General features: G+C 40.1%; 100 protein-coding genes, 1 tRNA gene and 1 pseudogene (1 of these 102 running past the window's edge). 64 read left to right on the plus strand and 38 right to left on the minus strand.

The window, feature by feature from the left end; translation table 11 throughout:
* The 4 genes from nifB to ASL19_RS05315 all read right to left on the minus strand — a co-directional run.
* Positions 1 to 505, minus strand: partial view of a nitrogenase cofactor biosynthesis protein NifB gene (gene nifB / locus ASL19_RS05300; protein ID WP_006278582.1) — the beginning only. Its footprint begins 929 nt before the window's first position; only the first 505 of its 1,434 coding nucleotides appear in the window; it begins with the start codon at positions 503 to 505; the stop codon falls past the left edge of the window.
* Between the two features lie 411 nt (positions 506 to 916).
* A complete protein-coding gene (locus ASL19_RS05305) occupies positions 917 to 1,270 on the minus strand; it encodes a translation initiation factor (RefSeq protein WP_006278583.1) in 354 nt (117 codons plus the stop codon).
* Positions 1,271 to 1,364: 94 nt separating this feature from the next.
* A complete protein-coding gene (locus ASL19_RS05310; RefSeq protein WP_057177535.1) occupies positions 1,365 to 2,021 on the minus strand; it encodes a hypothetical protein in 657 nt (218 codons plus the stop codon).
* Positions 2,022 to 2,201: 180 nt separating this feature from the next.
* The gene (locus tag ASL19_RS05315; protein WP_057177536.1) at positions 2,202 to 4,253 is read right to left on the minus strand and encodes an S-layer homology domain-containing protein; all 2,052 of its coding nucleotides are present in this window, start codon (positions 4,251 to 4,253) and stop codon (positions 2,202 to 2,204) included.
* A 156-nt stretch (positions 4,254 to 4,409) separates the two neighbouring features.
* Between ASL19_RS05315 and ASL19_RS05320 the strand changes: the two genes are divergently transcribed.
* The 6 genes from ASL19_RS05320 to ASL19_RS05345 all read left to right on the plus strand — a co-directional run bounded on the left by ASL19_RS05320 (position 4,410) and on the right by ASL19_RS05345 (position 10,176).
* Positions 4,410 to 5,408, plus strand: coding sequence for an ABC transporter ATP-binding protein (locus tag ASL19_RS05320; protein ID WP_057177537.1), 999 nt, complete (start codon positions 4,410 to 4,412; stop codon positions 5,406 to 5,408).
* Position 5,409: 1 nt separating this feature from the next.
* Positions 5,410 to 6,231, plus strand: coding sequence for an ABC transporter permease (locus ASL19_RS05325; protein ID WP_276613031.1), 822 nt, complete (start codon positions 5,410 to 5,412; stop codon positions 6,229 to 6,231).
* Between the two features lie 46 nt (positions 6,232 to 6,277).
* Positions 6,278 to 7,855, plus strand: a complete 1,578-nt coding sequence (locus tag ASL19_RS05330) for a Gldg family protein (RefSeq protein ID WP_057177538.1) — start codon at positions 6,278 to 6,280, stop codon at positions 7,853 to 7,855.
* Positions 7,856 to 7,893: 38 nt separating this feature from the next.
* Positions 7,894 to 8,541 (plus strand): DUF4340 domain-containing protein, encoded by a 648-nt coding sequence (locus ASL19_RS05335; RefSeq protein ID WP_057177597.1) that lies wholly within the window; start codon positions 7,894 to 7,896, stop codon positions 8,539 to 8,541.
* Between the two features lie 2 nt (positions 8,542 to 8,543).
* Positions 8,544 to 9,725, plus strand: coding sequence for a GNAT family N-acetyltransferase (locus tag ASL19_RS05340; RefSeq protein WP_057177539.1), 1,182 nt, complete (start codon positions 8,544 to 8,546; stop codon positions 9,723 to 9,725).
* A 67-nt stretch (positions 9,726 to 9,792) separates the two neighbouring features.
* A complete protein-coding gene (locus ASL19_RS05345) occupies positions 9,793 to 10,176 on the plus strand; it encodes a DUF4346 domain-containing protein (RefSeq protein ID WP_006278591.1) in 384 nt (127 codons plus the stop codon).
* Positions 10,177 to 10,196: 20 nt separating this feature from the next.
* Here the strand turns inward: ASL19_RS05345 and psb32 are convergent, their stop codons facing one another.
* A complete protein-coding gene (gene psb32, locus ASL19_RS05350) occupies positions 10,197 to 10,928 on the minus strand; it encodes a photosystem II repair protein Psb32 (RefSeq protein ID WP_006275938.1) in 732 nt (243 codons plus the stop codon).
* Between the two features lie 90 nt (positions 10,929 to 11,018).
* On the opposite strand from psb32, the gene holA reads away from it, so the two are divergent.
* Both holA and ASL19_RS05360 read left to right on the plus strand, forming a co-directional pair.
* Positions 11,019 to 12,044, plus strand: a complete 1,026-nt coding sequence (holA, locus tag ASL19_RS05355; protein ID WP_057177540.1) for a DNA polymerase III subunit delta — start codon at positions 11,019 to 11,021, stop codon at positions 12,042 to 12,044.
* Between the two features lie 101 nt (positions 12,045 to 12,145).
* Positions 12,146 to 12,565: a DUF4168 domain-containing protein gene (locus tag ASL19_RS05360; protein ID WP_006275936.1), complete on the plus strand. Its 420-nt coding sequence runs from the start codon at positions 12,146 to 12,148 to the stop codon at positions 12,563 to 12,565.
* Positions 12,566 to 12,625: 60 nt separating this feature from the next.
* Here ASL19_RS05360 and ASL19_RS05365 read toward each other — a convergent pair whose 3' ends face one another.
* Complete coding sequence (locus ASL19_RS05365; protein ID WP_057177541.1) at positions 12,626 to 14,065, minus strand: glycoside hydrolase 100 family protein; 1,440 nt, start codon at positions 14,063 to 14,065, stop codon at positions 12,626 to 12,628.
* Between the two features lie 513 nt (positions 14,066 to 14,578).
* Between ASL19_RS05365 and trpS the strand changes: the two genes are divergently transcribed.
* A complete protein-coding gene (gene trpS, locus ASL19_RS05370) occupies positions 14,579 to 15,586 on the plus strand; it encodes a tryptophan--tRNA ligase (protein WP_057177598.1) in 1,008 nt (335 codons plus the stop codon).
* 38 nt (positions 15,587 to 15,624) lie between these two features.
* Positions 15,625 to 16,545, plus strand: coding sequence for a methylenetetrahydrofolate reductase (locus ASL19_RS05375; protein WP_057177542.1), 921 nt, complete (start codon positions 15,625 to 15,627; stop codon positions 16,543 to 16,545).
* A 4-nt stretch (positions 16,546 to 16,549) separates the two neighbouring features.
* On the opposite strand, the gene ASL19_RS05380 is transcribed toward ASL19_RS05375, so the two are convergent.
* Positions 16,550 to 17,200, minus strand: a complete 651-nt coding sequence (locus ASL19_RS05380) for a hypothetical protein (RefSeq protein WP_040008047.1) — start codon at positions 17,198 to 17,200, stop codon at positions 16,550 to 16,552.
* On the minus strand, positions 17,119 to 17,661 hold the full coding sequence (coaD, locus tag ASL19_RS05385; protein WP_006275930.1) for a pantetheine-phosphate adenylyltransferase: 543 nt from the start codon (positions 17,659 to 17,661) through the stop codon (positions 17,119 to 17,121). Before coaD ends, ASL19_RS05380 begins: the two co-directional genes overlap by 82 nt.
* Before the next feature lie 178 nt (positions 17,662 to 17,839).
* Between coaD and lgt the strand changes: the two genes are divergently transcribed.
* The 3 genes from lgt to ASL19_RS05400 all read left to right on the plus strand — a co-directional run bounded on the left by lgt (position 17,840) and on the right by ASL19_RS05400 (position 25,049).
* Entirely contained in the window at positions 17,840 to 18,709 is an 870-nt protein-coding gene (gene lgt / locus ASL19_RS05390; protein WP_006275929.1) for a prolipoprotein diacylglyceryl transferase, read from the plus strand.
* An 87-nt stretch (positions 18,710 to 18,796) separates the two neighbouring features.
* Positions 18,797 to 19,633, plus strand: a complete 837-nt coding sequence (gene cobM, locus ASL19_RS05395; protein WP_369814498.1) for a precorrin-4 C(11)-methyltransferase — start codon at positions 18,797 to 18,799, stop codon at positions 19,631 to 19,633.
* 7 nt (positions 19,634 to 19,640) lie between these two features.
* Positions 19,641 to 25,049 carry an ATP-binding sensor histidine kinase gene (locus tag ASL19_RS05400; protein WP_057177599.1) on the plus strand — a complete coding sequence of 1,803 codons (5,409 nt, stop codon included), beginning with the start codon at positions 19,641 to 19,643 and terminating at the stop codon, positions 25,047 to 25,049.
* Between the two features lie 110 nt (positions 25,050 to 25,159).
* On the opposite strand, the gene ASL19_RS05405 is transcribed toward ASL19_RS05400, so the two are convergent.
* Positions 25,160 to 25,660: a hypothetical protein gene (locus tag ASL19_RS05405; protein WP_006275926.1), complete on the minus strand. Its 501-nt coding sequence runs from the start codon at positions 25,658 to 25,660 to the stop codon at positions 25,160 to 25,162.
* A gap of 118 nt (positions 25,661 to 25,778) precedes the next feature.
* Here ASL19_RS05405 and ASL19_RS05410 point away from each other — a divergent pair, with 118 nt between their 5' ends.
* Together ASL19_RS05410 and ASL19_RS05415 are read left to right on the plus strand one after the other, a co-directional pair.
* A complete protein-coding gene (locus tag ASL19_RS05410) occupies positions 25,779 to 26,732 on the plus strand; it encodes an asparaginase (RefSeq protein WP_006275925.1) in 954 nt (317 codons plus the stop codon).
* Between the two features lie 52 nt (positions 26,733 to 26,784).
* Positions 26,785 to 26,858, plus strand: a tRNA-Met gene (locus ASL19_RS05415).
* A 46-nt stretch (positions 26,859 to 26,904) separates the two neighbouring features.
* On the opposite strand, the gene ASL19_RS05420 is transcribed toward ASL19_RS05415, so the two are convergent.
* Positions 26,905 to 27,915, minus strand: coding sequence for a bifunctional riboflavin kinase/FAD synthetase (locus ASL19_RS05420; protein WP_006275924.1), 1,011 nt, complete (start codon positions 27,913 to 27,915; stop codon positions 26,905 to 26,907).
* A 107-nt stretch (positions 27,916 to 28,022) separates the two neighbouring features.
* Between ASL19_RS05420 and ASL19_RS05425 the strand changes: the two genes are divergently transcribed.
* Together ASL19_RS05425 and hemB are read left to right on the plus strand one after the other, a co-directional pair.
* On the plus strand, positions 28,023 to 28,391 hold the full coding sequence (locus ASL19_RS05425; RefSeq protein ID WP_006275923.1) for a DUF4870 domain-containing protein: 369 nt from the start codon (positions 28,023 to 28,025) through the stop codon (positions 28,389 to 28,391).
* A gap of 201 nt (positions 28,392 to 28,592) precedes the next feature.
* Positions 28,593 to 29,570 (plus strand): porphobilinogen synthase, encoded by a 978-nt coding sequence (hemB, locus tag ASL19_RS05430; RefSeq protein WP_057177600.1) that lies wholly within the window; start codon positions 28,593 to 28,595, stop codon positions 29,568 to 29,570.
* Between the two features lie 23 nt (positions 29,571 to 29,593).
* On the opposite strand, the gene ASL19_RS05435 is transcribed toward hemB, so the two are convergent.
* Positions 29,594 to 30,976 (minus strand): hemolysin family protein, encoded by a 1,383-nt coding sequence (locus ASL19_RS05435; RefSeq protein WP_057177544.1) that lies wholly within the window; start codon positions 30,974 to 30,976, stop codon positions 29,594 to 29,596.
* Between the two features lie 95 nt (positions 30,977 to 31,071).
* Entirely contained in the window at positions 31,072 to 31,773 is a 702-nt protein-coding gene (locus ASL19_RS05440) for a DUF3157 family protein (RefSeq protein WP_115539175.1), read from the minus strand.
* A gap of 664 nt (positions 31,774 to 32,437) precedes the next feature.
* Between ASL19_RS05440 and ASL19_RS05450 the strand changes: the two genes are divergently transcribed.
* A complete protein-coding gene (locus ASL19_RS05450) occupies positions 32,438 to 34,138 on the plus strand; it encodes a reverse transcriptase domain-containing protein (protein WP_057177547.1) in 1,701 nt (566 codons plus the stop codon).
* A 132-nt stretch (positions 34,139 to 34,270) separates the two neighbouring features.
* On the opposite strand, the gene queC is transcribed toward ASL19_RS05450, so the two are convergent.
* Positions 34,271 to 34,939 (minus strand): 7-cyano-7-deazaguanine synthase QueC, encoded by a 669-nt coding sequence (queC, locus tag ASL19_RS05455; RefSeq protein ID WP_057177548.1) that lies wholly within the window; start codon positions 34,937 to 34,939, stop codon positions 34,271 to 34,273.
* Between the two features lie 211 nt (positions 34,940 to 35,150).
* On the opposite strand from queC, the gene ASL19_RS05460 reads away from it, so the two are divergent.
* The 4 genes from ASL19_RS05460 to ASL19_RS05475 all read left to right on the plus strand — a co-directional run bounded on the left by ASL19_RS05460 (position 35,151) and on the right by ASL19_RS05475 (position 38,696).
* On the plus strand, positions 35,151 to 36,215 hold the full coding sequence (locus ASL19_RS05460) for a Gfo/Idh/MocA family protein (protein WP_180981248.1): 1,065 nt from the start codon (positions 35,151 to 35,153) through the stop codon (positions 36,213 to 36,215).
* Positions 36,216 to 36,305: 90 nt separating this feature from the next.
* Positions 36,306 to 36,926 carry a DedA family protein gene (locus ASL19_RS05465; RefSeq protein WP_057177550.1) on the plus strand — a complete coding sequence of 207 codons (621 nt, stop codon included), beginning with the start codon at positions 36,306 to 36,308 and terminating at the stop codon, positions 36,924 to 36,926.
* 163 nt (positions 36,927 to 37,089) lie between these two features.
* Entirely contained in the window at positions 37,090 to 38,241 is a 1,152-nt protein-coding gene (locus tag ASL19_RS05470) for a ParM/StbA family protein (protein ID WP_057177551.1), read from the plus strand.
* Positions 38,242 to 38,246: 5 nt separating this feature from the next.
* Entirely contained in the window at positions 38,247 to 38,696 is a 450-nt protein-coding gene (locus ASL19_RS05475; protein WP_057177552.1) for a hypothetical protein, read from the plus strand.
* 53 nt (positions 38,697 to 38,749) lie between these two features.
* Here the strand turns inward: ASL19_RS05475 and ASL19_RS05480 are convergent, their stop codons facing one another.
* The 5 genes from ASL19_RS05480 to ASL19_RS05495 all read right to left on the minus strand — a co-directional run bounded on the left by ASL19_RS05480 (position 38,750) and on the right by ASL19_RS05495 (position 42,031).
* Complete coding sequence (locus ASL19_RS05480) at positions 38,750 to 39,337, minus strand: CPBP family intramembrane glutamic endopeptidase (RefSeq protein WP_057177553.1); 588 nt, start codon at positions 39,335 to 39,337, stop codon at positions 38,750 to 38,752.
* A gap of 64 nt (positions 39,338 to 39,401) precedes the next feature.
* Positions 39,402 to 40,430 carry a DUF3326 domain-containing protein gene (locus tag ASL19_RS05485; RefSeq protein ID WP_006275911.1) on the minus strand — a complete coding sequence of 343 codons (1,029 nt, stop codon included), beginning with the start codon at positions 40,428 to 40,430 and terminating at the stop codon, positions 39,402 to 39,404.
* 17 nt (positions 40,431 to 40,447) lie between these two features.
* On the minus strand, positions 40,448 to 40,618 hold the full coding sequence (locus ASL19_RS18140; RefSeq protein ID WP_006275910.1) for a hypothetical protein: 171 nt from the start codon (positions 40,616 to 40,618) through the stop codon (positions 40,448 to 40,450).
* 42 nt (positions 40,619 to 40,660) lie between these two features.
* Entirely contained in the window at positions 40,661 to 40,981 is a 321-nt protein-coding gene (locus tag ASL19_RS05490; protein ID WP_057177554.1) for a 2Fe-2S iron-sulfur cluster-binding protein, read from the minus strand.
* A 72-nt stretch (positions 40,982 to 41,053) separates the two neighbouring features.
* Entirely contained in the window at positions 41,054 to 42,031 is a 978-nt protein-coding gene (locus tag ASL19_RS05495; RefSeq protein ID WP_057177555.1) for a hypothetical protein, read from the minus strand.
* Between the two features lie 45 nt (positions 42,032 to 42,076).
* Between ASL19_RS05495 and ASL19_RS05500 the strand changes: the two genes are divergently transcribed.
* The gene (locus ASL19_RS05500; protein WP_082604655.1) at positions 42,077 to 42,973 is read left to right on the plus strand and encodes a metallophosphoesterase; all 897 of its coding nucleotides are present in this window, start codon (positions 42,077 to 42,079) and stop codon (positions 42,971 to 42,973) included.
* On the opposite strand, the gene ASL19_RS05505 is transcribed toward ASL19_RS05500, so the two are convergent.
* Entirely contained in the window at positions 42,970 to 43,833 is an 864-nt protein-coding gene (locus ASL19_RS05505) for a ParA family protein (protein WP_057177557.1), read from the minus strand. The two genes, ASL19_RS05500 and ASL19_RS05505, sit on opposite strands and share 4 nt — an antisense overlap.
* Positions 43,834 to 43,880: 47 nt before the next feature.
* Here ASL19_RS05505 and ASL19_RS05510 point away from each other — a divergent pair, with 47 nt between their 5' ends.
* The 5 genes from ASL19_RS05510 (at position 43,881) to ASL19_RS05530 (ending at position 48,574) form a co-directional block, all read left to right on the plus strand.
* Positions 43,881 to 44,720 carry an urease accessory protein UreD gene (locus tag ASL19_RS05510; protein ID WP_006275905.1) on the plus strand — a complete coding sequence of 280 codons (840 nt, stop codon included), beginning with the start codon at positions 43,881 to 43,883 and terminating at the stop codon, positions 44,718 to 44,720.
* A 13-nt stretch (positions 44,721 to 44,733) separates the two neighbouring features.
* Complete coding sequence (ureA, locus tag ASL19_RS05515; protein WP_006275904.1) at positions 44,734 to 45,036, plus strand: urease subunit gamma; 303 nt, start codon at positions 44,734 to 44,736, stop codon at positions 45,034 to 45,036.
* Positions 45,037 to 45,046: 10 nt separating this feature from the next.
* On the plus strand, positions 45,047 to 45,352 hold the full coding sequence (locus ASL19_RS05520; RefSeq protein WP_006275903.1) for an urease subunit beta: 306 nt from the start codon (positions 45,047 to 45,049) through the stop codon (positions 45,350 to 45,352).
* Positions 45,353 to 45,417: 65 nt separating this feature from the next.
* A complete protein-coding gene (gene ureC, locus ASL19_RS05525; protein ID WP_057177558.1) occupies positions 45,418 to 47,127 on the plus strand; it encodes an urease subunit alpha in 1,710 nt (569 codons plus the stop codon).
* A 52-nt stretch (positions 47,128 to 47,179) separates the two neighbouring features.
* On the plus strand, positions 47,180 to 48,574 hold the full coding sequence (locus tag ASL19_RS05530; RefSeq protein WP_152980401.1) for an aldehyde dehydrogenase family protein: 1,395 nt from the start codon (positions 47,180 to 47,182) through the stop codon (positions 48,572 to 48,574).
* Between the two features lie 182 nt (positions 48,575 to 48,756).
* Here ASL19_RS05530 and rpmF read toward each other — a convergent pair whose 3' ends face one another.
* Positions 48,757 to 48,924: a 50S ribosomal protein L32 gene (rpmF, locus tag ASL19_RS05535; protein ID WP_040008035.1), complete on the minus strand. Its 168-nt coding sequence runs from the start codon at positions 48,922 to 48,924 to the stop codon at positions 48,757 to 48,759.
* 306 nt (positions 48,925 to 49,230) lie between these two features.
* Here rpmF and ASL19_RS05540 point away from each other — a divergent pair, with 306 nt between their 5' ends.
* On the plus strand, positions 49,231 to 50,700 hold the full coding sequence (locus ASL19_RS05540; protein WP_072149091.1) for a caspase family protein: 1,470 nt from the start codon (positions 49,231 to 49,233) through the stop codon (positions 50,698 to 50,700).
* Here ASL19_RS05540 and ASL19_RS05545 read toward each other — a convergent pair.
* The 4 genes from ASL19_RS05545 to ASL19_RS05560 all read right to left on the minus strand — a co-directional run bounded on the left by ASL19_RS05545 (position 50,697) and on the right by ASL19_RS05560 (position 55,297).
* Positions 50,697 to 51,056, minus strand: coding sequence for a Mo-dependent nitrogenase C-terminal domain-containing protein (locus ASL19_RS05545; RefSeq protein WP_057177559.1), 360 nt, complete (start codon positions 51,054 to 51,056; stop codon positions 50,697 to 50,699). The genes ASL19_RS05540 and ASL19_RS05545 overlap by 4 nt on opposite strands.
* 225 nt (positions 51,057 to 51,281) lie before the next feature.
* Complete coding sequence (locus ASL19_RS05550) at positions 51,282 to 53,051, minus strand: ribonuclease J (RefSeq protein ID WP_057177560.1); 1,770 nt, start codon at positions 53,049 to 53,051, stop codon at positions 51,282 to 51,284.
* A 280-nt stretch (positions 53,052 to 53,331) separates the two neighbouring features.
* The gene (gene dapA, locus ASL19_RS05555; protein ID WP_006277596.1) at positions 53,332 to 54,216 is read right to left on the minus strand and encodes a 4-hydroxy-tetrahydrodipicolinate synthase; all 885 of its coding nucleotides are present in this window, start codon (positions 54,214 to 54,216) and stop codon (positions 53,332 to 53,334) included.
* Positions 54,217 to 54,277: 61 nt separating this feature from the next.
* Positions 54,278 to 55,297 (minus strand): aspartate-semialdehyde dehydrogenase, encoded by a 1,020-nt coding sequence (locus ASL19_RS05560; RefSeq protein ID WP_057177561.1) that lies wholly within the window; start codon positions 55,295 to 55,297, stop codon positions 54,278 to 54,280.
* A gap of 282 nt (positions 55,298 to 55,579) precedes the next feature.
* Here ASL19_RS05560 and tig point away from each other — a divergent pair, with 282 nt between their 5' ends.
* From tig to ASL19_RS05590, 6 genes are all read left to right on the plus strand, one after another.
* Positions 55,580 to 56,941 (plus strand): trigger factor, encoded by a 1,362-nt coding sequence (tig, locus tag ASL19_RS05565; RefSeq protein ID WP_057177562.1) that lies wholly within the window; start codon positions 55,580 to 55,582, stop codon positions 56,939 to 56,941.
* Positions 56,942 to 57,131: 190 nt separating this feature from the next.
* Entirely contained in the window at positions 57,132 to 57,845 is a 714-nt protein-coding gene (gene clpP / locus ASL19_RS05570) for an ATP-dependent Clp endopeptidase proteolytic subunit ClpP (RefSeq protein ID WP_057177563.1), read from the plus strand.
* Positions 57,846 to 57,855: 10 nt separating this feature from the next.
* Positions 57,856 to 59,196 (plus strand): ATP-dependent protease ATP-binding subunit ClpX, encoded by a 1,341-nt coding sequence (clpX, locus tag ASL19_RS05575; protein WP_040009189.1) that lies wholly within the window; start codon positions 57,856 to 57,858, stop codon positions 59,194 to 59,196.
* 130 nt (positions 59,197 to 59,326) lie between these two features.
* On the plus strand, positions 59,327 to 60,178 hold the full coding sequence (locus ASL19_RS05580; RefSeq protein WP_057177564.1) for an alpha/beta fold hydrolase: 852 nt from the start codon (positions 59,327 to 59,329) through the stop codon (positions 60,176 to 60,178).
* A gap of 11 nt (positions 60,179 to 60,189) precedes the next feature.
* A complete protein-coding gene (locus tag ASL19_RS05585; RefSeq protein WP_057177565.1) occupies positions 60,190 to 60,663 on the plus strand; it encodes a DUF29 domain-containing protein in 474 nt (157 codons plus the stop codon).
* Between the two features lie 307 nt (positions 60,664 to 60,970).
* Complete coding sequence (locus ASL19_RS05590; RefSeq protein WP_057177602.1) at positions 60,971 to 62,278, plus strand: ABC transporter substrate-binding protein; 1,308 nt, start codon at positions 60,971 to 60,973, stop codon at positions 62,276 to 62,278.
* 30 nt (positions 62,279 to 62,308) lie between these two features.
* Here ASL19_RS05590 and ASL19_RS05595 read toward each other — a convergent pair whose 3' ends face one another.
* On the minus strand, positions 62,309 to 62,932 hold the full coding sequence (locus ASL19_RS05595) for a hypothetical protein (RefSeq protein WP_235528932.1): 624 nt from the start codon (positions 62,930 to 62,932) through the stop codon (positions 62,309 to 62,311).
* Positions 62,933 to 63,130: 198 nt separating this feature from the next.
* Between ASL19_RS05595 and sbcC the strand changes: the two genes are divergently transcribed.
* Positions 63,131 to 66,148, plus strand: a complete 3,018-nt coding sequence (gene sbcC, locus ASL19_RS05600; protein ID WP_057177567.1) for an exonuclease subunit SbcC — start codon at positions 63,131 to 63,133, stop codon at positions 66,146 to 66,148.
* On the opposite strand, the gene ASL19_RS05605 is transcribed toward sbcC, so the two are convergent.
* Complete coding sequence (locus ASL19_RS05605) at positions 66,140 to 66,604, minus strand: SH3 domain-containing protein (protein ID WP_057177568.1); 465 nt, start codon at positions 66,602 to 66,604, stop codon at positions 66,140 to 66,142. The genes sbcC and ASL19_RS05605 overlap by 9 nt on opposite strands.
* A 42-nt stretch (positions 66,605 to 66,646) precedes the next feature.
* The gene (locus ASL19_RS05610; protein WP_057177569.1) at positions 66,647 to 68,158 is read right to left on the minus strand and encodes an AAA family ATPase; all 1,512 of its coding nucleotides are present in this window, start codon (positions 68,156 to 68,158) and stop codon (positions 66,647 to 66,649) included.
* 70 nt (positions 68,159 to 68,228) lie between these two features.
* On the opposite strand from ASL19_RS05610, the gene ASL19_RS05615 reads away from it, so the two are divergent.
* From ASL19_RS05615 to ASL19_RS05645, 7 genes are all read left to right on the plus strand, one after another.
* Positions 68,229 to 68,957 carry a Bax inhibitor-1 family protein gene (locus ASL19_RS05615; RefSeq protein WP_057177570.1) on the plus strand — a complete coding sequence of 243 codons (729 nt, stop codon included), beginning with the start codon at positions 68,229 to 68,231 and terminating at the stop codon, positions 68,955 to 68,957.
* 74 nt (positions 68,958 to 69,031) lie between these two features.
* Positions 69,032 to 70,151, plus strand: a protein-coding gene (prfB, locus tag ASL19_RS05620; protein WP_152980402.1) for a peptide chain release factor 2 whose coding sequence is annotated in 2 segments (ribosomal slippage) — positions 69,032 to 69,103 and positions 69,105 to 70,151 — 1,119 coding nt in all. Because the reading frame shifts where the segments join, the coding sequence is not laid out codon by codon here.
* Positions 70,152 to 70,155: 4 nt separating this feature from the next.
* Positions 70,156 to 70,752 (plus strand): hypothetical protein, encoded by a 597-nt coding sequence (locus tag ASL19_RS05625; RefSeq protein WP_006277581.1) that lies wholly within the window; start codon positions 70,156 to 70,158, stop codon positions 70,750 to 70,752.
* 3 nt (positions 70,753 to 70,755) lie between these two features.
* On the plus strand, positions 70,756 to 71,325 hold the full coding sequence (locus ASL19_RS05630) for a shikimate kinase (RefSeq protein WP_057177571.1): 570 nt from the start codon (positions 70,756 to 70,758) through the stop codon (positions 71,323 to 71,325).
* A 50-nt stretch (positions 71,326 to 71,375) separates the two neighbouring features.
* On the plus strand, positions 71,376 to 72,269 hold the full coding sequence (gene argB / locus ASL19_RS05635) for an acetylglutamate kinase (protein WP_175459360.1): 894 nt from the start codon (positions 71,376 to 71,378) through the stop codon (positions 72,267 to 72,269).
* A gap of 83 nt (positions 72,270 to 72,352) precedes the next feature.
* On the plus strand, positions 72,353 to 72,868 hold the full coding sequence (gene bamD, locus ASL19_RS05640) for an outer membrane protein assembly factor BamD (RefSeq protein WP_057177572.1): 516 nt from the start codon (positions 72,353 to 72,355) through the stop codon (positions 72,866 to 72,868).
* Between the two features lie 52 nt (positions 72,869 to 72,920).
* Entirely contained in the window at positions 72,921 to 73,727 is an 807-nt protein-coding gene (locus ASL19_RS05645) for a DUF3153 domain-containing protein (protein ID WP_072149093.1), read from the plus strand.
* A 25-nt stretch (positions 73,728 to 73,752) separates the two neighbouring features.
* Here ASL19_RS05645 and pdxH read toward each other — a convergent pair whose 3' ends face one another.
* On the minus strand, positions 73,753 to 74,397 hold the full coding sequence (gene pdxH, locus ASL19_RS05650) for a pyridoxamine 5'-phosphate oxidase (protein ID WP_057177573.1): 645 nt from the start codon (positions 74,395 to 74,397) through the stop codon (positions 73,753 to 73,755).
* A 23-nt stretch (positions 74,398 to 74,420) separates the two neighbouring features.
* On the opposite strand from pdxH, the gene ASL19_RS05655 reads away from it, so the two are divergent.
* The 3 genes from ASL19_RS05655 to ASL19_RS05665 all read left to right on the plus strand — a co-directional run bounded on the left by ASL19_RS05655 (position 74,421) and on the right by ASL19_RS05665 (position 77,649).
* The gene (locus ASL19_RS05655) at positions 74,421 to 75,461 is read left to right on the plus strand and encodes an AI-2E family transporter (RefSeq protein WP_057177574.1); all 1,041 of its coding nucleotides are present in this window, start codon (positions 74,421 to 74,423) and stop codon (positions 75,459 to 75,461) included.
* Positions 75,462 to 75,489: 28 nt separating this feature from the next.
* Entirely contained in the window at positions 75,490 to 76,296 is an 807-nt protein-coding gene (locus ASL19_RS05660) for a segregation/condensation protein A (RefSeq protein WP_057177575.1), read from the plus strand.
* 183 nt (positions 76,297 to 76,479) lie between these two features.
* Positions 76,480 to 77,649 (plus strand): sugar phosphate nucleotidyltransferase, encoded by a 1,170-nt coding sequence (locus tag ASL19_RS05665; protein WP_006278639.1) that lies wholly within the window; start codon positions 76,480 to 76,482, stop codon positions 77,647 to 77,649.
* A gap of 34 nt (positions 77,650 to 77,683) precedes the next feature.
* On the opposite strand, the gene speA is transcribed toward ASL19_RS05665, so the two are convergent.
* Positions 77,684 to 79,699, minus strand: a complete 2,016-nt coding sequence (gene speA, locus ASL19_RS05670) for a biosynthetic arginine decarboxylase (RefSeq protein ID WP_006278638.1) — start codon at positions 79,697 to 79,699, stop codon at positions 77,684 to 77,686.
* A gap of 267 nt (positions 79,700 to 79,966) precedes the next feature.
* Between speA and ftsH2 the strand changes: the two genes are divergently transcribed.
* On the plus strand, positions 79,967 to 81,853 hold the full coding sequence (gene ftsH2, locus ASL19_RS05675; protein WP_006278637.1) for an ATP-dependent zinc metalloprotease FtsH2: 1,887 nt from the start codon (positions 79,967 to 79,969) through the stop codon (positions 81,851 to 81,853).
* 86 nt (positions 81,854 to 81,939) lie between these two features.
* Here the strand turns inward: ftsH2 and ASL19_RS05680 are convergent, their stop codons facing one another.
* Complete coding sequence (locus ASL19_RS05680; RefSeq protein ID WP_006278636.1) at positions 81,940 to 83,436, minus strand: HlyD family efflux transporter periplasmic adaptor subunit; 1,497 nt, start codon at positions 83,434 to 83,436, stop codon at positions 81,940 to 81,942.
* Between the two features lie 240 nt (positions 83,437 to 83,676).
* Between ASL19_RS05680 and ASL19_RS05685 the strand changes: the two genes are divergently transcribed.
* Together ASL19_RS05685 and ASL19_RS05690 are read left to right on the plus strand one after the other, a co-directional pair.
* The gene (locus ASL19_RS05685; protein WP_057177576.1) at positions 83,677 to 85,788 is read left to right on the plus strand and encodes a hydantoinase/oxoprolinase family protein; all 2,112 of its coding nucleotides are present in this window, start codon (positions 83,677 to 83,679) and stop codon (positions 85,786 to 85,788) included.
* Entirely contained in the window at positions 85,785 to 87,368 is a 1,584-nt protein-coding gene (locus ASL19_RS05690) for a hydantoinase B/oxoprolinase family protein (protein WP_057177577.1), read from the plus strand. Before ASL19_RS05685 ends, ASL19_RS05690 begins: the two co-directional genes overlap by 4 nt.
* 5 nt (positions 87,369 to 87,373) lie before the next feature.
* Here ASL19_RS05690 and xth read toward each other — a convergent pair whose 3' ends face one another.
* Complete coding sequence (xth, locus tag ASL19_RS05695; protein WP_057177578.1) at positions 87,374 to 88,156, minus strand: exodeoxyribonuclease III; 783 nt, start codon at positions 88,154 to 88,156, stop codon at positions 87,374 to 87,376.
* Positions 88,157 to 88,625: 469 nt separating this feature from the next.
* Here xth and ASL19_RS16640 point away from each other — a divergent pair, with 469 nt between their 5' ends.
* From ASL19_RS16640 to ASL19_RS05705, 3 genes are all read left to right on the plus strand, one after another.
* Positions 88,626 to 88,820, plus strand: coding sequence for a hypothetical protein (locus tag ASL19_RS16640; protein WP_072149094.1), 195 nt, complete (start codon positions 88,626 to 88,628; stop codon positions 88,818 to 88,820).
* Between the two features lie 113 nt (positions 88,821 to 88,933).
* Positions 88,934 to 90,289, plus strand: coding sequence for a folate/biopterin family MFS transporter (locus ASL19_RS05700; RefSeq protein ID WP_057177579.1), 1,356 nt, complete (start codon positions 88,934 to 88,936; stop codon positions 90,287 to 90,289).
* Positions 90,290 to 90,356: 67 nt separating this feature from the next.
* A complete protein-coding gene (locus ASL19_RS05705) occupies positions 90,357 to 91,844 on the plus strand; it encodes a carotenoid oxygenase family protein (protein ID WP_057177580.1) in 1,488 nt (495 codons plus the stop codon).
* On the opposite strand, the gene ASL19_RS05710 is transcribed toward ASL19_RS05705, so the two are convergent.
* A complete protein-coding gene (locus ASL19_RS05710) occupies positions 91,816 to 93,084 on the minus strand; it encodes a glycosyltransferase family 1 protein (protein ID WP_057177581.1) in 1,269 nt (422 codons plus the stop codon). The genes ASL19_RS05705 and ASL19_RS05710 overlap by 29 nt on opposite strands.
* Positions 93,085 to 93,656: 572 nt before the next feature.
* On the opposite strand from ASL19_RS05710, the gene ASL19_RS05715 reads away from it, so the two are divergent.
* From ASL19_RS05715 to ASL19_RS05735, 5 genes are all read left to right on the plus strand, one after another.
* On the plus strand, positions 93,657 to 94,025 hold the full coding sequence (locus ASL19_RS05715) for a ferredoxin thioredoxin reductase catalytic beta subunit (RefSeq protein WP_006278627.1): 369 nt from the start codon (positions 93,657 to 93,659) through the stop codon (positions 94,023 to 94,025).
* 6 nt (positions 94,026 to 94,031) lie between these two features.
* The gene (locus ASL19_RS05720; protein ID WP_006278626.1) at positions 94,032 to 94,436 is read left to right on the plus strand and encodes a DUF309 domain-containing protein; all 405 of its coding nucleotides are present in this window, start codon (positions 94,032 to 94,034) and stop codon (positions 94,434 to 94,436) included.
* Between the two features lie 73 nt (positions 94,437 to 94,509).
* Positions 94,510 to 94,995: an LptA/OstA family protein gene (locus ASL19_RS05725; protein WP_040010032.1), complete on the plus strand. Its 486-nt coding sequence runs from the start codon at positions 94,510 to 94,512 to the stop codon at positions 94,993 to 94,995.
* Between the two features lie 30 nt (positions 94,996 to 95,025).
* The gene (gene lptB / locus ASL19_RS05730) at positions 95,026 to 95,754 is read left to right on the plus strand and encodes an LPS export ABC transporter ATP-binding protein (RefSeq protein WP_006278624.1); all 729 of its coding nucleotides are present in this window, start codon (positions 95,026 to 95,028) and stop codon (positions 95,752 to 95,754) included.
* Positions 95,755 to 95,938: 184 nt separating this feature from the next.
* Positions 95,939 to 97,054: an LptF/LptG family permease gene (locus ASL19_RS05735; RefSeq protein ID WP_040010030.1), complete on the plus strand. Its 1,116-nt coding sequence runs from the start codon at positions 95,939 to 95,941 to the stop codon at positions 97,052 to 97,054.
* 10 nt (positions 97,055 to 97,064) lie between these two features.
* Here the strand turns inward: ASL19_RS05735 and ASL19_RS05740 are convergent, their stop codons facing one another.
* Positions 97,065 to 100,907 carry a tetratricopeptide repeat protein gene (locus tag ASL19_RS05740; protein WP_057177582.1) on the minus strand — a complete coding sequence of 1,281 codons (3,843 nt, stop codon included), beginning with the start codon at positions 100,905 to 100,907 and terminating at the stop codon, positions 97,065 to 97,067.
* A 145-nt stretch (positions 100,908 to 101,052) separates the two neighbouring features.
* Here ASL19_RS05740 and ASL19_RS05745 point away from each other — a divergent pair, with 145 nt between their 5' ends.
* Together ASL19_RS05745 and ASL19_RS05750 are read left to right on the plus strand one after the other, a co-directional pair.
* Positions 101,053 to 102,171 (plus strand): AAA family ATPase, encoded by a 1,119-nt coding sequence (locus ASL19_RS05745; RefSeq protein ID WP_057177583.1) that lies wholly within the window; start codon positions 101,053 to 101,055, stop codon positions 102,169 to 102,171.
* A 5-nt stretch (positions 102,172 to 102,176) separates the two neighbouring features.
* The gene (locus ASL19_RS05750; RefSeq protein WP_235528934.1) at positions 102,177 to 102,527 is read left to right on the plus strand and encodes a DUF4276 family protein; all 351 of its coding nucleotides are present in this window, start codon (positions 102,177 to 102,179) and stop codon (positions 102,525 to 102,527) included.
* 11 nt (positions 102,528 to 102,538) lie between these two features.
* Here the strand turns inward: ASL19_RS05750 and trpB are convergent, their stop codons facing one another.
* From trpB to ndhC, 4 genes are all read right to left on the minus strand, one after another.
* Positions 102,539 to 103,780, minus strand: coding sequence for a tryptophan synthase subunit beta (gene trpB / locus ASL19_RS05755; protein WP_006278619.1), 1,242 nt, complete (start codon positions 103,778 to 103,780; stop codon positions 102,539 to 102,541).
* Between the two features lie 117 nt (positions 103,781 to 103,897).
* Positions 103,898 to 104,413: an NAD(P)H-quinone oxidoreductase subunit J gene (locus ASL19_RS05760; protein WP_057177584.1), complete on the minus strand. Its 516-nt coding sequence runs from the start codon at positions 104,411 to 104,413 to the stop codon at positions 103,898 to 103,900.
* Positions 104,406 to 105,143, minus strand: coding sequence for an NADH dehydrogenase subunit K (locus ASL19_RS05765; RefSeq protein WP_057177585.1), 738 nt, complete (start codon positions 105,141 to 105,143; stop codon positions 104,406 to 104,408). Before ASL19_RS05765 ends, ASL19_RS05760 begins: the two co-directional genes overlap by 8 nt.
* Positions 105,134 to 105,496 (minus strand): photosynthetic/respiratory NAD(P)H-quinone oxidoreductase subunit C, encoded by a 363-nt coding sequence (gene ndhC, locus ASL19_RS05770; RefSeq protein ID WP_006278615.1) that lies wholly within the window; start codon positions 105,494 to 105,496, stop codon positions 105,134 to 105,136. Before ndhC ends, ASL19_RS05765 begins: the two co-directional genes overlap by 10 nt.
* A 198-nt stretch (positions 105,497 to 105,694) precedes the next feature.
* Here ndhC and ASL19_RS05775 point away from each other — a divergent pair, with 198 nt between their 5' ends.
* The 5 genes from ASL19_RS05775 (at position 105,695) to ASL19_RS05795 (ending at position 109,671) form a co-directional block, all read left to right on the plus strand.
* Positions 105,695 to 106,039, plus strand: a complete 345-nt coding sequence (locus ASL19_RS05775; RefSeq protein WP_057177586.1) for a rubredoxin — start codon at positions 105,695 to 105,697, stop codon at positions 106,037 to 106,039.
* 60 nt (positions 106,040 to 106,099) lie between these two features.
* A complete protein-coding gene (locus ASL19_RS05780; protein WP_006278613.1) occupies positions 106,100 to 107,122 on the plus strand; it encodes a photosynthesis system II assembly factor Ycf48 in 1,023 nt (340 codons plus the stop codon).
* A 71-nt stretch (positions 107,123 to 107,193) separates the two neighbouring features.
* Complete coding sequence (locus ASL19_RS05785) at positions 107,194 to 108,504, plus strand: DNA cytosine methyltransferase (protein ID WP_057177587.1); 1,311 nt, start codon at positions 107,194 to 107,196, stop codon at positions 108,502 to 108,504.
* Positions 108,505 to 108,532: 28 nt separating this feature from the next.
* Positions 108,533 to 109,060 carry a DUF2085 domain-containing protein gene (locus tag ASL19_RS05790; protein ID WP_057177588.1) on the plus strand — a complete coding sequence of 176 codons (528 nt, stop codon included), beginning with the start codon at positions 108,533 to 108,535 and terminating at the stop codon, positions 109,058 to 109,060.
* Between the two features lie 185 nt (positions 109,061 to 109,245).
* Complete coding sequence (locus tag ASL19_RS05795; protein WP_057177605.1) at positions 109,246 to 109,671, plus strand: type II toxin-antitoxin system VapC family toxin; 426 nt, start codon at positions 109,246 to 109,248, stop codon at positions 109,669 to 109,671.
* Positions 109,672 to 109,880: 209 nt separating this feature from the next.
* Here the strand turns inward: ASL19_RS05795 and ASL19_RS18145 are convergent.
* Positions 109,881 to 110,064, minus strand: a pseudogene (locus ASL19_RS18145) (hypothetical protein); the annotation flags it as partial.

Here is a 110,064-nt window from a genome sequence, read left to right on the forward strand (position 1 = left end):
GATCTATATTTAACTGTTTGATGCGTTCAATATATTCCGGTAGCATCAAACCATTGGTTGATAAACAAAGCTTAATATCCGGCGCTTTATCCGCAATCAACTCAAAGGTACGAAATGTTTTTTCAGGATTGGCTAGGGGATCTCCCGGTCCAGCAATTCCCAAAACTGTCATTTGGGGAATTTTACTGGCAATTACTAATACCTTATGAGCAGCTTCCTCTGGTGTCAGCAGTTCACTGACTACCCCAGGACGACTTTCGTTGGCACAATCGTATTTGCGGTTACAATAGTTACATTGAATATTGCATGCGGGAGCTACTGCTACATGCATTCTTGCATAATGGTGATGTGCTTCCTCACTATAACAAGGATGTTTAGCAATCCGCTCTTTGAGTTTTTCGTCCATTTCTGAGGTTGTTGTGCTGTCGCAACCACAACCACCAGATTTACCTGTGGGAGGTTCCTGTGGGGAGGAAGTGAGAATTCCTGTGGCCGGTAGTGTCATTGAATTTCACAAGGGTTCGGTGGAATGGTGCACTCACTTTTCGCAGTTGATTTGTTAAGGAGCGTTAAGTGATTGGCGATAAATGATTTATAGCAGCACTTTTTATGCTCCATTTATCCGTCCCTAGGATAGAATTTATTGGATTTATTACTGATGTACTCAAATGTAATCATCCCACTAAATATCAGGGTGATAAAAATTAAATCTTTTTTTTTGGGTAGGGGTGCTAGTATTTTGTTAGTGGGGTGCGAGTATTTGTCATACAGGGCTCAGGATTTCTTTGTACTCGTCTACAACTCAACACCTAAACGCCGTTTGGCAGTTTTCTTCTTCTCAGGGAATTACATTTTTTATGTACTCATAGCAAAAACGTTAAAAATCATGAAAGTGGGCTTCATACAGCAGTGATGGTCAACCACCGCTAATCTTAGCCTTGTAACCCAGTTTCAACAAAATCTCTAAAATTTTCTGTTTATGATCCCCCTGAATCTCAATTTCGTTTTCTTTCAAGGTTCCCCCTGTACCACATTGGGCTTTTAATTGCTTCAACAAATTTATAAGGTTTTCTTGTTTATTTTTAAATCCGCTAATTAAGGTCACTGTTTTACCTTTTCTTCCTGCGCGGGTAGCTTGTATCCTGATGTTTTGTTGGTTAGGGGGTAGTTCGGGAACAGGACGTTCTAGAGCTTCCGATGAATCCTTGCCAAATTCCCGGTAGACGATTCGATTGTGGGATTTTAATTTGTCTGATTTGTCCTCGGACATACGAATAAAAAAATAGTAGTTTTCCAGTTTTCAACAGTCTAGCAAATTATCTTAATTATATAACTACCAGTAATCAATTAAGAAGCAATTTTGCCTAGTTGATAGTCATAGCTATAAGTTTAGACGTAAATAATTCCGAATTGTTGGTACTTTCGGGTGTAAATTGACCAATTGGAGGGTGATTAATATTAACGGGTATTACTTCTGATAAAGGTTCCGGTGCAGATAAGCTTTCATGATTAATTACATCTTTTAAAGGCGCACTACTATTATATGGAAAATTTCTCGTCTGGGGTAGTATGGGAGGTGATGCTAGATAGGTTTCCATAAATAAATCTTCCGATAAATCATTATTCTGAAAGTGATAATTATCAGAGTGGGAGGACACTTTTTTAACTCCATTACGTGGACGGGCCAAGTTTAATGATGTTCCAACAGATAAAACAGTACCCGAGTCCTGCTTGAGAATTTGTGGGAACTTGTTACAAATCATTCGTTCAAATTCCGTATTGAAATGATAATAGACGCATCCTCTTCGTTGCCAAAATGTCAATATTTGCTGCACTGAGATTGCTTTATACCGTCCCTGATATAGAGCTTCTATAATTCCTATATGTAACCAATCATGGGGATATTCTTTACCCCAGTAGGTAACTAGGTCAATGGCAGTGTGTCCATTCAAGTCAAAACCATAGTGGACTAATAAGTTAACTGCTAATTCATCATAAGGACTGGGGAATTTTGTTAGCATGGGGTCTTAATTTTCCAGGGATGATTTCTGGGTAGTAACCTTTAGGCGATAAGTGTCAGTCTTTCTGTCAACATTTCACTGGTTGTATTTACTTCAATGTATTGTGAGCTACAGGACGATTTTTGTATAACATAGATGTTACATATTCTAATGGTTAGTCCCAGAATAAACCATTAAAAATCAACTCTCAGCAATGGGTTTAACCCTTTTTATAGCTAATAGTGCCTGATATGTCATAGCTGCTACCTCTGCTCTGGTAGCTTCCTTTGTGGGTGACAGTATTTTTGGATCTGGATAATTGATAACTATATTTTGTTGACTTGCTGCGATCACAGCCACTTTGGCATATTCTGGGATAGCATTTTTATCCGTATAACTAAGGGAAGAGTGATTCTGGTTAGGAACCAGTCCCAGTCCGTTCACCAGAGAGACAATGACTTGTATTCTCTGGATGTTTTGATCGGGACGAAAAGTCCGGTCACTAAATCCAGCAATAAATCCTCCACTAGAAGCTATCTGAATAGCTTTGACCGCCCAAAAGTCACTGGGAATGTCTATAAAATCCACAGTTGGTCGTTTAGCTACCGGGTTGAAAGCAGCTGCTATTAAAGCTGCATACTGAGATCTGGTCATGGGTTTATCTGGTTGATAACTACCGTCAGCAAAACCACTGGTAAGATTCATGCTAACTAATGCTCTAATATATGCTTCTGCCCAGTGCCCCACTAAATCAGAAAAAGAAGGTTGTTCCTTGTCGGGTTTGACAATGTAAGGGGAAGCTATAGCTTCTGCTTCACCTTTAGCCACTAAAGCTTGGTAAATTAGGGTTGCTACTTCCGCACGGGTTATTTCTCTCAGGGGTTCCAATAAATCTGTCTGAGGATAATTCAGGACTAGCAGTTTTTGAGTGGCAATGGTTGTTGCATTAATGGCATAACTAGGAATTTGTGCGCGATCGCCATAAATTAGTAAACCATTAGGATTGCTGCCAGTGAGTTTTAAGCCATTAACAATAGATACTATAGCTTGAACCCTAGTTAAGTTTTGTCCTGGTCTAAAAGTACCATCAGGAAAACCACTTAAAAAACCCCCATCAGCTGCACTAGCAATAGCTGAATTAGCCCAGAAATCGGTTCTAACATCTTTAAACCTATTTAGATTCTGACTATCTGGTAGTTGAAAAGTTTTCTTAACCAAGGCCGCATATTGGGCACGAGTAATAGGTGTATTAGGTTGAAAAGTGCCATCAGGAAAACCGCCAATAAACCCCTTTGCTACTAAAGCTGTAATAAAAGCTGTAGCCCAGTGTGCATAAAGGTCAGAGAAGCTACTACTGATAACTGGAATAATTGTATCATTGGTGGCTGCTACCAGTTCTAACAATCCTTTAATCTGAGACGTATTGAGTTGATTACCTACGGAAATTAGACTTTGAGATGAACTATTTTGAACATCAAAATTTTCCTGTTCCCGAAAAATATTGCCTGCAGGATCCTGTGGTTTGCCAAGGTCAGGGATGGCATTACCATTAATTGATAAACCACATTGGGTATTTTGATAAATTAAATTCCCCCGCAATACTGGACTAGCATCGCGGGAGATTGCCATTCCGATTTGGTTTTTCCCCAACTTGTTATTAGCAATCAAAGGTGCGGCTAAATCCGTAATAGCTATTCCCACAGGATTATTTTCAAACACATTGCGCAAAACCTCTCCCTTGCTAGAACGTGCCATCATTAAACCGCTGGCAATATTCTGTATAAAAACATTATTCAAAATCGCCGGTTTAGATTGACCAGTACTCAATATTCCTTCCCGACCACATTTACACAAAGTATTATTAGCTAAGGTTGGTGCTGCGGATTCAATCCAAATTCCAGTTCCTTTACTTACAGAGTTAGTGACCGTTATACCCAGTATACTTCCATTACCGGAAAATAACAAGGTAATGTTTTGTAGACCAAAACTGGGACTTTGATATTCACCCCCTCCGGTAATAATAATCCCTTCACCCTTTTTAGACTCATTACCCAGCAGCACAACTCCTTGGGGGATAACCAGGGGAAAAATCTCCCGGGTTTGGGTACTATAGCTTCCCTCAGACAAGCGTATAATTCCTGGAGATGGGATAGTTTTTAAGGCACGGGTGATAGTTTTAAATGGACTCAACTGTGAACCATTATTGCTATCATTACCGGTTATAGGATTTACATATAATGAAGCAAGTTTCATAATACACGTTAACACCTAAAAAGTAGTAATATAATATAAATAGTATAGGATTTGCCATCAAAATTAGAGAATAAAAACGCCCCATAAGACAATTTTTCCGCGAGTATAATAGAGTAGAAAAATTATGCCGTCTTCAACCTTGTCAGTATACAATTCATGATAGAAGTTGATCACCTGAGTAAAATATATGGTTCTACCCTTGCAATCACAGATGTCACCTTCAAAGTAGAACCCGGTGAAATTCTGGGATTTTTGGGTCCTAATGGTGCAGGTAAAACCACAACCATGAGGATTTTGGCCGGTTATCTCCCCCCTAGTAAGGGAACGGTTAAAATTGCTGGATATGATGTCCAGGATAATTCCCTAGCAGTACGCCAAAAAATCGGTTATTTGCCAGAGACACCTCCCTTATACCCCGAAATGACTGTGGAAGGTTTTTTGTACTTCGTGGCTCAAATTAAAGGTATTCCAGCAGGCGATCGCCCGACAAAAGTGAAAGCTGCCATGGCCAGGTGCAATATTACAGAAAAGCGTCAAGTAATTATTCGTAAGCTTTCCAAGGGATTTCGTCAAAGAGTGGGAATAGCCCAGGCCATTGTTCACGATCCCCCGGCTATTATTCTGGATGAACCCACGGTGGGATTAGATCCCAGACAAATTATCGAAGTGCGAAACCTGATTAAAAGTTTAGCGGGTACACACACCATTATTCTTTCCACTCACATTCTCCCGGAAGTAAGTATGACCTGTAACCGAGTAGCCATTATTAACCGTGGTCAAATCGTGGCTACTAACAGTCCAGAAAACCTGATGACAAAGTTAACACAAGGTTCTGGTTATGAGCTGACTATTTCTGGGGAAGTTGACCTGGCTAAACAAGTTTTACAAAATATACCGGGGGTAAGTTTAGTAGAATCCATGCCTAACTTGAGTACATGTCAGAATCCTATTCTGCGTGTTTTATCAGAACCAGGATCGAATTTGGGAAATTATATAGCATCTGCATTAATTCACGGTGGATTTGAGTTACACGAAATGCGTCGAATTGGTGCTAGTCTAGAAGATGTATTTTTGAGACTCACTACTGAAGAAAAAATCTTATCTCAGTTTGTAGAAGCGAAAGACCTAGCACAAACCTCAGGAGACAACATTTAATATGGGTAATATAGCTATCATAATTCCTAATATAATTGCCATTTATCGACGAGAATTACAAAGTTATTTTGTATCACCATTAGCTTATGGAATAGCGGGAATATTTTGGTTTATTGCCAGTGTATTTTTCATACTTATACTATTAGGTCCGGGAGGGATTTTACCTACAGTTGCCATGTATGATTTACAAGGACAACAATTTGGAGTACCCATTCCTCCCATAGACGTACCATACGAGTTTATTAGGGCATTCTTAGATCGGATAAGTTGGTTATTATTATTTGTGTTACCTATTCTTTCCATGGGACTTTACGCAGAAGAAAGGAAATTAGGAACCTTAGAATTGTTAGCCACCTCACCAATTACTAATTGGGCGGTAGCTCTAGGTAAACTGTTGGGAGTTTTAACCTTTTTCATCAGTATGATCTTACCAATAATAGGACTACAGATCATAGTCATTAGCGAATCAAGTCCATCCATATCTTTGGTCATTCCTTTAATTAGCAATCTAGGACTAATACTCCTAGCTGCGTCAATTTTATCCTTGGGAATGTTCATTTCCTCCTTAACAAGTAGCACTGTTTTAGCAGCAATCTTGACCTTTGTAGTGGTTATCCTAATCTTATTAATAGAGTCCCTATCACAAGCATTACCAGGCTTACTAGGACAAATTCTCAGTTATCTATCCCTGTTAAAACACTACAACACCTTAATCAAGGGAATTTTAGATAGCAGTAGCTTCATACTATTTGCCAGCTATATTATTCTGGGAATTTTTCTGACTGCTCAATCAATAGATGCTCTGCGTTTTCAACGCCAATAGTCACCTTAGTAAGAGTCACAATCATCGGAGATTTACATAACTAAAAATGAGACAAGTACTTAAAATCAACTTCATCAAACCACTGATTGTATTCGGATTCTTATTAGGACCATTCTTTTTGGCTCTGGGGTTAACGATTGGCACTACATCCCAATGGACTATTCTCCCTCTAGGGTTTATTACTGCTGGGGTGGTAATTTGTCTTTTTTGGGTACTGGTGCAAGCTCACAAAAGTCAGTTTTGGCAACAACGTTCTACCCAGTCAAACACCAATGCTGTAATTGCCATATTAGCTGTCCTAACAATTCTAGGATTAATCAATTTTTTAGGTAATCGCTATCACATTCGGTTAGACCTAACAGAAACCCAGTTATTTACCCTAGCGCCCCAATCTCAAGAAATACTGCGCACCTTACCTGAACCAGCCAAACTTTGGTTATTCACTAGGGAAAAAAATCCAGAGGATCAAGAATTACTAAAAAGGTATGGTCAACAAAATCCCCAATTTAGCTTTGAATATGTTGATCCTCAAACGAGACCAGGTTTGGCAGAAAAATTTGGAGTCAATGATTTTGGTAAAGTGTATCTTGAATATAATAATAAACATCAGTTGGTACAAAATGTGAATGAAAATGAACGTCTATCAGAAGTCAAGTTAACCAGTCAACTACAAAAGATTATCAGCAACGATTCTCCTAAAGTTTACCTTTTACAAGGTCACGGTGAATTAGAAATTGCCAACTCTAAAAATCCTGAGAATTCCATATCCCAAGCTATTCAAGGATTAACAGATAATAATTTTACCCCTCTAGCTCTAAGCTTAACCCAACAAACTACAGTCCCTGCAGACGCTGGGGTTGTGGTAATTGCCAGTCCCAAACGGGAATTATTGCCAGGTGAAATTACAGCTTTGGAAAACTATCTGAATATTGGTGGCAATCTTATGCTCATGATTGACCCAAATCATGACCCAAAACTTGATACTTTACTAAAAAGTTGGGGTGTGCAATTAGACAACCGATTGGCTATTGATATCACTGGAGGAAATTTAGGACTAGGACCTGCTTCTCCTTTGATTACCGAATATGGACAACACCCCATCACCCAGGATTTTCGCAACGGTATTTCTTTTTATCCTATCGCACGTCCTATTCTTGTAGAACCTACTCCTGGTATCCAGTCTACCCCTCTACTCAGAACTAAAGCATATCCTGATAGTTGGGCTGAAAGTGATCAAGAAAACGAAAAGCTGGAGTTTAACGAAGGTAAGGATTTAAAGGGTCCTTTAACATTAGGTGTAGCATTAACTAAGAAGTTAGCATCTCCCATGCAGGAAAATTCCCCAGCTAAGACTCGAGAATCTCGATTGGTTATTTTTGGCAATTCACAGTTTGCCAGGGATGGGTTATTTCAGCAACAATTGAATGGAGATGTATTTCTCAATTCAGTTAGTTGGTTGAGTCAAAAAGAGGAACAACCTTTGTCCATTCGACCCAAGGAACAAACAAACCGTCGGATTATTATGTCGAATATGAAAGCCAATTTGCTGGGTGTTTCCTCTCTACTAATTTTACCTCTCATTGGGTTTTTGAGCAGTGTTGTTATATGGTGGTTCAGAAGATAATTGATAATTGTTTATTTTTCTTACCTTTTTGGAGCAAAATGAAGCGCACGACTTTAGTTTTAGTAATTTTAGCCCTAGCTTTAGGTGGTTTTGTCTACTTTGATGAAATGAAACGCAAGAGTCAATTAGAACAAGTTGCACAAAATACCCAAAAACAAATAAATCAACCTAACAATTCTCAAGAATCTAATCAACGGGAAAAAAAGCAAATTTTTTCTTTTAATACCGGTGATATTCAGTCAATAACCATTAAAACCCAAGACTATACATTGGATTTAGAACAGAGGAGCAAATCCGAACCGCCAAATTGGTTAGTGAAACTACCTCCATCCACTACGCCCAAGCCAGCACAAAAAGCCATAGTTTCCTATTTGACAGATTTATTGACTAAGGGTAAAACTGAAAATATCATCCCCGTCCCAGTTAGCCGATTAAGCGAGTTTGGACTAGATAAACCTTTTGCGGTTATTGATATTAAACTTCAAAGTCAAGAAAAGCATCAACTCGTTCTTGGTAAACCTAACTTTAATAATACTTTATTATATGCAAAAGTTAATTGTACTGATAGCAATAGTCAAAGTATAGAGGTTTTGTTGGTATCTAAGGATTTTGCAAATGCGGTAAATAGACAATTATCTGAGTGGGAGGAACCTACCTTGTCATCCTCCGATAATCTCCCAAACTAACCATGGTAAAACAAGTGAAATCTAACTATTCTGTACAATGGAGTGATCACATTAGCCAAATTCCTCAAACTGCTTGGGATGCTTTAGCAATACCCCTAAAAACCCCCTTTTTGGAATGGTGCTGGTTACATAATATGGAAAGTTCCCATAGCGTCACTGCTAACACTGGCTGGTTACCAAACCATTTAACGTTATGGCGTGATAATGTATTAATCGGTGCAGCTCCTCTTTATATTAAAGGGCATAGTCAAGGAGAATTTGTTTTTGATCATCAGTGGGCAGACTTAGCTTATCGTATAGGTGTGGACTACTACCCAAAGTTATTGGGAATGTCACCCCTTACTCCTGCTGAAGGTTATCGCTTTCTAATTGCTCCTGGAGAGGATGAGGAAGAAATCACAGCGGTTATGGTTCGCGAAATTGATGATTTTTGTGTTAGGCACAATATTTCTGGCTGTCATTTTTTATATGTTGACCCCCAATGGCAATTAGTGCTAGAAAAACAGGGTTTTACCCCCTGGTTACACCATAGCTATATTTGGCAAAATGACGGTTTTGCCAGTTTTGAGGATTATTTAAAAATCTTTAATGCTAACCAAAGGAGGAATATTAAAAGAGAACGTAAAGCGGTGGAAACAGCGGGGTTAAAACTCCAAGCTGTCACAGGTGAGGAGATTCCTCAGTCTTTATTTCCATTAATGTACGAATTTTACTCTGATACCTGTGATAAGTTCGGTTGGTGGGGTAGTAAGTATCTAACTAAAAGGTTTTTTGAAAGTCTATATCTTAATTATCGCCATCGGGTAGTATTTTTTGCCGCCCATAATCAGCAATCCACAAGCCAACCTTTAGGAATGTCTTTTTGTTTATTTAAAGACGACAGGTTATATGGACGTTACTGGGGAAGTTTTCAAGAAATAGATTGTCTCCACTTTGATGCTTGTTATTATACACCCATCGAGTGGGCTATATCCCGTAAAATCCAAATTTTCGATCCGGGTGCAGGTGGTAGACACAAGCAACGGCGAGGTTTTCCAGCTACTCCCAATCACAGTTTGCACCGCTTTTATCATAACCACTTGGGTCAACTTTTACGCCGTTATATTTCCCAGGCAAATAATCATGAAGCACAACAGATAACAGCTATGAACGCAGATCTACCTTTCAATCCTAATCCCTGTTAAAAACAATCGACAAAAAATTACCTTGTATCTGTAAGATAAGAAAATATGGACATATTTTTCTACAATCATGGATTTAATAATTGACGATTTAACTGCTATTGACGATAAACTTTCCCAACGTCACATTGACCTTGACCCTCATGGTTACTTTATAATATATATAGATGCCAATGAGCGTTTAATTCATGCTAAACACTTTACTAATTTTATTGATGAACGTGGTTTAGCTGTGGACCCAGAAACCGGTAAGGTCATTCCTGCACGAGGTAAGGTGGAAAGAAATCACACAACTGTTTTCAGTGGTCGTACTGCCAAAGAATTGTGTGTGAAAATCTTTGAACAAACCGAACCTTGTCCTGTTAGCTTCCTAAACCATGCAGCCTACTTGGGACGGGAATTTGTCCGAGCTGAGGTGGCTTTAGTTACCGGAAAGGAGTACGTGCAGGATTAAGTATTTGTGGGGGAGTGGTCTTAACCTTCCTTGGATGGTTGATTGATTTGGTATATGTAATAGGTGGCCATGGGAATAACCGTCGCTGCAATTAACAGTCCTACTACCCACGCAGTAGAATTGCTCTTGTTCTTATTAGTCTGCTCTGCTGTGGCAAATGTCCCTTCTACCTGGATGCTTTCTTTCTCCTCCGGTGGACCAGGATCAGGTTCACCAGAAAGCACTGCTACCAGGCGATCGCGCACATTAAGCAATCCTTGGTTGTATTTATTGCCAGAACGCAATTCTATTCCCAGGGTTTTTTCCGTAACACTGGTAGCTATTTCATCGGTCAAGAGAGTTTTCACCTGTTCTCCACTCACGATGGTGGCCCCATTTGTTAAGGTATCAACCACTAGAATGGATTGATTTGCCTGGGTTTCAGGTGTGGGAAACCATTTGGTGAATAAGGCCTGAGCAAAGCTCTGTGGTGTTTCTCCGTAGTCGAACCGATGAATAGTTACTATTCGCACTTCCTTACCGGTTTTTCGAGACAGGTCTTGAAAAGCACTAGTAATTTGCCCCTCGTTAAAGCGACTAATTACATCTCCCTCGTCTACTATCCAAGTATTGGGGGTCAGATCAGGTATTTGATACACCCCCGTAGCACCAGCTGGGGTGGTGGGGACAGATACGATCATCAATAATACTGATAGTATCAAGATAGTGATGTATTGAGGGGTGCTGAATAATTGTTTAAGTAGCTGTTTCATAATGAATCCCAAGATGAATTCCACAATACCATTAGAATCACAATACTATAGAAGTGTCTCTAATACTCTGATTTCACACTCTATTCAACCATGCCAATCTATATTTATTGGGGTGAAGATGATTTTGCTATAGAAAAAGCAGTTACCTTACTGCGCGATCGCATTCTTGACCCTTTATGGACTAGTTTCAATTATACTACTTTTCTCCCTGACCAGGGTGATTCTGTAATTCAGGCCCTGAATCAAGTTATGACACCCAGTTTTGGAGCTGGTGGGAGGTTAGTTTGGTTAATCAACTCCAACTTGTGTCAAAATTGTCCGGAGAATATATTCTCGGAACTAAAACGCACCTTACCCGTCATACCAGAAAGTTCCTTTTTGTTGGTGACTAGTCCCAACAAACCCGATGAACGTCTCAAGTCCACAAAACTACTCAAACAATTTGCTGATTTCCGCGAGTTTTCCCTCATCCCACCCTGGAAAACTGAATTACTAGTCCAAGCTGTGAATCAAGCTGCTCAGGATATTGGCATCAAACTAACACCACAAGTTGCTGAAACTTTGGCGGAATCTATTGGTAATGATAGCCGACTTCTCTACACAGAAATAGAAAAATTGCGTCTTTATTTAGCCAGTAGTAATATTCCACTCACTAGTACAATTGTAACCCAACTAGTCAGAAATACCACTCACAACACCCTCCAATTAGCTGCGGCCATTAAAGCAGGTGATTCAGCCAAAGCATTAGGCATTTTAGCAGATTTAATTGGCGCTGCTGAACCAGGACTAAGAATAGTTGCTACCCTCACGGGTCAATTCCGTACTTGGCTATGGGTAAAAATGATGATGGAATCGGGAGAGCGCAATCCCCAGGCGATCGCCCAGGGTGCGGAGGTAAGCAATCCTAAACGGATTTACTTCTTACAGCAAGAAGTCAAGTCTCTATCTGTAGAACAGCTAGTTTTTTCCTTACCTCTACTGTTGGAATTAGAAGTTAGTCTCAAGCAAGGAGCTTCTGAAATCCTTACCCTTCAAACTAAAGTAATTGAACTTTGTCAACTATATCAGAAATCCGGAACTTTTCAACCTGAGAATAAATCAAATCTACTAACATAAATATGACTGTATATTTTAAACCAAGAGGTAATGATAATCCCAAAGCCTCTATTTTACGTGCCATAGTCACAACAATTTTGTACTAGTTATCAACTCTTATTATGCTATCTAAGCTGTCAAAATTTCCCCTATTGTCAATTTTCACTGCTGCTAGTCTAATCTTTACTTTTCCACTAAATGCCAACGGTCAAAACCCGGCTATCACCAGTAGCGAAATCACTAACTATGCCCAAACAGTAATGATTATGGAACCTAAACGTCAGCAAGCCTTTAAAGAGATTAAAACTCTAATTAATACCAGAGCCATCCCCACAATTATTTGTAACGATGCAAACAGTATCAAGTTCCTACCCATAAGTGCCCAGAAAATAGCTATCAACTATTGTAATGAATATGAAGAAACAGTATCCCAACATAGTCTCACCGTTGACAGATTTAATCAAATCACAGCAGAAATTAATAATAATAGTGTTTTAAAAGAAAGAGTACAAAAATTAATTATGGAGAAAATGGGACTATAGTTGACTTTTCCCCGCTCTAAAGAGACGGGGATTCATTAGAACCTTATCCTTGTCTTGTATCTATGTGGAAAATTCCAACTTACAAGCCTTAAAAGCTCCTTGGGGAGGCAATTTCTCAAAACTAACCAAGGACAAACAATCAGGATTTTCTATCATTTCCTGAGACAATAAATATCCCGCAATAGTCCAAGTTTGGTACTTTCGCGCTTGTTTGCCAATTAATCTACCCTTTTTACCATCATAATACTCTGGCCACTGATCCTCACTTAGTCTGGATTGGGCAATTTCTATCGCCTCTTGGGCCATACTCACTCTTCCTGTTTTCACCGCTGCTGCAGCTAACATCCACATTAAAACCGGCCAATTTCCAGCATTGTGATAAGACCAAGGTATATTTTTAGGGTCACATCCTGTTACCACTCTGTACTCTTCATTTTCCAAAGCAGGGAAGCAAATCTTAATTGGCATATCCCCTACTAAATCTTCCCATCTTTTTTCAATTAAATTCATAACCGCTTGTGCTTGTGTTTTTGTGGCTAAGTCACAAATCACTGCCATTAAATTACCCAGGGTAAAAAACCGGGTATCCAATTGAGAAGGTCCCACATTACCCGCAAAGTAACCCCCCTTTCTTGGTAACCATTTATCTAAATTATAATAGGGTAGGGAATCAGCATATATATTGAAAAGGTTTACCGCAGTTTTTCCGTACTCTTCACTCTTGAAGCGATAAATGTCACTGAGGCGATTAATATCTATCCAATAGTGTTCCCGAATATGTCCACCCAACAATGGTAATCTGTGGTCTATTGCTTCTACTATATCCTCGTTACCTTCACAAACCAACAACTCCCTTGCTGCACGTAATGCAGCAAAAAACAACACTTGTATTTCCAGTGGATGTCCGTAAATACCCATGCGCCTATCTATCATACAAGCACCATCTGGTACTAATATAGTAGGGTACATATCAAAGCGATTTGCTAAACAAATATCCATAATTAATCGAATACCTGTTTGGAAATCGGGTCGGTAGGCTAAATCATAATCATTCGTACTTACCACATAAGCCCGTAATAAGATTAACCACCAAAAACAAGAGTCTACTGGGGTCACCCTAGCTATGGCGTGTTCTCCAAAATCAGCCTCTAAATGCTCTTCACCATGGTTAGTGACAACTTTAAAGCTGGCTGGAATTAATCCTCTACCTGGTTTGTAGGGATTCAAGTCCTTTTGTTTAGGCTGTAACTTTAATGTGGCCTCTAGAAAATTTTTAACAATGTCCGTTCTTCCCTTAATCAAAAATACCAATGCTGAAGAAACAAAATCTCTGACGAAACACTGATCATAGTTTAAAGCTTCTACAGACTGGTCAACAGCTGCTAATGTGCCTACTGGTTGTTTCTGATAGTAAAGAATTGACTGTTCTAAGGAATGCCATGCTTCTGCTTCTATATTTGCCTTCAGATTAGCATTTGTGCGTGACTCATTCACTTGCATGGTTAGAATAACTCCAAGATGGGAAATTTTTGCCGAAACTACCTGAGATCTTCCTTACTATTTCCAGGTCAATGATTTTGTCCATGGTAAACAGCACCGTCGACACAAAGTGTCAAGAAAAAGCATTTATAACTCTTACACGCTAAATAAATATCAAAACTAATTCCAGCACTCTTAATCACCCCTCTCGGCAAATACGCAGAAAATAAGTAAGTTAATTTACACTGAACTTTAAGTAATTAGGAGACTTAGTACCTTGGCTATCTTAATAAATTTGGAATTATTTTCCTGTAACTTATCTCCTATAATTGAATAATCTATGATCTTTGACCTAAAAATGCAATATAGGTCACCCAAAACTTAGCATGTTAAATTTGCAGAAACTACATAATTTAAGATACATGTGAATTGAATTTAGCGCGACTTGTTGATTCAACTCCCCCCAACTTTAGTTGCGGGAGGCTAAAAAACAACGGTAGAATGGTAGTTGGCAAAAAAAAATCACCAACAATTATGGGTAAGCAACGCGTTTTGTCTGGAGTTCAACCAACTGGTAACTTACACTTAGGGAACTATTTAGGTGCTATTCGCAACTGGGTAGAGATGCAAGACCAGTATGATAATTTCTTTTGCGTGGTAGATTTACATGCTATCACTGTACCACATAACCCTGCCACTTTAGCAGCTGATACCTACACTATTGCAGCTTTATACTTAGCTTGTGGTATTGATTTACAGCACTCACATATTTTTGTACAGTCCCATGTACCTGCCCATAGTGAACTTTGTTGGTTACTAAACTGTATTACTCCTTTGAACTGGCTACAGGATATGATCCAGTTTAAGGAGAAGGCGGTTAAACAGGGAGAAAATGTTGGCACAGGTTTATTGATTTATCCGGTTTTAATGGCTGCTGATATTTTGCTGTATCAAGCAGATAAGGTACCAGTAGGTGAAGATCAAAAGCAACATTTAGAACTAGCCAGAGATATTGTTAATAGGTTTAATTACTTGTTTGCCCAAGAGAATCCCGTATTGAAGTTGCCTGCTCCTTTAATTAGGAAAGAGGGCGCCAGGGTAATGAGTTTAGCTGATGGTACTAAGAAAATGTCTAAGTCTGACCCTTCTGAATTGAGCAGAATTAATGTTTTGGATCCACCAGATCAAATTGCCAATAAAATTAAACGGTGTAAAACCGATCCAGTTCGGGGTTTGAGTTTTGATGACCCAGCACGTCCTGAATGTAATAATTTATTGACCTTGTATATGCTATTATCTGGCAAAACTAAGGAAGCAGTAGCTGGGGAGTGTGCTGATATGGGATGGGGTAAGTTTAAACCTTTACTTACAGAAACAACTATTAACGCTCTAGAACCAATTCAAAACAAGTACAAAGAGATAAGAACAGAAAAGGGTTACTTAGAGTCTGTACTTAAAGCAGGTAGGGAAAAAGCTCAAGCTATAGCCAGTCAAACTTTAGCGGATGTTAAGAGGGCTTTGGGCTATACAGCACCATTATAAGCCTGAAAATAAAACCTTTCAAGTATAAAACTTTTACCATGCAGGAAAATCACACCACTATCCATACTAGCAATTCTCTCACTAGCTTCCGTGAAGCGGTACAAGCAGGAGAATTTTTAATCACTGCAGAAGTTGCACCCCCAAAGGGAGGGGACATCAGCCATACTATTGCCATGTCAGCGACTCTTAAGGGGAGAGTTCATGCTGTTAATATTACTGATGGTAGTCGTGCTGTTTTGGGTATGTCACCTTTGGCAGTATGCGCCATTTTATGCCAACATGGAATTGAACCAATCTGTCAGTTAGCTTGTCGCGATCGCAATAGAATTGGACTGCAAGCTGACTTGATGGGGGCCCATGCTCTGGGTATTAGGAATATTTTAGCTTTGACGGGTGATCCAGTCAAAGCTGGTGATCATCCGGATGCTAGAGCTGTTTTTGACCTGGAATCTGTCCGGTTATTACAATTAATTACTAATATGAACCAAGGACTAGATTTTAATCATAGGACCTTAGTTGATGGAGGTTTGGATTTGTTTGCTGGAGCAGCAGTGGATCCTCAATCTAAAAGTTGGTCTGGGTTACAGAGTAGATTTGAAAGGAAAGTGCAAGCAGGGGCACAATTTTTTCAAAGTCAGCTAATTACTGATTTTGAAAAATTAGAGAAGTTTATGGATAAAATTGCTTCTAGTTATAATAAACCCGTGTTAGCAGGTGTTTTTCTGTTAAAATCAGCGAAAAATGCTCAGTTTATTAATAAGATGGTTCCTGGCGTTAATATACCCGACCATATTATCCAGCGCCTAGCCAAAGCCAAATATCCTTTGGAAGAAGGTATGAAAATTGCCTCAGAACAGGTAAGAATGGCAAAAGATTTGTGTCAGGGTGTACATATTATGGCAGTTAAAAAAGAAGAAGCGATCGCACCGATTTTAGACCTAGCTGGTGTTAGCAGGTAGTTACTTATTCCTTTGGACTACTCTGTTTTCGGTTTTCCCCTCCTAGTTGTAGTCTTCCATTAGTGACAATTCGCAACATTTCTTGTAGATCCTCCTCGATATTTTGCAACACCCGATCTGCATATTCATCCGCGCCATTTTCGATTTCCCTAGCATGGGCGATCGCATTTTGGCGTGTCTCTTCCATTTCGTGGTCACAATCGCGTCGTTTACGTTCAATTTCTGCCAGAGTGTCTTGCATTATGGCATCACACTCCTGTTGTGCTTCACGACGGAGTTGAACAGTTTCCCGTTCTACTTGGCGAATAATATCGTTATCAGCCAAGATTTGAGACCTTTTGACTTGTGCTGCTTCTATAACCTGTTGTGCATATTCTTCCGCTGACAATATAATCTCCTCCTTTTCTTGGAGAATTTCCGCTGCTTCCTGAAATACAGAGGGTAAAGAAACCCGAATAAAATCTAACTGCTCTAGGAACTTATCCTCATCAATAAGGGTACGACTGATAAAGGGTATTTGCATCCCAGAGAGGATAATATCTTCCAGACGGTTAAGCTCCTGGAGAATGTCTACTACTCTCTGGGGGTGGGAATATTCGGGAACTGGGAGATCCTGGTCATTGGGTTTTCGGATAGAGGGATTTGGCTGTAGCATTGGTATATATCCATAGCAATGTGCGGGGGAACAAGATGGTCGACAGATCCACCGAACCTGGCAATTTCTTTCACCACACTACTACTTAAAAAGCTATGCTCATTAGAGGTGGCGAGAAAAACAGTTTCGACCTGAGTTGAAAGGGTTTTATTAGTATGGGCCATTTGTAACTCTATCTCAAAATCAGAAACAGCTCGCAAACCACGTAATAAAACCCCCGCTTGTCGCATTTGGGCATAGTTAACCGTTAATCCATCAAAACTATCCACCTCTACGCTGGGTAAATGGCTAGTAGCTGAACTAATCTGCTTCAGACGCTGCTCCACAGTAAACAATGGAGTTTTGTTAGGATTGCGCAGAACAGCAACAATGACCCGACTAAATAGCCGAGTAGCTCGTTCAATAAGATCAAGGTGTCCCAAGGTAATAGGGTCAAAGCTGCCAGGATAAATAGCAATCATGTTGAATAGAAATTAGAAAGATTTCAGGTTCGCGTACACTGTTTAATACCCTTAGAGGAACAGGCTTTTTAAGTGAATGATGGAATTTATTGATTAATATGTCGTGATATTGTACATTAGTTACATAAATTTTGCAATTGTTTCCTGTGAAGTAGAAACATATTGTTTGGTAACTTGCATGGTAGTAGATTTCTCCGCCTTACTGTTAGGGTTCGAGTTCACCTCCCCAGGTCCCGTAGTACCTGGATTAGAATTTGGACCATTTGTTATTCGTTGGTATGGATTGCTAATTGCATCAGCCGTATTAATTGGCGTTAGTCTTGCCCAGCATCTGGCCAAACGTCGTCATTTACATCCCGATATCATCAGTGATTTATCCGTTTGGCTGGTAGTGGGAGCTATTCCAGCTGCGAGATTATATTATGTCCTATTTCAATGGTCAGAATATTCCCGTTCTCCCGGGAGAATCCTAGCCATTTGGCAAGGTGGTATAGCCATTCATGGAGCCATTCTTGGCGGTATTATAGCCGCTTTAATCTTTGCCAGACTTAAAAGAATATCTTTTTGGCAATTGGCAGATTTAGTCGCGCCTTCTCTGATTTTAGGTCAAGCTATTGGACGTTGGGGGAATTTCTTTAATTCTGAAGCTTTTGGTGATCCTACAGATTTGCCTTGGAAACTATATATTCCACCAGAACATCGTCCTCCTGCTTTGGTAAATTTTGAGTATTTCCACCCCACCTTTTTATATGAATCCCTGTGGAATTTGATGGTATTTGCTCTATTACTAACTTTATTTTTTCGGAGTTTATCTGGCAAACCAGAATTAAAAACCGGAACCTTATTTTTGGTTTACTGGGTAGCCTATAGTATAGGAAGATTTGCTATTGAAGGTTTACGTACGGATAGTCTCATGTTAGGTTCTCTAAGAATTGCCCAATTGGTTAGCTTAACGGGAATAGTAGTGGGTTTAGCCGGTTTAGTCTGGCTTTATGTATACAAACGCTCCCTACCTGATGTAGTATCTCCTAGTTATAACCACCAATAAAAAATGCCCCAGAGTGTTCTCCAGGGCTTAACCAGGGTGCATCTACCATATCTTTCTACCACTCGCAAGCGGTGAATCCGGAAAACCATGGCGGAAATATTGAGAAATTTCATGGGAAAATTGGCAGAAGTTTCCTATTTTGGATGCAACATGATTAACTCCTTAAAACCAGCAGTGTATATTGTGGGTGCAGGACCTGGAGACCCAGATTTATTGACAGTGAAAGCACAAAGGCTATTAGCTGCTGCTGATTTGGTACTTTTCGCTGACTCTTTGGTTCCCCAACAGATCCTGGATATTTGTCGTCCAGATGCACAAGTTATCGGTACCGCCACCAAAACTTTAGAGGAGATTGTAGGCACAATTATAGCAGCAGTTCAATCTAATAAGTTTGTTGTACGTCTTCACTCAGGAGATGTTAGTTTATATAGTGCTATTCACGAACAAATTGAATTACTTAACGCTTCGAATATACCTTTTGAAATAGTACCTGGAGTTAGTGTCTTTCAAGCTGCTGCGGCAAAATTAAAAGTAGAGTTGACAGTTCCTGATTTGGTGCAAAGTATTATTCTCACTCGGGTGAGTGGAAGAACAAAAGTACCAGATCAGGAACAATTGGCCAGTTTAGCAGCACATCAAGCTAGTCTGTGTTTATATTTGAGTGCACGTCATGTAGCTAGTGCCCAAAACCAACTTTTACAACATTATCCTCCACAAACTCCCGTAGCTATTTGTTTTCGCGTAGGATGGCCCGACGAAAAGATCTTTATTGTCCCCCTAGAGAAAATGGCAGAGTCCACCGATGAACAAAAACTGCTGCGCACCACTTTGTATATAATCAGCCCCGCACTGTCTACCGTAAGTGGGCGATCGCATCTATATGATGCCAAATATAATCATTTATTTCGTGTTTCTACACAATAGATTTCCAATGGAAAAGAGTCATATCCAACTTCCAGGCTATAAAATACTTGAGGTAATTCACGTTAGCAGCAGAACCAGTGTATATCGAGGTGAACAAGAAACAACTAAAAGATCGGTAATTATAAAAACTGCTAACGCCCAATATCCCCCATTAAATGAATTGATAGCCTTAAAAAATCAATTTGCCATTACTCAAAAAATTGACCATCCCCATATTATTAAATCCTATACTTTAGAACCTTATGGTAATAGTTACGCCCTAATTGGTGAGGATATAGGTGGTATATCAGTTTACAACTATGCCCAATCTCAACCACTGGCACTAAATATGTTTTTAAAAATTGCCATTGCAGTGGTGAAAGCACTGGAGTATTTGTATAATTACAAAATTATCCATAAAGATATTAAACCAAAAAACATTATTATTAATCCAGAAACTCATCAAATTAAGTTGACAGATTTCAGTATTTCCTGTGTGCTACCCCAAGAAATAGAGGAAATCAAAAAGTTCAACCCATTAGAAGGAACACTTTCCTACATGTCACCAGAACAAACAGGGAGAATGAATTGCGGTATAGATTATCGCAGTGATTTTTATTCTCTGGGGGTGACCTTTTATGAACTACTCACAGGAAGATTACCTTTTATCAGTAAAAATCCTCTCAAGTTAGTACATTCTCACCTAGCGAAAATGCCACCACTTCCCCAGGAGATTAACCCAGAAATTCCCGATTTGTTAGCGGAAATAACTATCAAATTAATGTCAAAAAGCCCAGAAAATAGATATCAAACAGCTAGGGGAATCAGGTACGATCTAGAAAGATTTCAAGAAGTATTATTAAATCATGGTCAGATTAAGTCTTGGCAATTAGGAAGTAGAGATATAGCAGATAGATTTATAATTTGTGACAAAGTTTATGGTAGAGATAAGGAGATTGCCATATTATTAGATGCGTTTGCAAGAGTCAGGCAAGGCAGTAAAGAATTAATGTTAGTGCTAGGTTCTTCAGGTATTGGTAAAACTGCTATTATCTATGAAATTAACCAACCAATTCTAGAACAAAAAGGTTATTTTACAGCTGGTAAATATGAGCAACTACAAAATAATAAAAACAATATTCCCGTTTCAGCATTATTAAAAGCCTTGGGGAATTTATTACAACAAGTTTTAACCCAAAGTCCAGAAGAATTAGTAGCATGGAAAAACAAGATTTTATTAACTCTAGGAGAACAAGCACAAGTTATTATAGATGTAATTCCTGAGTTAGAAAAGATTATTGGTTCACAACCAGCAGCGCCCAATTTGACCAGTAATGCTGCTCAGAACAGGTTCAACGTATTATTTGCTAAATTTATCCAAATATTTGCTAATGAAGAACATCCCTTAGTGATTTTTTTAGATGATTTGCAATGGGCCGATCCCACTTCTTTAAAATTAATCCAATTCTTAATTAAAGAACCAGATACCAAATATTTATTACTGATCGGTGCTTATCGCGACCATGAGGTTTATAGTGGACATCCTCTCACAGTTACCCTAGAGAATTTACGAAAAGTTGAACCCAAAATTGCCATTAATGAAATTGATTTACAACCTCTAGATAAAAACCAATTAAATCTGCTAATCTCAGGCAATTTAGCCTGTGAAGAAACCCTGTCCTTATCTTTAACTGAATTTGTATTCAATCAAGCACAGGGCAACCCATTTTTCAGCAATCAGTTAATTAAATCTATGTATGAAGATGGGTTACTCCGTTTTGACTTTCAGTTGGGTTGTTGGCAATGTGACATTTATAAGGCTCAGGCTTTATATGGTAATGATATTCTCCAATTATTAGCAACACAAATCCACAAATTACCCGTTGCTACACAGGAAGTGCTAAAGATCGCTGCTTGCATTGGTAATGAGTTTGATTTATTAACCCTAGCCATTACTTGTGAGAAGTCCCAGCTGGAAATAGCATCCAACTTGCAGAATGCTTTGACCGCAGAACTGATTATTCCTCAAGACGAAAAACACAATTTATTATATCCTGAAACCTATCAAAATGATTACATCAAAAAATACAAATTCTTCCATGATCGAGTACAGCAAGCAGCCTATTTATTAATTCCAGATAACGAGAAAGAATCAACCCATTGGCACCTTGGTCAATTAATTTATGAATACTCTAAAAATAGAGATAAAAAGGAACTAGAAGAAAAAATATTTATTATAGCTAATCAATTAAATGTGGCCAGAACAATAATTGACACAGCAAGGGAAGTAGAAAAATATCAATTGGCTGAACTGAACTTAATAGCAGGTCATAAAGCCAAACTATCAACAGCGTACGAAGCTGCTATTAATTACTTAAGATTTGCCTTAGAAATTTTACCAGCAAATAGCTGGGAAACTCATTATTATCTAACTTTAAACTTGTACTTAGAAGCAGTAGAAGTAGAATTTCTCAACATCAATTTTGACCGGGCAGAAATCTATATTGAATTGGTCCAACAAAAGGCAGTTACCCTCCTTGATCAAGTACCTGTATATGAGATACAAATTCAAATATATATGGCAAAAGTCCAAATAAAATTGGCAATTGAAACAGGTATACATATTATCAATATGTTGGGAATTCAATTGGTAGAAGAATCACCTAAAATTCTCAAGAATCAGAATCAAAACTATGTGGATGAACTAATTAATTTACCTGTCATGACTGCACCTGATAAAATAGCAGCCATGCGAATACTAGGAAATATTACCACCGCTACTTATTGTTTTGACCTAAAACTATTTGACAGAATAGTTTTTACGATGATCCATTTATCATTACAATATGGTAATTGTTCAACTTCTGCTTCTGGTTATGCCCATTATGGTCTGTTATTATGTAGAGTTGCTGGCAATATTGACAATGGATACCATTATGGTCAATTGGCATTGAATTTAGCCAACAGGTTTAATGCTCAGGAAGTTAAATGTGTGGTTCTCTTAACTTGTAACTCAAACATTAATTTCTGGAAAAATCACTTACAACAAACCATAACTAGTTTATCAGAATGCATGAATTATGGCATGGAAACTGGCGATTTAGAGCATGTCGGTTACGCATCTGCTATCTATAATCAAAATAAATTTTTAATTGGTGAAAATTTAACCTTTCTTTTACAGGAATTGGAAACCCATATAAATTTAATGTATAGATTTAAACAACAGGGCGCAGTTCTAGTACATTTAATTTGGAAGCAATTAGTTTTAGAGTTGTTAAATTATGATCCCAGTTCTGGTTCTTTTCATAATTCATTTGATAATACTGAATTGTTATCAATCTTAATCCAATCCAAAGCTTCTACTCTAATATTCACATTCTACTTGGCTAAAACTATATTTTTCTACCTATTCCATAACCATCAAAAATCTTTAGAAGCTGTTCTTCAAATGACTGAACATTTGAACTACGTCTTCACTCAGATTGGTTGTAGCCAATATAATTTTTATTATTCTTTGGTTCTGTTGGGTGAATGCTCCCAAAAATCACATGCAAATCAAGAAAATTTAGAAAAATATCTAGGAACGGTTAAAGTCAATCAAGAATCTATGGCAATATGGGCCAGTCAATGTCCAGAAAATTATCAACATAAGTATGATCTAATAGCAGCAGAAATGGCAAGAGTTCTCAGCAATTATTGGCAAGCAGGTGAACTTTATGACCAGGCTATTATGGGTGCTAGAAAAAATAGATACATTCAGGAAGAAGCTCTGGCAAATGAGTTGGCTGCTAGATTCTATCTTAGTTGTGGTAGGAACAAAATTGCTCAAACTTACTTAATTGATGCTTATTATTGTTATGTGAATTGGGGAGCTAAATCAAAAGTAATCGATCTGGAAATATCTTATCCTGAATTACTTGCTCCTGTCCTCAAACCCAGAACAATAATTGCAGAAGAAACGAATTTTATGACTAAAATTATGGATAGCAACAAAAATGTATCAGCTATTCTAGATTTGGAAACAGTTACAAAAGCATCCTTAGCCATTTCATCAGAAATAAAAATAGATAAATTGCTGGGTACTCTATTGAATGTAATTATTGAAAATACAGGAGCAAAAAAAGCCACGTTAATTCTTAAAAAAGACTCCAACTTGTTTACTGTAGTACAAGAAAATCAAAATACCGGTTGGGAACTTATACCAATTAAGGATAGTCAGGATATCCCAATCAATATAATCAATTATGTCAACAACACTCAAAATGAGATACTTATTGATAGTAATAGTATAGATAAAAAATTTGCTATAGATCCTTATATTATCAAATATCAGCCCAAGTCTATACTGTGTAATCCTATATTAAAGCATGGACAACTTATGGGTATAATTTATCTGGAAAATCGCTTGACTACAGGTGCATTTACTCCCGACAGACTGAAAGTTTTAAAACTACTATCTTCCCAAGCAGCTATTTCTTTAGAGAATGCTGAACTATATGAAAGGTTGGAAGAAAAAGTCGCCATTAGAACTAAGGAGTTAAATGATAATAATCTCCATCTGGAAAAAACTTTACAGGAGTTAAAATCTACCCAAATGCAGTTGATTCACACGGAAAAAATGTCCAGTTTAGGGCAAATGGTAGCTAGTATCGCTCATGAAATCAACAATCCTGTCAATTTTATATATGCTAATGTTGATCACGCCATTGACTACATTCAATACCTACTAGATTTACTCAATATCTATCAACAAGAATATCCCACTCCCCACCAGATAATTGTAGAAAAAATTAAGTCTATAAATGTTGATTTTTTAGTAGCTGATTTACCAAAGGTATTAAATTCTATGTCCGTAGGTGCGGAAAGAATTCGAGATTTAGTTGTGAGTTTACGTAATTTTTCTCGTGTCGATGAATCAGAAATTAAACCTTTAGATATTCACCAGAGTATTGACAGTACCTTAATCCTCTTACAACCTCAATTTAAGGAAAAGTTAGGATCTGCCAAAAATCTTATTGTCAAAAACTATAGCGATCTGCCGTTAATTACTTGTTATGCTTCTCAGTTAAATCAAGTATTTATGAATATAATTGGTAATGCAATTGATGCTGTATATGAACACCGACTAACTTTATCAGCAGCAGCAAAGGAGATTTTTACGGGAAAAATAATCATCTCCACATCAGTGATTAGTCGTGATTGGGTGAGAATTTGTGTTAAAGATAATGGCAAGGGGATGACTACCGAAATGAAAAACCGAATTTTTGAGCCCTTTTTCACGACCAAACCCGTGGGTGAAGGTACTGGTTTAGGATTATCTATTAGTTATCAAATTATAGTCAATCAACATCGGGGAAAAATTGATTGTCTATCCCAACCGGGAATGGGAACAGAATTTGTCATCCAAATCCCCACGGATTGTTCTCAATATGATTAGAATTCTATTGGAGCGTAAAAGCCCATGAAACTAAATACTATTCATGAGCAGGTAAGTGCGATTAAACTTGTTGCAATTATTTAAAGTTATCTAATTTTTCATAACTTCTATTAGTCTTCATCTTCCTCCTCATCTTCATATTCTTCATCAAAAATCTCATCTATTAACTCTTCAGCACGATCATCAGGAATCTTTAATGCTTCCTGTAGTGCAAGTAGATAGTCTTGGTCAGCTTCAGATAATTCTTCATCAATATCCATGATGAGTAGGGCCAGGACGTATGCGATTTCACAATAAATACCTTCATCCTCTAATTTTAACAGAGATGAAATAGCACTGGGGATGAGATCCTCAAGTCGGTTCTTGTTTTCATCAATATAGGAATCCACTGTAGATGATAAAGCATTAAATTCTTCTTCAGTGTATTCATCAAAAATTTGTAACCCATCAAACAGGTCAGGTATGGGATAGTCTTTAGTGTAAATAATACCTTCTTGCTCATTAGCAGCGGAAAAAAGTCCGAGGATGGAGATAGCTACCTCCGGTTTGAGGTCAAGAGGATTTTGACTGGTGCCCTTAACGAGCTGACTTTTAGACTGTGTTTTGGACATAGGGATCCTTGTCATTTAATCAATACTATCCTACCTTTATATTCCCCAATCCACTGGAAATTAGTGATATGATATTTTGTTATCATGACCACCACAAGACCAATTACAAAATAGACCCATGACAATGGGAAAAAGAACACAGGCCAAAGATCTGGAAGTTAGACTACTGCGAGAAGGTATTATCGAATCTCGACACGTAGTGCAAGCTGCAGTTAGTGATGACAGAGGAAGGGTTTTATCTGTAGCTGGTAACGCTGAAACAGCCACATTTGCCCGTTCCGCATTGAAACCATTTCAAGCTCTAGCCGTGACCAGCACGGGCACCATAGAACGCTATGGTTTGAGCGATCGCGATCTAGCGATTATCACTAGTTCTCACCAAGGTAGCATTGAACAAGTCAGACAAGTATTTAATATTATCTGGCGGGTTGATCTAGAAACAACCATGTTACAATGCCCCATTCCTTCCGGTAAGCGCAGTCCACTGGAATATAATTGTTCTGGTAAACATGCGGGTATGTTAGCCGTTTGTCAGCAAAGGCACTGGCCTTTAAACAATTATTTAGACAAAAAACATCCTGTCCAACAGTTGATTCTAAGCAAAGTAGCGGAACTACTAAGAATGCCAGCGGCAGAATTTATAGGTGTTCGAGATGACTGTGGTGCACCGACATATCTCATGCAACTGGGTCAAATGGCTTTCTTATATGCTCTTTTGGGGTCTAGCAATAATCTAGATATGGAAAGGATTGTGCGAGCGATGAATCACCATCCAGTGATGGTAGCTGGAGAAGGAGAATTTGATACGGAAATAATGCGATTGGCTCCCGGAGAACTAATTAGTAAGTCTGGAGCTGAGGGAGTGCAGTGTATTAGCAGACTAGGGGAAGGAATGGGATTAACCATTAAAGTGGCTGATGGGAGCAAACGAGCTAAGTACGCAGCAGCTATTCATCTCCTACAACAAATGGGATGGATTAGTCCTAGCGTGGCCCAAAGTTTAGGAGATAAATTCATGAACCTCAGCAAATACAAACGTTTGGAGGTAATTGGAGAATTATCATTTTTATAGTTGACAAATTCTAGATTTGGAGTTATGTTAGATGGGTAAGGAAAAAAAGCAACGCGGGATAGAGCAGCCTGGTAGCTCGTCGGGCTCATAACCCGAAGGTCAGTGGTTCAAATCCACTTCCCGCCACTTGTATCAAAAAAAGCCCGTCTGGTAGTTCCGATGGGCTTTTTGACTAACTAGCGGCAAAAACATGCTTAGCAGTGACACAGTCTAGTTCAATTTGCTGCTTAAGAGCCTCCAGATTGGGAAACTTTTGTTCAGGACGTAGGAATTCTACTAGCTCCAGAACTAATTGTCTGCCATATAAGTCCCCCTCCCAGTCAAACAAATGTACTTCTACAGATAAAGAATAGCCATTAACTGTAGGGCGATTGCCAATATTCATCACCCCAAGGATGACCTGGGGACTGGTGTCTATTAAAGCCCTAACAGCATATACTCCTTGACGAGGTAAAAATTTATCCTGTGGTAGTTGCAGATTAGCTGTGGGAAAACCGATAGTTCTACCCAGTTTTTTTCCGGTGACTACTATACCAGATAGAGTATAAGGTCTTCCCAATAGACGGTTAGCCCTGGGGACATCACCTAGAGATAAAGATTCTCGGATTAGGGAAGTGCTAATACGATTCTCCTGACCATCTATTGTGTCATCATTTGCGGGTAAATTAATCATATCCATTTGAATAGGAACTATATTAACAGGTATATTATACAAACCAGCTAAAATTTGCAAATCCCTAGCAGTGCCAAGACGTTTTTGACCAAAACAAAAGTCTTCACCCACACTAATTTTCCGACATTGGAGTTGTTGCACCAAGATTTTTTCCACAAAATCCCGGGGTGAAAGAGCGGATAATTCCCTATCAAAGGGTAATAATACCAATTGGTCTATACCTAGTCCTTGTAGACATTCTATCTTTTCCACCAGTGGTGTTAACAGGGAGCGGGGTTGGCCGCTAAAAAATTCCTCAGGATGGGGATCAAAGGTCACAACAGTTGAGTGAATGGACTTTATATTGTCTATATTGTCTTGGGTGTGGGAATTTCGAACCGGTTCAATAACTCGTTGATGACCAAGATGAACACCATCAAACTTACCAAGAGCAACAGCAGTTGGTGTTAGTATCTGGTCTGTGGAAGCAGCAACCCAGATAGAAGACCTATTTTGAGTCAAATTTAGCACTTAGATTTACTTTGTGGTATTAAGGGGATGGTCGATATGGTCAAATCTATTCAATGTATGAAATAATAACTGTATGAGTGACCATAAGAGATAAGGACAAAGTTAAGATGTATACGGGCTTTGATCAAGACAAACGCAAAATACTCTCCGCCCTGTGCCACGGTGCCATTTTCTTTAGCACTACGGTGATATCTGTGGGTTTACCTGTTGCCATACTAATTATTTCCGATGACCCAGTTGTTAAAGACAATGCCAAGGAGTCCATAAATTTCCATTTTAACGTTTGGTTTTATGGGGCCATTTTAGCAGGTTTGTTTTTTCTGTTGGGTTGGTTAGTCCTACCCCTAATAATATTACTTCCTCTAGCGGGTGTGGGATATTTAATTCACTGGGCGCTGACAATTTTTGCCATTGTCAAGGTCCTGGCAAATCCAGACCTGGCCTTTAGCTATCCTTTTATCTTTCGAGTTTTTTAAAGGTCAACATTAATTTTTAGTAAATTATTTCCGAGAAAGTATCAATCCAGCTGTAGAATATAAAATTGCCCCATAGCTTGATTAGCAGTGAGGCAAACACAGTTAAGCACTGTTTTCATTTTGGCTGAAAGTCCCAGACCCGATTATGGTGTTTGTGACTGTTTGTTGTATGTCCACTTGTCTAAGATCAAATTAGGTTTTATGTTTCCCACCCATCGTCCCCGTCGTTTACGTACCCATCCTCAATTACGTCGGATGGTGCGTGAAACTGTCTTAACTACAAGCGATTTAATCTATCCTTTGTTTGCTGTTCCTGGTGAAAGTATCGCTAATGAGGTAAAATCCATGCCAGGGGTTTATCAACTCTCCATAGACAAAATTGTGGAAGAAGCAAAGGAAGTCTATGATTTAGGAATTCCAGCAATTATTTTATTTGGTATACCTGAAGACAAAGATATAGATGCTACTGGTGCGTGGCATGATTGTGGCATTGTGCAAAAGGCAACAACCGCAGTTAAACAGGCAATTCCAGATTTAATCGTGGTCACGGATACTTGTTTGTGTGAGTACACTAGTCATGGTCATTGTGGTTACTTACAAACAGGAGACTTAACGGGAAGAGTGTTAAATGATCCCACTTTAGAGTTGTTGAAAAAAACTGCAATTTCTCAAGCTCAAGCTGGTGCTGATATTATTGCTCCTTCTGGAATGATGGATGGTTTTGTCCAAGCTATTCGCGCTGGCTTAGATGAAGCAGGTTTTGAAAATATTCCCATCATGTCCTATGCTGCCAAGTATGCTTCTGCCTATTATGGTCCATTTAGAGATGCCGCAGACTCCACACCACAATTTGGTGACAGACGTACTTACCAAATGGATCCAGCTAATTCCCGGGAAGCTATCAAAGAAATAGAGTTGGATATTATTGAAGGTGCTGATATGCTGATGGTAAAACCTGCTTTGGCATACATGGATATTATTTGGCAGGTTAAAAAAGCTAGCAATTTACCAGTGGCAGCTTATAATGTATCCGGAGAGTATTCTATGGTAAAAGCAGCTGCTTTAAATGGCTGGATAGATGAGCAGCGAGTTGTAATGGAAACTCTAACAGGATTTAAACGTGCAGGTGCTGATATGATTCTAACATATCATGCTAAAGAAGCAGCTAAATGGTTGTAGATAAGTATCTTGGTAGCTTGTATTTATAATCGGCTAGGTTCAGTGCTTTTTGGTGATTTGGTGGTGATTTCAATTTGGTGTAACCTAGGACCATTAACGGAAACCACAGTAAATTGTAGATTATTATAGACATAAATTTCTCCTTTACTGGGTATTCTCTGTAACTGATACAGTAAAAACCCACCTAGAGTTTGATATTCTCGTGCAAGCGGTAAGTCAATTTGTAGGAACCGATTGAGTTCTTCCAAATTTGTCTGTGCTTGTACTAGAAAACTTTGCCTTTCTAATCTTTGAATTGCTACCCCCTCATTTGCGGAAGAATTGCCCGCATGACCGATAATTTCCTCAATAACATCCCCAATGGTGATCATACCTGCTGTAGCACCAAACTCATCAACTACAATTACCATGGTTGATTTTTCCCGTTGCATCATTGATAATAATTCGCTCACCAGGGTTTGTTCTGGGACAAACCGAGGAGAACGCATCCAGGGGTAAATTTTTGTCTCTGGGTTCATTTTTCCCTGGGACAAGGGTGTGGCTAGGTCTTGAAAATAGATAATGCCACGAATATCATCTAAAGATTCACCAATCACGGGATAACGAGAATATCCACTAGATGTTATTTCCTCCAGAAGTTTTTGAAAACTAGCGTCTACTGATAGAGAGATAATATTTGTGCGGGGGATCATCACCGATTGGGTGGTGATTTCTCCAAATTCAAACACATTGTTTAAAAGTTCCCTTTCAGCTAATTCTAATCCAGTTGATTCTCGCTCCGTCGAAATAATTAATTGCAATTCTTCCGGTGTTACCGGAGGTCTCCAACTTTGACCTGTGTACTCAACACCAAATAATTTTAGTAAGTGACGGGTAGATTGGTTGAGAATCCAAATCACCGGACTAAAAAACCGAACTATAGCTTTAACCGAAGGGCCTAAAAGACGGGCAAATTTTTCCGAATACATCATCGCAACTGATTTGGGAAATAATTCTCCCAGAACAATCTGCAAGTAGGCAATCAGAAAAAAGGTCAGGGGAATTGATAAGGAATGAGCCACTACCACATTACTTAGATTCCCCAAATTACCCGGTAAAGAAAGAGATTGTAGCCATGCTTCTATGAGGGGAACAATGCTACTTTCTCCAATCCAACCCAGAGCCAAGCTAGAAAGAGTAATACCTAATTGAGCGGTAGATAGCAACCTATCAATACTACGTTGTAACATTTCCACTGCGATCGCAGGTGCATCACCAGACTGAACCAGTTGATGAATGCGGGTTCGACGCACAGTTACCATAGCAAATTCTGCTGCTACAAAAAAGGCGTTAATTGTTATCAAAATTAGTATTGACAACAATTTTAATCCTATATCTGTCCAAATTAACTGGGGAAAAGTGATCACCTCTCAAGCTCGTGTAGAATAATTTTTATGAGAATTTTAGACTGCTCCCAACTCCCTATTTTAGATGAAATCCGGTGTTGATTTTTTATTTTTCCTTATTTTTCTACAGGAATATCAGACAGCTGTAATTTAAGTTTTTGAGCAGGGTAGTCTGTTAGAGACAAGGTTAAACTACTCACATCGTTAAGTAAAGCAGTGGGGATGCTAATCTTACCCGTAAATATGGGCCCGTTACCTGGTAGCTCGGCGGGTAAACCATCTGTAGTAGCAGTCAAAACTCTGCCTTTATCGTCTGTAACATCTAGAAAACTATATAAAAATCTCACAGATTCATCAGACTGATTGTGCATTTTGACCTTGAGTATGAGTTGACCACCGGAATAACTAGCTGACCGTACGGACATGTTTACACCCTCACTTTCAGCCACCACGGGAAATCCTGGCTGTGGGGGTTCTTCTGGAAGTTCTTGTGCTTTTTGTTGAGATTTATCTTTTGTGGATACGGTTTCTTCCTCTTCTTCGACCTTCCTTGTTCGATTATTGTTAGTCTTGTTTTTTTCTATTCGTTTTTTCACCTGATTAATTATATCCTCTTCTTTTAAGAAAGATATAGGGACAGATTGCAAATCATTATTCTTACTACTAATTAACTTAGATGTGGGACGACCATCCGGTGATGTTACCCCCTTGAGAGCAGAGCTTCCCATAGAAAAACCCAAAAAAGCACTAACTGAACCTGTCATCAGCATCAGGGCTACCAAAATTAAAGTTAGAACCGCAGTGGAATTTGTTGTTATCATTGTCAGACCTTGTTTAATAGCGATTTCCAGCCTAAACTAAAAAATTTTTTTTGGGTTGGCGTAAAATTATAAAAACTATGCTATGTTAGTTTGAGTTGGTTTGAACTTCAAGCAACTAGCGCCTTTGGCCGATTGGGGAGGCAACGAACTCAGTGCGACAGTCTCAACTCCATCCATGAGGGTGAAAGTCCCTCCATCAAGTCAGATGGTGACTCCAGTGTACACCTCTTTATTCTGACCCAATAGAGGGGGGAAGCAAGTACACAAATCCAACGCTAAGAAAGTCCGATCAAAGCAGAGGAGAGGGAGTTCATATGGCTAACGAAAGTGAACCTGCGTCAGAACTACGGTTAAACAAAGCAGTGAAATGGACTGACACACTGCGAACAAAAGTTCAATGTGGCAAAGTAACCCCTATGTTGAGTGATAGGAACTCTGACCTTACAGACCACACCGTAGAAAGTAGGAGCCTAAGTGAACACAATAATGGTTGGTGAATAAAGACTGGGAACTAACTGTCTTGTGAACCTTTATAAGGAGGCTAAGTCAAAGCCTAAGATAGTTGGGAAGGAACTTACCTCAAGCCAAAGTCTACCTGTAATGGGTAGAATATGCCAAAAGGTAAGTGGCTACATTTCAGGTGAATCAAAGATGAAAGCCGATGACTAAAGCTCGAGAAGCAGTATGGACACGTTTGGATTGGAATAACATCCAGTACAAGGTGTCGCGGTTACAATCCAAGATTTATCAAGCATCTCTGACTGGTGATAAAAGTTCTGTTGTTAAATATCAGAAAATCCTAATAAATTCCTACAGCGCCAAACTATTGGCAATCAAAAAGGTCACACAGGATAACAAGGGTAAAAAAACAGCAGATGGCGACCAGAGAATCGACCTAGCCAAAAACCTGGAACTAGACGGAAAGGCAATTCCATTAACGAGGATGGAAATCCCCAAATCCAATGGAGAATCCAGAAATCTAGGAATTTCAAAGATGGAAGATAGAGCCAAACAAGCCTTGGCAAAAATGGCTCTAGAACCGGAATGGGAAGCAAAATTTGAACCCAATAACTATGGGTTTAGACCAGGGAGAAGCTGTCACGATGCGATCAGCGCCATTGAGAGCCAAGTCCGTAGAAGAACTAGCTATGTCCTAAGTGTGGATATTAGTGGTTGCTTTGACAAGGTAAAACATGAGGCAATAGTAGAAAAGTGTAACACCTTCCCCATAATGGAACGCCAAATCAGGGCTTGGCTGAAAAGCGGAGTAATGATAGGCGAGGTATTCCATCCAATGGAAAAAGGTGTGCCAGTGGGAGGGGTCATTTCGCCTCTTTTGGCAAATATTGCACTACACGGACTAGAAACTCACATTTCCCAGAAATTTCCATATCTAAGTGCCAATCAGGCTCAAGGTAGGGTCGAGGAGATAGGGGAAGCTAGACTCATAAGATACGCCCATGACTTCCTGGTACTACACTGGGAAGAAGAAACCATCAAAGCAGTAAAGACTGAAGTAGAGACCTGGTTAGGAGAAATAGGGTTAAACCTAAATCAACAAAAGATCAGGATGTGTCACACCATGGAGGAATACAACGGGGAAAAACCAGGACTAGACTTTCTTGGATTTAACATCAGAACCTATAAAATAGGCAAGTACAAATCCAATGAAAAAGTCAATGGCGAATTTCCGGGAATGTTAACTAAAATCAAACCATCGGAGAAGTCCGTGGAAAGATTTGTGAATGACATCAAAGAAACTCTAAATCAGGGACACGACAAAAACCCCCCGATGATGATCAAGCGGTTGAGCTGGATAATCAGAAGCTGGGCAAACTACTTCAAGTCAGGTAGCCACTCCTGGGAAACCTTTGGGGAATTGGAAAACCACAGGCTAGATAAAGTGTATCTAAACTGGGGAAGAAAAAGATTTGCCAAAGACGGTCTCGGGTACATACGCAAGAAGATATTCCATAAAACACCAAGAAAGACTAGTACTTTCGGGTGGAAGGAAGGAAACACTCTCTTCACAGTACCCACATTATACGAGTTCCCATACGCCCAACACATTAAAGTAGAGGGAATAAAAAGCCCCTATGACAGAGATTGGGTCTATTGGACGAAAAGAATGGCTGACCACCCGGAAACACCTCAAGACATCAAGTTCGGAATAACACAACAAGAGGGTAAATGCTACTTATGTGGTCAAAACCTAACAGTTGAGGACTACCTTAAAATCCACTATATAGACGGAAATAAGAACAACAACAGAAAGGAAAACAAGGCAGTAGTACATAATCACTGTCATGAAAGTCACCAAGAGATGACGGTATCTCAAAAAGAGATATTGGGTGTAGCTTGAAGCCGTGTGCGGTGAAAGTCGCAAGCACGGTTTTGCAGCCGAGTTATCCGAGTAATTGGGTAATTTAGGTAACTAATTCGTCTTCAGGCTGGTTCGATTCCAGCAGGGCGCACTTAATTACAACAAAATTAACTACACACCTGGGTCCTTTAGACCCAATTCATGGAAAGCTACCCAACGTAACTGACAGGAGTCACAGACACCACAGGGGTGTTCCCCACCACTATAACAAGACCAAGTTAATTCCCAGGGTACACCTAAGCGGTTACCCAACTGGATAATTTGGGTCTTAGTCAGATTGATCAGGGGTGCGATAATATCAATAGGTTTTCCTTCCCGACCCTGTTTAGTTCCAAGACGGAACACCTCCTGCATGGCGTGGATATAATCAGGACGACAGTCAGGATAGCCAGAATAATCTAAAGCGTTAACACCTACATATACCCGTTCAGCCCTAATTGCTTCAGCATAGGCGAGACCAAAGCTCAAAAAAATGCTATTCCGAGCGGGGACATAGGTTATAGGAATAGACTCCGACATTTGGTCTAGGGGACGATTATGAGGAACAGGGATGGAATTATCAGTTAAAGCTGATCCCCCCCAAGAACGTAAATCAAAAGTGACCAGTTGATGTTCAACCACTCCTAGGGATTGGGCGATAGACATAGCTGATTGTAACTCGCGCCGATGTCGCTGGTGATAATCAAAAGAAATAGCATAGCATTCATAACCATCTGCACGAGCCTGATATAAGACCGTAGAGGAATCCAAACCTCCGGACAAAAGAATTACAGCCTTCATAATTGATTTTTGGTAAACTTCAAGGTAAATTGGGAATTGAACATAAAAAACATAAATTTAAAAAATTTTAAAATTCTTCACAAACTGGGCTACTATGTTACCATTTGGATGGTTTTGCACGGATAATGTTTGACAGTTTAGTATAATTGCCAACAGCCGTAGCATTTTTTAATTTGGTGGTTGAGGAGAAAAAATAGTGCACAACAATAGTATATCAGTTGCGGAACCGAACCTATACTCACAACGCACCCAACCGCGTGCAATTCGCATGGGGGTGATTGGGGTGGGTAACATGGGTCAACATCATGCCCGGTTGCTCAGTTCTATGAAAGATGTGGAGCTAGTGGGGGTTTCTGATATTAACGTGGAGAGAGGAATAGAAACTGCCAGTAGATATAAAGTTAGATTTTTTGAAGAATACTGTGATTTATTACCCCATGTAGATGCTGTTTGTATTGTGGTTCCAACGAGACTCCATTATGCCGTAGGCATTAACTGCTTGCTTGCTGGAATACACGTACTAATTGAAAAACCTATTGCCGCGAGCATTCCTGAAGCAGAATCTCTAGTAAATGCTGCCGCCCAGTCCCAATGTATTTTACAGGTAGGACACATTGAGCGATTTAACCCAGCTTTTAGAGAACTAAGCCAGGTGTTGAAGACCGAAGAGGTTTTAGCACTAGAGTCCCATAGGATGAGCCCCTATTCAAGTCGGGCTAATGATGTATCAGTGGTACTAGACCTAATGATACATGACATAGACTTGCTGTTGGAGTTAGCTGGTTCATCAGTGGTCAAATTAACAGCTAATGGCACACGTTCCCTAGATTCAGGATATTTAGATTACGTCACTGCTACCCTAGGGTTTGCCAATGGCATTGTGGCCACTCTCACAGCTAGTAAGGTCACCCACCGAAAAATTCGCCACATCGTCGCTCATTGCAAAAATTCATTTACAGAAGCTGATTTTCTCAACAATGAAATTTTTATTCATCGACAAAATACCAATCCCCAGAACGACCGTCAGACTCTTTATAGACAAGATGGCATCATAGAAAAAGTCTATACTAGTAACATTCAACCCTTAAGTGCCGAGTTGGAACATTTTGTCAACTGTGTACGTGGAGGTAATCAGCCCTCCGTGGGTGGTGAACAAGCTCTAAAAGCTTTGAGACTGGCCAGCTTAATTGAGCAAATGGCCCTGGAAGAAAGAGTTTGGAATCCGTTAGAATGGCAGACTGAATCTGTGTCCCAATCCCTAACCTCTAGCGTTTAGGAATGGCCATGGACTAAACTGTGGGGAATAGGAGACATATTAACCTAATTCCCCATCAACCACCAAGAACACACTTACAAACAATTCAGTATGCTCGAATGGATTACTAACACAATTAACTCTCTAGGATATATAGGCGTTGCTATGCTGATGTTCCTAGAAAATCTGTTTCCTCCCATCCCCTCGGAACTGATTATGCCATTGGCCGGATTTACAGCCAGTCCCTATCAACCAGGAGGAGCAAAACTGAATATAATTGGTGTGTTTTTTTCAGGACTAGTGGGTTCAGCACTTGGTGCTCTAATCTGGTATTATCCAGGTAGGTTGTTACAAGAACAACAGTTGAAAAAACTGGCTAAAAAATATGGTAAGTGGTTGGCTATATCTAGCGATGATATTGACAAGGCTAAAACCTGGTTTAATAGACAGGGTGGCAAAGCAGTTCTTATAGGTCGTTTAGTACCAGGAATTCGCACCTTGATTTCCATCCCTGCTGGAATGGCCAACATGCCCATGTTACCCTTTTTGCTATATACTACCCTTGGTAGTGCACTGTGGGTTGGCTTTTTGACATATTCTGGATACCTCTTGGGAACCCAGTATAAACTTGTGGAAAAATACATAGACCCCATATCAAAAATTGTTTTGGTTGGTATATTGGTATTATTTTTCCTTTGGGTATTTAAGCGCAAAGGTCAACATACTCGATAATTATGTGAATATGCTATAGTCGTAGCCACCTGTAAGAGGGTGGAGGTGAGCCAGAACCTTTCTCTGGATCTCACTTTTATCCATCAACTCATGTCCTAAACTTTCTAGCTAAAGCTATAACCTCTTAAAATCAAGACAACTAAGTTAACAAACAGGAGCCTTCATGACAGAACCAACCCCCGCAGCTAATCCAATTAATTTGGCCGCTGTGCCTATGAATAGTGGTATCAGCAAACAAACTGTATCCAGCATCGGCCTTACTCACAAGCCAACCAGTAGTTCTGGGAAAAATATCCTCAGTGTTGATTTGGGTAGAACCTCTACTAAAACCTGTGTCAGTCGCGAACCTGGAACCGTAGCTTTTATTCCCGCCAATGTTAAGCACATGTCCACTGAAGAGATACGCAGTGGTGTATTTGAAGGTAAAACTGCCGATCCCATAATAGATTTGTGGTTGGAATATCAAGGAAGTGGTTATGCAGTCGGTCAATTGGCAGCAGACTTTGGTGCCAATCTAGGGGTTGGCAAATCCAAGGTGGAAGATGCTCTGGTAAAAGTGTTAGCTGCTGTTGGTTACTTCAAATTACAAGGCGAAATTTCCGTGGTTTTGGGTCTACCCTTCCTCTCCTTAGAACAATTTGAAAAAGAAAAAGCACAGTTAGTTAGCTTATTGACTGGTCCGCATACTGTTAAGTTTCGGGGTGAATCCTTACTTATTAGTATCACTAAGGTCTGGGTAATGCCAGAGGGTTATGGTAGTCTCCTGTGGACAGAATCTCAACCAAATAAGAGTCCATTAGTTCCAGATTTAACTACAATTTCCGTGGGAATTGTGGATATTGGTCATCAAACCATTGACCTAATCATGGTTGATAACTTCCGTTTTGCCCGAGGTCTTTCCCAAAGTGAAGATTTTGCCATGAGTGAGTTCTATCAGAGAGTTGCAGGTGAAATCGAGGGTGCTGATAGTCAGTCCTTAGCACTTATTTCTGCTGTGAACAAACCAAAAGGTGAACGTTTCTATCGTCCTAAAGGTGCTACTAAGCCAACTAACCTGGATGATTTCCTCCCCAACTTGACAGAGCAGTTTTCTAGAGAAATTTGCTCTCGTGTGTTAGCTTGGTTACCAGACCGGGTGACCGATGTAATTATCACCGGTGGTGGCGGCGAGTTCTTCTGGGCGGATATCCAAAGATTGCTCAAAGAGGCTAGAATTAATGCTTATTTAGCCGCTCCCTCTCGTGAAGCTAATGCTTTGGGACAATATCTTTATGGTGAAGCCCAATTATCTACTAGTCGGGTTGCTAACCAATAAAAACAATGTTCCAGTGGTCAAAAAAAACAGTTAAATCTGTAACTTTTAATCCTGGGATTAGCGATGAGAGTCTACTAGCACAGGTGGAAAGTTATTTGCAGGCAAACCCTAGCAAGACTTTTAGTGACCTCTGCAAGGAAACTCTTTGGCAGTACCTATGTGGGTTGGAATCTTCTCCACCCACCCGTGGTACAATCCCCGTGTCTCCAGATCAAAAAATCAGTGAGTTACAACGTCAAGTCGCAGAGCTTGAACGGCGTTTTTTGTCCAGGGAATCTCATATTCTGCAACTTAGTCAACAGGTAGCCCAACTGGCTAACATGGTCAATCAGGGCCAATCTGTGGTTTCATCAGTAAGCTTGGGCGTTTTTAACCCATCTGTTTCCCAACCTGTTCCAGTGGAAAAAACTGATCCTGTAATTGATAGGTTAAGCAGTTTAATAGATGATTTTTAGCTGAATTCGCCGTTAGTACTCCCTTTGTGCTTTTCGGCGATTCCCTTCTACTACTATGTTGCCATTTGCCATCTTTTCCACAAATAACTAGCCAACCAATTTGTGGAAGTGTGCGCCACAATGGGTAATAGTAAGTTACCACTCCATAGGGCACCATAGGATAAAACTATGCCGATAATTGTGGCCCACACCACGTAGGGCCACTGTTTGGCACCAGTGAGGTGCAGAACTCCAAAACAAAGACTGGAAATTATCACGGCTACATTATCTGCTCCTAAAGCGGGTAGCATTACACCACGAAATAACAATTCTTCGCTTAAACCGGGCAGCAGTCCTAACCATATTAAGTCAGGTAAAGCTAAGGGTTTAAGTACCATACGAAGGTAATAATCAGCACTTTCACGATAATCGGAAGAAATTCGATAGGCTACACTACTGAAAATGGTGATGCTAAAACCCAATCCTAAACCCCAAACTAAGTGTGTAGGTTGCCAGTACAACCTAAACAGAATAACGTCTCCAAACCCTAACCACAGTTTGGCAACTGTCCATAGGATAATGGCTGTTATTCCCATTGCTATTAGAACTTGGGTGCGTGAAAGCTCTGGAATATCTGGTTCTTGTTTTTGTTGCTCTACCACGGGTATTAATGGATGTTAATTAGTTATCGCAAACGGCTGGGAAAAATAAAAAAATGGGCGATATTTATTCTCTTAATAATGCTTGAGGATCTACTCCCGCTTTATGAGCCGCCAATACACCTATTGCCTCTAAGTAAGAGGATACCTGTGTAGATTTGATTCCTAAAGATGCAGCCGGTACGGTGATCAGTGTCTCATTGCCTGTAACCGTGACTATTTGACACTGTATTTGACTTAAGCTCATGAGCAGACTACTACCACAAGCACCCGCAGGTGATATGACAGCGTCAATCTCCTCTACCCAAATATCCCCAGGTAAACTTTTGTTTTTTTCACTGGTAATAAATTGGGGTGCACGACTCAGACCCACTAAAACAGATGGCATATAAGTATAACCTATTTCTTCAGCAGCTGCAAGAGGTGATAAATCCAATTCGGGTGGGGATGTTGCTAAAGCTGGAGCATGGGCGCAAGGAATTTTAAAGGTTCGCACCAATAAATGGCTAATTACAGCTTCAGCACCTGCTATTGGGTCTACCCCCTTTCCCTGACGATATTTTTCTTCCCCTTCCATAGTATCAGGAAATCTCCCCACTACTGCTATGGCTTCTACTTTTTCTGTGGTTACCAATTTTGCCGCCGCCCGCAACAAACTATCTGGGTTAGATATAGTTCCCCAACTTATTCCAGAGGTTGATATACCTATTTCTACCCCTAGTGAAGTATCCGTAACTATACTGTCTACAATGTTTAAACCTAGGGTTGCTCTGGCCCCATCCACCGTTTGTAAGTGCCGCAGCATTAAATCCGGCTCTATGGCTTTGTCTAAAATTACCCCTATTCTATTACTACGCACTGGGCGCAGTCCCCACTCTCCAGAGGCAAACTTATCTAAACCGTATCCCTCTACATAGTAGGAATTAGATATATTCCAGTATAGACTTGCACCATTTAGTACGTTGGGATGGGTGATCAGGCGATCGCATACCTGTGACATGACCCTAGCTAAGGGTATGGCATCACCTGCATAACCACCAATAGTAGCGCCTATACCGGTTGGTATAATAAGAATTGCGGTGTATGGGCGTTGCATCAGACTAAGCCTATAGGTTAACGGGTGACCACCGCTTCCACAGTCGCCTTTTCTCTGGTAGTATCTACAGAGGTTACGGCCCAGCGGAGGGGTTGACCTTGTTTTTTGATTTCTGCTTCAATGGTTTGCTGTAATTCTGCGGGAGTTTCTTGCAAATCTATTTCAGCGGTAATAAAATGGGTAGTCATGTTGGTAAAGGTATTGTAATTATTAATATTAATTATCGGTTGTTAGTTGGCTGTACCAAATTGCTTTTGATAGACCACATCTTCCTTTTCGGTTTCAATTTTTAGGTTTGAAAGAGGTTTAGCGACACAAAGCAAAGCATAACCTTGTGCTTGAAGTTCCATTCCCACACCCATACCATCTGATTGATCAACAGTCCCTTCTATAATTAAAGCCGCACAAGTGGTACATACTCCTGCGTGGCAGGAAGAAGGTAGGTCTAGTCTTGCTTGTTCAGCAGCAGATAGTATAGTTTCATCGCTAGGAACTTCTAAATTATACTTTTTCCCTTGATGGTTGATTTCTACGTGGAAGGTTTGGGTCATAAATTACCAATGCGTAAAAATATGGTCTTTAAAAAAAATGCGAGAAAACAAGAATCCGTAAACCATTATATCCTATGAAGTGGGAAATTGGAAGAAGAGCATTTTTGTCCCAATTACCGGACTTCTGGCAATTACTTGATTTCGAGCATTAACAAGTTTTACATGAATCAGGTCCATTTCTTGACAGCTCTTTAATATTTTTGCTGCCAACTTTTCCTGTTGTGAAGATTCTAATTTATACCAATCCTCATTTATTTTGATCACTATCTCACTTATACGGAAATTAGTTTTAATTGATTGAACAAGTTCCAGCTCTATTCTTTGTTTATCTTTGGTTATTATACTTGTTGCGGTGATTCCCTTTAGCTGCTTTTCTATAAATGCAGTTACTTCCTGTTGTGGTATTAATTCCACTTGTTCTATTTCAGATTGTGATCGGAGGATAAAATCAGTTGCTGGTTGACTTAATTCAGGTTTAGACTTGCCCTCAACAATAGAATCAGCTGTTGGTTCACCTAATTGAGGTTCAAATTTGTCCTCAACAGTAGAATCAGATGTTGATTCATCTAATTGAAGTTCAGACTTATCCTCGACAATAGAATCAGCTATTGATTCACCTAATTGGGGTTGAGATTTGTCCTCAACAATAGAATCAGCTATTGATTCACCTAATTGGGGAACTGGTTGAGAATGGATTTGGGAAATCAAAGAAATTGCTGTAACACCAATTGCCAATAGTGCAGAAAAGACAAAAATCAGGGTTAAGAAACTATCGGATACATTATTAGCCACCTTAGAAGGTAAAAACAGACGAAAACCCCGTAAAAACCCATCCCATTTGCGAACAACCCATAGTAGGAGACCTCCTTTTTCTGAAGTCGTAGAAGAAGAAGTCTCCAACCTAGTTACCATTCTCTCGAGAATTCCTATTGTCCCACGCAGCACCTGAATAATTAAAATTTTCCAAAATAGCGGTTTCTTATGGTATCCTCCTAAGGGGGGTGTGTCTGGCAATTGTGGTTTAGACCTAGGCTTTTTATCTTGGGACATAATTAAATGTGTGAACACTAACTAACATATACCGATATTATGACTATGAAAAGACGAGAATTTTTTCTCCTATGCGGTTTAGGTACACTAGGACTAACTGTTGTAAGCAAAAACCTGATTAACAAAAACAGTCAAAATGCTACCTCCAAGACTGCCATAGCGGGGAATGTCCAACCCCAGGAACCATTACTGCGATTTGTTTCCGTAGCAGACACGGGGACAGGAGATAAAGGACAGTATGCAGTAGCAAAAGCGATGAATGAATATCATCGCAAAAAACCCTACAACCTGGTTATTTTGGCTGGAGACAACATTTATAACAATGGGGAAATTGAGAAAGTAGAAGCAGTTTTTGAACGTCCCTATCAACCCTTACTGGAAAAAGGCGTGAAATTTCATGCTTGCTTGGGCAATCACGACATTAGAACCGATAATGGTGTGCCTCAAGTGAATTATCCCAAATTTAACATGTTAGGGAGATACTATACCTTCACCCGAGAAAACGTTCAGTTTTTCGCTTTAGATACCAATGGCAATGCGGACTGGAAAAATCAACTAATTTGGTTAGATAAAGAACTAAACTCCAGCAAAGCTGTTTGGAAGATTGTATTTGGTCATCACCCAATTTATGCTTCTGGTGTTTATGGGAGCAATGCCAATTTCATCAAAACCTTCACCCCCATATTTCAAAAGTATGGAGTTCAACTTTACATTAACGGTCACGAACATCATTATGAGCGAACTAAACCCATTAATGGCACAACCTATCTGATTTGCGGTGCAGGTGCGGGAAGTCGTCCCGTTGGTCGCTCCCCATGGACAGAATACTCTACTAGGGATTTGAGTTTTGCTGCTTATGATGTTTATGCAGATAGGATGGAAATTAACGCTATTGATACAAGTAACCGTGTTTTTGATAGAGCTGTTATTCAAAGTAACTAGGCAATCACTGATTGAAAAACAGTGCTGTTATCCACTCTGTACATAAACTCTTTAGCTAGCGCTATCATGGTTTCATGGACATCACCATATTTTTGTTTATAGGTTAACTGCTGGTCAAAATCCAATCCTTCAGCTATTTTCGATCTTTCTGGAATTTTGATCGTAAAAGTGGGAGGTAATAGAGGATTAACAGTAATAAAATTCAAATTGTGTGTTTGAGAATTAGTACCATTATAGCGGGAGATGATGGTACCCATAGGAGTGATATGATGGTCATATTCTTTTTTAAATAGTCTGAGTTTTTCCAGGAGTAATTCCAGACCATGAATTGACATGCGACTGGGTACACAGGGGATTAAACAAAAATCGCTAGCGTAGAAGGCACTTTTGATCACATTGTTGATGCTAGGTGGACAATCAATGAGAACATAGTCATATTGTTCTTTTAAGGGTGTAAGAATGTTATGTAAAATAGCTACAGCATTAGCTGGTAAGTACTCTTGAACATCAAATAGTCTGGGACTACTAGGAATTAAATGCAGACAGTTAAAAGAGTTTTTATTTCTGACATTAGAAACCTGGTCTTGAACAATGAACCTTGTACTATGGGGTTTCTCCAGGAAGTAATCGACATTTTTCAGTAAAAAAGGTAGAGTTAAACCCTTTTGGTCATATTCCCACTCCCATAAATCTTCCGACATCATAGCACTAGTGAGATTAGTTTGAGGATCCAAGTCGATCAGAAGCACCCGTTTGTCATATATGGTGTCACCTGCTAAATATTCTGCTAAGGTCATTACTAGAGTGGTTTTACCCACCCCACCTTTGAGGTTACAGATACTAATTACTTTGGCAGTCATAGTTTTTGGTAGATGGCTAGGTAGTCAATTATAGCGTTTCCTTACTTATGGACAACCAGGAAAATAGTTGGCATGGAAAACTCGAGTTAGTCTATGCTCAACGTCAAAACTCCACCCAATTAATGTTCAGTCACAATCAAGCACCCTTAAAAGTACAACGCCCTTTTTACCCAGAAGGTGAAAAAATATGTCACAGTGTGATTTTACATACCGCTGGAGGTGTAGTAGCAGGCGATCGCCTGAGTTCAAAAATTCACTTACAATCGGAGACGGACGTACTAATAACCACAGCAGCTGCCAATAAAATCTATCGGAGCAATGGGTTGTATGCGAAACAAAAAGTAAGCATCCAAATAGATAGAGGATCATGTTTAGAATACCTACCTCAAGAGACAATAGTATTTAATGGTGGGAGATATAGACAAGACGTGCGCATAGAATTAGGAGAAGGGAGTAGTTTTATAGGGTGGGAAATCAGTAGACTGGGGAGAACAGCAAGAGGGGAAAAATTCCTGGAAGGAGAAATCCTATCCCACACAGAAATATGGCAAGGGGAAGTACCACTATGGATAGACAGACAACATATACCCGGTGGTGTAGAAGCATTTTACAACCCTCATAGTTTAAAAGGGAACCCGGTAATTGGCAGTTTTGTCTGTGTTGGTTTACCCATATCTGAGGAAAGGATAGAAAAGTCCCGTTCTGGGATTGCTAATGGGTGGGATGCTGGTGTAACCAGGTTAGAACAGGGAATGTTGTGTAGATATCGTGGTAATTCTACATCCTGGGCAAAAAATTGGTTTACAAATGTTTGGCAAGATTTGCGACAATCTTTGTTAAACCGTGGTAATTGTATTCCTAGAGTCTGGCAAATTACCAGGAACTAACCAGGAGGTAAAAATGCAACTGACACCCCAGGAAAAAGACAAGTTATTAATATTCACAGCTGCTTTAGTAGCTGAAAGAAGAAAAAATCGAGGATTGAAGTTAAATTATCCCGAGTCCATAGCCCTGATTTCCGCTTCCATTCTTGAAGGAGCAAGGGATGGACAAACAGTAGCACAACTAATGAGTTATGGAACAACTCTACTAACCCGAGAGGACGTAATGGAGGGTGTAGCAGAAATGATTCACGAAGTGCAAGTAGAAGCTACATTTCCCGATGGCACAAAATTAGTAACCGTTCACAATCCCATTCGATAGAGGAACCAGCATGATTCCAGGAGAAATCATCACCTTACCAGGTGACATAGAACTAAACGCCAGTCGCAGCACCACTAACCTTATAGTAGCCAATACAGGAGATAGACCTATCCAAATTGGTTCACACTTTCACTTTTATGAAGTTAATAGCTCCCTGAAATTTGACAGGGAAAAAGCACGGGGAATGAGACTAGATATCCCCGCAGGAACAGCAGTCAGATTTGAACCTGGAGATGAGAAAGAAATTACCCTAGTTCCCCTAGTAGGGAGAAGAGAAATCTATGGGTTCAACGGTAAAATCAACGGTAAGTTATAAGAACAAGCGCATAAACAAAACAAAGAAAATAATTAAACTAGTCAAAATAATAAATAGGAGAAATAATGCCTTATAAAATGAATCGCCGGGCTTACGCTGAAACATACGGACCCACCGTAGGAGACAAAATTAGATTGGCAGACACTGAGTTATTTATAGAAGTAGAGAGAGACTTCACCACCTATGGAGACGAGGTCAAATTTGGTGGAGGAAAAGTGATTCGGGATGGTATGGGACAATCCCCAATTGCCAATAGGGATGGTGCTGTAGATTTAGTCATTACTAACGCCCTAATTTTGGATTGGTGGGGTGTGGTTAAAGCAGACGTTGGTATTAAAGATGGGAAAATTCATAAGATTGGTAAAGCTGGAAATCCCTACATTCAAGACAACATAGACATCATTATTGGACCTGGAACTGAAGCTCTAGCTGGTGAAGGTATGATTCTCACTGCTGGTGGAATAGACACCCACATACACTTTATTTGTCCCCAACAGATTGAGGTAGCTATTGCTTCCGGGATTACGACCATGATTGGTGGAGGAACGGGACCTGCTACGGGAACAAATGCCACAACTTGTACCCCAGGACCATGGAATATTTACCGAATGCTACAAGCAGCAGATGCTTTCCCTGTGAATTTAGGGTTTTCTGGTAAGGGTAATACCAGTCAACCTCAAGGACTAATAGAACAAATAGAAGCTGGAGTAATAGGCTTAAAACTCCATGAGGACTGGGGCACTACACCCGCAACAATTGACACCTGTTTAACCATTGCCGATGAATATGATATTCAGGTAGCCATTCACACTGATACCTTAAACGAAGCTGGTTTTGTGGAGGATACCATTGCAGCATTTAAACATCGGGCCATTCATACCTACCACACAGAGGGAGCAGGAGGAGGTCACGCACCTGATATTATTAAAGTGTGTGGACAAGCCAATGTGTTACCATCATCCACCAATCCCACTCGTCCTTATACTCTCAATACACTAGATGAACATTTGGACATGCTAATGGTATGTCATCATCTAGATCCTAGCATTCCTGAAGATGTGGCCTTTGCCGAATCTCGTATTAGAAGAGAGACGATCGCAGCTGAAGATATTCTCCACGATTTGGGTGGTTTTAGTATGATTTCTTCCGATTCTCAAGCTATGGGAAGGGTAGGGGAAGTAATTATTAGAACCTGGCAAACTGCCCATAAAATGAAAGTACAGCGGGGTGAACTCTCCACCCCAGGAAAAGGAGCAGATAATTTTCGCGCCCAAAGATATATAGCAAAATACACCATTAATCCTGCTATTACCCATGGGATTGCTGATTATGTTGGTTCGGTGGAAGAGGGAAAAATGGCGGATCTATGTTTATGGAACCCAGCTTTTTTCGGTGTGAAACCGGAAATAGTAATTAAGGGGGGAATGATTGCTTGGGCCCAAATGGGTGATGCTAATGCCAGTATTCCCACACCTCAACCTGTCCATAGCCGCCCTATGTTTGGTAATTTTGCTGGTGCTCGTCACACTACATCACTAACCTTTATGTCCAAAATAGGTTTAGTCAGAGAAGTTCCTCAAATGTTAGGATTAAAGAAATCAGTGGTTGCTGTTGGCAAAACTAGAACAATTACTAAACAGGATATGAAACTGAATGATTGGTTACCGCGCATTGAGGTTGACCCAGAAACCTACGAGGTCAGAGCCAATGGGGAATTATTAACTTGTAAACCCGCCACAATTTTACCAATGGCACAAAGATATTTTTTGTTTTAAGTTATTTTGAGCTATTTTGAGTTGAGAAGCTGTTAACCTAGAGGAATATTACATGATTTCCATTGCTAGTGTAGACCCAAATACCATAACCACCCATCTCCAAACACAAAGAGAATTCTTTGCCACAGGTAAAACTAAAGATGTTAATTTTCGCCTGGCACAACTGCAAAAATTGAGAACCCTGGTGACTGATAATAAAGAGTCTATTATTACAGCTCTAAAGGGTGATTTAAATAAACCAGAATTTGAAAGTTATGCCATGGAGATCGGAGCTATTAAAGAAATAGATTATGCCATTAAGCATATAAAAATATGGACTAAACCTAAAAAAACTGGAGTTCCCCTAGAGTTCTTTAACTATTCAGCTAAAATATTGCCCGAACCTTTGGGAATGGTTTTAATTGTTTCCCCTTGGAATTATCCATTTCAGTTGGTTATTTCGCCTTTGGTGGGATCTATCGCTGCGGGTAATTGCACCATCATTAAACCCTCTGAACTAGCACCCCATACAGCCAAATTGCTAGCAAAATTGATCGGCGAATATTTTCCACCAGAATACATTAGGGTGGTAGAAGGTGGGGTGGAAACTAGTAAGCAACTACTAGAACAAAAATTTGATCACATTTTCTTTACAGGTAGTACTAGTATTGGTAAGATAGTTATGACAGCAGCAGCTAAACATCTTACACCAGTCACCCTAGAATTAGGTGGCAAAAGTCCTTGTATTGTTGACAAAGAAATTAATCTAGAACACACCAGTAAACGTATTATTTGGGGCAAGTTTATTAATGCTGGTCAAACTTGTATTGCACCCGACTATCTGTTGGTAAACAAAAAAATTAAATCAGCTTTAATCAATTCTCTCCAGCAAGTTCTTCAAGAATTCTATGGAGATAACCCAGAAGTTAGTCCAGATTTTGCCCGAATTATCAATAAACATCATTTCCATAGATTAACCGAACTACTTAAAGCTGGTAGAATCATTGTGGGAGGAAAAATAAACCCAGAACGGTTATATATAGCACCAACACTAATAGATGATATTTCCCTAACTGATAAAATTATGGAAGAGGAAATATTCGGACCCATTTTACCCATAATTGAATATACAGATATTCAAGAAGTAATAGAAATCATTAACTCTCAACCCAAACCTTTAGCTCTGTATCTATTCTCTGAAAATAAAAAGCTGCAAGAACAGGTTTTGACTAATACTTCGTCGGGTGGCGTATGTATCAATGACACGATTATTCAAGTAGCGGTTTCTTCCTTACCATTTGGTGGAGTTGGTGATAGCGGTATGGGTAGCTATCACGGTAAAGCAGGATTTGACACTTTTTCTCACTATAAAAGTGTTCTGTATAATGGTTTCCGATTGGATCTAAACTGGCGTTATGCACCATATTTAAGTAAGATGTCCACCTTGAAAAAGATTATTGGAGCCTAGGTTTTCACAATCTCCTCCAGAAAAAGCACTCACCAACTGGTTAGGGTGTTGTTTCTGGAGCAAGTAGGGAGGCACAATTATTTGTAGGATGGGTGGTAGCGTAACCCGTGGTGTTGGGTTTCATACTTCAACCCAACCTACGTTCATCTTATATTTGATTCCAATTCCACCCACCCACTTATCTAGGATTCTTCGTCTTCGTCGGTGGGATAAACAAAAGTAGAACGTCCAGACAAAATTGACTTACCCAGAGAAAGAGCTTTTTTAGCCTCAACAGCAGCTTTATGTCTCCAAGTAGCTCGACGCTTGTCTCGTTTTGATTTAGAGGTTTTCTTCTTAGGAACGGCCATAAGAACCAATATGGTGATTTTTGACAACCTCCCTATTTTAGTCCATCAACTGGGAATTTATCATCAATTTTTGAGCGATTGCCATTAATCTAATAAAACATTATAAATACAATATAAGTGGGTTTCGTTCCTCAACCTAACAGCTCTATTAATTTCAATACTAAAAAAACCGCTAAGTATTGGAAATCTGCCAAATTGGCTAATAAATAAGCAAGGTATGGTTTATAATAGCCAGTAATTGTAACTTGTTTATACCACACTTCATGACACTCTCTTTCAAGCACCTAAGAACCGACTAAGGGCGGGATGGCAAATTACTGGGCAATTACTATTGGCATCAATCAGTATGAGTTATTTCAACCTTTAGGTTGGGCTCAAAACGATGCAGAAGCATTAAACGATTTATTAGTGACCGAATTGGGGTTCTTAGAGGAGAATTGTCTGTTAATGACAAATTCTTCCCCAGCAAGAGGAGAAAGGTCTTCTCACCCCAACCGAGAAAATATATTATATTTCTTGCACGAACTGGAGGCAAAATTTTGGCAACCAGGAGATTATCTCTGGTTTTTCTTGAGTGGTTATGGTGTTAATTATAACAACAAAGACTATTTATTGCCCCAGGATGCCAATCCAGACAGGATTGGGGAAACTGCTATACCAGTTGGGGAAATCATGCAAGGTTTCCAAACTGCTGGGTTAAATGTCCTACTGATATTTGATATTAATCGTGCTTTTGGAACCCAAGCAGATGCTCCTGTGGGTCAGGAAATGCTCGATCTGGCTCGGGAATTAAATATGGCCATTATGCTGTCTTGCAGTCCAGAACAATTCTCCCATGAAAGCAGTGAATTAGGTCATGGTTTTTTTACTGCAGCATTATTAGAAGCTTTATCTTCTGCCCAATGTCGTAGTTTAAAAGATTTAGACTCTTATTTAAGTTATCTTGCTCCACAACTATGTCAACATCATTGGCGACCTATTCAAAACCCTGTAATTGCTATTCCTGATCGTCTTAATTCCATGTTCCCAGCTTCAGAGTTAGAAGAAGCGTGGAAGCACGATTCTAATGAACAGTTAATTTTTCCCCAGGAAAGTTTCGCCCAGATTTTACCCTTAGCTCAGGAGATCCAGTCCCAAAAGTCTCCTGATTTGAATTCCTTTTTACCGGAAAATCAAATAGCAGAAAATAAAAATCAATCTACAGTTACCTCTTTACAGTCCCATGGGGGGGGTAACAGGGGGGGTAGTAGATTTATCCCTATTCTTCCCTTTGCTAAGGATTATGCTCAACTTTCCACTCCACAATCAGCTCCCCTTTGGCAACAATTTATTTGGTGGGGGGGTGGTACTATTGTTGGGGTAATTGTGATGGCAACGATAATTCTCCAAAATCATGCCAGTTTCCGACTGCATAAATTCTCCACGCCCCATGATACCAGCAGCAATTCGGAATTTTCCCAAAATTTAACTTCTCCTCTCTTGGACACGGCCAAGTCCCTCATTCGACCAGACCAAGCATCTAGTTATGGTGATGCCATTAAAATGGCTAAAAAAATACCACCGGGACAACCGGAGTTTGATCTGGCCCAAGCTGCTATTAATGACTGGAGCGACCAAATTTTACAACTGGCTAAAAATCATGCCGATCAGGGAGAACTTAGCCAAGCTATAGAAACTGCTGGTTTAGTACCCCCCCAAACTTCTGCTTTTGAGGATGCTCAAGATGCCATTCAAAAATGGCGTAGACAAAAAGACCGGGGGGATAGAAATCTCTAAGCTTCACCACATTCGTCTGCTAAATAACATAGCGCCCGAAATCTTAGATAGGTCAGCTGGTCATAAAAGGGATTGAGCTTACACAAGGGGGGAATGTGAAACAGGACTTTTCCCAGTAGTTTTACATCTCGCTCAAAAGGACACTGGGCGGGAATTAGTTTACACAGTATGTGGGCAAAGTCTCTATCCTGCACTTTGATGTTATCTAACCAGTTACGCACAGGCCCCAGCATGTCCCATCCAGTCTGGGAATGCTGTTCTTCGTTGACCACACTACCGGGATTTGCGTCCATTTGGTGTGGCGATACCCAACTGGTCAAAAAAATCTTTTTGGTTGTATTCTCAAATACTTTCATGTTTACTCCTCTTTTATGATGAGGGTTGTTTGTGACTGATGAATATACAATTTGACAATTACTTCTACCGGAAGAATAGTTTGTTGCCCACAGTTTTTGATAACTTGGCACCTCTCCAATTCTAGTTCACACCTGAACCTTTACATGAGTTTGGTGACTAACGTAATGAATCTTAACATATCTGGGGAAAGGTGGCAACATGTTGATTTCCACCTCTCCCAGTTCCTATGAAGCCACAGCGGTAGAACGGGGCCTTCTTCTTCTACCATCAGAAGCTTTAACTGCGGTTTCGGGTAATTGTTCGGGAACTTGTAGTAACAATGTTACGGAAGCTTGACATTGTAATTCCCGCCGCAGTGAACGACCTAACTCTTTCTCTAGGGTCTCTTGCAGTCCACCCCAGTCTACATCATTACTACCTGCGGTGCAAAAATCAGACCAACGAACACTCAGAATTTCCTCAATCCGCTGCTGTACCCACTTCAATAGTAGCGATCGCTCGATGCTGGTGACTACACCTCGGAGGTAGATTTCTGGTTTAGCCAGCAGTTTGCCATTCCAATCAATAGCTGCTGCTACTGTTGCTAGTCCTTCTGCTGCCATAGTTTGTCTTTCTTGTAGGACTTTGGCGCTCACCATTCCTGAACTGGTGGTATCTACTAGCTCGATACCGGAGGGGACTTGAGCTGCAATGCGGATGGAGTTTTCTGTTAGTTCTATCACATCTCCATTGCGGATGATTACCATATTTTCTCGGGGAATTCCCATACTTTGGGCGGTTTCCGAGTGTTTAACCAACATCCGGTGTTCCCCATGGACAGGTACAAAAAATTTAGGACGGGTTAGAGCTATCATCAGTTTCTGCTCTTCCTGACAACCATGACCAGAAACGTGTACTCCTTTCTCCCTACCGTAGACTACTTTGGCTCCCTGGATCATTAGTTTGTCAATGGTGTTGACCACGGCAATAGTATTACCAGGAATGGGGTTGGCAGAGAAAACTACTGTGTCTCCCTCTCGAATTTTGATATGGGGGTGTTCTTTATTGGCAATGCGGGTCATGGCGGCCATGGTTTCCCCTTGGGAACCAGTGGTCAGAATCACTACGTTCTCATCCGGTAAGTTGCGAATGGTATGTAAGGGCTGAAATAGACTATCTTCACACTTGATGTAACCCAGGTTACGGGCATGGGCAATGAAGTTCAACATTGAACGCCCTATGACTGTTACCACCCGATTATGCTCCTTGGCCAGCTGTAACACTATGTTGATCCTATGAACGCTGGAAGCAAATGTGGTGACAAATAGTCTTCCCCTCGCTTGGGAGAATACCCGATCCAGATTAGGATAAACCGCACGCTCTGAAGGAGTGAAACCTGGCACCTCCGCATTGGTTGAGTCGCTCAGGAGACATAATACTCCCTTTTCTCCATGTTCTGCTAGACGCTGTAAATCAAAGGTTTCTCCGTCTATGGGCGTGTGGTCAATTTTGAAATCCCCTGTGTGAATTACCACGCCTATGGGAGTATGAATGGCAACCGTAAAACTGTCCGCTATGGAATGGGTATTGCGAATATATTCCACAAAAAAGGATTTGCCAATGCGCACCACGTCACGAGGCATTACTTTTCTTAATTGGGTGCGATCGCTCACTCCTGCTTCTTCTAGTTTTCCTTCCAGTACAGCTAGTGCCAATCTGGGACCGTAAATAACTGGGATATCAAACTGTTTCAGGTGAAATGCTATGCCACCTATGTGGTCTTCGTGACCATGGGTAACAATCATTCCCCGAATCTTATGCTTATTTTCTCTCAAGTATGTGGTGTCAGGTAACACTATATTCACACCGTGCATAGCTCCTGTAGGGAAAGCCAGACCAGCATCCAAGAGGATAATTTCATCCTCGTACTCGAAAACACATGTGTTTTTCCCTATTTCGTGCAGTCCCCCCAAGGGAATAATTTTGAGGGTAGAATTAACTTCGTTTCTAGCCATTGTCTCCTAGATATTGTGTCAGTGATCCGTCAGTTGAAAGTTAGATTTATCGTATAAAATAGAACTCTTGTATATCATCTCCCCCAATATGGTCAACCACTAAACCCTGGGGGAAAGATACTCGGTGTGTATTTTGTCAAGGTACTTTGTTTATATACATTTTCACATTCTTATTAAAGTTTTAACAATTGTTACTTAGAGATGAAAACTCTTCACTGCGTAGGTAATCCTTATCATTCTGCTTATAAAAGTACCAATGAAGATATTTTAAAATGGTGATTCAGACCAATTTCATTTCGCACAACACCGTTTTTAATTTCTGACATACTTCCATATCAGCTTCTAATAGTGGCAGACGCAGGGATCCCACATCCCAACCAGTTATTTTTAGGGCTTGTTTAACGGGAATAGGGTTGGCAGTTAAAAACAAAGCCTTAAACAGGGGAAAGAGTTGTAGATGAATCTCGGTAGCAGTTTTAACTTGCCCAAGACTAAAGGACTCAATCATTTGTTTAATTTGATTACCTACTAAATGGGAAGCCACGCTAACCACTCCTTTGGCCCCAATTGCCAGTAGGGGTAGAGTCAGGGAATCATCTCCAGAGTAGATCTGAAACTCCTGTGGTGTCAAGCGGCGAATTTCGCTGGTTTGATCCAAATTACCACTAGCTTCTTTAATTCCCACAATGTTATCAATTTCTGCCAGTCCCATAACTGTTTCTGGAATTAAATTTTGACCTGTTCTGCTAGGAACATTATATAACAGAACTGGCATATCCGGACAGGATTTGGCGATCGCCTGGAAATGGTTATATAGTCCTGATTGGGGAGGTTTATTGTAGTAGGGTACCACTTGTAAAGAACCATGTACACCCAATTTGGCTGCTTTTTGGGTAGCTGCGATCGCCTCTGTAGTGGAATTGGAACCACAACCTGCAATCACCTGAGCTTTTCCCGACACAGCTTGTAGTACCTCAACAAACAGCTGGTATTCTTCATCCCAGCTGAGGGTAGGGGACTCACCAGTTGTACCACATACTAACACAGTATCTGTGCCATTATCAACCAGATGGGAGGCCAATTTTCCTGCCAGATCGTAGTTAACGTTTCCCTCCGGTGTAAACGGCGTAATCATTGCCGTTATGACTGTGCCAAAATCTCCCACCCGTTTTTCACTCCTTACAATAAATTATTAAAAATGACTGACAATCCAGGCATACCGTAGTTTAACCCAGAAGATTTTCTTTGACTAATAATTCAGCGATTTGTACAGCATTTAAAGCTGCTCCCTTGCGAATCTGATCGCCACATAGCCACAGTTCCAGTCCACAGGGGTGGGAAATATCCTGTCTAATTCTACCCACCAAAACCTCATCCTTACCACTAGCCTCCATGGGCATGGGGAAATAATTCTTGTGCCAATCTTCCAGCAATTGAACACCGGGGGAACCACTTAAAATTTGCCTAGCAGTATCTGGAGCAAAGGGGGTGTCAAACTCCAGATTAATAGCTTCCGAATGGGCTCGCAGTACGGGAACCCGCACACAAGTAGCAGTAATTCTAATATCTTGATTCCCGAATATTTTCCGGGTTTCATTGACCATTTTTAATTCCTCCTCACAATATCCCATACTAGTCATAGGAGAGTTGTGGGGGAATAAATTGAAAGCCAGGGGATAGGGAAGAACCTGGGCCACGGGTTGTTTACCTTCCAATATAAACTGGGACTGGACTTTCACCTCTTCCATGGCTTTAGCTCCAGCACCACTGGCTGATTGATAGGTAGCAGCTACAATTCGTTTAACTGGTTTGACCTGATGTAATGGCCAAACAACCAATGCCATAAGTATTGTTGTACAGTTAGGATTAGCAATAATGCCTTTATGATTTGCCGCCTCTTGAGGGTTCACCTCTGGGACAATCAAAGGCACATCCGGGTGCATGCGGAAAGTGCTAGAATTATCTATAACTACCGCTCCCCTATCCACGGCCTTTGGGGCCCAAATTTTGGAGGTTCCACCCCCAGCACTAGCCAACACAACATCAATCTGGTCAAAGCATCGGTCATTCACTGACTCTATTACCAGATTTTCTCCCTGAAATTGGATAACCTTACCAGCACTGCGTTCTGATGCCAATAATTTTAAATTATCGACCGGGAATTTACGACTTTCCAGTAGTTCCAGTAGTTCTGTACCAACAGCACCGGTAGCACCTAAAATAGCTACAGAATAGGATTTAGACAAATGGGACTCCTTAAACTAATCATTCCTATTGTAGCAGAAAATCACCATGAGTAGAATGGATATGAGGTTGGCTAAAAACAACTTTTAGATAAAATAGGGAATGGACAATGGGGGCTGAGTTCCCAACACACACTATCTATTGCCCAAACTGCACAAAACTGATTTATAATTTCTAACGATTGCTGTTGATTATCAGCGACTACTACAACATCTGTACCCTAGCAAGTTAGTTAAATCAGATTACTACAGCTGTCAAGATAAAAATACCACAAGAGACCAAGCATGAAAATTACCCAGGAAAAACTAGAAAAAAGCCAAATTGGACTAGAAATAGAAATTACACAGGAATCCACCAGAGAAAAGTACGAGCAAGTAATTAAAGACTTAATGCGTAATGTAAACATTCCTGGGTTTCGTAAAGGCAAAGTAAACCGACAAATATTATTGCAACGTATTGGCACAAATCGTGTTAAAGCATCCGTATTAGAGGAATTAATTCCAGAAGCTATTGAACAAGCAGTTAAACAAGAGAATATAAAAGCCATTGGTCAGCCAAAACTGGTTTCATCTTTCGATGATCTTATAGGTAAATACCAGCCAGGAGAAACCTTGACATTTTCTGCTGCAGTGGATGTGGAACCTGAAGTAAACATTAAACAATACACAGGAATGCAAATTAAAGCGGAGGAAGCCAAGTACGATTCCACCAAAGTAGATCGGGCCATTGAGGAAGAACGGGAGAAAATAGCGACCTTAGTCCCAGTAGAGGGAAGGGCGGCCCAATTAGGAGATGTAGTGCTAGTGGATTTTAGTGGATCACTTGCGGAAACCCCAGAACAGGAACCCGCACTAATTCCTGGTGCCCAGGGAGAAGATTTTTCAGTGGACTTAAATGAGGATCGGTTTATTCCTGGATTTGTCACTGGTATAGTGGGCATGATTCCGGGAGAAACTAGGGAAATTCCAGCTCAGTTTCCCCATAATTACCCCGATGAGAACCTGTCCAATAAAGCAGCATTATTTACAGTAACACTCAAGGAAATTAAGGAAAAAGAACTGCCAGAATTGGACGACAATTTTGCCCAAGATGTCAGTGATTTTAAAACCTTAGCAGAATTAAGAGCATCCTTGGAAAAACAATTTCAACAGAAGGTAGAAGAAAAAAATACTGAAAATAAGCACGAGGCTTTGTTGCAAGAGTTGTTGCAGCATGTAGAAATTGATTTGCCAGAAACTATGATTGAACAGCAGGTAGATCACAGACTAGAAAAAACTGCTTTTAACTTGGCACAGCAGGGTTTAGACGTGAAAAGACTGTTTACCAAAGAAACTGTTGTTCAATTACGAGAAAATATACGGCCCTCTGCAATTGAGGATCTCAAACGCGACTTAGCCATAAGAGAAATTGCTAAACGGGAATCAATCACAGTAGATAAGGAAGAAGTTAAGAAAAAAGCCGACGAGGTGTTACAACAATACTCTGGTGAAGACATAGATGTAAAGAATTTAAAGTTAGTATTAGGGATAGAGTTAGAAAGAGAGAAAGTTCTGGAGTGGCTAATTGCCAACTCATCCCTAGAACTAGTACCCGAAGGTTCCTTGAGTGGTGGAGACCAAGAACCAGAAACCGTCACACCTGAGTAAGAAGAATGGGAAGACATTGTTTGTAAAGTCTTCCCGTGAATAAATACCTAATTTTTCCCAAGAAACCACAAGAAAAGTAAATATAGGGCATAATGGTTAGCACAAACCCCAAAAACCTCGATATTTAAAAACCATACCCTCGCCTTCATTCTGTCCAAATTAGTCTAACTGAAGTTTTAAATATTTTTGTATGCTTATATCACAGTCGGAAAATCCCCCAATCACTAGTCTGAGCACCATGAATATCCAATGTGGTTATAATAACCTAAATCCTATTAGCCTTAGCAGTATTGTCCCCATGGTGGTGGAACAGTCTGGTATGGGGGAGAGAGCATTTGACATATACTCCCGATTACTGCGGGAGCGGATTATTTTTTTAGGAACGGCCATAGATGACAATGTAGCCAACTCTATAGTTGCCCAATTATTATTTCTGGATGCAGAAGACCCAGAAAAGGACGTTCAACTGTACATCAACTCCCCGGGAGGGTCTGTTTATGCAGGAATGGCGATCTATGATACTATCCAACAAATACGTCCTGATGTAGTAACTATTTGTTTTGGACTAGCAGCTAGTATGGGAGCATTTTTGTTAACCGCAGGGACTGCGGGTAAACGCATGTCTTTACCAGATTCACGGATCATGATTCATCAGCCACTGGGTGGTGCCCAGGGACAAGCGATTGATATTGAGATCCAAGCACGCGAGATTCTTTATATTAAGGCTAACTTAAATCAACTAATGTCAAAACATACTGGACAACCTTTAGAAAGAATTGAAGCTGATACCGAGCGTGACTTTTTTATGTCACCACAGGAAGCCAAAGATTATGGCTTAATTGACCAGGTTATTTCCAGACAAAATCTCCCCTCATCCGGGGCACCAGTCACTATCGTTAAATAAGAGGCTTGATATGTCTAAATACGATTCACACTTAAAATGTTCGTTTTGCGGCAAGTCTCAGGAGCAAGTGCGGAAGTTAATAGCAGGTCCGGGAGTATACATCTGTGACGAATGTGTTGAGCTGTGCAACGAAATTTTGGACGAAGAACTGTTAGATGCTAATAATACGGCCAATTCTTCCCCACCCAAACCAGAACAAACTCCAAAACGTCGCACTAATTCTGCTAATATCTCCCTGAATCAAATTCCTAAACCCAGGGAAATTAAAAACTACTTAGATGAGCACGTTATTGGGCAGGACGAGGCAAAAAAAGTGCTTTCTGTTGCTGTTTACAATCACTACAAACGGTTAGCAGTAGCTCAAGGTAAGGCAAATGACAAGTCCCCAGGAGAGGACAGTGTGGAGTTACAAAAATCCAACATTCTCTTAATTGGTCCTACTGGTTGTGGTAAAACCCTATTAGCTCAAAGCTTAGCCAAAATCCTAGATGTTCCCTTTGCTGTAGCAGATGCCACAACCTTAACAGAAGCAGGATATGTGGGAGAAGATGTAGAGAATATTCTCCTGAGACTATTACAAGTTGCCAACTTAGATGTGGAAGAAGCACAAAGAGGAATAATCTACATTGACGAAATAGATAAGATTGCTCGTAAGAGTGAAAACACTTCCATTACCAGAGATGTATCTGGTGAAGGGGTACAACAAGCCCTTTTAAAAATGTTAGAAGGTACTATTGCCAATGTACCACCTCAGGGGGGACGTAAACACCCCTATCAGGACTGCATTCAGATTGACACCAGCAACATCTTATTTATTTGCGGCGGAGCTTTTGTCGGTTTAGAAAAAGTAGTAGATCACAGAGTGGGGAAAAAGTCAATGGGCTTTGTCCAATCTGGAGAAGGGCAATCTAGAGAAAAACGGGTAGCAACCACCCTTAAACAATTAGAACCCGATGATTTAGTTAAATTTGGCATGATCCCAGAATTTATCGGACGTATGCCAATGGTAGCAGTGGTGGAACCCTTGGATGAGGATGCTCTCATGGCTATTCTCACCCAGCCACGTAGCGCTTTAGTCAAGCAATATCAAAAACTGCTTAAAATGGATAATGTAAACCTGGAGTTTAAAGAGGAAGCATTAAGTGCGATCGCCCAGGAGGCGTACCGGAGAAAAACAGGAGCCAGGGCGCTACGAGGGATTGTAGAGGAACTAATGTTAGACGTAATGTATGAGTTGCCATCTCGTAAAGATGTAACCACCTGCACAGTGACAAGAGAGATGGTAGAGAAGCGTTCTACAGCCGAATTGTTAGTTCATCCTTCTTCTTTGCCCAAGCCAGAATCTGCTTAGACTAAATAGATAAAAGAGTTTGGGGATGAGATACAGCAAAAATTGTCCCCCTATTCTTTATCAATTCTGTGGGAGGTATTCGGGAAAAAGCTATATATTATATGGATATATGGATTATAATTAGGGGTTTATGGCTTATATAGAAGTTCGCGGTGTGAATCACTACTATGAATGGATAAGAAAACCATCGGAAATAGCAAAACCGGTGATAGTGTTTTTGCATGGTTGGGCAGGTTCTTGTAGATATTGGCGTAGTACAGCCGAAGTATTATCGGAGAGATTTGATTGTTTTTTGTATGATTTAAGAGGTTTTGGCAGTTCCGAATGTCAGCCTAAGAATAATCAAGAAAATATTAAATTAAGCTATGAACTAACAGAATACGCGGAAGATCTAGCAGTTTTATTAAACCAATTGAACCTAGAGCGAGTGTATATTAACGCTCATTCCATGGGAGCTTCAATTGCCACCTTATTTTTCAATCGTTATCCCCAAAGAGTGGTGAAAGGAATTTTGACTTGTAGTGGAATCTTTGAATATGATGAAAAAGCCTTTGCTGCATTTTATCAATTCGGTGGTTATGTAGTTAAATTTCGCCCCCAATGGTTAACCAAAATACCCTTAGCTGACAGAATGTTCATGGCGAGATTTTTGCATCGTCCAATTCCTGATAGTGAAAGAATAGCCTTTTTAGAAGATTTTGTAGCTGCGAATTACGATGCAGCTTTAGGGACAATTTTCACATCTGTAAGCAAAGAACAAGCAGAAACCATGCCTGATGAATTTGCCAAATTAACAGTACCCACATTATTAATTGCTGGAGAACATGATATCATTATTCCTGCTGATCTTGGGAAAAAAGCAGCCAATTTGAATGATAAAATTCAGTTGGAAATAATCCCTGATACAGCTCATTTTCCCATGTTAGAGGATCCAGAGACTTATTTAGAGAAAGTGCAAGATTTTCTCATCGCTAATATTTAGGGAGGCAAAGTATGAGTATTGGCAATTTAGAAGACTTAGGGTTAGGAGATTTACAGCAACTGCACGAAACAGATGATTACCAGTGGTTGTTGACCAACATTAAATTATTGAGGAATAAGCAGTTTGACCAGCTGGATTTAGAAAATTTAATTGAGGAATTAACTGACTTGGGTAACGAGAAAAAAAATGCAGTAGAAAGTTTGCTGCAACAGGTTATTAGACACTTATTACTCTATCAGTATTGGCATGTGGAAATTGAGAGAAATTCCGGACATTGGCAAGCGGAAATTTACAACTTTCGAGATCAGGTAAATAGTAAATTAACCAGTAACCTACGTAGCCATCTAGTTGCAGAAATGCCAAAGATTTATCAAAGAGCTTTAGGTTACGTACAACGAAAAACAAACTATCAAATTGAAATTGATTTTCCTAGAGAATCTCCCTATAGTCTAGAACAATTGCTAGATATTAATTATCTTGGTTAACTAAGTGGGTGGAATTAAACACAAGATCAACGTAGGTTGGGTTAAGGAACGAAACCCAACGCCCCCAATGTCACCCTACTTGTCTGCTTGATTATTATCCCTTATTTTCCAACAACTCTAATTATTAAACATTGATTATCCCTGTTGACAAAAATAAAAAGTTGTGGAATAATCATTCTGGCTAAATAAAGCAGCGCAAATAACAATTTAATCTTTGATTAATCTTTAAAAGTCATGCACGGACAACTTACGTGTGACTATGCTGACTTTAGGTTCTAAGGGTATTGGAAGGAGTGAAAGGAAACAGATGTTAAAACGTAACGTTTCTCTAGTGTTAAGTGTAACATTGGTAACTAGTGCCTGTCTTTTGAGTGGTTGTGAAAATACAACTCAAAATACAACCGAAAATACAAGTAATACCACCTCACCTGCAAACGCAGGAACTGGTAAAGGTCTAAAAATTGGTAGTTTATTGCCAACCACTGGGGATCTAGCTTCCATTGGTCAACAAATGGCGGGTTCAGTCCCCCTACTGGTAGAAACCGTCAATGCTTGTGGTGGTGTGAATGGTGAACCAGTACAACTAGTGGAAGTAGATGACCAAACCAAACCAGAAAGTGGTGCAGCTGGTATGACTAAACTAGCTACAGTAGATAAAGTAGCTGGTGTAGTTGGTTCCTTTGCTAGTAGTGTTTCCACCGCAGCTGTTTCAGTAGCTACACCCAATAAGGTTATGCTCATATCACCAGGAAGCACCAGTCCCGTATTTACCGAAAAAGCTCAAAAAGGTGACTTTAAAGGTTTTTGGGCACGGACTGCACCACCAGATACCTATCAAGCATTGGCTTTAGCTCAACTGGCCAAGAAAAAGGGTTTTAAGAGAGTTTCCACAGTTGTGATTAATAACGACTATGGTGTAGGCTTTGAAAAAGCATTCGTACAAACATTTGAGAAATTAGGTGGAACAGTAGTTAATAAGAACAAACCTGTGCGCTATGACCCCAAAGCCCAAACTTTTGAAACTGAAGCTGGTGCGGCTTTTGCAGGTAAGCCCGATGCGGTTTTAGGTGTAATGTATGCAGAAACAGGTAGTTTATTTCTCAAAGCTGCTTATCAACAAGGAGTAGCTAAAGGAGTACAAATCCTATTGACTGATGGAGTGAAATCAGATAGCTTCCCAGAACAGGTAGGTAAGGGAGCAGATGGTAAATATTTATTATCTGGAGCAATAGGAACAACCCCCGGTTCCAACGGTAAAGCCCTAGAGTCCTTCAAAAAATTGTGGCAACAAAAGAAAGGTGGCACTCCGGGAGAATACGCACCCCAAGCCTGGGATGCTGCAGCTTTGTTGGTGTTAGCAGCTCAATCGGCTAAAGAAAATACCGGTGTGGGAATTGCCAGCAAAATCCGGGAAGTTGCTGAAGGTAGTGGTAAAGAAGTTTCTGATGTGTGTGAAGGACTCAAACTAATAGAAGCAGGCACAAAGATTAATTACCAAGGCGCCAGCGGGGATGTGGATGTGGATGCTAATGGCGATGTACTTGGTGTCTATGATGTTTGGACCGTGGGTGATAATGGTAAAATTACGGTTATTGACCAAGTAAGTCCCAAATAGGGTTATGGGGGAGGTATCTCCCCCTGGTGACTAAATTCCGCTGAATCTATAACCCACACCAAATAACAAACCAATATCAACGGAGCGGAAAAACCCCGCATTGATAGATGCTGTAGCGGTAAATCTATCACTTAATGGCATATCCACACCACCGGATAATAACAGAGCAATTTTAGGATATTTATCATTTTGAACTCGCACATTAGTATCCTTACTGTCTTTAATTGCCACACCAATTCCCGCATAGGGAGCAATGGGTAGGGCGGAACCATTTAATACTTGTTTTACTTGTGGGTAGGCAAAATCATAAGTGATGGGAACTAGAAATGTGGTATCACTACCTAAAACCGCTCCTGGTCTGATGGAGAAGGAATTGAAAACGGAGAGCTTGCTGACAATTCCAAAATTACCATCAGCTAATGGCGAACTACCACCACTTATACCAATATTTCCTCCCACCCCAATATAACTTCCCCCTTCTTGAATAGGTCTTGTTAAAGCAGCATCCATTTGAGATTGGGCAGATTGACCAGGAGGAGCAGCATTATCTGATGGAATAACCTGTGCTGTTGCAGAAGAACCACTACCTAAAACCACTAGGGTTAGTAGACTAGATAGGCAAAAAAGATGTTTGGCAAAGAACATAGTATTCATATTATTGGGTAGTATTGTGGTATGGTAACATCTTTAGTTGTTAGTATTTTTTGGGAAAAAATCCGTGGCCAATGTCAAGAATTTCCTCACTCTTTAACATTCAACACTAAAAAATCGTTTTTTGCATCCCTAATTTGAAATAAACTATTAGGATAGAAGTATTTGCTACCTTGTGTATATATCTCACCAGAGTTAATAATGATTCCAGTTCGACTGATTCTAAAAAACTTTTTGAGTTACCGTGATGCAACTTTAGATTTTATGGGATTGCACACGGCCTGCATTTGTGGTCCTAATGGAGCAGGTAAATCTTCTTTGTTGGAGTCTATAACTTGGGCAATCTGGGGTCAAAGTCGTGCCAACATTGAGGATGATGTTATCTATGCTGGATCACAAGAGGTTAGGGTTGATTTTACTTTCTACAACAATTTACAAAAATATCGGGTAATTCGTACTCGTGCCCGAGGTGCTACAGGTATTTTGGAATTTCAATTGGAAACTCCTGCTGGTTTTCGTCCTCTTACGGGTAAGGGTATCCGTGCTACCCAGGACCTGATTCTCCAACATATTAAGTTGGATTATGAAACTTTTATTAATTCGGCTTACCTCCGCCAAGGACGCGCTGATGAATTTATGCTAAAAGGACCTGCTCAACGTAAGGAGATTTTGGCGGAGTTGTTAAAGCTCAATCAGTATGATTTGTTGGAGGACAGAGCTAAGGATAATTCTAAGCAGTGTAAGGGAAGGGTGGAAGAGTTGGAACGTTCTATCCACAACATTCAATTACAATTGACTGATAAGGAGACAATTCAAACCCAAAGAGCAACTTTGGAAACCAGATTACATCATTTGCAACAACAACAGACTTCTGATTATCAACAGTTGCAAGATCTACAGGTGGTTGAACGTCAACGTCACGATTGGGAAACTAAGTTGGGGGTAGTTCAACAACAGTGTCAGAATCTCGTTCCAGAATGCGATCGCCTGTATCAAGATGGTTCAGTTGTCAAGTCTCAATTGCAGGAGTTAGATTCTATTTTAGGTCAGTCTGAAGAAATTCAAGCTGGTTATAGTGGTTTTCAAGCTCTACAATCTCAGGAAGAGTCTTTTACTAGGAAATTTGAGCAACATAATCTTGCTATTAGTTTTAAACAAGCACGAGAACAGGAACTAGGGACACGAGTTCAAACCATTCAACTGCAAATACAACAGGAGTCGGTAGAATTAAAGGCCTCGGAAAAACAGGAGCAGGAATTACAAGGGTGCTTACACAAGTCTAAAGAAGTAGAATCTGCATTGAGCAGTTTATCTGCTGCTCGTGAACATCTTAACCAGATGGAACAGTTACAAATCCAAGTGACTCCCCTCCTACAACAACGAGCAAGTTTACAAAGTCGGATAGACCGGGTTTATGCTACTTTGTCAGCTAAATTGGAGGGGTTGGAAAATACTCGACAACAACTACAATCGAAAGATTCTGACTTTTCTCGGTTACAGGAGTCCGCTACACAACTGGATAAGCAAATTGAGGAGTTGGAAAAGAAACGTGTCTATCTTCAAAGGGTACATGAAAAAGGAAATGATCGTCGCCATGTAATTGAACGTTTGCAAACTCATCAAACTGAATACGAGAAATCTTTGGGTAAGCTGGAACAAAAGATACAGCTACTTCAGGAGCCTAATGCTCTATGTCCCCTCTGTGAACGTCCTTTAGATGAGCATAATTGGAGTCGGGTTGTAGAGAAAACTCAGGGAGAATACAAGGATACTCAGGAACAATTTTGGCAAACACGAGAATTATTGGCAGTGTCTGACCAAGAAATTCAAGCATTAAGGACGGAATATCAGACAATCTCCCGACAGGTGGCAGAATATGAGTCTTTAAGGCAAAAAAAAGGAGAATTAGGTGCTCATCTGCAAGCTATGATCGATGACCGGGAAAGGTTGAAGCAACTTGCTTTAGAGAAGGAAAGTTTACAGGCTCAATTACAAGGGGATTATGCTCCCGAACTACAACAGGAACTCCAAGAAGTAGATCAGCATTTACAACAACTAAATTATCAGGAAGAAAATCACGCTTTAGCTAGAAGTGAGATAGAGCGTTGGCGATGGGCAGAAATTAAACAGGCTCAGATTAAAGATGCTCAAAAGAAAATAGCTCAACTAGCACAGATTAAGCCTAAACTAGTAGCCAAGATTGAGGAGTTACAAGCACAAGTGCTATGGGAACAGACTAATTCACCAATAGCTGAGGAAATTGGGAGATTAGCAGTGGATATTGCTGCTATTGATTATAGTCATGAAGCACATCAGGAAATTCATAAAAAAGTTCAAGGGAGTCAACATTGGCAATTGAAACATCAGCAGTTGTTATCTGCTCAACAACAATATCCTTATCTGGAAAAAAGACTGGCAGATTTGAGTAGTGATTTGCAGCAAAGAGAGGCGCTAAAACAAAAACTTGCCATGGAAATGGGCGAAATAGAGAAGCAATTAGCCTCTATGGTCAATCCAGCAGAGAAAATTGCTGATTTAGACCAGAAGATGGTAGTTCGTCGTCGAGAAATGGATGAAACTATTACTCATTTAGGCAGGTTGGAACAAAAGATACATCAGTTAGAACTGCTGCAAAATCAATATGAGCAAGAAAAGGAGCAATTAGCAGTTTGTAAGAAAAAACAGCGCGTTTATCAGGAATTGGCACAGGCATTTGGTAAAAATGGTATCCAAGCACTGATGATTGAAAATGTGTTACCACAACTGGAAGCAGAGACCAACAAATTACTTTCTCGGTTGAGTGGTAGTCAGTTACATGTACAGTTTATTACCCAAAAGTTGGGGAGTAAATCAGCCAAGAAAGGCGCTAAGTTGGTGGACACTTTAGAAATTTTAATTGCTGACACAAGAGGTACAAGAGCTTATGAAACTTACTCGGGAGGGGAGGCGTTTAGAATTAATTTTGCTATTCGGTTAGCATTGGCTAAATTGCTGGCCCAGCGTGCTGGTGCTGCACTACAGTTGTTAATTATAGATGAGGGATTTGGCACCCAAGATACGGAAGGATGCGATCGCCTGATTGCTTCTATTAACGCAATAGCGAGCGATTTTGCCTGTATTTTGACTGTGACCCATATTCCCCATCTCAAGGAAGCATTTCAGGCGCGAATAGAAGTAAATAAGAACCAACAGGGTTCCCATTTATCCCTTTCAATTTGATTTTTCCGTATTACCAGCTTTAACCCAACCTTCTTGATCAGTATCTGGAATCCTAATTTTTTGCCACTTACCATCCTGACTGGTTTCTAAAATAATCACTTTTTGATTACCAGCAACCCCACCAATGGCTTGACCCTCAAAAGCGGGTTTATCTCGCACACTCAAACCTTGTGACCAGGTAACCACAGCAGTATAGGATCCTGGTGGTAAAGCAGTAGGTGATTCCCGATTGAGTTCTGGTGTTGCGGTAGGTTTTGGTTTTACCTTAACCACCTTTTTGGGGGTAACCTTGGGTAAATTAGGTTTTGGATCGGGATTGTCATTAGCAAACATGGGTTTTTCAGGGGTGATGGCAGTACGATTGATAAAGTATATAGCTATTGTCATACCACTACCCAACAAAACGGCGATCGCCAACAAAAATCCAAGCACAAATTTAAGCAAACCAGATAGCATAGTTATTCCTTATTTTATCAAGAGGATACATCCCACCACCTACTATAATTGACGTTGTATACGTTCAGTTAAAGAACTATGCTTAGAAGCTAGACGGGCCCGACCAGAAGCTGCCCATTCTTGAAGTTGTTGAATTTGTTCCACAGCTGTTCTAGCTAGAGGAATGATTTGACTAGCAGCTTCTAAAACATCATCAGTGATAAAATCACGGTTTTGACTAAACGCAATATGCATAGCCTCAATTAAAGTCTGCTCAATTTCTGCTCCAGAGAAATCAGGAGTTTCGTAGGCCAATCTATCAATGTCATAACCCTTGACATTGTGGGGACGTAACCTAGATAGGTGAACATGAAAAATAGCCTTTCTTTCTTCCTGGGTGGGTAAACCCACAAAGAAAATTTCATCAAATCGCCCCTTACGCAACATTTCCGGAGGTAAAGACTGAATATCATTAGCAGTAGAAACCACAAATACCGGAGAAGTCTTTTCTGCTAACCAGGTAATAAAAGTGCCAAATACCCGACTGGTTGTTCCCGCATCACCCCTACTACCCAAACCAGAAAAAGCCTTATCAATTTCATCAATCCACAATACACAGGGAGCTAGAGCTTCAGCAACTTGAATCATTTGTCTAGTGCGGGATTCCGACTCACCAACTAAACCCCCAAATAAACGACCCACATCTAAGCGTAACAGAGGTAAATGCCAATAGTGAGCGATCGCCTTAGCAGTGAGGGACTTACCAGTTCCCTGAATTCCCACCAACATTAAACCACGGGGGTGTGGCAATCCGTACTGTCGAGCCCGTTGTGTAAATGAGCCACCACGGCGAATTAACCAGTCTTTGAGATTATCCAACCCGCCAATATCAGAGATTTGCTCGGTAGCAGGGTAGAAGTCAAGAATTTGGGTTTGGCGAATAGTTTGGCGTTTTTCTTCCAGAACCAGGTCTACATCTTCTGGCAATAGCTCTCCATGAGATGCTAAAGCCCGTGACAGAACCCGGCGAATTCTTTCCATTGATAGACCCTGACAGGAACGTACCAAATCATCAACAAACTTACCAGACAGAGAGTTACCCGTGACCTGTAACAATTTTTCCACTTCAGTTTTAATTTCCGGGACAGTGGGTAAGGGGAATTCCACCACAGTCATAACTTCCGTTAAATCATCGGGGATCAGAACACGTGGGGATAATAAAACAATGTTTTTCGGTTGAGATTTCAGGAGTCGGGATAAATTACGAAGTTTGCGAGCAATAGCCACATCGTCTAAAAAGCGATGATAATCTCTTAAAATTATAACCGCACAGACAGACGATGGTATTTTTTCAACAAATTCTAAAGCTTGCAGAGGATTGCGTTTACCAAAACCCTGATCATTAGGGTTTCCCTGATAACCATCAACAAAGTCCCAGGTATAAACCGGGCGATTTCCTTGATTTGTTGCTTCTTCTCTAATAGTAGCTTCCACCCTTTCCTCTTCCTGGGTAGGAATGTAAATTAGGGGATAGCGGGCACGGAGTAATAGTTTAAATTCTTCGCGGAAGTTCATAGTGATAGAATAGAGTTGTTATAATGACATAGGTAATTGCTATTTGTAAATTCGGCTGTAAACTTGTAGTATGAGCAACACTAGTAATTTTCGTCAAGCTTTTCGTGAGGCACAAAACCGCAGTCTCGTCGGTTCCAACGTTATTGCCAAAGCTTTGCCCTATGTTGGTGGTGGTCTTGTTCTCACCGCTGTGGGCACCTATGGTGGTCTAGGTATTATTAATTCCTACCCAGAACTATTCTTTTCTAGTTTTTTGGGTGCGGTAGTAGTGGAACTGATTTTGTTCTTTGTTGCCCAAAATGTGGCCAAGAAGGGTCAAAATGCCATTGCTTTGCCACTCCTAGCCATTTATAGTCTGTTGTCAGGATACACCCTCAGCGGCTTAGTATTCGTAGCTCTAGGCACCCAAGGAGTGGGTATTCAGGGTATTGGCATAGCAGCCTTATCATGTGGTATCACCTTCATTGTAGCCCGTCAAATCGGTAGTAATCTTTCAGAATCCGATGGCATGGCCCTGACGAAAACCATTTCTCTGGGAATACTAGCTTTAGTTGTTGTATGCCTAACTCAATTTGTTTTTGCTCTGTTCGGCGTTTATACACCCAGCTGGTTAGAAATTGGTATTTCTGGTCTAGGAGTATTTCTCTTTGCTGGAGCATCTGTAGTAGATTTTTACATACTACCCCGCACTTACACCAATGAAGAATACTTGCCCGCAGCTTTGTCAATGTATTTAACATACATTAACCTTTTTGTGTTTATTTTGAGACTGTTAATTGCCATTAATAGTCGGGACTAATCAACTTTAATCAATTAAAGTAGGAGCAGTTAACTGCTCCTACACCACTCTTGTTATTATGGATAGGATAAACTATGGAAGTTCTAGAACTAAAACGGGAAATAGAAGTATTGTGTAATCGCCTGGGTAAAACCCAGGACTATCTTTGACGTACCCGCAGTCAAAGCCAAAATTCAAGACCTGGAACAGATCTCAGCCCAACCAGAATTTTGGGAAGACCAAAACCAGGCACAACAAACGCTTCAGGAACTAAACGACCTCAAATCTCACCTAGATCAGTATTACCACTGGCAGACTGACTTAGAAGATACTAAAGCAGTGGTGGAACTATTGGAACTAGAAGCAGATGAAGGACTCTTACAGGAAGCTGAAACTACCATTAACCAAATGCACCGCGATCTGGATCAGTGGGAGTTACAACAACTACTTTCTGGACCCTACGATAGCCAGGGCGCAGTCCTAACAATCAATGCAGGTGCAGGAGGAACAGATGCCCAAGACTGGGCATTTATGCTAATGCGGATGTACACCCGTTGGGCAGAAGCCCATGGTTATAAAGTGACACTAGCTGAAGAATCTGAAGGTGATGAAGCGGGGATAAAATCAGCTACCCTGGAAATTACAGGTCGTTATGCCTATGGTTATCTACGCGCAGAAATGGGAACCCATCGGTTAGTGAGAATTTCTCCTTTTAATGCCAATGGTAAACGCCAAACTAGTTTTGCTGGAGTGGAAGTTATGCCACAAATAGATAACTCCGTTACCCTAGAAATACCAGAAAAAGATTTAGAAATCACTACCTCCAGAGCAGGGGGTAAGGGTGGACAAAACGTCAACAAGGTGGAAACAGCAGTGCGCATAGTTCATATTCCTACGGGAGTAGCAGTGCGTTGTACAGAAGAGCGATCGCAATTACAAAATAAGGAGAAAGCTTTGGCTCGTCTCAAGGCTAAACTTTTAGTTATTGCCAGAGAGCAACGTGCCCAAGAGATAGCTGAAATTCGTGGTGACATGGTAGAAGCATCCTGGGGTAATCAAATACGTAACTATGTTTTTCATCCTTACCAAATAGTCAAAGACTTGCGTACAAACCTTGAAACAACAGCTATTGGTGATGTGATGAATGGTGATCTGGATAGTTTTATCCAAGCATATCTGAGGCAAGAAAATCAATTGGTAACCAGTGGTGAGTAGAAAATTGCCTTTTTTAGTGGTAGTACTGGTGGGACTAATGATTTTATTGGCCCAAAATCTTGCTCCTACCTTACCCCTAATGTTCTTGGGAATGCGGAGTCGTCCCCTACCCCTAGCTTTGTGGATTTTATTTAGCATTACTGCTGGTGGTTTAACATCTTTACTTATTAACACCTTTGTTAGCACCCTGTGGAAAATCACTGGGTATTCCACCACTGGTTCATCTGCTCCCCCAAGCGGATCAAAATCTTTTGATAATTATAATCAAGAGAATATACATTCGGTGAAGAATCCACCCAAGTCAAGAAATGGCAATGATGAGAGCAGCGATGAACTTGATGATTGGCTTAGGGGTTCCCAGGAAGGTGATGACTGGGATTTGACCCAACCACCAAAATCACCAACCCAAGGGAATGTTTCTCCTTCCGACTCCGTTTATTCCTACAGTTCCCAGTCACCCAAAAATACTGGGGTGGGGAAAACTGAATCTATTTATGATGCGGACTATCGAGTCATTATTCCCCCCTATCAACCCCCAAGCACCAACCCAAGGGATAATGATACTGATGATGATTGGGATTTTTTGACAGATGAGGAATAGATCATGGATGGTTCAATCAAGCAATTATTAAAAGGAGTAAACCTATATTTAATTGGCATGATGGGAAGTGGTAAAACTACCATTGGTAATTTATTAGCACAAGCAGTCAACTATAGTTTTATAGATACTGATGAAGTTATAGTCAAAGCTGCGGGTAAACCCATCAGCGACATTTTCATCACCGAGGGAGAACCAGCATTTCGTCAACTGGAAAGTAATGTTTTAGCTCAAGTCTGTGCCTATACTAAATTAACCATTGCTACAGGTGGAGGCATTGTTCTGCGCCGAGAAAATTGGAGTTATCTCCATCATGGGTTAATAATTTGGCTTGATGTACCAGTGGAAATACTACTAGAACGATTAAAAGAAGATCAAACAAGACCCCTTTTACAAGACCCAGACACCCAGAATAAATTGCGATCGCTTTTAGATAAGCGTTATAGTTTATACTCACAAGCTGATTTACATATTGAGATTACCCAACAGGAAACACCAGAACAAACGGTGACCAATATTCTGCAGGCAATTCCCGGAGTTTTGAAAACACCAGAAATTCCAAAATTAACTGGCTAAAGCTATATTTAGTTTCATAGCAAATTCAGCATCAAACTTGGAATATTTACATAATGGTTAACGATATTGAGTATATCAGGCAAGCAGAAGCTACCCGCGTTAAAATTCTCAGCGAAGCTCTACCATATATCCAGCAGTTTTCAGGTCGTACCGTAGTAGTCAAATACGGAGGTGCGGCGATGAAAGACAGTAATCTTAAAGACAAAGTTATTCGTGACATTGTATTTTTATCTTGTGTTGGTCTAAGACCGATTTTGGTTCATGGTGGAGGTCCTGAGATTAATAGCTGGTTGGATAAACTAGGGATAGAACCACAATTTAAAAATGGCCTGCGAGTAACCGATGCACCAACCATGGATGTGGTAGAAATGGTGCTAGTAGGTAGAGTCAATAAAGAAATAGTCTCTCTGATTAACCAATCTGGTGGTATGGGAGTGGGACTGTGTGGTAAAGATGGTAATTTGATTACCGCTCGTCCCCAGGGAGATGAAAGTATTGGTTTTGTGGGGGAAGTCAGCAGCATTAATATCAAAATTCTAGAAACCCTTTCTAAAAGTGGTTATATTCCAGTAGTGTCTAGCGTAGCAGCTGACGATAGCGGACAAGCTTATAACATTAACGCTGATACAGTAGCAGGAGAGATAGCAGCTGCTTTAGGGGCGGAAAAGTTAATTTTATTAACGGATACTAGGGGGATTTTAACAAACTACAAGGATCCATCTACTTTAATTCCTAAAGTAGATATTAGAGAAGCAAGAGAATTGATTAATGATGGTATAGTGAGTGGGGGTATGATCCCTAAGGTTAACTGTTGTGTGCGCTCTCTTGCGCAGGGGGTAAAGGCCGCCCATATAATTGATGGTCGTATTCCCCATGCTCTATTGTTAGAAATATTTACGGATGTGGGGATTGGAACTATGATTTTAGGATCTCAGTTTCAGTAAACACTAATAGGGCTTGTATCCAAAAGTTTCTCAATGGAGCTAGAAATTTAGGCCCTAAGTAACTATCAATGAACTAATCACCAATGGGCACAGAAAACCTAGAAACTGCGAAAAATCTTTACTCCCAAGGCAAAATCGCCTTTGAGAACGGAGAATATCAACAATCTGTAGATAATTTGGAAAAAGCTACCAGTCTACTGTTCCAAAATTCTCGCTTTGCTGGAGAAGTAAATATCTGGTTAGTTAACGCTTACGAAGCTACGGGAAGATCCCAAGAGGCGATCGCCCTTTGTCAAGAGCTTTCCCATCATCCCCATTATGAAGTTAAATCCCAGGCCAAGCGCTTAGTCTACATATTAAAAGCTCCCAAACTCAAACGACCAAAAGAATGGATGACAGAGATACCTGATTTTGCTACAATTTCTGAGCGTCAAACCAAAACCCTAATTGCTCCGCAAAAATCAACTTCACCCCAGAAATCCCCGGATTCAGAATATGTGGATCTTAGTCAGGTAAATACACAGGATAATCTTTTTATTTGGGTGGCTTTAATTATTGCTGCTTGTACTATTTCCTATTTAGTTTGGTTGAGTTTCTGAATGGGTTGTTAGCAGTTAGATGGAGTTTACCTTGTTCTAAAGGAGAAAATATATGGCCACATACAAAACCACAAGGTTGGTTTTTAAAAACAGTATCCATAGCAGAAGCTTAATAAAGCTGGCAAAAAACTCCAAAAAGGTGATGATGATTTTAATCATCTTTATGTCCTTAATCTTATCCGGTTGTGTAGAATACAATCTGGGTATTAATTTCCATAACAGTAATAATGCTGAATGGGTACAACACATTCGGATTGCTGAAAACTTGACCAGTTTCAGCAGTGATTATTTACAGGAGTGGTTTAATGTTTTATCTCGTCGCGTCAGCAACATAGGGGGTTCCACCAAATATATTTCTCCAGGTGAACTGGTGGTGAAAATACCTTTTACTCATGGTCAAGAACTAGAGGAGAAATTAGCCACTTTTTACCCACACTCCCTACAAACCTCTCTCCATGAACCAATCAATATTACTTCCAACATAACCCTAAAAGAAAATAACTTTTTGTTCCTATCCAGAAATAATTTAATTTATCAATTAGATTTGCGCTCTTTAGCAGGAGTAGTTGCACAAAAAAACAGTTCGGATAAAACTCAAATTTCCCTGTTCAACATAGACTTTACCCTCAAAACACCCTGGGGGAATATTAAGAATATTAATTCCACTGTAAAACCTCTCCCACCAGAAACAAATAACCAACAAATAACATGGCAAATGCAACTGGGAGAGTTAAATCAAATAGAGGTAGTGTTTTGGCTCCCCAATATGCTCAGTATTGGAACCTTAATAATTATTATTATAGTTTTGTTTGGTTACTACTTGAAATATTCCAGTTTAAATATACCCAATCAAAACTGATAATAAATAATATATTTAAACATATTTAAGGGGATAACCGCTCTATCCTCCACTCATGATTATGCAAACGGGTATACAGTAATCTATCGTGTAACCGACTAGAACGCCCCTGCCAAAATTCAATTTCCTGGGGAATCACTCGAAACCCTCCCCAGTGAGGAGGTCGGGGTATTGATTGATTTTCATATTTCTGCTCAAGTTCTGCCAATTTTAATTGCAAAAACTCCCGATGGGGAATGACTTCACTTTGATTAGATGCCCAAGCACCCAAGCGACTACCATGGGGACGCACTTCAAAATACCCATCAGACTCCTGGGGGGAAATTTTTTCCACCCCACCAACGATTCTCACCTGACGCTCCAATTGTGCCCACCAAAAAACTAATGCTGCATGGGGATTTATCCCTAACTCTTGTCCCTTATGACTATTATAATTAGTAAACAACACAAAACCCCTATCGTCAAAGTCTTTTAACAAGACCATTCTGGCTGAAGGTTTGCCATCACAGGTGCAAGTTGCCAGGGTCATGGCATTAGGTTCGGGTAATTCCGCTGCTATAGCTTGATCAAACCATATTCTAAATTGTACAAGGGGATTCCCATTAATACTTTTCTCATCCAGTTCTTGTAAAGAGTAGTCCTGTCGAAGATCCGCTATAGTTCTATCCATTGTTGTGTTCCTGATTACTAAACATGCGACTTTCAGCTTCCCTGCAGACTATATTAACATACGGACTGGCCTGTCCACTTATCGCTGTGAATGTTTGGCTACTCTCTTTGTTGTTCCACTACTTCCAGCACCCAATCACTATTCTCAGCATCGCAGCTATTTTAGCTTTTTTGCTCAATTACCCTGTCCAGTTACTAGAAAAGGCCAGGATTACTAGAACTTACTCAGTCATAATAGTTTTAGTGATTACTTTAACCCTATTGGTGATTCTGGGTTTTACCCTAGTCCCCATGCTAGTGGAACAAACAACCCAGCTCCTCAAAAATATCCCCGATTGGGTGACTTCCAGTCAAGAAAATTTAAGTAGGTTACAGGTCTTAGCTCGTCAAAAGCGTTTGCATATTGATTTCAGTGTGGTTAGCAGTCAAATTAATGCCAGCGTGCAAAATATTCTACAACAAATTGCCTCCGGTGCAGTGGGTTTTGCTGGAACTTTATTGTCCGGACTTTTAAATATAGTCCTAGTCGTCGTATTGGCATTTTATATGCTGATATATGGCGATCGCTTGTGGTCTGGGTTAATTAATCAACTACCATCCTATATTGGATTACCCCTGAGCAAATCCTTACAATTGAATTTTCATAACTTTTTTTTGAGTCAACTGTTGTTAGCATTATTCATGGTAATCGCTTTAACACCAATCTTTTTATTTTTAAGAGTTCCCTTTGCTCTATTATTTGCGATTATTATAGGAATCTCCGAACTAGTTCCTGTAATTGGTGCTACTTTGGGTATAGGGTTAGTGACCTTACTAGTATCCTTACAGACTTGGTGGTTAGCATTTCCAGTAGCAATGGTGGCAATTATCATACAACAGATCAGAGATAATATCCTAGCACCCAAATTACTTGGTAATTTTACCGGACTCAATCCCCTATGGATTTTCATTGCCATTTTGATGGGATTTGAAATTGGAGGTTTGCTGGGGACTTTAGTAGCAGTACCAATTGCGGGTACTATCAAGAGTACAGTTGACACTATTAGAAACAACGGAATAACTTAGAAAAAATGGTTTTTAATTATACATTTCCATGGATGCCAAAGATCTGTTAGCAACAATTAACAACCTGATTGAACAGGCCAAAAGGGGAGAGATAGATCCCTGGAATGTGGAAGTAGTTGAGGTAATTGACCGGTATTTAGAATTCATGTCACCCCAAGGTACCACTCAAGGTTATGAATCAGATTTGCACCAGTCCGGTCAGGCTTTTCTATCCGCATCTATGCTTGTTCTTTTTAAAGCAAATACCTTAATGGAGTTGTCAAGAATAGATAGTGAAATAGATAATAGTTCTGAAGATGTAGTTACAGATGATAACAATACAGAGTCACATAGTATAGAGAGGTTGCAGTTAGAGAGGCAATTAAGAAGGCGGACCGCTGCCATGCCCCCACCTAAGCGTCGCGTTACTCTGGTAGAATTAATCGAGCAGTTACAGATTATGGCTAGTCAGCTAAAGGAGGTAGAAAAGCCAAACAAATCGGAGCGACCTAGGCGTCAGCCAACTATGAAAACCATGAAAGCGGCCTTAGAATTAGCCCACCAGGAAAATCTCACCCAGGTTGCTGTGGAGGTGGAACAGGTGTTGCTTCTAGCAGCAAAAGAAGAAAATTCATCAGAACCATCCTGGGGATTAGAAGAACTGGTAGAGTTGTGGAGTGGTACACAACAAGCAAATCAGGTGGACAAAAAATCTAGCAGTGAGCACAATTCCGAGCATGGTAACCTAGTCAGTGTGTTTTGGGCACTATTGCTCCTTTGTGCCCAGTCTAAAGTAGAGCTATTCCAGGAAGAATTTTATCAGGAAGTCAAAGTGCGGTTATTAAGACAGAAGTAGTTGCTAGTACCCTAAATTCTTAGATCAAATTTGATAAATATATGGTAATGGTAAATTATTGATTGGTGGGCCAGCTATAACTAAAAATCCGTGGTTGCCAAAAAGTATTGGATAATCAAACTATAATTGGGTATTTTAATGATAATAAACTGGCTTGTGGTTGAGGAACAGGAGTAACATTTTATGAAAGCAATGATTCTAGCAGCGGGTAAAGGCACTCGTGTACGCCCTATTACATATACCATTCCTAAACCAATGATTCCCATTCTGCAAAAGCCAGTAATGGAGTTTTTGCTAGAGTTATTGCGTAAACATGGGTTTGACCAGATCATGGTTAATGTGAGCCATTTAGCTGAGGAGATAGAAAATTATTTCCGTGATGGTCAAAGGTTCGGAGTGCAGATTGGTTATTCTTTTGAGGGTAAAATAGACGATCAAGGGAAATTAGTGGGGGAAGCTATCGGTTCAGCTGGGGGAATGCGTCGTATCCAAGATTTCTCACCTTTTTTTGATGAAACATTTGTAGTTTTGTGTGGTGATGCTTTAATTGATTTAGACCTCACCGCAGCAGTTAAGTGGCACAGGTCTAAGGGTGCAATGGCTACTATTATTACCAAGTCTGTCCCCCAAGAGGAAGTTTCTAGTTATGGTGTGGTTGTCACAGATCATGATAACCGAGTGCGAGCTTTTCAGGAAAAACCATCCGTTGAAGAAGCTCTCAGCACCAATATTAACACCGGTATTTATATCTTTGAGCCAGAAGTGTTTAAGTATATCCCATCCGGTGTTGAATATGACATTGGTAGTCAGTTGTTCCCTCACCTGGTGGAAATTAATGCTCCCTTTTATGCTATCCCCATGGATTTTGAATGGGTAGATATTGGTAAAGTACCTGATTATTGGCGGGCAATTCGCGGTGTTTTACTGGGAGAGATTAAAAATGTACAAATACCCGGTTATGAAGTTGCTCCAAATATATATACTGGTTTAAATGTAGCCGTAAATTGGGATCGGGTAGATATTACTGGACCTGTTTACATTGGTGCTATGACTCGAATTGAGGATGGGGCCAAAATTGTCGGACCATCCATGATTGGACCAAATTGCTGGATTTGTGGAGGTGCGACTGTGGATAATAGTGTGATTTTTGAATGGTCTCGCTTAGGTCCAGGAGTTCGCTTGGTAGATAAGTTGGTATTTGGACGGTATTGTGTAGATAAAATGGGCGCTGCTATTGACGTACAAGCAGCAGCTTTAGACTGGCTAATTACTGATGCACGTCAAACCCTACCCGCTGAAATTCCTCCAGAACACCAAGCGATCGCCGAGTTGTTAGGAGCAATTACAGTTTAGGAAATGGTAGGGGAATGGGGATTGATAACTTTGATTAACTGTTATTTAGATAAGTATATCTTCTCAGACTTTGTTCATAGGTTTGCAGCAATCTTTGGGATTCGGATAAGGTGATACGGTCTTCTAATAGAGCTTGTTCACAACGCTGGCGAATATTTTCTACCATGTCTTCTGAATCATACTGGACATAACTGACTACTTCGCTCATGGTATCCCCTTTGACAACGTGCTCAATTTGGTAACCTTTGGGCGTAAGTTGAATATGAACAGCATTGGTATCACCAAACAAGTTATGTAGGTTGCCCATGATTTCTTGGTAAGCACCGTTGAGGAACATCCCTAAATAATAGGGTTTATCAGGGTTGAATTTATGCAGCTCTAAAACCGATTTAACATCTCTTAGATCGATAAATCGGTCGATTTTGCCATCGCTATCACAAGTTAGGTCTGCTAAAATGCCCCTTTGAGTCGGTTCTTCATCTAAACGGTGAATGGGCATGATAGGAAATAATTGGTCTATGGCCCAACAGTCTGGTGCTGATTGAAATACGGAGAGATTAATGTAATAGATAGAAGCCATGATTTTTTCCAGATCTTCCAATTCATCTGGTACATATTCTTGTTGCCTAGTAATTTCCAGGATTTTTTGACAACAAGCCCAGTATAAACGCTCAGCCTTGGCTCGCTCCTGTAGACGTAATATGCCTAAGTTAAATCGACTAATCGCTTCTTCCTTGAACTGGGCAGCGTCATGATAGAACTCTTGATAGTTTTCTTTGTTGATACACTGATATGTCTCCCACAAGTATTTTATAATTGGGGATTCTCCTTCCTGGAGCTCCTCCGGTGGATTCAGTGGAACATCACTGGTACTTAAAACATCAAAGATAAGCACGGACTGGTGCGATGCGATCGCTCTTCCACTTTCACTAATTAGGGTAGGTACAGGAATTTTACTTTCCGAGCATGTATCTTTCAACTCTGCTACAATATCATTGGCATAGTTTTGCATATTGTAGTTTTTAGAGGCATAGAAATTTGTTTGGGAACCATCATAATCTACTCCTAACCCGCCACCCACATCCAAGAACTTCATGTCAGCACCTAACATTGCCAGTTCCACATAGATCCGACTAGCTTCTTGAATGGCATCTTTAATCACATTAATCGCGGAAATTTGTGAGCCAATATGAAAGTGAAGTAGTTGTAAACAATCCAGTAAATTGGCTGATCTTAACCTATCCACAGCTTCCATGATTTCTGGAATAGTCAAGCCAAATTTAGCACGGTCTCCCGTAGAAGTTCCCCATCTACCCATACCTTGAGTGCTTAATTTTGCCCGTACTCCCAAAATGGGTTTAATCCCTAACTGAGCACTAGCTGCGATCGCTAGATCGACCTCTTCAATTTGTTCCAGGACAATAATTGGAGTTTGTCCTAGTTTTTGAGCCAACATTGCTGTTTCAATATATTCTCGGTCTTTATAGCCATTACAAACTAATAAAGCTCCTGGTGTGTCTAATAAAGCCAGAGCAATCATTAATTCTGGCTTAGAACCTGCTTCCAGTCCAAACTGATGAGGCTTGCCAAAACGCACCAAATCTTCAATTAAGTGCCGTTCTTGGTTGCATTTGACCGGAAAAACCCCCCTATACACTCCAGAATAATTATAGCGAGCGATCGCCTTGGCAAAGCAAGAGTTTAAGCGCTCTATACGATCCTCTAAAATATCAGAGAAACGAATTAACAAAGGTAGTCCCAGATTTCGTTGTTTTAGAGCATTGACCAACTCAAACAAGTCCAGAGATCCACCCCGATCTCCCTTGGGAGAGACTGTAACATGTCCTGCTGCATTAATGGAAAAATAAGGTCTACCCCAACCTTCAATGCGATATAGATCTTCACTATCCTCTATTTTCCAACTGCGGGATAAATCACCCGATTTAGTGCTGGGGGGTAGTAGTTTTTTATGTTTTTGGTTTTTCAATTCTGATTTATGTCCATTAGTATGAACTTTGACGATTTCATCGGTAATTGACTCGACACCCATTTCTTCCTCACCTTGTGTTGTGTTTACCCACAGAGTAATAATTTAACAAATTAAATCCCCAACTGTAATTAATCCACATTCCTAGGATTTTCAATTTTCGTTTGATATTTGATATTAGTATGAGAAATATGTTAAATTTAATTAAGATTGCGGGGAAACCTCCCAGATCTAGCTTAGGCAAACTGTGTTGCCATGTCAAATTACAAAATGGATTTATAAGCATCCGTTACAAAATTAGTCATATTAGTACTAGAGGCAAATTAACAGATGAAATTTTCCTGGAGAGTTGTAGCACTTTGGTCAGTATTGGCCCTGGTAATAGGCTTTTTTCTCTGGCAAGGTACATTTGCTGGATCCCCAGGGGATCAAAGCAAAAATGCTGCCAATACCAGAATGACCTACGGACGATTTTTAGAATACCTGGATGCTGATCGTGTAACCAGTGTAGACCTATACGACGGGGGTAGAACAGCTATTATTGAAGCCCTGGATCAGGATATTGAGAACCATGTTCAACGTTGGCGTGTAGATCTCCCCTTCAATGCGCCCGAACTAGTGAACAAACTAAAAGAACATCAAGTCAGTTTTGATGCTCACCCAGTTCGTAACGACGGTGCCATCTGGGGTCTATTAGGCAATTTAGTCTTCCCCGTGTTATTGATTGGCGGTTTATTCTTTTTGTTCCGTCGTTCTAACAACCTTCCTGGGGGACCAGGTCAAGCCATGAGCTTTGGTAAATCTCGTGCTCGTTTCCAAATGGAGGCTAAAACCGGAGTAAAATTTGATGACGTAGCTGGTATTGAAGAAGCTAAAGAAGAATTACAAGAAGTTGTTACCTTCTTAAAGCAACCAGAGAAATTTACTGCAGTAGGGGCGAAAATTCCCAAAGGTGTGTTGCTAGTAGGACCACCGGGAACAGGTAAAACCCTATTAGCAAAAGCAATTGCTGGTGAAGCAGGCGTACCATTCTTTTCTATTTCCGGTTCGGAATTCGTAGAAATGTTTGTGGGTGTGGGAGCTTCCCGAGTTCGTGACCTGTTTAAAAAAGCCAAAGATAACGCCCCTTGTATTATCTTTATAGATGAAATTGATGCTGTAGGTCGTCAACGGGGTGCGGGTATAGGTGGTGGAAATGATGAGCGGGAGCAGACCCTGAACCAATTGTTAACGGAAATGGATGGTTTTGAAGGTAACACTGGCATCATTATTATTGCTGCTACCAACCGTCCTGATGTCCTTGACTCAGCTCTTTTACGTCCTGGACGTTTTGACAGACAGGTGACGGTAGATACACCTGACATTAAAGGGCGGTTAGAAATCTTAGAGGTTCATGCCCGCAACAAGAAACTAGATCAAAGCGTGTCCTTAGAGGCAATTGCCCGTCGAACTCCTGGATTTAGCGGTGCTGACCTAGCCAACTTATTGAATGAAGCGGCCATTTTGACCGCCAGAAGACGCAAAGAAGCAATTACCCTATTAGAAATTGATGATGCGGTTGACCGGGTAGTAGCAGGGATGGAAGGCACTCCTTTAGTAGACAGCAAGAGTAAGCGATTAATTGCCTACCATGAAATAGGACATGCCTTAATAGGTACTTTGTTAAAAGATCATGATCCAGTCCAAAAAGTCACCCTAATTCCCAGAGGACAAGCACAGGGTTTAACCTGGTTTATGCCTAATGAAGAACAAGGATTAATTACCCGTTCTCAACTCAAGGCGAGAATTACAGGTGCTTTAGGAGGGCGTGCAGCTGAGGATGTAATTTTTGGTGCAGCAGAAGTTACTACCGGTGCAGGAAATGATTTACAACAGGTAACTGGTATGGCGCGCCAAATGGTAACACGTTTCGGTATGTCCGAACTTGGTCCCCTATCCCTAGAAAGTCAACAAGGGGAAGTCTTTTTAGGACGTGATTGGACAACCAGATCGGAGTATTCTGAATCTATTGCCGCTCGTATTGACGCACAAGTGAGAACAATTGTAGAAGAGTGTTATGATTTGGCAAAAAACATCATGAAGCAAAATCGTACTCTTACTGATCGTCTAGTAGATCTTTTGATTGAAAAAGAGACTATAGACGGTAATGAGTTCCAGCAAATCGTAGCTGAGTATACTGTTGTTCCCGATAAAACCCAGTTTGTTCCCCAGCTATAAGTAGGGAATTATTTGTAGGATGGGTGGATGTAACCCATCCTAAGATTTTCCTGGGTTGAGTTTAATAACTCAGATTCAATCCCAACTTACCTGACGGAAAAAGCCTCATTGAACCTTCTAGTAATTGGTTCCACAATAAAAGTCAGAATTGATTTTTTGCGAGTCACTATTTCCGCATTTGCCATCATCCCTGGAGTAAACTCCACCTCCTGACCATCCATAGTAATTGAATGCTTATTTAACCTAATCCTAGTGGGAAAAACCAAACCTAATTTTTCATCAACCACCGCATTAGGACTAATTTGTAAAACCTCAGCATCCACCACACCGAATTCTTGAAAAGGGAAAGTTGCCAACTTCACCTTTGCTGACATACCTTGACGAATAAAACCAATATCCCGATTGAGAACTTTTACTTCTAGTAGAATATCTTCTCCTTCGGGTAAAATAGAGAGTAATTCTTCACCGGATTGAACTGGACCCTTAGTGGCTTTGATTTTATAAATTATTCCCGATACTGGGGCCTTAATTATTTCTTTCTCCCTTTGTTTTTTTGCCTGGTCTAATTGTCCAACAATATTGGTCATTTCTTCTCTACGTTTATTTATCTGGGTTAAAATTTCGCTTTGTCTCTCTGATGTTAATCTTAAACTTTGACTTTTAGCGGATTGATAAGTCTGTTGTGCTTGATTAATTTCCTGTTTTTGAGCAGCAATATCTTTTTCTAAAGAGGTCACCCTATCCTGAGCTTCCAGTAATCTGTTTTTAGCATTATTTACCTCATTAACAGCTCTGATAATATCCGTATTTGCCCTATTTACCCTCTCCAGAGCTTCCAGATAATCAACCCTAGGAACTGCACCAGGAGTGAGTAGAGTCCTGAGATTTTCTTCTCTAGTGGTAGCAATTTTCAAATTGCTTTGTATTTGATTACGAATATTTTCTGCATTGACCAAATTGTTTTGGGAATTAACTACACCAGGTTTACTGTTAGCCAGATTTTCTTGTAAGCGACTCAATCTGATTTTTGCTTGCTGAATATTGGCAAGTTGCCGTTTCGCTTCTGCTTCTGCAGACATTTGTTTAGCCTTGTAGTCTGATAACCGAGAATTTAACAACTCGTCTTGTAATTTGGTTCCCGTAGTTTTTGCTCCAGTTCTTTCAGTTTCTAAACGTTGTAAATCTTCCTCAATTAATTTACTGGCCTTTGTTAAACGGTTAATATCAGTTTGTTGAAAATCAGGATTCCTTTCAATTAACACTTGATCCTTATTAACCCGATCTCCTTCCTTGACCTTTACTGCTAAAATAGAACCATTACCCAAGGATGTGACTGGTCTAATTTGAGTAGAAGCGATTAACTCACCCGTTGCAGTTGCGACTTCATCAACTTGAGAAAGGTGAGCCCATAAAATACTGCTAAATACAATTGCACTAATAGTTCCAGCTAATAGTCGGGTATAAATAGGAGGGAGTTCTTGTACTGCTTTACCCAATTCATAAGATAATTTTTCCTCTGGTTTGGCAAAGTTTTCCTTAGTTTGACGAACTTGAACCGCATTGGCCCATGGGGAATATTTCATATATACCAAAAGGGAGAGATAGGACTATAGTTTTTAAAAACAGTTGGTTGATTAACAAAAATCGTCAATTGTTAACATATTCGATGCTAATACAAGTAATGATAAAATGGTGTAGTCTGAACAACAACTTGCCAATGGATTTTACATTTCCATAAAATAGGTTAATCGTTAAAATTCATAGCTGGGTGGTTGACTCCTTGGTCATGGTATTATATAGACAGGAAAATGAGGAAATAAACGGTGTTAAAATTCTTTGCAGACAGAGGTGGAACATTTACAGATATTGTAGCGTTAACCGATAATCAGGACATAATCAATAGATTATTAAACTACCCCCAGAGATTTTTAATTGTTCCCTTACCCGATCAACAATGGGTAATAGTTTATAAATTATTGTCAGAGAATCCCGATCAGTATACAGATGCGGTAATTCAAGGAATTCGTCATATTATGGGAGTTCCCCTCCAACAGAGTATTCCTGGTCAAACTATAGAAGTGATTAAAATGGGAACAACAGTGGCAACAAATGCACTGCTAGAAAGACATGGAGACCGGGTTGTTTTAGTCATTAATAAAGGCTTTAAAGATGCTTTAAGAATTGGTTATCAAAACCGTCCTAACATTTTCGCTCGACAGATAATTTTACCCACCATGCTGTATGAAGCAGTAATTGAAGTAGATGCTAGATATGATGCTCAAGGTAAGGAGTTATTTCCCGTAAATTATCACCAAATTAAATACGACCTACAAACAATTCATCAAACAGGAATTGACAGTTGCGCCATCGTTCTTATGCATGGCGATCGCTATCCCAAACATGAACAAGAAATAGGAAAAATTGCCGAAGAAATTGGATTTACCCAAATTTCCATTTCCCATCAAGTTAGTCCCCTAATGAAACTTGTGAGTCGGGGAGATACAACAGTTGTGGATGCTTATTTAACACCCATATTACGTCGTTATGTCAATCAAGTTTCCAGTCAGGTTCCTGAGGTAAAATTAATGTTTATGAAATCTGATGGTGGGTTAACTGATGCAGAGAAATTTCAAGGTAAAGATAGCATTTTAAGTGGACCTGCTGGTGGTATTGTTGGTGCAGTACAAACTAGTAAAAGAGCGGGATTTAATTTAATCATCACCTTTGATATGGGAGGAACAAGCACAGATGTGGCCCATTTTAAAGGGGAATATGAAAGACAATTAGATTCGGAAATAGCAGGTGCGCGGATGCGAGTTCCCGTCCTAGCGATTAATACCATTGCTGCAGGTGGAGGTTCAATTTTATCTTTTGATGGATCCACCTATCGTGTAGGTCCAGAATCTGCAGGTTCAAATCCCGGACCTGCATCCTACAGACGGGGGGGACCATTAACAGTCACAGACGCTAATATTATGTTGGGGAAGATTCAACCCCAATACTTTCCAGCAGTTTTTGGAAATGATGGTCAATTACCTTTGGATAGGGAAATAGTGCTGGAGAAGTTTACAAACTTGACCCAGAATATGACATTAACTACAGGAAAATCCTTTTCTCCTCCACAGGTAGCATCAGGATTTATTGCTATTGCTGTGGAAAATATGGCTAATGCCATTAAAAAAATTAGTCTACAACGGGGTTATGATATTAGCGAATATGTATTATGTTGTTTTGGAGGTGCAGGTGGACAGGTAGCTTGTTTAATTGCGGATACTTTAGGAATGAAAAAGATATTTTTGCATCCCTTTGCTGGTGTATTGTCAGCTTATGGAATGGGTTTAGCTGATGTGAGAGCTACCAGAGTCACCGGAGTAGAAAAACCCTTGAATCAGTCCTTAATTCCCCAATTACAGGAATTAGTTACCCGTTTAGAAATTTCCGCCAATCAAGAATTAAATCCAGCAGAAAATCAGGTAAATCATTTGTCAGTCAGGGTGATTAAAAACCTTAACCTCAAGTATGAGGGAACTAATTCTACCTTATCCGTCGATTTTAGAAACGATATAGAATTAATACAGCAGCAATTTGCCAGGGAACACAAATCAAGATATGGGTTTATTCAGCCAGAAAAAACCTTAATTGTGGAATCTATTTTTGTCGAGGTGATTCAACAGATGGACACACCAGAAGAACCCATCATTTCCCGTCAACTTCCCCAGGGGCAAATTCCCCAACCTTTAGAAGTAGTTGAGCTATTTACCGCCAATAGATGGTGGTATACTCCAGTTTATAGAAGAGAAGATTTACAACCGGGAGATATTATCCCAGGTACTGCTATTATTGTGGAGAAAATCAGCACCATTGTGGTTGAACCCAATTGGCAAGTAAAATTAACCGAACGTAATCATTTAATCTTGGAAAGAGCAGAAAGATGAAAAAACTATATGATCATATTCAGCCAGATCCAGTTCGCTTAGAAATTTTTAAAAATCTCTATCAATTCATTGCCGAACAAATGGGAATAGTCCTGCAAAACACAGCTGTATCAGTTAATATTAAGGAACGTCTGGATTTTTCCTGCGCTATTTTTGACAGTTCTGGTTTATTAGTTGCTAACGCTCCTCATATTCCTGTGCATTTAGGTTCCATGAGTGAAAGCGTGCGCTGTTTAATTAATGATTTGGGAACTACAATTAAACCAGGCAATGTTTATCTATCCAATAATCCCTACAATGGGGGAACCCATTTACCTGATGTTACTGCTATCACGCCCATATTTTTACCCCCATTTTCAAATATGTTTTTAAAAACTGGGCAAGACTCTCCCCTATTTTTTGTTGCATCCCGAGGACACCAATCAGATATCGGTGGTATTACCCCCGGATCCATGCCTCCCCATAGTACGGATATTACCCAAGAAGGGATTATTTTTGATAATTTTCTCCTGGTTCAGGAAGGAGAGCTACAAGAAACCTCTGTGAGAAATTATCTGTTAAATCATCCCTATCCCAGTCGCAATCCTGAGCAAAATATAGCAGATTTTAAAGCTCAAATTGCCGCTAACGCCAGGGGAAGCCAAGAATTAATAAAAATGGTTGATCACTATGGGCTGGAAACTGTAAAAGTTTATATGCAGTTTGTACAAGATAATGCGGAAGAATCAGTAAGAAGAACTATCAATGTTTTAAAAAATGGATCCTTTACATATGTCATGGATAGTGGGGCAAAAATTCAAGTTCAAGTCACTATTAATCGGGAAAATCGCACAGCTAAAATTGATTTTACGGGCACATCACCACAATTAAAGAGTAATTTTAATGCACCTAAAGCTGTAACCCAAGCAGCAGTATTATATGTCTTTAGAACTCTGGTAGATGACAATATTCCTCTTAATGCTGGCTGTCTCAAACCTTTAGAAATTATTATTCCTCAAGGTTGTATGCTAAATCCCACCTATCCTGCAGCAGTAGTAGCAGGAAATGTGGAAACATCACAAACTATTGTTGATGCTTTATATGGTGCCCTAGGTGTAATGGCTGCTTCCCAAGGAACTATGAATAATTTCACTTTTGGCAATGAAAAATATCAATATTATGAAACTATTTGTGGTGGTTCCGGAGCAGGTATGGACTTTGATGGCACAGATGCAGTTCACACTCACATGACTAATTCCCTACTTACCGATCCAGAAGTGCTAGAAACCCGTTATCCGGTAATAGTGGAAAGTTTTACTATCCGTGAGAATAGTGGGGGTAAAGGAAAATATTCCGGGGGTAATGGGGTGGTCAGAAAAATCAAATTTCTGGAATCCATGACGGCAAATATTCTTTCTGGTCATCGTTTAGTCCCCCCCTTTGGATTACATGGTGGAGCACCAGGAAAGGTGGGAAAAAACTGGATACAACGCGAAAATGGCATCCAAGAGGTTTTAGATAGCACTGCTACCGCAGAAATGCAACCAGGAGATATTTTTGTCATAGAAACTCCTGGTGGTGGTGGATTTCAGGAGCAATAAACCCACTAAACTTCCACTATCACGGGTGCATGATCACTAGGCTGTTCTAGCTTTCTAGGACTAATATCAATAAAGCAACTTTTAGCTTGTTTATAAAGTACATCTGTTAAGTAGTGATGGTCTATTCTCCACCCCGAGTTTCTTTTAAAAGCTCCAGTACGATAGTCCCACCAACTATAATTACCCCCCTGGGAATTAAACTTGCGAAACCCATCCCCAAAACCCAGTTTCAAAATCTCTCTTAAAGCTTGTCTCTCTGGTAAGGATGCCATAATCTGATTTTCTGTATCTACCTGTTTATAAATGTCTATATCTTCTAGTGCAATGTTAAAATCACCACACATAATAATATCAGAATTACACTTCAGCAAAACCTCCAGGTATGTTTTTAATACTGCTAACCACTGCAATTTATATTGATATTTCTCACTTCCCACTGCTGAACCATTAGGAACATACAGATTAATAATCCTTACTTCATCTACAATACCCGTGATCACTCTTTTCTGGTCATCCCATTCAGGTTCCAGATTTTCCAGCACTTGACAAAACCCAGTAGTTACACTTTTCATTGGCTGGCGACTAATTAATGCTACACCATTGTAAGCCTTCTGTCCATAAATATAAGTGTGATAGCCCATGTCATGAAATACAGTTAGGGGAAAATCCGTGTCTATGACTTTGGTTTCCTGTAGACACAGAACATCAACGTTATTTTCCCCTAACCAGCTAATAACCTGTCCTAGACGAGTACGAATTGAATTGACATTCCAAGTGGCAATTTTCATGAGCAGATTTAGCAATAGTTATACAAACAGAGAATTTGAGAATATTGAATATTAATTTAATTATTATAGTATGGGGAGTTACAAAATCTGAAAATTGTCAATTGCAACAAATATACTCCTACACTTATGATCCCCAAGACAGATGAAACGACTATATACTAGTCTATAATAACAATGGTTATATTTATTGTCTATATACTGTTATTTCAACCCAACTTGTTTGTGGAAATTAGAAAAGTTAATTTAAATTGAAAAAAACTCAGTAGAAATTTCTTTCCTCTTAAAATTCCTCTAAGTGAGGTTGGAACTGCTAACAGGATATGTCAAATCAAATTACCACTATATACAAAAGCAGTTGTGACTAACCAACTAATTGCTCGGGCAAGTTAGTGAACACTAAATTAACAAAGGATCCATTTAACTTGACTAAGTTTTTCTCTAAGCATAAAAATTTTAGGAGGATATTGACATGAGTAATAGAGCCAACACATGCCCCTGCTGTGGCGGGTCCGTTTTGCGGCATATTCGTCACAGCGAACTGTACTGGTTTTGCCCATCCTGTCGTCAAGAAGTACCGCTACTAACCATAAGTCGCATATCAGGTCAATTGGAAAATGCCCACACTACCTCTATCAAATCCTCCACTGTTACATCGTTGGAGTAATAGCTGGCTAAGGCTATATTCTTGTTGCCAAAAAGGCAAATCGGGATACAGAAGGTATCATATAATGAGGAAATGGATCTAAATTTTTACAAAACTTAACACTATCTGATCACATGCTGATTAACTCTTCTGGCCTTTCCAAGCTTAAAGAATCAATTAATAATTCAATCACCGAGAAGATTTTTTTAGGACATAAACCCGGGCCAGAACTAATTGCTATTCTAGCAGTCTATCTTGTCCAGGGCGCCTTGGGATTGTCTCGTCTTTCAGTGAGTTTTTTCCTCAAGGATGAATTACAGCTAAGTCCGGTAGAAGTTTCAGCCATTCTAGGTATAGTTACTCTACCTTGGATGATTAAACCATTATTTGGCTTTGTTTCTGATACTTTTCCCATATTTGGCTACCGTCGTCGTCCCTATCTAGTCCTATCTGGGATTCTAGGTGCTGCTAGTTGGTTAGCCTTAGCAACATTAGTAGATAGCAGCTGGAAAGCAACAATAACAGTCACCTTATCTTCTTTAGCTATTGCTGTCAGCGATGTGATAGTTGATTCCTTGGTTGTTGAACGTGCCAGGTTAGAATCTCATTCCAAAGCTGGTTCGCTACAATCCTTATGTTGGGGAGCCACTGCCTTGGGCAGTTTTTTAACAGCCTATTTCAGCGGACTAGTATTAGAGTATTTTACTACAAAGACAGTGTTTTTAATTACTGCGTTATTCCCCTTGCTTATCTCCCTAGTTGCCTGGTTCATTGCCGAAACATCAGTTTACCAAGAAGACTCACAGCAAGATAGGAGCAAGTCAGTGAGTATTAGAACTCAGACTCAGCAACTTTTACAAGCTTTTCGCACTAGGGCAGTTTTACTACCAACCCTATTTATTTTTATCTGGCAATGTACTCCCAGTGGAGAATCAGCTTATTTCTACTTCTTTACCAACGAGCTGCATTTCCAACCCGAGTTTTTAGGTAGGATACATTTGTTTACTAGTTTAGCTTCTTTAGTTGGTATTTGGATTTTCCAGCGATTTCTTAAAAACGTTCCATTTCAAAATATTTTTACCTGGAGCATTCTTATATCTGTATTATTAAGAATGACTATGTTAATTTTAATTACACATACCAATAGAGCTTTAGGGATAAATGATAGATGGTTTAGTTTGGGAGACAGCTTAATTATTGCAGCCATGGGGCAAATTGCATTTATGCCTACCATGATATTAGCAGCTAGAATTTGTCCCCTGGGAATAGAAGCAACACTATTTGCAGTATTGATGTCAGTATTTAACCTAGGTGGATTGGTTTCCAGAGAATCCGGAGCTTTAATTATGTACTGGTTAGGAATAACAGAGAGCAATTTTGACAGTTTGTGGTTGCTACTAGTAATAACTAACTTGATTGCCTTACTACCAATGTTATTTGTCAAACTTTTGCCCGGTAAGGAGGAAATGGAATATGGAGTTGCCAAATAGGTTTCCCCCAAATTAGTCCTACCAGTGTTACAATAGTAGATGAAACTTAATATCAATTGATAAAAACATGCAATCTATAGATCTACGTAATCAGCAAAATTTAGAAAAATCCTATACTCGTGAAGATTGGCAACAGGGATATGAGTCCCTGAAAGAAGAGTATGACTATTGGATTGACGAGGTAGAAGGTGAAATACCCAAGGAGCTGGAAGGGACAGTTTTTAAAAATGGTCCTGGGTTATTAGATATCAACGGACAAAGAATACATCATCCCTTTGATGGTGATGGAATGATTAGTCAAATTATATTTAGTGAAGGTCGAGCCCACTTCCGAAATCGATTTGTACAGACTGAGGGTTATTTAGCGGAAAAGAAAGCGGGTAGAATTCTTTATCGCGGAGTATTTGGGACTCAAAAACCTGGTGGTTGGTTAGCTAATATACTGGACTTTAAAACCAAGAATATTGCTAATACAAATGTTATTTACTGGGGTAAAAAACTACTGGCATTGTGGGAAGCAGCAGAACCTTATTCATTAAATCCTTATACCTTAGAAACCCTGGGCAAAGAATATTTTAATCATGGTTTATCATCAGGAGAAGCTTTCAGTGCCCATCCCCGGGTAGATCCCCAGGGCAAACTAGTTAACTTTGCCATTGAACCAGGAATAAAAACAAAGATTACAATTTTTGAACTCAATCAAGATGCTGAAGTGGTAAGTAAGCAAAATCATAAAATTGATGGTTTTTGCTTTATTCATGATTTTGTTATCACCGAAAATTATTGTATTTTCTTCCAAAACCCCCTCAGTTTTAACCCCATTCCTTTTGCCTTAGGAAAAGTTGGTGCAGCACAATGTATTAAACCAGAAAAAAATCTCCCTACCAAAATTATTCTCATTCCCCGTCAGCATAGTCCCATGGTATGTTCGGGAGTAAAAGTTTTAGAAACCACAGCTGGGTTTATTTTTCACCATGCTAATGGTTTTGAAATAGACAATAAAGTTATTGTTGATTCTATCTGTTATGATTCCTTAGCCTTAACAGACATTGAAACCAATCAAGATTATCGACAAACAAACTTTGATGCGATCGCCCCTGGAAAGTTATGGAGATTTGAGCTAGATTTATTGTCAGAAACAGTGACAGCCAAATTAATAAATGACCGCGCCTGTGAATTTCCTGCTATTCATCCGGATCACGTAAGCAGACCCTACCGTTATTTATACATGAGCGCTGCTCATAATCCCCGGGGAAATGCTCCTTTACAAGCCATTTTAAAAATAGATTTAGAGTTGGGGAAACAAGAGATTTGGAGTGCTGCACCCAGGGGTTTTATGGGTGAGCCAATCTTTATTCCCCATCCCCATGGTCAACAAGAAGATGCAGGATGGATTGTAGGCTTGGTTTATAATGCAGAACATCACCGTTCATATATGGTAATTTTAGATGCTAGTGACCTAAAAAAGGGAACAATAGCTAAATTACATTTAAAGCATCATATTCCCCATGCACTACATGGTAGTTTCACAAGGGATGTGTTAGTGAACCGATAATCATCCTATCTAACACCTGAGTATAAACTGTGTTTAGTTGACTGGCCACACCCTCCCAACTAAACTTTTCTACAACTCTCTTACTACCAGCTAAACCTAATTTATCTCGCCATTGAGGATTACCAATAATCCTATCAATAGCATAGCTAAAAGCTGTTACGTCTTGAACGGGAGCCAGTAAACCTGTGTTCTCACTTACTACGGTAAATTGCAGCCCTCCCACGTCACTAGCTATCACTGGTGTACCACATGCCATGGATTCCAAGGCTACTAGACCAAAGGGTTCATAATGACTCGGTATGACACAAACATCAGCTGCAGAATAGTAGTAAGGTAGTATGTCCCTTTTTAACAAACCGGGAAAAAGTGTATATTCCACCATTCCTAGTTCCCGGACAATTCCCTCAATGCGATCGCGTTCCTTCCCGTCGCTATTACCTGGTGTACTCCCACCACCAATAATCAGTTTCAGGTTTTGGTCTCCAAAAAACCTTGACTCTCGCACTGCGCGAACCAGAGTTTCTATTCCTTTACGAGGGTCAAATCTCCCCACATAGAGCACAACCTTGGCCTTCTTGTCAATGCCTAATGTATCTCTAGCCACCCCTCTATCCACACAATTAAACCGGCGAACATTTGTACCACAGGGAATAACTGTAATGTTACCTTTCCTACTGATCAAAGTTCTCATTTGTTCTTCTTCTTGGGGACTCGTGGCTATAATCACTTCCGCTTTTTCCAACACCTCTTTTTCCACTGCCAACCTTTGATTGGCAATGGGTGGAATGTTTTCTATAGTGTTATATTTGACTACTCCTAGGGAATGATATGTGTGAATCTGTTTAGTTCCTTGAATCTGTCTCAATTGGAGTCCCACCCAGCTGGATAGCCAGTAGTTGGTGTGAACTAGTTCATATTTAAAACCGCTTTCTTTCTGAAATTTTAATAGCTGTTCTACAAATTCTCGTAAATATTGAAAACCATGGTCTCTGGAAACAAATTCCACTGGTCCTGCTGTCAATCTAATTGTTCGACAATGGGAATTATGTTGTACAATATTCTCCTGGTCAGGACTGACTTTACGACTGAACATGTCAACTTGCCATCCTAGCTGGGATAGTGCTTCACCTACCTGGCGAACATAAACATTTTGTCCCCCGGCCTCTTCTTTGCCAATTTCTATCGCCGGATCACCATGGACGGAAATCAGGGCAATCCTTTTATTAGTTGTAGAGTTCATAGATACTTGGTGTATGTTATCACAGGGTAGTATGGTATGCCATCCAGGCTGACCTGAATTTTAAAACTTGGTCTTCTTTGTTGATTTTAATACAAAAATCACATTCTGACCGGTTATTATCTTTCTATGATGATTGATCTTATATATCATCAGCAGTTTTTTTACTTATGGTAAAAACCTCCTGTGACTTCGATTAAATCATTTATTCGGCTTATGTTACAACTCCCTTTTGGTTAAGCAAAAGTTAAGTTGAGGTTAAACAGTAAAACCTAAACAGTTTTATTTTTTGGTTTGGCAATTTTTAGTTTTTTAAAAATGAATCTAACTTCCGATCCTATAAAAAAAAATAGCAAAATTCTGTTACATACAATACTAATTTAGTAAATCTTACCAGCAAGTAATCCGGATTCCGCGTAATTTCGGTTTTTTGAATAATTTTGATGATAATTTCGATACAAAGTAGTCTAAATCTTAGGTGGCGATTATGATTATGAATAGCTGGACAAACCAAAAACTTATCCCTAGCTACTGTACAATACAAGAAAATATTTAAATTATCAAAGCTGATTCCGATGACCAACTCAGAAGTTAACACAAAATCCAGTGATAAGAGCTTAGAAGCAATGCGGCACTTTTCAGAACAGTACGCCAAACGGACTGGAACATACTTTTGTTCAGAACCATCCGTGACAGCAGTGGTCATTGAAGGTTTAGCCAAGCACAAAGATGATTTAGGTGCACCATTGTGTCCCTGTCGTCATTATGAAGACAAAGAAGCGGAAGTTAGCGCCGCCTATTGGAATTGTCCTTGTGTACCAATGCGGGAGCGCAAAGAATGCCACTGTATGCTTTTCCTTACTTCTGACAACGAATTTGCCGGGAAAAACTTACAAGAAATTTCCATGGCAACCATTAAAGAAGTACGAGACAGTATGGGATAGTTTCCGATGAATGGAAATCAACCAGAAGAATTTTGGTTAGGTGTAGAACAGTTCAATGCTGGACAGTTCTACGCTTGTCATGATACCCTAGAAGCACTGTGGATAGAAGCAACAGAACCAGAAAAAACCCTCTATCAGGGAATTTTGCAAATTGCCGTGGCCTTATATCATCTGGAAAATAGCAACTTGCGAGGAGCAATGATCCTATTGGGTGAGGGTACGAATCGTTTGCGTCGTTTGGCTGATGATAACAATTATGGGATTAATTTGTGGCAACTTTTAATTGATAGTGTGAACTTTTTAAAAGTCATTCAGCAGGAAAAACCAGAAGAGGTTTCAACCATGACCTTGCCTAAGATTGTCAGGTCAAATCCCCTAGGCACCGATTTCAAAGTTAGCAAAACTCCATAGTTGAGAAACTTTAATCAGCGGAAAACGTCGAATGTTTCGTTGCACTTACAATCAACTTTTATCATGTCCACCTATGCTCAAATCACAAATGCACCGTCTGGGACTGGCTATAATGCTCCCTGTAACTATCATTACGGTTACCCTAACTGGTAAGCTATCCACTGCCCAATCTTCCGGGGGAAATCGCCCATTGACCATCCGTGCTGACATTCAAGAGTATGATGCTAAAACTCAGGTGATTACTGCCCGTGGTAATGTGCAGATGCTCTATCCTGCTCGTCAAATTCAAGCAACTGCTGCCCAAGCCCAATATTTTAGTAAGGAACGCCGGATAGACTTTAGCGGTAATGTATATATTTTACAGCAAGGTAATAATAGTATAAGAGCTGAAAAGGTTACCTATCTCATTGATGAGGGACGATTTATCGCCCTACCCCAATCTAACCGTCAGGTGGAATCAATTTATATGATAGAGGATGATGATTTGAGTCAACCAACTAGTAGACCAACAACCAAACCAACTCCTAAGCAAGGTTCTAAAACTCGGTCTCCCCTCTAATTACTATTAATCATTGCAAGAGCAGCGATAGTGAAAATCTTTCTGGAAAATATTCACAAGTCTTACAGTAAAAGAGTTATTGTCAATCGTGTTAGTCTTTCTGTATCTCAAGGTGAAATAGTTGGTTTGTTAGGACCCAATGGTGCTGGTAAAACCACAACATTTTACATTGCTACGGGTTTAGAAAAACCAGATCAGGGCAAGGTATGGTTAGATGAACTAGATATTACTTCCATGGCCATGCACAAAAGAGCTAGATTGGGTCTTGGCTATCTTGCACAGGAAGCGAGCATTTTTCGTCAACTATCTGTCAAAGAAAATATACTTTTAGTTCTAGAGCAAACTAATGTGCCAAGGCGAGAATGGTCTAGTAGACTACGAGAACTATTAACAGAATTTCGCCTGCAAAAAGTTGTTAATAGTAAGGGTATTCAACTTTCTGGGGGTGAAAGACGACGTACAGAGTTAGCTAGAGCTTTAGCAGCGGGTAGGGAGGGTCCGAAATTTCTGTTTTTGGACGAACCCTTTGCTGGGGTTGACCCCATCGCAGTGGCAGAAATTCAGCAAATTGTTGCCCGATTGAGAGAGCGTGGTATGGGTATTTTAATCACTGACCACAATGTTAGAGAAACCCTGGCCATTACTGACAGAGCTTATATCATGCGGGAAGGACAAATCTTAGCCTTTGGCATTGCTGATGAACTATACAATAATCCTCTTGTGCGTCAATACTATTTAGGAAATCACTTTCTCCTTTAGAAACAATTAAGTAGGGAGGCACAATTATTTGTAGGTTGAGTTTAATACGAAACCCAACAAATATGATAATAATTTATTGACTTTTCATATCTGCGCCCAATTTTGTCGGTTAGGTTGAGGAACGAACCATCATATGCAGACCAAACCATTTTACACGATTAACTCCCTGATGCCATTTTCTATTATGGATCGCTACTTGGCGATGCAGCTACTACCCATCTTTCTATTTGGTGTTGGTGCTTTTACTTCCGTAGTCTTAGCCATTGACAGTTTATTTGAGTTGTTGCGCAAAGTAGTAGAATCCGGACTACCAATTAACATTGCATTAAAAGTGTTTGTGCTGAAATTGCCCTACGTCATGGTTTATTCCTTTCCCATGTCTACTTTACTAGCAACTTTAATGACTTATAGCAAGTTATCCAGTGACAGTGAACTGATAGCTTTAAGAGGATGTGGTGTGAGCGTGTATCGAATAGTCCTAACAGCAGTTTTGCTGAGTGGTTTAGTTACTGGAATGACCTATATATTTAATGAATATATTTCCCCCGCAGCCAATTATGAAGCTAGTGTTACTCTAGAAAGGGCCTTAAAATCAGATCAACCATCATTTAAACAACAGAATATTTATTATCCAGAATATCGAGAAGAAAAAACAAAAGATGGCGGTAGTAGTAGACTATTGGCGCGCTTATTTTATGCTGATGAATTTGATGGCAAAAAAATGAAAGGACTGACAATTATTGATCGTTCTCAAGCGGGAGTAAATCAAATTGTTGTATCTGAATCTGCCCAATGGAATGCATATAAACAAGTTTGGGACTTTTATAATGGCACTATTTATTTAGTTGCTCCTGATCGTTCTTATCGAAATATTTTGCGTTTTGAACATCAGCAATTACAATTGCCTAGCACACCCTTAATTGTGGCTAAAAATAGTCGAGACTATGAAGAAATGAACATTGCCCAATCATTACAACAACTAGAAATAGAAAAGTTAGCAGGTAATCCCCAAAGAATTAAAAAATTGGAGGTCAGAATCCAACAAAAAATAGCCTTCCCCTTCATTTGTATAATTTTTGGTTTAGTTGGTTCAGCTATGGGAACCATCCCCCAACGCACTGGTAGAGGAAGGAGTTTTGGTGTCAGCATTATAGTCATTTTTATTTATTATTTATTACTATCTGTTTGTGGAGCTTTAGCACAAGCAGAAATTTTGTCTCCCTTTGTAGGTGCATGGTTACCCAATCTGTGTGGGTTAGGGATGGGAATTTTAATTCTTATGCAATTTTCCCAAAAGTAGATGGGGATGTTTAACGATTGGGGTTTGAGCAAACAACCCGGAAACCCAAATTGTTCTTGTCAGAGAGATGACGATTACGGGAACCAGAACGACAGTGTTTAGCAGAATCACACCAAGAACCACCACGTAACAGATGGCCGCGAAAAACACCAAAAATTCCCTTCTCAACCCATGGACTACCATCCTTTGGTATATCTTGGTAGTGATCACGCCAATGATCTAAACACCATTCCCAAACGTTCCCGTGCATATCGTATAATCCAAATGGGTTGGGAGGGAAACTTCCCACCTCCGTAGTTTGTTTGCGATATTGTCCTTGAGGTGCTAAACTATCCCCATGGTCTCCATGATAGTTGACCAGATCTGTTGTAATGGTGTCACCAAAATGAAATTCTGTGCTGGTTCCCCCCCTACAAGCATATTCCCACTGTGCTTCACTAGGTAAGGTGTATATCCTTCCAGTAATCTGACTGAGTTCTTCGCAGAAATCAAGTGCTTGACTCCACTTTACCCTTTCTACTGGGCGTTTGTCACCCTTGAAATAAGAAGGGTTATCTCCCGTAACAGCTTGATATTGTTCCTGTGTTATCTCGTATTTTCCCATGAAAAAACTGGGTATTGTGACTAAATGTTCAGCAATCCCCTCCGCATTTCCCCGATTTTCAGCTGACTTGATGGTAAATGTCCCTCCTGGAATTTCTACCATTTCTAAGGTGATATCATCACCTAAATCCTCCACAAAGTATATCGCACTAGCGTCACGTTTGATTATCTCTCCGGAATTTTTCTTACTAACTACTTCAAAGCTTAGGATCTTTAAGTTAAGGTAATTACGGAGTTTAATGGTCAGTGTTAATCCTCCCTTCTCCCAAAACTTGAGGTTTTCCTTTAGGTCTAAACTACCAAGACTTAAAGCTCGGTTAAAATCCTCTATTGCTCCCTGTCTGTCTCCCAATTCGTAGCGAATGTTCCCTCGTATGTTATACGCTTCAACATAATTGGAGTTAATCTTCAAAGCTTGATTAAAATCCTCTATTGCTCCCTGTCTATCCCCTAATTTATAGCAAACAATTGCTCGATTGTTGTATGCTTCTGCATAATAAGGATTTATTTGGAGAGCTTGACTAAAATCATCTTTAGCCCATTCCCTATCTCCCAAATCTGTGTATGCAACTCCCCGATTGTTGTATGCTTGAGCGTAATTGGGATTAATGTTTAAAGCCTGATTAAAATCTTCTATGGCTTTTTGTCTATTTCCCAATTCATAGCGTGCATATCCTCTATTAATATATGATTCTGTATAATTAGAGGCAATTATAGTAGCTTGAGTAAAATCTTCTATAGCCAATTGCCTCTCGCCCAAACAAATACGCACAATTCCCCTATTGTTATAGGCTTGGGCATAGTTGGAGTTAATATTAAGAGCGTGATTGAAATCCTCTATTGCTCCCCGATTATCCCTCAACTCATAGCGAACAATTCCCCTATTGTTATAAGCTTGGGCATAGTTGGAATTAATATTAAGAGCATGATTGAAATCCCCTATTGCTCCCTGGTGATCTCCCAGCTCATAGCGAACAATTCCCCGATTGTTATAAGCATCAGCATAACTAGGGTCAATATCCAGACCATGATTGAAATCATTTATCGCCCCTTGGCTATCTCCTAACTTATAAAGAGCAGTTCCTCTACCAATATAGGCATCAGCACAATTAGACTTAATTTCTAGAGCTTGAGTGTAATCATCTATTGCTCTCTGGTAGTTTGCTAAATCATAGTAAGCAATCCCCCGATTATAGTAGGCATCAGCATAATCAGGACTAATATTAATGGCTTCCGTATAATCATCTATTGCCGTTTGATAGTCTGCCATATGACTACGAACAATTCCTCGATTGTTATATACGTAAGCATAATCAGGATTAAGATTCAGGGCCTGGGTATAATCATCTATTGCTCCCTGGTTGTCTCCCAACTCACTTCGGGTCAGTCCCCGTGCAATGTAGGTTTCAGTATCATCAGGGTTAATATTGAGTGCTTGAGTATAATCATTTATCGCCCCTTGTTTATCTCCCAGTTCGCTACGAAGCATTCCCCAAGCGTAGTAGGCTTGAGCATAATTAGGATTAATATTAATAGCTTGAGTATAATCATCTACCGCTCCTTGTTTATCTCCTAAGCTAGTGCGAGCAATTCCTCGGTTGTAGTAGGCTTGAGCATAGTTAGGATTAAGACTCAAGCTCTGGGTATAATCATCTATTGCTCCTTGTTTATCTCCTAGGTTAAAACGAGCAATTCCCCGACCGTAGTAGGCTTGAGCATAATTAGGATTAATATTAATGGCTTGGGTATAATCATCTATTGCTCCCTGGTTGTCTTCTAAATTAATGCGGGTAGCTCCCCAATTATAATAGGCTTCAGTATAGTTATAATCAACTCTGAGAGCTTGAATGTAATCATCTATTGCTCCTTGATAATCTCCCAAGTAAGTACGAATAGCTCCCCGATTATTATATGCTTCGGCATAATTAGGATTAATTCTGATAGCTTGGGTGTAATCATTCATGGCCGCCTTGTTAGAACCCAGGTCACTACGAATTATGCCCCGGTTGTAATAGGCACTAGCAAACTTAGGATTAAGATTCAAGCTCCGGGTATAGTCGTCTATTGCTCCCTGCTTATCTCCTAATTGACTGCGAGCAACACCTCGATTATGGTACGCTTGGGCATAATTAGGATTAATTCTAATTGCCTGGCTAAAATCATTGATAGCTTCTTGATGGTTTCCTAGGTCACAGTAAACAAGTCCTCTAGCAGCATAACCATCAGCAAAGTGGGAATTAATCCTGATAACCTGATTAAAATCATCTATTGCTCCCTGCTTATCCCCTAAATCATATCGAGCAAGTCCCCGTCTAGTATAAGCATCAAAAAAAGCAGAATTAAGGTGAAGAGCTTGGTTGAAATCATCTATTGCTTTTTCAAGATACCCCATATCACTATGAGTGACTCCGCGACTATAAGCAGCTAAAGCCAGATTAGGGTTAATATCAAGAGCTTGGTTAAAATCCTCTATTGCTCCTTGCCCATCCCCCAAATTGCTGCGGGCAATTCCCCGCTCCATATATGCCTGAGCTAGGTTAGAATTAATACTTATGGACTGGGTAAAATCATTTATTGCCCCCCGATGGTCTCCTAAGTCGCTGCGGGCAATTCCTCGACAAAGGTAGGTATGGGCATCCTCTTCCAGGTCAATTTCTAAAACCGCCTGATTGCCTAGGGAAATAATAGTGTCAGTCTGTCTTGGTGATAGGGTACTACAGACAGCCTGCATTTGCGCTAAATGAACTGAAAATTTAGGTAATGCCTGTTCAAATTCAGTTTCTATATGTTGCAATATTTCTAACTCTGCCCCATAATCAACTGAACTAGAAGGAGATATAAAAGGATTGGGGGTAAAAGTAGTGTTTCCACCAAATGTGCGATGAAACCAGATAGCTAACTCCCTAGCTATCTTTAATATAGTCAAAGCCTGACTAGAATCACTAGTATACTCATAGGCTGCTCTATCACTAACAACCCTAACTTGATGGAATAGAAGGGCTACCTTTTGTGGTAGAATTCCCTTTAGCTCTAATTGGTTCAATAGGTCTGCTTGGTTTTCAACAGTGGAATGGAAATTTCCCGTTCTAGCAGCAATTAATTGAGCCAAGAGTTGGCCAAAGTAGCACAATTTAACCAGACAAGTTTTGGGTTGATTCCACACATAGCCCTCAGCCAAAATACCAAGACGTACTAACTGTTGTAAATCCTGCGGTTGTAAAAACTGGAAGTTGACTGATTCTTTTGTCATAACTCAATTTGACCAGCGTGACACAAAATTAATGGTAGTGTGGGACAGACTCCAATATTACTACACACTACTCATGAGTGTCAATCTCAATCAAGACCACGCTGGTACGAAAAATTACCTAAAACTTTTCTAGGAGGTGGACATCATGGCTGCTAAGAGTTTTCCTATAAGTAGCCTCTCTATAAAAGGATACAAGTCTATCAAAAACCTTCAAGACTTCCCCATGCGATCGCTCAATATTCTTATCGGTGCTAATGGCGCAGGAAAGAGTAATTTTGTCACATTTTTCGCAATGCTCAGTGAACTGGTAGAGCAGCGATTACAAGTTTGGGTACAAAAGCAGGGCGGTGCGGAGCGAGTTCTGAGCTTTGGAATCAGAGAGACTCCTGAGTTGTATTCTAGAATTTATTTTGCGCGGAATCAATATAGCTTTACTCTAGGACCGACAGCATCTTCTGGTTTTGTTTTCTTGGAGGAGGAAGAGTATTTCGATGGCCCACGCTTCGGTCCAAAAAAGAAAACTAAATCAGGTCAAACAGAGTCATGTTTGAGAGATTGGAAAGCAGCTGCAAAGCAAGACAGTATGGAGGATTACATTTATTCCTCAATGTCAAGCTGGAAGGTCTTTCACTTTCACGATACTAGTGACATGGCTGGCGTAAAACGCCCTTGTTCAGTTCACGACAATAAGCATCTCAGACCCGAAGCGTCTAACCTTGCTGCTTACCTATACCTTCTGCAACAAAAGGAGACAGCCATATATAATCAGATTCGTAAGACCGTGGCGTTGGCGATCCCATTCTTTGATGATTTTGTTCTTGAACCTACCACTCTACCAACAGAAGAACAGCAAATTCGGTTGCTATGGAAACAGAAAGACAGCGATTATGCTTTTTGGCCCAGTCAGCTTTCTGATGGTTCACTCCGATTCATCTGTTTAGTTACGGTTCTTATGCAACCCAATCCTCCTTCCACTATCATCATCGACGAACCAGAGTTAGGACTACATCCCCATGCCATTGTTTTGCTTGGTTCTCTCATTCGAGCAAACTCCAACCGAACCCAGGTTATCGTTTCCACTCAATCTGTCCCATTACTTAACGAGTTTAGCATAGACGACTTGATTGTAGTTGAACGGGAGGAAGGAGCTTCCGTGTTCAAACGCTACAATGGCGAGGATTTCTCCTCTTGGCTAGAAAATTATAGCATTGGTGAACTGTGGGAGAAGAATATTCTTGGAGGGAGGCCTAGAATCGGGAGCTAGCACAGGTGATTGAGAGTCAGCTTGGTCATTCTATTAGCAAACGTTTTATTCCCTACGTTCAAATGCACGAGTTTGAGGCGCTACTATTTAGCGATCCGATAATCTTTGCCAAGAGTATAGACAAACCTGCGATCGCATCGGAGTTATTAACCATTAGGAATAGTTTTGCTTCGCCAGAGGAGATAAATGATGGGCCGATGACAGCACCGAGCAAACGAATATTGACCCTCATTGCTGAGTATCAAAAGCCAACAATGGGCGTAATTGGCGCTCTTGAGATTAATCTCCCCGTTCTGCGACATGAGTGTCAGCTTTTTAATAAATGGCTTTGCTGTCTGGAACATTTATCTTCTTAGATTTTCAGATGTTACCCTGGGATAAGAAACTTCGCTGCTGTCTGTACATCTTTATCACCCCTACCAGAACAATTAATCACAATTCGTGGACTACCTACTAACTGGGGACATAAAGTTTCTAAATAAGCGATCGCATGGGATGTTTCCAAAGCTGGTATAATCCCCTCCAATTGGGAAAGTCTTTGAAAAGCCTCTAAAGCTTCCCTATCTGTTACACTATAATATTCAGCTCTACCGGTATCCTTCATATAACTGTGTTCTGGTCCAACACCAGGATAATCAAGTCCTGCACTAATAGAGTGTGGCTCAATAACCTGCCCCTCCCCGTCTTGTAGCAAATAACTCATAGCACCATGCAATACACCCACTTGTCCTTTGGTCAAAGTAGCAGCATGTTTACCAGTATCCACCCCTTCACCAGCTGCTTCCACACCAATTAATCGTACAGAAGGTTCTTTAACAAACTCATGGAAAAGTCCCATAGCATTAGAACCCCCTCCCACACAAGCCAAAAGAATATCTGGTAAACCGCCCCATTTTTCCATAGCTTGCTCCCGGGTTTCCCGACCAATCACAGCATGAAAGTCTCGCACCATCATGGGGTAAGGATGGGGACCAGCAACTGATCCTAGAATATAGTGAGTTGTTTCCACATTAGTCACCCAATCCCGAATGGCTTCAGATGTGGCATCTTTAAGAGTACCTGTTCCCGCAGCTACCCCCCTCACTTCCGCACCCATTAATCGCATTCTAAATACATTTAAAGATTGGCGTTCCATGTCATGAACGCCCATATAAATAACACATTTTAAACCAAACCGGGCGCATACCGTTGCTGTAGCTACCCCATGCTGTCCTGCTCCGGTTTCAGCAATAATTCGCTCTTTACCCATGCGTTTGGCTAAAAGTACCTGACCAAGAGCATTATTAATTTTATGAGCACCTGTATGATTTAAATCCTCACGCTTTAAATAAATTTGCGCCCCAGTACCATCAGGAAGAGCATAATGAGCAGTAAGTCTTTGGGCAAAGTATAAAGGTGTGGAGCGTCCTACATAGTCTTTTAGTAAAGCCTGTAATTCCGTTTGAAAATCCGACTCCTGACGATAACGCTGATAAGCCGCTTCCAATTCAAACAAAGCTGGCATTAAAGTTTCTGGAACATATTTGCCCCCAAAGCGACCAAAACGTCCCAGACTATCGGGGACAGAACTAGCTTGGGACAGGTTAGGAGAAAGGGGAGTAGTAATCACAGATTCATTAAAAAGAGACAACAGGGTTAATTTTAAGAGTTAATTCTAATTCTATATTCTATCTGCAATTATCTTGCAGATAGATATTAATCTGGACAAGAGCATCAAAAATGCTACTTAATAAGCATCTTGCAACTCGTAGAAATCCGGCGAAATGTAGTCCTTACGCAAAGGCCAACCCACCCAATCTTCAGGCATCAGGATTCGTTTCAAATTGGGATGACCCTCATAAATAATACCAAACATGTCATAGGATTCCCGTTCTTGCCAGTCAGCAGTCCGCCAAATCCAGTACACAGATGGTACAACGGGATTCTCTCTGGGTAAGAATACCTTAAGTCTTACCTCAGCTGGTTTATCAGCATCACTACTGACCTTAATCAAATGGTAAACACTAACCAAATCCTGCCCAGGACCTAAATCAATACCTCCTTGAAACTGGAGATAATTAAACCCATAAGCATATAAAGCCGTTGCAGTGGGTAGTAAAAAATCCGGTGCCACCTTAATAATTTCTACCCCATTGACATCAGGACTTAAAGACTCATGGTCAAAGCCATTTTCCGTTAACCAGGTAGAAACCTGACCTGCAGGAACCAGTTTAGATTCCGCTTGAGACTCCACATCAGCCACGCTTTTGTTCCTCCTTTGTCCTAGATGTCAACAGTGCGGGTGGTACAGGCATACCAATTGCCTGAGTTAATTCCTTGGGTGGATTATAGCGAGTTTCTGATTGTAAATACCTACCAGTTAAAATCTCTGGAACTGGTTTCATACTGTGGGTAGTACTGTAATAGCGATGGGTTTGCTTAATTTGATCCCGTTCCTGGATAGAATCATTAGCAATTTTTTTGCGCAACTTAATAATTGCATCAATAATTGCTTCCGGACGAGGAGGACAACCGGGTAAATACACATCTACAGGAATTAACTTATCTACCCCGCGCACCGCACTAGGAGAGTCCACGCTAAACATCCCACCAGTAATAGTACAAGCTCCCATGGCGATCACATACTTAGGTTCAGGCATTTGTTCATAAAGACGTACCAATTGAGGACCCATCTTCATGGTAATTGTGCCAGCAGTAATCAATAAATCAGCTTGACGGGGGCTAGAACGGGGAATTAACCCAAAACGGTCGAAGTCGAAACGAGAGCCAATTAAAGCGGCAAATTCAATGAAACAGCAAGCTGTACCAAATAACAAAGGCCACAAACTAGAAAGCCTAGCCCAGTTATAGAGGTCATCTACCGTGGTTAAAATGACGTTTTCTGACAGTTCCTGAGTAACTGTGGTGGGCCGCTCAATAGGATTAATAATTCTTTCTTTGTCTTGGGTGGTTAAATTAGAACCTACGACCATTCTAATGCTCCTTTACGCCATGCGTAAACTAGTGCGACTACAAGAATCGCAATAAAAATCAATGCCTCTATAAATGCCAATAGCCCTAAACGGTGGAAAGCCACTGCCCAAGGGTAAAGAAAAACCGTCTCCACGTCAAAGACAACAAAGACTAGAGCAAACATATAGTAGCGAATGTTAAATTGAATCCAGGCACCACCAAAAGGTTCCATACCGGACTCATAAGTAGTGCGTCGTTCAGGACTGTAGCTACTAGGTCTCAGGATTTTAGATGCTGACAGCGCCAGGGCTGGAACTAGGCTACAAAGGATTAAGAAGCCTAGAAGATATTCGTAACCGCTAAGGACAAACACAATGGATATCTACCAAACTATGAGGAAAATAAGGCTGTGAGCTTCTTTTACATTATATCTTTTCGGCCTGTCTGAAATCTAGGAAACAGACAGACTAAACTATTGGATTAGGTTTTGACAATTATCGAAAAGTTTTACAAATATAATGTCATAATTTTTAACGTATATTTAAGATTTCCTCTCTAGGAGAATCCGACCATGAGTGAACAAGCTCAAGAAGCTCTGGAGACTCAGGCGCCAGACCGTTATGAGTGTCGCGCCTGCGGTTATGTTTATGAACCAGAGAAGGGAGATGATAAATATAATATCCCAGCGGGCACAGCTTTTGCCGACTTACCGACAAATTGGAAATGTCCAGTATGTAGTGCTAAGAAAGTGGCTTTTGCCAATATTGGTCCTACGGGCACGGCTTCTGGTTTCAAAGAGAACTTAGGTTACGGATTTGGTGTTAATCAACTCACACCAACGCAAAAAAACATCTTGATTTTTGGTGCCTTAGCCTTGGGATTCTTGTTTTTTATTAGTCTCTACGGCTTACAATAACAGCCCTCTAGGGCTAAAACCTGTAAAAATTCAACTCTTGATAAAGACTAAAACATACTGATGAGTTCAATAACAAAAAAGTGGCAAGGATTATTTGCCGTGTTACTAGTGGTGCTGACCTGTATTGCTTGTAGTAAGGTTCCATCTACCAGTTTTAACCCTTGGGAAATAATTAGTGTACCAACAGAGGAAAAACTGTTTGATATTGCCTTTACAGATGAGCCCAATCATGGTTATTTAGTAGGTAGCAATGCTACCTTATTAGAAACTAAAGATGGTGGAAAGACTTGGCAGCGTTTAGAATTAGCAGTGGAAGAGCCAAGGTCTCGTTTTGACTCTATTAGTTTCGCTGGTCAAGAAGGTTGGATTGTAGGCGAACCCTCCGTACTACTACATACCACCGATGGTGGTAAATCTTGGTCTAGCTTACCCCTGAGTCAGAAATTACCCGGTAGCCCTATTTTAGTAAAAGCTCTGGGTGAAAATGCAGCAGAAATGGCCACGGATGTGGGAGCAATATATGGGACTACAGATGGTGGTTTAAACTGGAAGGCTCAAGTAGAAACTGCTGTAGGTGTGGTGCGCAATTTAGAGCGTTCTAGTGACGGTAAATATATCGCCGTTTCTGCTAAGGGTAGTTTTTATTCTGTTTGGGAACCGGGGATGACCGCTTGGGAACCTCATAATCGCAATAGTTCCCGACGTTTGGAAAATATGGGTTTTGCTGATAACGGTCAACTGTGGTTATTAGCAAGAGGTGGTCAAGTGCAATTTAGTGACCCAGCTAAATCGGATGAGTGGTTAGAAGCTAGATATCCAGAGTTGTCTACCAGTTGGGGGTTATTAGATTTAGCTTATCGCACACCCCAGGAAATCTGGATTGGTGGCGGTAGTGGTAATTTATTACGCAGCACAGATGGTGGTCAAACCTGGGAAAAAGACCGAGAGGTGGAAGAAGTTGCTGCTAACTTATATAAGGTTGTATTTTTCAACCCTGATCAAGGTTTTATTATTGCCGATCATGGTGTGTTGCTTAAATATAATCCCCACAAAGAAAATACCACCCCAGCTGATGTGATTTAGTTGATGGTTTAGTAGCCAGAACGTCATCAACTCTTTATATAGCGTTCTGGCACAAGCCATGATTCATAAAAATGAACCAAAACAAGGAAAGACAAAAAAGAAGACCAATTGCCATTGATTTATTTTCTGGAGCGGGTGGACTTTCTCTAGGAATAGAATCTGCTGGTTTTGAGGTAGTGATATCTATTGAAATTGATCCCGTTCACAGTGCCATTCACAACTATAATTTCCCCAACTGTGCAAATATTTGTCGAGACATATCAAATGTGTCTAGCGAAGAGTTATGGAATATTTTAAATGATAAGGATATAAATGAAGTTGATTTATTAGCTGGGGGACCGCCCTGTCAAGGATTTTCCCAAATGGGATATAGACACATAGAAGATCCCAGAAACAAATTAGTGTTTGAATATGTAAGAGTTGTCAGAGACATCAAACCAAGGTACTTTATTTTTGAAAATGTTCCTGGTATAGTGTCTGGCAAGCATAAGGGATTTATAGAGGATCTTTGTCATGAATTTATCCAGATAGGCTATAATACCATTGTTCCGGTTTTAATTTTGAATGCAGCGGACTTTGGTGTGGCACAAAACAGATCTCGTTTAATTTTGCTGGGTTGGCGCAAGGACATGCCAAAACCAGTATATCCCGGAGTTCTGTTTGAAAAACCCACAGCAAATAGTAAAAGTAGGGAGCTATCTTCTCTACCACCATGGTTAGGAGCATCAGATGTTTTGAGTGATTTAGAGGGTGTTTCAGTTTTTATTGGGAAAGATGAAGGGCTCAGTCCTGATAAATTGGAATATTGTGGACCCCGATCTAACTTTTCCTTTCATCCCAATGGTGTATTTGACCTATGTCACAGAAGAACCTTTACCCAAAAATTAATTTACGGTCATTTGTCCTCTACCCACACAGAACAATCAATCGTCAGATTTAAAAATGTTCCCCAAGGAGTAGTAGAACCAACAACTAGGCTCTTCAAATTACATCCTTATAGACCCTCTAACACCCTCAGAGCGGGTACAGATAGTAAACGAGGTGCACATACTGCGCCCCGACCCATACATTACTCTCATCCACGTTGTATTTCCATCCGTGAAGCTGCAAGATTACATTCCTTTCCAGACTGGTTTCAGTTTCATAGAACTATTTGGCATGGACATAGACAGATTGGCAATTCCGTACCTCCCCTATTAGCAAAGGAGATTGCCCAAAGCCTAATTGGGCTTTTAGGTTATGACCTGAGCAAGATTCCGGTGGACAATTTACCGCCATCAGATCCGGGACTTCTTTCTTTAACTATGCACCAGGCTTGTAATTTACTTGGCGTGTGTAAGGATGTTATAGGAAAGCGGAACCGTAACAAATTAAACACATAGTTCATTAACAATATTAATTAAACAATATATGTCCCATTCTATCCTTCAACAAAACCTAACACAAAAGAAAATTAGTCCAGTCAGCTTTTTTGCGGACATTCTCTTAGCAGGAATGGTATTGGGTCCATCCTTGGCTCCCTTCTTGGCCGCATCTAATGTGTTTGTACTACAAATTATCAGTAATATAATTTATTTCATAGGTGATCATGTTTGTCCTCAACCTGAAACCGGTTTAGAATTAGCGCCCCCTTACATTATGACAGTTTGTATGCGGTGTTATGGAACAGTTACGGGATTATTAATAACACGTGTTTTGTATGGTCTAACCCAGGGGAAAGGAGTTTTTTGGTTACACCAATATGGTTGGATGGGTGCATCCGTGGCTACGATTTTGATGACAGCTTATCCTTGGGAGTTAGCTGCTGAGGTTTTTGGTTTGTGGGAGTTTAATAATTATGTTGTTACTCCCTTTGGTTTAGTTACCGGTTTGGCTTGGGGGTTGTTTGCTATGCCACTTTTACATTCTAGTAAGAGAACTTTTCTAATAAATCAATGATGCTGTCTCCCCAATTTGTGCAGCGTTCAAATATTTCTCTGAATTTTTCTTTCAAGCAGTGCATCTTGGCTAGAGTGGGAGAAACTGACTGGACTGATTTTAGACGATTTATTTTTAAAAACACTGGCTTTTCACTCCACGGTAAATCATGTATCATTCGCCAGTGGTTTTGGTGTATACTATATATGATCATAGTTGATACAGGCTTTTGGTTAGCTCTTGCTAATAAACAAGATGCAGTTCATATAGCCGCCAAAAAAAGATTTCAAGATTTAGCTAATCAGCAATTTATTAAAACCTGGTGCGTCGTTACGGAGACTTGCTATTTATTACAAAAAAGAGTAGGAGTGCATGCTCCAAAAATCTTTATTAATAAAATTTCCACAGGAAAACTACAAATCTTTGATCTGAAACAAAATCATTGCCAGCGTATTGAAGAACTGATAGAAAAATATCAAGATTTGCCGATGGATTTGGCCGATGCTTCTCTCGTTATTCTGGCAGAACAACTAGGTCATGGGCGAATTTTGTCAGTTGATTATCGAGATTTTAACACCTATCGCTGGAAAAATACAGAACCATTTGATAACCTCTTTCAGGAATTTTTATGATGTAGTGCAGTCACCATAAATGCTATCTCGCGATTGCAATCACCCGTAGGGTGTGCTTCGCAATCGCCCATAAGAAGTGCTTCCCAATCGCATTTATAACCCGTAGGGGTGTTGGGATCCCTCAACCCAACCGACAAAACCAGTCGGTTTTCAACTGACTTTCGCTTTGAGACCGGGAATTGATTCCCGGTCTCCCCCAGAGACAGTCTCTAGGTAGGGGTTAATTTACAGCGGTTTTCATGTAAATAAACCACAATGATTGAACCAATTAAGCGCATCTCTCTCAGGCGATCGCATAATTCTGAAAGTAGTAAATCATTTTTCTCATCCAGCCAAGACTTGATCATGTTTAAATATTGGCCTGCAATTATCTGGGAACAAAATACAGATAAA

Source organism: Cylindrospermopsis sp. CR12, assembly GCF_001432185.1.
GTDB classification, from domain to species: domain Bacteria; phylum Cyanobacteriota; class Cyanobacteriia; order Cyanobacteriales; family Nostocaceae; genus Raphidiopsis; species Raphidiopsis raciborskii.

What these genes read in the sequence shown, in the direction of transcription:
- ASL19_RS05645 (WP_072149093.1), top strand. Translation starts at nt 72,921, where the DNA reads ATGGCCACATACAAAACCACAAGGTTGGTTTTTAAAAACAGTATCCAT.
- ASL19_RS05690 (WP_057177577.1), top strand. Translation starts at nt 85,785, where the DNA reads ATGAAAAAACTATATGATCATATTCAGCCAGATCCAGTTCGCTTAGAA.
- ASL19_RS05725 (WP_040010032.1), top strand. Translation starts at nt 94,510, where the DNA reads ATGCTCAAATCACAAATGCACCGTCTGGGACTGGCTATAATGCTCCCT.
- ASL19_RS05530 (WP_152980401.1), top strand. Translation starts at nt 47,180, where the DNA reads ATGATTTCCATTGCTAGTGTAGACCCAAATACCATAACCACCCATCTC.
- ASL19_RS05495 (WP_057177555.1), bottom strand. Translation starts at nt 42,031, where the DNA reads ATGTCCCAAGATAAAAAGCCTAGGTCTAAACCACAATTGCCAGACACA.
- trpS (WP_057177598.1), top strand. Translation starts at nt 14,579, where the DNA reads ATGGGTAAGCAACGCGTTTTGTCTGGAGTTCAACCAACTGGTAACTTA.
- ASL19_RS05405 (WP_006275926.1), bottom strand. Translation starts at nt 25,660, where the DNA reads ATGTCCAAAACACAGTCTAAAAGTCAGCTCGTTAAGGGCACCAGTCAA.
- xth (WP_057177578.1), bottom strand. Translation starts at nt 88,156, where the DNA reads ATGAAAATTGCCACTTGGAATGTCAATTCAATTCGTACTCGTCTAGGA.
- ASL19_RS05310 (WP_057177535.1), bottom strand. Translation starts at nt 2,021, where the DNA reads ATGCTAACAAAATTCCCCAGTCCTTATGATGAATTAGCAGTTAACTTA.
- ftsH2 (WP_006278637.1), top strand. Translation starts at nt 79,967, where the DNA reads ATGAAATTTTCCTGGAGAGTTGTAGCACTTTGGTCAGTATTGGCCCTG.
- ASL19_RS05655 (WP_057177574.1), top strand. Translation starts at nt 74,421, where the DNA reads ATGCGACTTTCAGCTTCCCTGCAGACTATATTAACATACGGACTGGCC.
- ASL19_RS05345 (WP_006278591.1), top strand. Translation starts at nt 9,793, where the DNA reads ATGGATTTAATAATTGACGATTTAACTGCTATTGACGATAAACTTTCC.
- ASL19_RS05710 (WP_057177581.1), bottom strand. Translation starts at nt 93,084, where the DNA reads ATGAACTCTACAACTAATAAAAGGATTGCCCTGATTTCCGTCCATGGT.
- ASL19_RS05665 (WP_006278639.1), top strand. Translation starts at nt 76,480, where the DNA reads ATGAAAGCAATGATTCTAGCAGCGGGTAAAGGCACTCGTGTACGCCCT.
- ASL19_RS05400 (WP_057177599.1), top strand. Translation starts at nt 19,641, where the DNA reads ATGGAAAAGAGTCATATCCAACTTCCAGGCTATAAAATACTTGAGGTA.
- ASL19_RS05765 (WP_057177585.1), bottom strand. Translation starts at nt 105,143, where the DNA reads ATGGTCGTAGGTTCTAATTTAACCACCCAAGACAAAGAAAGAATTATT.
- hemB (WP_057177600.1), top strand. Translation starts at nt 28,593, where the DNA reads ATGTTTCCCACCCATCGTCCCCGTCGTTTACGTACCCATCCTCAATTA.
- ASL19_RS05410 (WP_006275925.1), top strand. Translation starts at nt 25,779, where the DNA reads ATGACAATGGGAAAAAGAACACAGGCCAAAGATCTGGAAGTTAGACTA.
- ASL19_RS05470 (WP_057177551.1), top strand. Translation starts at nt 37,090, where the DNA reads ATGACAGAACCAACCCCCGCAGCTAATCCAATTAATTTGGCCGCTGTG.
- ASL19_RS05780 (WP_006278613.1), top strand. Translation starts at nt 106,100, where the DNA reads ATGAGTTCAATAACAAAAAAGTGGCAAGGATTATTTGCCGTGTTACTA.
- ASL19_RS05785 (WP_057177587.1), top strand. Translation starts at nt 107,194, where the DNA reads ATGAACCAAAACAAGGAAAGACAAAAAAGAAGACCAATTGCCATTGAT.
- psb32 (WP_006275938.1), bottom strand. Translation starts at nt 10,928, where the DNA reads ATGAAACAGCTACTTAAACAATTATTCAGCACCCCTCAATACATCACT.
- ASL19_RS05465 (WP_057177550.1), top strand. Translation starts at nt 36,306, where the DNA reads ATGCTCGAATGGATTACTAACACAATTAACTCTCTAGGATATATAGGC.
- ASL19_RS05315 (WP_057177536.1), bottom strand. Translation starts at nt 4,253, where the DNA reads ATGAAACTTGCTTCATTATATGTAAATCCTATAACCGGTAATGATAGC.
- holA (WP_057177540.1), top strand. Translation starts at nt 11,019, where the DNA reads ATGCCAATCTATATTTATTGGGGTGAAGATGATTTTGCTATAGAAAAA.
- speA (WP_006278638.1), bottom strand. Translation starts at nt 79,699, where the DNA reads ATGGGTGTCGAGTCAATTACCGATGAAATCGTCAAAGTTCATACTAAT.
- ASL19_RS05605 (WP_057177568.1), bottom strand. Translation starts at nt 66,604, where the DNA reads ATGCTATCTGGTTTGCTTAAATTTGTGCTTGGATTTTTGTTGGCGATC.
- ASL19_RS05615 (WP_057177570.1), top strand. Translation starts at nt 68,229, where the DNA reads ATGAGCAACACTAGTAATTTTCGTCAAGCTTTTCGTGAGGCACAAAAC.
- ASL19_RS05585 (WP_057177565.1), top strand. Translation starts at nt 60,190, where the DNA reads ATGAGTATTGGCAATTTAGAAGACTTAGGGTTAGGAGATTTACAGCAA.
- ASL19_RS05425 (WP_006275923.1), top strand. Translation starts at nt 28,023, where the DNA reads ATGTATACGGGCTTTGATCAAGACAAACGCAAAATACTCTCCGCCCTG.
- ureC (WP_057177558.1), top strand. Translation starts at nt 45,418, where the DNA reads ATGCCTTATAAAATGAATCGCCGGGCTTACGCTGAAACATACGGACCC.
- coaD (WP_006275930.1), bottom strand. Translation starts at nt 17,661, where the DNA reads ATGATTGCTATTTATCCTGGCAGCTTTGACCCTATTACCTTGGGACAC.
- ASL19_RS05795 (WP_057177605.1), top strand. Translation starts at nt 109,246, where the DNA reads ATGATCATAGTTGATACAGGCTTTTGGTTAGCTCTTGCTAATAAACAA.
- ASL19_RS05705 (WP_057177580.1), top strand. Translation starts at nt 90,357, where the DNA reads ATGCAATCTATAGATCTACGTAATCAGCAAAATTTAGAAAAATCCTAT.
- ASL19_RS05360 (WP_006275936.1), top strand. Translation starts at nt 12,146, where the DNA reads ATGCTATCTAAGCTGTCAAAATTTCCCCTATTGTCAATTTTCACTGCT.
- ASL19_RS05740 (WP_057177582.1), bottom strand. Translation starts at nt 100,907, where the DNA reads ATGACAAAAGAATCAGTCAACTTCCAGTTTTTACAACCGCAGGATTTA.
- ASL19_RS05450 (WP_057177547.1), top strand. Translation starts at nt 32,438, where the DNA reads ATGACTAAAGCTCGAGAAGCAGTATGGACACGTTTGGATTGGAATAAC.
- pdxH (WP_057177573.1), bottom strand. Translation starts at nt 74,397, where the DNA reads ATGGATAGAACTATAGCGGATCTTCGACAGGACTACTCTTTACAAGAA.
- ASL19_RS05500 (WP_082604655.1), top strand. Translation starts at nt 42,077, where the DNA reads ATGAAAAGACGAGAATTTTTTCTCCTATGCGGTTTAGGTACACTAGGA.
- ASL19_RS05735 (WP_040010030.1), top strand. Translation starts at nt 95,939, where the DNA reads ATGGATCGCTACTTGGCGATGCAGCTACTACCCATCTTTCTATTTGGT.
- rpmF (WP_040008035.1), bottom strand. Translation starts at nt 48,924, where the DNA reads ATGGCCGTTCCTAAGAAGAAAACCTCTAAATCAAAACGAGACAAGCGT.
- ASL19_RS05745 (WP_057177583.1), top strand. Translation starts at nt 101,053, where the DNA reads ATGGCTGCTAAGAGTTTTCCTATAAGTAGCCTCTCTATAAAAGGATAC.
- ASL19_RS05715 (WP_006278627.1), top strand. Translation starts at nt 93,657, where the DNA reads ATGACCAACTCAGAAGTTAACACAAAATCCAGTGATAAGAGCTTAGAA.
- clpP (WP_057177563.1), top strand. Translation starts at nt 57,132, where the DNA reads ATGCTTATATCACAGTCGGAAAATCCCCCAATCACTAGTCTGAGCACC.
- ASL19_RS05330 (WP_057177538.1), top strand. Translation starts at nt 6,278, where the DNA reads ATGAGACAAGTACTTAAAATCAACTTCATCAAACCACTGATTGTATTC.
- ASL19_RS05505 (WP_057177557.1), bottom strand. Translation starts at nt 43,833, where the DNA reads ATGACTGCCAAAGTAATTAGTATCTGTAACCTCAAAGGTGGGGTGGGT.
- ASL19_RS05720 (WP_006278626.1), top strand. Translation starts at nt 94,032, where the DNA reads ATGAATGGAAATCAACCAGAAGAATTTTGGTTAGGTGTAGAACAGTTC.
- ASL19_RS05660 (WP_057177575.1), top strand. Translation starts at nt 75,490, where the DNA reads ATGGATGCCAAAGATCTGTTAGCAACAATTAACAACCTGATTGAACAG.
- ASL19_RS05545 (WP_057177559.1), bottom strand. Translation starts at nt 51,056, where the DNA reads ATGAAAGTATTTGAGAATACAACCAAAAAGATTTTTTTGACCAGTTGG.
- ASL19_RS05595 (WP_235528932.1), bottom strand. Translation starts at nt 62,932, where the DNA reads ATGAATACTATGTTCTTTGCCAAACATCTTTTTTGCCTATCTAGTCTA.
- ASL19_RS05630 (WP_057177571.1), top strand. Translation starts at nt 70,756, where the DNA reads ATGGATGGTTCAATCAAGCAATTATTAAAAGGAGTAAACCTATATTTA.
- ASL19_RS05775 (WP_057177586.1), top strand. Translation starts at nt 105,695, where the DNA reads ATGAGTGAACAAGCTCAAGAAGCTCTGGAGACTCAGGCGCCAGACCGT.
- ASL19_RS05475 (WP_057177552.1), top strand. Translation starts at nt 38,247, where the DNA reads ATGTTCCAGTGGTCAAAAAAAACAGTTAAATCTGTAACTTTTAATCCT.
- ASL19_RS05590 (WP_057177602.1), top strand. Translation starts at nt 60,971, where the DNA reads ATGTTAAAACGTAACGTTTCTCTAGTGTTAAGTGTAACATTGGTAACT.
- ASL19_RS05320 (WP_057177537.1), top strand. Translation starts at nt 4,410, where the DNA reads ATGATAGAAGTTGATCACCTGAGTAAAATATATGGTTCTACCCTTGCA.
- ASL19_RS18140 (WP_006275910.1), bottom strand. Translation starts at nt 40,618, where the DNA reads ATGACTACCCATTTTATTACCGCTGAAATAGATTTGCAAGAAACTCCC.
- bamD (WP_057177572.1), top strand. Translation starts at nt 72,353, where the DNA reads ATGGGCACAGAAAACCTAGAAACTGCGAAAAATCTTTACTCCCAAGGC.
- ASL19_RS05335 (WP_057177597.1), top strand. Translation starts at nt 7,894, where the DNA reads ATGAAGCGCACGACTTTAGTTTTAGTAATTTTAGCCCTAGCTTTAGGT.
- lgt (WP_006275929.1), top strand. Translation starts at nt 17,840, where the DNA reads ATGGTAGTAGATTTCTCCGCCTTACTGTTAGGGTTCGAGTTCACCTCC.
- ASL19_RS05680 (WP_006278636.1), bottom strand. Translation starts at nt 83,436, where the DNA reads ATGAAATATTCCCCATGGGCCAATGCGGTTCAAGTTCGTCAAACTAAG.
- ASL19_RS05340 (WP_057177539.1), top strand. Translation starts at nt 8,544, where the DNA reads ATGGTAAAACAAGTGAAATCTAACTATTCTGTACAATGGAGTGATCAC.
- queC (WP_057177548.1), bottom strand. Translation starts at nt 34,939, where the DNA reads ATGAAGGCTGTAATTCTTTTGTCCGGAGGTTTGGATTCCTCTACGGTC.
- ASL19_RS05550 (WP_057177560.1), bottom strand. Translation starts at nt 53,051, where the DNA reads ATGGCTAGAAACGAAGTTAATTCTACCCTCAAAATTATTCCCTTGGGG.
- ASL19_RS05510 (WP_006275905.1), top strand. Translation starts at nt 43,881, where the DNA reads ATGGACAACCAGGAAAATAGTTGGCATGGAAAACTCGAGTTAGTCTAT.
- ASL19_RS05325 (WP_276613031.1), top strand. Translation starts at nt 5,410, where the DNA reads ATGGGTAATATAGCTATCATAATTCCTAATATAATTGCCATTTATCGA.
- ASL19_RS05580 (WP_057177564.1), top strand. Translation starts at nt 59,327, where the DNA reads ATGGCTTATATAGAAGTTCGCGGTGTGAATCACTACTATGAATGGATA.
- tig (WP_057177562.1), top strand. Translation starts at nt 55,580, where the DNA reads ATGAAAATTACCCAGGAAAAACTAGAAAAAAGCCAAATTGGACTAGAA.
- sbcC (WP_057177567.1), top strand. Translation starts at nt 63,131, where the DNA reads ATGATTCCAGTTCGACTGATTCTAAAAAACTTTTTGAGTTACCGTGAT.
- clpX (WP_040009189.1), top strand. Translation starts at nt 57,856, where the DNA reads ATGTCTAAATACGATTCACACTTAAAATGTTCGTTTTGCGGCAAGTCT.
- ureA (WP_006275904.1), top strand. Translation starts at nt 44,734, where the DNA reads ATGCAACTGACACCCCAGGAAAAAGACAAGTTATTAATATTCACAGCT.
- ASL19_RS05520 (WP_006275903.1), top strand. Translation starts at nt 45,047, where the DNA reads ATGATTCCAGGAGAAATCATCACCTTACCAGGTGACATAGAACTAAAC.
- ASL19_RS05610 (WP_057177569.1), bottom strand. Translation starts at nt 68,158, where the DNA reads ATGAACTTCCGCGAAGAATTTAAACTATTACTCCGTGCCCGCTATCCC.
- ASL19_RS05365 (WP_057177541.1), bottom strand. Translation starts at nt 14,065, where the DNA reads ATGCAAGTGAATGAGTCACGCACAAATGCTAATCTGAAGGCAAATATA.
- ASL19_RS05790 (WP_057177588.1), top strand. Translation starts at nt 108,533, where the DNA reads ATGTCCCATTCTATCCTTCAACAAAACCTAACACAAAAGAAAATTAGT.
- ASL19_RS16640 (WP_072149094.1), top strand. Translation starts at nt 88,626, where the DNA reads ATGAGTAATAGAGCCAACACATGCCCCTGCTGTGGCGGGTCCGTTTTG.
- ASL19_RS05380 (WP_040008047.1), bottom strand. Translation starts at nt 17,200, where the DNA reads ATGCTACAGCCAAATCCCTCTATCCGAAAACCCAATGACCAGGATCTC.
- ASL19_RS05485 (WP_006275911.1), bottom strand. Translation starts at nt 40,430, where the DNA reads ATGCAACGCCCATACACCGCAATTCTTATTATACCAACCGGTATAGGC.
- ASL19_RS05375 (WP_057177542.1), top strand. Translation starts at nt 15,625, where the DNA reads ATGCAGGAAAATCACACCACTATCCATACTAGCAATTCTCTCACTAGC.
- ASL19_RS05540 (WP_072149091.1), top strand. Translation starts at nt 49,231, where the DNA reads ATGGCAAATTACTGGGCAATTACTATTGGCATCAATCAGTATGAGTTA.
- ASL19_RS05305 (WP_006278583.1), bottom strand. Translation starts at nt 1,270, where the DNA reads ATGTCCGAGGACAAATCAGACAAATTAAAATCCCACAATCGAATCGTC.
- cobM (WP_369814498.1), top strand. Translation starts at nt 18,797, where the DNA reads ATGGCGGAAATATTGAGAAATTTCATGGGAAAATTGGCAGAAGTTTCC.
- ASL19_RS05700 (WP_057177579.1), top strand. Translation starts at nt 88,934, where the DNA reads ATGCTGATTAACTCTTCTGGCCTTTCCAAGCTTAAAGAATCAATTAAT.
- ASL19_RS05490 (WP_057177554.1), bottom strand. Translation starts at nt 40,981, where the DNA reads ATGACCCAAACCTTCCACGTAGAAATCAACCATCAAGGGAAAAAGTAT.